Source organism: Prevotella mikamonis (assembly GCF_055381405.1).
In genome coordinates this window covers 2,830,172-2,945,514 of the sequence record NZ_AP035785.1, presented here as the reverse complement: position 1 = coordinate 2,945,514, position 115,343 = coordinate 2,830,172, and the positions used below count along the sequence as shown (strand labels likewise).

Below are 115,343 nucleotides of genomic sequence, written 5' to 3'. Positions count from 1 at the left end.
TACAAAATCACTATCTACACCTAGGTTTTATCATTTATTAAAAGTAGTTTTACGCTTGCGCTACCCGAATCCGTACCCATCGGAGGATTCTCCTTGACCACTTCTATCTCGACGGATTTCATATCGGTAAATCTCGCCAGCAGTCGCTGCCCGATGTTTCCTGCCACACGCTCCAACAGGTTACAACGCTCCGACATGACCTCGCTCACCACAAGATATACCTCGGCATAGTTCAGCGTATCGTCCACATGGTCCGACCGCATGGCTCGCGACACATCATAGCCCATTCGCAGATTCACCACATAGTCGTTACCCGCAAGCCGTTCCTGCGGCAGCACACCATGGAAAGCATGATACCTCAATCCTTTCAGACAGATGAAACTTTCTTCTAACTTCATGCGGTTTGTATTATATCCGAAATTCCACGAGACAGCATTTACCATCTCGCGGAACTTCGCCATTCACTTCTGCTATGGTCTTATCCGCACCTGCTTGCACCACAGCTGGTACAAATCAGACAGCCTTCCTGATATACCAGACTCTCACTACCACAAACCGGACACTTCTGTCCCTTTGCCTGAGTACCGTCCGTGATATACTTCTTCAGCGCACGTTCTACACCGTTCTTCCATGTATTGATGCTCTCGTCCTTCAACTGGAGCGAACCTACCAGCTTCATCACATGGTCGATGGGCATACGATAGCGCAATACACCGGATATGAGCTTGGCATAATTCCAATATTCGGGATTGAATTTCTCGCTCAATCCTTCCACCGTCGTCTTATAACCACGCTTGTTCTCAAACTGGAAGTCGTAACGGCTGCTGCCATCCTCGCTCTTTTTCTTGATAATCTTACCTTTGGTTATGGTCTTCGGCAACACGATACCTTCCTCATCGTCTTGCAGACCTGTGAAGATTTCATAAGGATAACCATTGAGCAAGCCCACGAAAGCTACCCACTTCTCCTTATTGTTCTGGAATCTTACGACGTCGCACTCCAACTCTGCCGGACGGACTTCCGTCACCTCGGCATGATGACAAGGAGGTGCAGGAGCAGTCAAGGGTTCCGGTGTTTCCTGCTTTTCTTCTTTCTTCTTATCTTTCTTCGATACCGAAATCATCACCCCTGCGCGACTGCCGTCGCGATAGATTGTACATCCCTTGCAGCCACTCTTCCAGGCTTCCACATACAGGCGGTTCACCAATTCCTCGTCAACATTGTTCGGCAGGTTCACCGTTACGCTGATAGAATGGTCTACCCACTTCTGGATAGCGCCCTGCATCTTCACCTTCATCAGCCAGTCTACATCGTTGGCCGTAGCCTTGTAGTAAGGCGATTTAGCCACCAGCGCATCCATTTCTTCTGCGGTGTAACGCTGATTGGGATCGTATCCGTTTACTTGCATCCATGTCAGGAACTTGCGATGGTACACGATGTACTCCTCGAAAGAGTCGCCCACCTCGTCCACGAAATCCACATGCACGTCGGTATCATTGGGGTTCACCTTGCGACGACGCTTGTAGAACGGCATGAACACGGGCTCGATACCGCTCGTCGTCTGTGTCATCAGCGAGGTAGTACCCGTAGGAGCGATGGTCAGACAGGCGATGTTACGACGACCATATTTCTCCATATCTGCATACAGCTCAGGGGCTTCATCCTTGATACGCAGCACAAACGGGTTGGCAGCCTCACGCTTCGCATCGTAGATTTCGAATGCTCCGCGCTCTTCGGCCATCGTCACCGAACTGCGATAGGCATTCAGTGCCAACGTCTTATGCACATTGACGCTGAAGTCGGTAGCCTCCTGCGTGCCATAGCGCAGATTCATGGCAGCCAGCATATCGCCCTCGGCCGTGATGCCTACGCCGGTACGACGGCCCATACCGCTCTTGCGCTGAATCTTTTCCCATAGATGATATTCTGCCCCCTTCACCTCATTGCTCTGTGGGTCGGCCTCGATTTTCTTCATTATCAGGTCGATTTTCTCCATCTCCAGGTCCACGATATCATCCATGATGCGCTGTGCCAGTTGCACGTGCTTCTTGAACTTCTCGTAGTTGAAGGTAGCCTTATCGGTAAACGGATTCTCTACATAGCTATAAAGATTGATGCTCAACAAACGACAAGAGTCGTAGGGACACAATGGAATCTCGCCACAAGGATTGGTACTCACCGTTCGGAAGCCCAAGTCGGCATAGCAGTCGGGAATACTCTCACGTATAATCGTATCCCAAAACAGCACACCCGGCTCGGCACTCTTCCACGCATTGTGTACTATCTTTTCCCACAATTCCTTGGCAGAGATTTCCTTCGTCACCACCGGACTGTCGCTGTCAATAGGATATTGCTGCACATAAGGCTTGCCGTCTACGGCTGCCTGCATGAATTCATCGTTCAACTTTACCGACACATTAGCACCTGTCACCTTGCCCTCAGTCATCTTGGCGTCGATAAAAGCCTCGCTGTCGGGGTGCTTGATACTTACACTCAACATCAACGCACCGCGACGACCATCCTGCGCCACTTCGCGCGTAGAGTTGCTGTAACGCTCCATGAAAGGCACCAAGCCGGTACTCGTCAAGGCCGAGTTGTTCACCGGCGAACCTTTCGGGCGGATATGACTCAGGTCATGACCTACCCCACCGCGACGCTTCATCAGCTGCACCTGCTCTTCGTCTACGCGCATGATAGCTCCGTAACTGTCTGCATCGCCGTCAAGACCAATCACAAAACAGTTGCTCAGGCTGGCTACCTGATGGTCGTTACCGATGCCCGTCATCGGACTGCCGGCCGGAACAATATAGCGGAAATGATCCATCAGGTCGAACACTTCCTGTGCCGACATCGGATTCGGATATTTCTTTTCAACACGTGCGATTTCGTTGGCAATACGCCAGTGCATATCTGCCGGACTCTGTTCGAAAATATTTCCGAAGCTGTCTTTCATCGCATACTTGTTAACCCATACCCTGGCAGCCAGCTCGTCACCGTCAAAGTACCTCAAGGAAGCCTGAAAAGCCTCCTCATAAGAGTAAATCTTATTCTTTTCCATGTTTGTCTTGATCAGTAGGATTGATGTTGCAAATGTACACAATATATTTCATTTTATATCTCCTTTTTGGAAGATAAATTCAAAATTAACAACTTTGTAATTTTCCAAAAAGAAAATTTATTCTCGAAGTAAAAATACAAAAGTTTCCCATTTTGAACAACTTACAAGCTACATCAAGTCCGATTCTCTCAATACCATGCCCACTCTTCCACACATCCATTTTTCTATCAACATACTGCAAAGCCTTGGCAACATCGCTGCAAGGCCTATTCTACAAAACTGTTAGGCCCTTGCAGCAATCCTGCAAAAGCCTAACAGAAAAACGAGGCAGAATATAACTTCAAACACTTCGGCATCCCCCGTCGGGAGTAACACATCCCAAGCCTCATCAGACAATAGGTTTGTATTTGGGGACTAGCAGTTTTATCAACGTCCACCCTATCAGATAAGCCACAGCACAGATGCAGAATACTATCATATAGCCGCCTGGCTTCCCCTCAAATCCCATGAAACGGAAAGCCGAGCCTTGCTCTGCCGCATAGGTAAAGAGCAATCCCGAACCTTTGTTCAGCATGAAACTGCTCACACCGCCCGCCATCGAGCCGATACCGGTAATCGTCGCTATGGTTGACTTGGGAAACATGTCGCCAATCGTGGAATACAGATTGGCCGACCAAGCTTGATGCCCTGCCCCCAACAGGCCGATGATGATGGCAGCCCACCAGGCACTCAGCGTACCCAAAGGTTGAGCCAGCAAACCCAAGACAGGGAAACAGGCAAATATCAACATGGCCCGCATACGGCCGGCATAAGGATTCATGCCCTTCTTATCCACGAAGTACGTAGGCAGATAACCACCCCCGATGCTGAGTACCGTACAGATGGCATAGAGCGTGAAAACAAGCAGGATACCCATCGACGAGTCCGAGGTATAACCGTATTGGTCGGAGAAATAGGCTGGTGCCCAGAAGAGAAAGAACCACCAGACACCATCGGTAGAGAACTTTCCGACAAAGAAAGCCCACGTCTGCCGATAGGTAAAACATTTCCAGAAACCAATAGGTTTCTCATCGGCCTGCACTTTCTGAGGTACATTCGTTCCCGTCTCGTCGTCCTGTTCTATATAAGCCAGCTCGGCTTCGTTCACATATTTGCTGCCGACAGGCTTGTCATAGAGCCATATCCACAGCCCCATCCAGACGAATCCGAGCATACCAATGATGACGAAAGCCATCTCCCATCCCCATGCACGGGCCAACAGCGGAATGGTAGCCGGAGCTGCCAATGCACCCACAGAAGCCCCACTATTGAAGATGGACGTGGCAAAAGCACGGTCTTTTTTCGGGAAATACTCTGCCGTCACTTTGATAGCAGCCGGAAAATTCCCCCCTTCCCCAATAGCAAGTACCAGTCTGCAAGAGAGAAACAACCACACACTGACAGTGGCCAAAGCCACCGCTGCATCGCTCCCATGCTGTATAAGGGCCAACTCTTCCATACTGCCATAACCCTCTATGTGCATGGCCAACCAACCGCAACCGGCATGAAGGATAGCTCCCGTAGACCATACGAAGATGGCTATGAGATACCCTCGCTTCGTACCAAGCCAGTCTATCAGCTTCCCCGCAAACAGGTTTGCGATGGCATAGAAGATGGAAAAGAATCCGGTAATAGTACCGTAGTCGTTGTCGCTCCAGTGAAATTCTGGAGCAATAAAATCTTTCCAGGTGAGCGATAACACCTGACGGTCCAGATAATTTACTGTTGTTGCCAAAAACAACAAGCCACAGATAACCCAACGAAAATTGGACATCCTGCCCGATTTCTGTAGTTTCATATTATTAAGATTATTATTTGACATATTCAATTAGTAAATCCAGCCACCCCAGAACGACCTGTCAATCCTGAAAATAGACTCGCTTCACTCGCGGACTGATACCTGTCAACACCTCGTAAGGAATAGTATCAAGCACATCGCTGAGCACTGTTACCGGCAGATGATCGCCGAATATTTCAACAACATCGCCCTCCTTGCAGTCTATTCCCGTCACGTCTATCATCGCAACGTCCATACAGATATTGCCGACATAGTAGGCTTTCTGTCCGTTTACAAGGCAATAGCAGTGACGATTGCCCAAATGACGGTTCAAACCATCGGCATATCCGATAGGGATGGCTGCTATTACACTGTCTTTCTCCAACTTACCTTTACGGCTATAGCCCACCGTTTCGTCGGCCGGAACATTGCGCAGCTGCAATATCGTGGTCTTCAGCGTACTCACATTGTTGATGGTTGCATTGTCACGACTGTTGATACCGTAGAGCCCAAGTCCAAGTCTGCACATATCCAACTGGCGTTCCGGAAAGTGAACGATACCGGCCGAATTGTCCATGTGGCGCAATATCTTATGCTCAAAGGCATCCTGCAACTGCTTGCAGCCTTCTTCAAAGAGAGCGAACTGAGCTGCCGAAAACACATCAAAAGAGTCGCTGTCCGAACCTACGAAATGCGAGAATACCGACCGGGGAATAATCGCATTCTGATGTTTCAGACGGTCGATGAGTCGCGGCATGTCTTCACGGGGATTGAATCCCAACCGGTGCATGCCCGTATCGAGCTTGATATGTACGGGATAACCTGTGATACCCTCTTTCTCCGCAGCCTTAATCAGTGCTTCCAACAGGCGGAAACTGTAGACTTCGGGTTCGAGTTCATAGTCGAACATCGTCTTGAACGACGACATCTCAGGATTCATAATCATGATATTACTCGTGATTCCGTTCTTCCGGAGCGTCACACCCTCGTCGGCTACGGCCACGGCAAGATAGTCCACCCGATGGTCTTGCAACGTCTTGGCTATCTCCACGCTCCCTGCCCCATACGCATCGGCCTTGATCATGCACACCAACTTGGTCTCAGGGCGCATGAAGGAGCGATACCAGTTCAGGTTATCCACCACTGCATTCAGGTTGACCTCCAAAATGGTTTCATGCACTTTCTGCACCAGGAGTTCCGTTAATTGGTCGAAACCGAACGGACGTGCCCCCTTCAACAATATCACTTCGTCGCGCAATCCATGAAACACATCGCTGTGGATGAAATCTTCCACATTCTCAAAGAAGTATTTCTCGCCCACGGCTATCACGTCGGCCTGTTGCAGCAGTTGCGGTCCGATACCGATAAACTTCTGCACTCCACGCTCTACAGCCATGTTCGACACCTCTTGATAGAGCCGCCTCGGCTGCTCACCACTTTGAAATATATCACTCAAAATCAATGTCCGCCGACGTCCCTGATGGTCCGGCCGACGATTCATAAAGTCAAGTGCAATATCCAAGGAGTTAATGTCGGAATTGTAACTATCGTTAATCAGCGTACAGCCATGCTGCCCCTGCTTCACCTCCAGGCGCATGGCTACAGGTTCGAGTGTTGCCATGCGCAGCTTCAAATCATCTTTCGACACACCGAGCAGCAGTGCCACAGCTGCCGAAGTAACACTATTAGCCACCGAGGCATCGTCGATAAAAGGTAAATCGTACTCCCCCTGCTCCGTGCCACGGAATATATAAGAGACGCGAGTCATCGTCTCACCCTTTTCCACCTTATATATATAGAGAGCAGCCTCTGGATTCTTCATACTCCAGTCGGTCTTTTCCCCTTTGTAGTCCGATTCCTCCAGACAACGCACAACGACCTCGTCGTCTGAACAATATACCACATTCGACGCATCATGGAATAATCTCAACTTCTCACGACACTTCTCTTCCATCGACGAGAAGTTCTCCTGATGAGCCAGCCCCAGACTGGTCAACACACCGATAGTGGGCTGAATGATGTCGCGCAAAGCCAACATCTCACCCGGCAAACTGATACCTGCCTCGAAGATTCCTACCTGTGTCTGCTCGTTCATCAGCCATACGGAGAGCGGAACACCTATCTGCGAATTGTAACTACGAGGACTGCGAGTGGTCATCAGCTGCGGTGATACCAGTTGGTAGAGCCATTCCTTCACCATCGTCTTACCGTTGCTGCCGGTAATACCCACGATGGGAATGTTGAATTCGTCGCGATGCCGCTCGGCCAAACGCTGCAAGGCTTCCAACGGATTGACCACTTTCAGGAAATTTGCATCGGCATAGAGCTGTGCAAAATCGTGAGGCACATGCCCTACAACAAAGTTACGCACCCCGCGGCGATACAGTTCCGGGATATAATAATGTCCATCGTTGCGACCGGACTTTAATGCAAAAAACAGGGTTTCTTCAGGGAAACACAGTGAACGGCTATCGGTTAGAACAAACCCGATGTTAGCTTCATGTTCTCCAAAACGACGCGCACCTATCAGTGTGGTTACTTTTTCAATAGTATATGTCATCGTATGATGTGTTGAATGTCTCGTGCAAAGGTAATGCAATTCGCACACAAACAAAAGATTTATCATAGATTTGTTGGTGCCATTCCCACATCTTACATTCTTTTGTTCTTATGTCTAAGCCCGCAAGGAACACGGGCTTGTCAACTTGTCTATTCATAGGGCGAATGCAATTCACCCTTACAACTCAAAAACTTATAAACTCATGAACTTAAAAATTTACCCAAACGGGCAAAAAAAAATTGATTATCATCACGACAACCAATCTTTTATTAACCTTAATAATCTAATACCATGAAAAACACGATGCAAAGATATATCATTTCTGTATAGATTCCAAATTTTCAAAGATATTTTTTCGTTCTTTAATACATTTTTGATATAAATCAAGGATTTTTACTTTCAGAATCCACAAAAAACCACCCATACGGTCCTACATTAGAAGCCCTGCGCCTTCAAAACCTTCAAGAAGTTCTCCGACAGAGCCTCATTATCTTTCTTGGTATAACGAATGTCGGTGAAAATCTGGGCTAACGTCTCCTTGTGGTTGATTTCCACAAAACGGCGATTTTCCTCCAGCTGCTCCTTGGGAGTGTAGTATTCGTCGATACTCTGTGGCGTATAGTCGGTATAAATCTCGCGATGGACGAATGCTTCGAGCGGCAAACGGTCGCTGAGTGCAGGCTCTTCGTCGGGCCATCCCACTGTCAATGTAGCCACGGGCATCACGAGTCGCGGCAGCTTCAAGGTATCGACGATGAGCTGCGGCATATAGATGGTCGTACCCAGGAAGCAAGTTCCCAGCCCGGCCTCTTCGGCCAGACAAGTAAAGGTCTGCGTGTAGAGCAGGGCATCTGTGGCCGCATTCATAAACGACAGGAAGTTATCATACCCCGGCACAGCCTTCCGATTCCCCGCCCAGACACTCGTCCGACGGAAATCGGCACAGACAGTGACTACCACGGGAGCCGACATCACCATCGGCTGGTTGAAGTGTGCCGGCGACAAAGCAGCTCGCATCTGCTCGTCGCGCGTCACAAGCACACTGTAGAGTTGCAGATTACCCATCGTGGGAGTACGCCCGGCTGCTTCCAACAAACCATCCAACAGTTCATCGCTCACTTCTTTCGGGCTATATCGACGAATCGTCCTACGTTTCAATATCGTTTCCTTCATACGCGCAAAGATACGAAAAACAGCGGATAAAACGCCGATTTTCTTGCAGATGTGGAAAATATCAACGATATTTGCGAAAACGAATACCATTGAGACCAGGCAGAACGAACGACAGCTCCGCTACCTCGCCTCAACACAATGAACAAGAACGATGGGCGACCAAGAATTATTACTACTGCTGGCCGTGGCCTGTATGGTCATGATAGGAGTGACGGGAAAGGCATTTGGCAGGCATTGCTACATTGCGCATGCCATCATCTTCCTATGCTATACGTGCGCCCTCGTCTACGGCATGATAGAACATGGTGCCTATGGCACCAGCCTTTTATGGTTCGTGCTGCTGGCTTCTGCCTATCTGCTCCACATCCTCTTGATGTCATTCCTGCTCATCAGAAAGGCATGGCTCAACCAAAAACGCTGAAAATCTCATACGCAGCACAATACCAGAAAACCCACATACAGGGTTGTCTGGACTGCATGAACCGACAAGGCAGACCAGCCTGCAAGCTGCCCACATCACCCTCCGTAAACTGCAAGGCCTGAACAGTCTCGCTGCAAAGCCCAAACAGCATTGCTGCAAAGGCCGAACAGCAACGTTGCCGAGCCTTTGCAGTTTTTAAAGTTTGCGAGTTTTTAAATTTATGAGTGGCGTGTAGACGAAATATAAGTAGGCAAAACAAGCTACAAATACGATTACATCGCTTGTCTATCAGAACCTATGAACACGGCTTGCCACGCTTCCCTACACCTTCATAAAAACTGGCAACCACTATAAGAGAAAATCGTTTACACATTCAACTCTTTGGAAAACAAAATAAATAAAATTCAAACAAAAGTTTTCCATTTTATTTTTCAAGTCATTGATACACATACACTTGACATAATTTAACATGCAAAAAGTTTCCAGAAACGATTTTTGTATAGATAAATAGGCTATCTTTGCAAAAGCATTCTATCAACAATATAAGAACATAAAATACATCTTATTTATCCTATCATGATTCAGACAGTAGTCAAGAGAGATGGCCGTATCGTTGGATTCAACGAACAGAAGATCAGTGCAGCGATTCGCAAGGCCATGCTCCACACTGAAAAAGGAGAAGACGAAGCGCTCATCGTCAAAATCACCGACCATGTAAACTTCAAAGGGAAGGCGCAAATGACCGTCGAGGACATTCAAGACGCTGTAGAGAAAGAGCTGATGAAGAGTTCTCGAAAGGACGTTGCGCAGAAGTACATACAGTACCGCAACCAGCGTTCGATTGCCCGTAAGGCCAAGACTCGCGACATCTTCCTCGACATCGTCAACATCAAAAGCAACGACGTGACGCGCGAAAATGCCAACATGAACGCCGATACACCGGCCGGAATGATGATGAAGTTTGCCTCGGAGACCACTAAACCTTTCGTCGACGACTATCTGCTGTCAGAAGATGTACGCGAGGCCGTGCAGAACAACTACATCCATATTCATGACAAGGACTACTACCCCACCAAATCGCTGACGTGCGTACAGCATCCGCTTGACGTCATCCTGCAACATGGATTCACTGCCGGACATGGCAGTTCGCGACCGGCCAAGCGCATCGAGACGGCTGCCGTACTGGCTTGTATCTCTCTGGAGACTTGCCAGAACGAGATGCACGGCGGACAGGCCATTCCTGCTTTCGATTTCTATTTGGCCCCCTATGTGCGCCTGTCGTACCAGCAAGAGGTGAAGAATCTGGAAAAGCTATATGGCGAAGACTTCTCGGCTCTCTACGATGCAGAGATAGACGACTTTGTCAATCGTCCGCTCGATGGGCTGGAGGGAGCTGAACGTGTGAAGCAGCATGCCATCAATTCCACTGTGGGCCGCGTGCATCAGGCTATGGAAGCATTCATCCACAACATGAATACCATCCACAGCCGTGGTGGCAATCAGGTGGTATTCTCATCCATCAATTACGGTACAGACACGTCGGCCGAGGGCCGTTGCGTGATGCGCGAACTGCTCATCTCTACCTATCAGGGCGTGGGCAATGGCGAGACGGCCATCTTCCCTATCCAGATATGGAAGAAGAAACGGGGCGTCAACTATCTGCCTGAAGACCGCAACTACGACCTTTACCAACTGGCATGCAAGGTGACGGCCCGTCGGTTCTTCCCCAACTTCCTGAATCTGGATGCAACTTTCAATCAGCATGAGAAGTGGCAAGCCAACGACCCGGAGCGTTATAAATGGGAGATTGCAACAATGGGATGCCGCACGCGTGTGTTTGAAAACAGATATGGAGACAAGACTTCGGTGGGACGAGGCAACCTGAGCTTCACCACTATTAATATAGTAAGGCTGGCCATAGAATGTATGGGCATAGCAGACAAGCAAGAACGCATCAACAAGTTTTTTGCCAAACTGGACAACATGCTCGAACTCACAGCAAGACAACTCGACGAGCGCTTCCAATTCCAGAAGACTGCCTATGCTAAACAGTTCCCCCTACTCATGCGGTATCTATGGAATGGGGCCGACCATCTCAATGCCAACGACACGATAGAGAGTGTCATCAATCAGGGTACACTGGGTATCGGATTTATCGGTCTGGCCGAATGTCTGAAGGCACTGACCGGCCATCATCATGGAGAAAACGAGGAATCGCAGCAGTTGGGTGTAAAAATTGTCACCTATATGCGCGACCGCGTGAAGGATTTTTCCGAGCACTACGGCCATAACTACAGCGTACTGGCAACGCCGGCCGAGGGACTTTCGGGCAAATTCACCAAGAGAGACCGCAAAGACTTTGGCTGCATTGAGGGCGTGACCGACCGCGACTACTATACCAACTCCAACCATGTGCCGGTATACTATAAGTGCCCGGCTCTGCACAAGGCACAGGTAGAAGCACCATATCATGACCTGACGCGTGGCGGACACATCTTCTACGTAGAGATAGATGGCGACGCAACACACAATCCACAGGTAATCATGAGCGTAGTAGACATGATGGACAGGCTGAATATGGGTTACGGCTCGGTGAATCACAATCGCAACCGTTGCATGGAATGTGGTCATGAGAATGCCGAAGCCAATCTGGAGGCATGTCCGGAATGCGGCAGCCACCACATCGACAAACTGCAACGCATCACCGGTTACCTCGTGGGAACAACCGACAGATGGAATCAAGGGAAACTGGCCGAGCTGAACGACCGCGTGACTCACATTGACACGCCGAGAGGATGATAAGCATTCTAGATATCATACACGACACCACGGTAGACGGACCGGGCTTTCGCACTTCCGTCTACTGTGCCGGTTGTCCGAACGCTTGTCCCGGTTGCCACAATCCACAATCGTGGGACATCAAGCACGGTACACCCATGACGACCGAACAAATCATGCTGGAAATCAAGCAAGACCCGTTTGCCAACGTGACATTCACAGGGGGCGACCCGATGTATCAGCCCGAAGGATTTCTGGAACTGGCATTGGCTATTCGACGCGAAACGACAAAAACGATTTGGTGTTTTTCAGGTTTTACCTTTGAGGTGCTGCTCAAAAATGAGCGCACACACGCCTTGCTGGAGCAGATAGACGTATTGGTGGATGGCCCGTTCGTACAATCACTGCACGACACCGGTTTACTGTTCCGCGGCTCTTCCAACCAACGGCTCATTGATGTACGCCGCTCGCTCGCAGCCGGACATCCAGTCTTGTTCGACTATCAGCCCTACCCTTTGGCTATTTAGTGTCATTGTGCAAATTACGTTACGCAAATTACGCAATGACACTAACTCCTTAACAAACTTTACTTTAGCTAAAGGATTTCCTGCAATCCATACTTCTTTCGAAACGCTTTTGCACGTTCTTGCGCTTTTTCCAAGAATGCTTGGTATTCAGAAGTATCGGCATGGAAAGGACGATGGGCCAAGGCCTGACCTATCGGACGCCATTCTTCGATAAAATCAATCGTCGCTTTGGAGAAGAAAGTCTCTCCAAAGCGCTGCCAGATATACGATACAGCCTGTTCACTGGGATGAAGCATGTCTTCGCGATAGAAACGGTAATCGCGCAATTCATCGTTCATTAACTCATAGGCATCAAAATAAGTGACTCGTTCGGGCATCGCCTGGACCAGCTGATGGGCTGCCAATAAGAGCGTGGATTTAGAAAGCTGACTGCCATGATAGCCGTACTTGCGATAGCGAATAGGGCTGACGGTCAGAACAACATGCACATCAGGATTCTGCTCTACGAGCATTTGAATGGTTTGTTTCAGATAGTCGGCACACTGTTCCACGCTCAATTCCTGCTCATCAAAAAGGACTTGCGGACGTTTCTGACAATTATCGACTATCTCTCCAGTCTCTTTCAACACATAAACATGATTAGTGCCGAGCGTAAATACAGCTACATCGGGCACGTCACCTTCATACCTTTGCACTGTATGAAAGATGCTCGCAGGGTTATACATCACCCCAAACGGATTGACCACAACGCGGAATTGAGAATCGGCAAAGCGTCGGCCGATGTTCTCGGCAAAGCACGAACCGACGAAAAAAAGACGATGGCGTGGCTCAATCGTCCACGCCGAACGTCGTATTTCGACTTTTGTCTGTAGCTCCATACGCATCAACTGCGACTCACTTGCAGGCCCGTCGTACTGAGACTCATATCCACAAAACGGGCATTGGCATTTAAGCGACGGTCGTTGAGTATCTTCTTGATACGCGCAGCAGCCTCCGGATCTCTAGCCACCATATAAAGATAACCGCCTCCACCAGCACCAGGCAACTTATAACCCAGACACAGGTCGTCTATCAAAGCTGTGAGCTGAGCCACTTCGGCAGGATTTGTCCCGGCATCGAGCAGCTGATTCTGTTGCCAAGTGCGGCGTACCAGCGTACCCATCGTATTGAATTCCTGCCGCAACAAGGCCTCATACATTTCCTTGGTATGCTCCTTCATACGACGCAACAACTCTATCTCATCGTGTTGATTCAGGAACATGCGACGCACAATCTCTCCCAAGATAGTCTTTGCCGTGCGCGTAATACCTGTATAATATAATAGGTGGCAAGCCTTATATTCAGGCTGCACAAACAAATCGTTGGGCAGATAGCGCACATCGGGCGTCTGTTCAAACCCTCGACCTGTCTGCAATAGCTTCACACCTTGGAGCAAACCGCCAAACTGGTCTTGCCATCCGCCACCGGTAGTCAGCAACTGTTCGAGTACCAATGTGCGTCGACCAATCTCACTCTTATCCCATGAAAGCCCACAAAAATCGTTCAATGCTCCTAAAACCGTGGCTGCCAAAATACTGCTAGTACCCAATCCACTGCCCGCAGGAATGGCCGACAGCATCGTCAGTTCGATACCGCTGCCGAATGCGTCGAGCTGTTGTTCGAGCGAAACGAAACTTTCTTCACCATAAGTAGGATGGAATCCAGCCAGAGCTAAAGCTGCTTTGGGAATTGAGAACGGACTGCCCACATGGTTGAAATCGCCCAACTGCTCATACGTGGTTATCTCTTCAGAAGCACCGAGATCAATACTTCTCAAGATAATATGACGCTCCTTGCAGGGCTTCACATAGGTTTGCAGGGGCGGCTGACCATTCAATTCGATGGCAAGATTGATAACACGACCACCTTCCATCAAACAATATGGAGGCGTATCGGTCCATCCGCCGGCAATATCTATACGTACCGGACTACGCGCCCAGACAATTTGGTCTTGATAAGTAGTGGGATGTGGGCGCTGACCGGCAGCAGAAACCTGCTCCATCAAACCTTGACGAAGCAGAGAGAAAGCCTTTTCGCCTTGCTCTTCACTTCCTTGTTCGCCTTTCAGACGGCGCAATTCACTGCGGAACATCGCATCGTGGATGCGTGTCATCAGCAGTTCCTGTCCCGTCAGAGCATCCGGTTCGGGCAAGTTGGCAGCCGCATATTCCCTGGCCGCATCCTCCAAATCCACTTGGTAGAACACGCTATGCTCGTGGTTACGGGCCAATGCAGGCCAATTCTGATTACGGAACGAACGACGTTGAGCGAAGAGTCTGCGTAGGTTTGCTTCTGCAGAAATCTCCTCGGCACTCATCTTCCGACATCCCTCAAATAGCTTTTGAGCATCTTGCCCTGTCTCCAGACCGAGCATATAGCGCAACATCAGACCGACCTCTTCTACTGAACCAACCACCGGGAACATGGGCGTCTGCTGTAATGCGCCATCAAATCGGTCTTGAAAGCCATAGGGGCGAACCACGTACTGCGCCTCTCCCACAGGCACAACATCTACACATTGTCCGGCTTTCAAGGTCAATTCAAAGTCGTTTTCGGGTACACCGGTAATAATATGTTCGTGAGACAACGTCCAACGCGAGCCTACACAACTATTCTCTATCCACAGATTTTGGTTCTCTGCCGTCAGTTTCACCCGTAATAGGCAGTTCTGTACGAACATCGAAGGATGCGGTTTGCGCGAATGGTGCATGATTTTACGCTGGTCGCTCTCCAAATTCTGCACCGCCAACGTAGAAGAAAGGAGTTCGTGAGACGTACCAAAATGATAGAATTCTCCACCCGGCAACGGCAACACTGCGACCTTCAGCTGCGCAATTTCCTCGTCGACCATCGTCGGATTCGTACCCAGACAACAGCCGAAATCACTGTACATATCGTAGTTGATAAGTTCTCCATCCTTCATCGAACGCTTCATCAACAACTCGATAGCGCGGTCGCTGAAGAGCCAGATACCAATATCCGTGAGATAGAAATGGTCTTTCAGCAAGCCATTCAACGTCTCTACCGACGGCTTTTGCAGCATGCACTTCATCACACCAGGCGATTGTCGGGATGCCACAAATACACCATGATCTTTCGCAATACTCGAATCGAGCCACAGGCCATAGCACACCACATCGGCATCGGGGATTTCCTGCAATGGCTTCGTGGCACGGATATACACGTCGCCACTCACTATCATGGTATGAAGACGCTCTGGAGCAGCCTCCATAATACGTTCATAAAGGGGTATCTGTAGCGACAAGAGATCTTGGGAGAGTCGCTGCCCACGCTCCCAACGGAATACCGGGATGGGCGTCAGTATCTTACCCGAAGGCGCATACGAAGGCAACCGGCGACTTTGTCCACCGGCATGGAGCAACAATCTGCGCTCACTGCCGAGCCACTCGTGCATGCTCTGTCCTGCATTCTGAGCTTCATGGCAAGCCTGCAACAACCAGGTAGACCCACCACCTGAGCCTAACTTATGCCCGACGGGGTCGTTCGTACAAAACCATTCATCACGGGAATAACCGGTAACGTCGTGAAAACAACCTACCAAATTAGGAGGGAGCGAAAGGAGTTTTTTCATTTCTGTAGATTTTATCTCTTGCAAAAATAAGAAAAAAAACTCACATTCGCTCCCTCGTGGAGTCAGAAAATAAGAATTTTCTGCGTACTATCGTGTACTTACAATGTCTTCAAAATCTCATTGCAGAGTTCGTACGATTTCACCATCATACGCGGGATGTGGAACGGACCTTTGTAAAGATTACCCTTAGCAGGCTGTGCCACCGTACCGTCGCGGTGCAGATAGCCATACCACTCGCCAAATTCCGCGTCGGGGAAGTGGGCATAAGTCCACTCACTTATCTGACGATGGCGGTACAGATATTCATCATCACCGGTAGCCAAATAAGCATAGAGCGACGAAATGATGGTCTCACACTGCGGCCACCAGAACTTCATATCCTGCGAATAGTCCTGCGGTGGCAGGTTTTTGCAGTCCACAAAGTTGATGATTCCGCCATATTGCTTGTCCCAACCCCAGTCCCACGACCAGTTAAAGATGGTAAGGGCCATATCCGTGAGCTTCTTGTCCCAGCCACGATAGCGTGCTTCTTCCAGCAAGAACCAAGAGGTCTCGATACAGTGACCGGGATTGATGACACGCGTAGCATTAGTATCTACAAACTCACCATTAGGACCAACGCTTTCCAGCAAAGCCTTGAACTCCGGGTGCATAAAATATTTCTGCAACTTATCTATCGACTCATCAATCTGCTGAGTCAGTCGCGAATCGTCGCAAACCTTGCGCAGACACGCCCCGACATTAATCAGAATCATCACGATAGAGTGGCTCTGCAAGTTCACCACCGGCTCGAACTTAGCGGGCAGAAAACCCGGAGTATTGAGGAATCTCACTGCATCTGAGAAGATTTCCAATGCCCTCTTTGCATACTTCCGGTCTCCCGTAGCCAAAGCATATTCCGACATAGCTATTGCAGCGAAGGTCTCTGAGAACACGTAACGACGCTTGCGAAGCGGCGTTCCCTCTGCCGTCACAGAGAAATACATATGCCCCTGCTCATCGAAGCAGTGCTTCTCGATAAACTCCAGTGTGCTGGCAGCTGCGTCGAGCCACTGCTGATTTTTCTCAACATGGTTGTACGCATACGCACACACAAAGGCAAAACGTCCCTGAAACCAAACAGATTTGGTCGAATCCATCAGCGAGCCATCACGGTTTACGCACGTATAGACACCGCCGTTCTTTTGATCCCAACCATGTTCCATCCAAAATGGCATGATGATTTTCGTCAAATCATTCTTATAGGAATTCGCCCAAAAACTCAAATATTCTTTTTTGTCCATAGCTATATATTTTGCTAACAATTCTATTTTTATGCGATATGATGCAAAATTAGTCTTTTTTGATAAAAATTCCAAAAGAATATAGCATTTTCTATCTTATTTAACCAAATTATTTATGAATCCACATCAAGTTACCCCCACATCTTCATTAAATTGCATCGACAAAACAAATACGATATTCTTATTTTATAGTTTTTTGCCTTAAAACACGTCAATATCATCATTTTTTTTTATTTTTGCATTGGAATAATAACACAATGATGTTTTCCTACTGGCCAAGGGATACACAATAAAGATATCTAAACATAATATAATGAAAAAAGCTACTTGCATCCTGGCACTATGCTGTGCCTGTGTCATGCCCATATTTGCCAAGAGCGGCAATGAGAAACTAATCAAGGGTACCGACTCCAATATTATCTATACCGGCAGAACAGCCCAGCAAGCAGACGGAAGTGTATCTTACGATTGGGTGGGTACTTACGTGCAAACGCGATTTACGGGCAGTTCCATCGCCGTCGACATCTCCGAAACCGATACCAGTTATCACAACATATTCATTGATAACCAGCCCGTGCGCAAGGTAAAAGTCTACGGCCGCAAGCCTCACAAGCTAATCTTAGCCGATAACTTGGACAAGGGTACACACACGCTGCGCCTACAGAAGTGTACCGAGGGCGAATTCGGATGTACCACCATCCACGGATTCTACATCGACAAGAACGCGCAGCTCAGTCCGGTAGCCCGTAAGAACAGGATGATTGAGTTCATCGGCGACTCCTATACCTGCGGCTACGGGGCAGAGGGCAAGAAGGCCACCGAGCATTTCAAGCTCTCTACCGAGAACTGCAACAAGGCCTATGGCTGCATCATTGCCCGCTATTTCGACGCCGATTATGCTCTCGTGGCCCACTCCGGCCGGGGCATGGTGCGCAACTATGGCGACAGCGTACAGATTTCAAAAGCCAACATGAGCGACCGCTACGGTCAACTGTTCGACGCCCATAGCACCCAAGCCTACGACTTCAAGGCCTACCATCCTCATCTGGTCATCATCAATCTGGGTACGAACGACTTCTCGCCCACTGCCATTCCGAGCAGTGCGCAATACGTAGGCGCATACGTTAAACTCATAGAACGTGTCAAAGCCAACTACGGCAACGTACCCGTACTCTGCATTCTCCCCCACTCTGCAAGCGTCTATCTGCAAGCCAACTTCGGTGAACTCAAGACTGCCGTGGCCGGCATGAACAAGGTATATCTCGCCACACCGATGCTCAACATCGTCAGCGACGAGTTTGATACCGGTTCCGACTGGCATCCGAATTATCAAGGACAACAAAAAATCGCCATGACTCTCATTCCTCAAATATCAATGATAATGGGGTGGCAACTAAACAACAATATACAATGATTAATATCTTCCAAAACGAAAAAGACTCAAAAAACGCACTTATCAAAAATAAGATTGTAGAGTTTTTCATCCACAATGGCAACTCCACCAATACGGATTTGTCGAAAGAGTTGAATCTGAGTATCCCCACCGTCTCCAAACTCATCAACGACATGATTGAAGAGGGATTCGTACTGGAATACGGCAAGCAGGAAACAAGCGAAGGACGCAAGCCCATCCTGTACGGCCTGAACCCCGATTCAGGCCACTTCATCGGCGTAGATATGGGTCAGGACTGCATCCACATGGGTCAGATGAACTTCCGTGGCGAGCTTGTCAATCTGCTCATGGACATCCCCTTCTGCTATGCCAACACCATGGAGTCGCTCGATGAACTGTGCCACCACATCAACAAGTTTATCAACTCGCTCGACATTCCGCGCAAGAAGATTCTCAATGTCAACCTCAATATCCCTGGTCGCGTGAACTCCGGAACAGGCTATAGCTACAGCTATTACAACGTATCCGAAGAACCGCTCACAGCCATACTGACCAACAAGATAGGCATACACACCAACATCGACAACGATACACGGGCCATGGCCTACGGCGAATACATGCAGGGATGCGTGAAGGGCGAGAAAGACATCATCTTCATCAACATGAGCTGGGGGCTCGGCATGGGCATCATCCTCGACGGCCATCTCTATACAGGCAAGTCGGGCTATGCCGGAGAAATCGGCCACATGCCCTATTTCGACAACGAAATCATCTGCCACTGTGGCAAGAAGGGTTGCCTGGAGACTGAGACTTCGGGCCGTGCATTCTACCGCAAGGTGAAAGAACACATCGAAGCAGGCGAAACATCCATCCTCTCACAAGACGGACAGACCGACTTCACGGTAGAAGACCTCATCAATGCCACCAACCGTGAAGACCCATTGTGCCTGGAAGTATTGGAACAGATAGGCCTCAACCTGGGCAAGGCATTGGCCGGTATCATCAATATCTTCAACCCCGACCTGGTAGTTATCGGCGGTATCCTGTCGCAGACCGGCAATTTCCTGATGCACTCCATCGAGACCAGCGTACTCAAATACTCACTCAACCTGGTCAACAAAGACACCCACATCGTACAGTCCAAGCTGAAGGAGCGTGCCGGCGTCATCGGTGCATGTATGCTTGCCCGCAAATTTGTCATCGACCAGCAGTAAGCCGACACCTACAATAAGGCTACCCTGCATATCGGCCGGTGTATTGATACAACACGTCAATACACCGGCCGAACTGTCTACAGACCGCTCACCACCGCCCATCATCACCGAAAGACAATCCGTCGCCACCTACCTTGCTGCAAGAGAAGATTCAGAATAAAAAACTGCCACGGCTTTGCAACATTACTGTTAAGCCGTGGCAGCATTGCTGAATAGACTCCGCAGCGACGCTGCGAAGCCTTTGCAGCAATTTCAATTATTTATAACGACCGGTGTCCCACCATACCCTGACGTTCATACCGTCGCCCTTACCCCCATTCAGTGCAGCATTCTTGGCATTCGGATTCTCGCGCAGCTCGTCGTCCACATAGCGTAGCTTCTTCACGAAAGTACCCTTGGGCAGGGTCGTCTCCAAGGTTGTGGCAACCGGCATCAAGACCGGATAGCCCGTGCGGCGGAACTCCGACCAAGCCTCAACACCATCGGGATACAGCGCCAGCCATTTCTGCGTGATAATCTGCTTCAGATGTCCCTCTGTAGAAGACTGTGAATCCCAGGCCACACTACCCGTCGTCTTATAGGTCTCATCCTTGTCGGCCGTGTACAAGGCAGCGTCTACCCCGGCTCTCTCGGCATCGAACGATGCCTGAATACCTGCCAGATAGTCGTCCTTGGCAGCCCCTGCACCGCTCCAGCCCTTCAGTGCTGCCTCGGCTTTCAGGAAACATACTTCGGAGAAATCCATCACTTTCTGGCGTTTGCCCAACACATAGGAAGATTTGCTGTCATCATTCGAATTCCAGTTAGGCATAGCCTGCGCACCCCACACAAACGAGCGTTCGTCGGCAGCATACTTGCCCAATCCCTCGGTCGACAGACCATTGGGAATGCCCTTGAATTCAGGATTGTCCTTAGTCGACTTCTGGGTGTGTCCGAACCACAGCGCCGTGCGCGGGTCGAGCACCGTACTGGTGTTCTTCAGCATATCTTCCATCGTCTTGCTCATGCAGAATTCGCCCCAGCCCGAAATCTGGAACAAGGGCCATCCGTTCGTACCTGTACCGGTGATGTAGACTCCGGCATTATCGGCATTGGAAGACAACAGACCGCCGGCAGCCTTCAGGGCCGCTTCACCCTCACGCTTGGCCGTAGCAGCATCTACGTAGCTGAGACGCAGTGCATAGCGCAGGCGCAGCGAATTGGCCAGTTTCACCCATTTGGAGAGGTCACCATTGTAGATAAGGTCTTGATTGTCGCTGAGCTTGGCCATCGAGGCATCATTCAGATGGGCCGTGAGGGCAGCCGAAGCCTCGCTCAACTCCTTGAAGATGTCGGCATAAATATCTTTCTGGCTGTCGTACTTGGCATTGCTGATGCCCGTAGCTCCCTCGGTATAAGGTATGTCGCCGAAGATGTCAGTGGTCTGTGCCGTGCATCGGGCAGTGAAGATACGCATAATCTGATAGATATTGCCAAACTCCGGATGTGTCTTCACATGCTCTGCCACCTGTCTTGCTTGCTTGAGCACACCCACATAATAAGTAGTCCAGAAACCGTCGGTCACCCAGGCACTCTTATAGGTGTAACTGTCGGAATTGAAGTAGGCTGCTCCATTGGCGAAGTACTGGGCATAAAGATTGGTATGGAGGTTGTCGCCAACCTGATATTCCCACGACATTACGCGAGTGCCCTGCTGCTGCATGTAAGGCAAGATATAGCCCGGAACACATTCGGTGATGGCCGTCGGGTCGGTATTGATAGAGTCGAACTTGTCGGTACAGCCTGTCATGGCAGCCGTAGCAAGGCCTAAAACACCAATATACTTGATAATTGAACGTTTCATGATTTACCTGTATTAGAATTTAACATTGAGCGAAAAACCGATGCTGCGGGTAGGAGGCATGGCTGCCAGTTCGAAGGCCTGTGCATAGTCTGAGCGAGAGAATGCACCCTCTGGATTCACAGGGGCAGCCTTGTAGAAGTAGAACAAGTCGCGACCTACGAGTGCCACCTTCACATAACGAATCGGCGTATTACGGAACCAAGCCTGTGGCAGGATGTAACCCAGCGACATTTCGCGCATCTTGACATAAGTACCCTTATAGGTAAAGGCTTCGGCAATGCCTTCCGGGCCTGCAATGGCCGACCAGTAGGTTTCGGCACTCACCTTCTTGGTGTTAGCCTTGCCGTCTTCGGTGACGCCTTCGACTATGATTTCGTCGCCGGCCTCACGTCCCTTCAGCGTCTTGGCAGAAGTACCTTGCTGGCAAGCATAGTTATCGGTGTTCGAGATAAACTTACCACCTTGGCGCACATCTACCAAGGCCGAGAAGGTGAAGTCTTTGTAACGGAGCGACGAAGAAACAGACCCCGTCCAGTTAGGCATCATGTTACCGATGACCTGATCGGACACACTCTGTGGCAAGCCATTGCCGTCTACGACGATGTTGCCGCTGGCATCGCGCTTGAAAGCCTTGCCTACGATATCGCCAAACTTGCCACCCTCGTCCACAACGACAGACCCGGTACGGGTAGCTCCCATCGTGAAGCGGGATATTTCACTATCCAGTTCCTTGCAGAGCGTGCGACTCAATCCCCAGTTGAAACCGAGATCCCACTGCCAATCCTTCGTCTTGACAGGCGTACCGTTCAGCATCAACTCGAAACCGTGGCTCGTAATCTTACCGGCATTGATGCTCTTGGCGGTGAAGCCCGAAGAACTAGGCATCGTAACACTCAGAATCTGATTCGTAGTCTTCGTATTATAATAGGTGAAGTCTAAGCTCAGACGATTGTCGAACAGGCGAATCTCCGTACCCACTTCGCCCGACAAGGTAGACTCAGGCTTCAGGTCGGCCAAGGCTTTCGTTGCTCCCATGTACGACTTGATGATGCTTGGGTTCACGTTGTCGCCGGTAGTAAACAGATAATAGAGCGAAGCCAGCTTGTAAGGGTCGGTGTCGTTACCCACCTTGGCCAATGAACCACGCACCTTCCAGTAAGTCACCCAATCGGGCAACTTGAACATTTCGGAGAGAATACCGCTCAGGCTGACAGAGGGATAGAAGTAAGAACGATTGCTGGCAGGGAGCGTAGACGACCAGTCGTTACGCCCTGTAATGTCGAGATAGGCCATGCTCTTGTAGCCGAAGGAGGCAGAGAAGAACATAGACTGGATTTCCTTCTTGGAGAAAGTCTCTGACACGGTCTGTGTCAGACCGTTTGACAAGGTGGCTAATCCTGGCACGGCAAAACGGCCCGACGAGCCGGCCAGGCCCTCATAGCGCATGTTGGTCATCGACGTACCGAGGTTGGCATTGACAGAGAAGTCGCCAAATGTCTTGTCGAAGTACAAAATCAAGTCGGCATTGAACTCCTTGTTGGTCAGCACGCTCTTGGCATACTGCGAAGCCGAGGAAGTGGGGTCGGTAAGGATAGAGTAGTTACGTATGTTGTCGTTGTACCAGTCTACACCCACACGTCCGGTCAGACGTAGGTAGTCGGTAAAGCGAGCTGTAGCCGAGAGCTGACCGATAAAGCGGTTGCGCTCCGACTTGTTGCCATTCTCGCTCATGGTCAGTCCATAAGGGTTGGCATAGTTATCGCTAGGTCCTGACCAGTTGACGACGTTATTCATATAGGCACCTACACCACGTGGATTCTGCAAGTCTACCAGCCGAATGCCCCTAGGCATCTTCACCAGCTGGACCATCAGACCATATTCGCCCTGTCCCGGACGGTTGTTGGTGTGCTCGTTCATGTAGCTCATCTTTGCACCCAGCGTCAGGACTTTGCTCTTCAACTCTGCGTTCAAATCGAAATACTGACGATTCTGATTATAGTTCGGAACAACGGAGTTGGCCCGTGTATCGGTGAAAGACAGACGCGCCGTAGCATATTCGCCACCGGCCGAAGCCGTCACAGTGTTGGTGTAAGAAGTTCCTGTGCGGTAGAAATCCTTGATATAATCCTTTTGCGGAGTGAGCGCATAAGGCTGATAGCTGGTATCGCCGTACAAGACGTTGCGCCAGTTATCGACCGTCTGTCCGGTCATCTTGGCACCCCAACTCATCTGAGACTTCATATCGTAAGCTCCACCCTTGCCCTGTCCATACACATTCTGATAGTCGTAAGGCGAATACACATTGGTGATATCGAGCGTACCATTATACTCCACGCGCAACGGTTGGCCGTACTTGCCTTTCTTGGTAGTGATGACGATAGCACCATTCTGCGCACGCGAACCGTAGAGGGCAGCGGCATTAGCACCCTTCAGCACAGAGATGCTCTCAATATCTTCGGGATTGATTTCTGAAGCTGCGCCCGCATAATCAGAACCTCCCCACTGGTCGGCCTGGCTAACGGTATTGTCGTTGATGGGGAAACCGTCGACAACCCAAAGAGGTTGATTGTTGCCGGAGAGCGAATTCAGACCGCGCATCACGATACGGGTGGAACCGCCAAGACCTGTACCCGACTGCGAAATCTGCACACCGGCAACCTTGCCTTGCAACATATTAGCTACGCTGAACGACTTGTTTTCGGTCAGTCCGTCGGTTTTCACCTCCTGCATGGCATAACCCAAGGCTTTCTTCTCACGCTTGATACCCAAAGCAGTTACCACCACTTCGTCCAAACTGGATGCTTCGGGCTGTAGGACGACACGGAAATCAGACTTTCCGGCTACAGGTATTTCCATAGTCTTGTATCCAATGTAAGATACAGTGAGTACGGCATTAGAGCGTGCTGACACGGAGAAACGACCATTGAGGTCGGTAACACCTCCGGTAGACGAACCCTTCACCACAACACTAGCACCAATAACCGGTTCTCCCGTTTCGTCTAAGACGACTCCTTTGATTTGCAGTTTAGAATCCTGCTGAATCGACTGCACACTACCAGAAGCGGCTGCCAGACTCATCGGAGTACCAAACATAAACAATCCAAGCAACAATGCTGTGCATGTCTTTGGAATTTCTTGATTGTTAAGATGATGTTGCATAATTAAAACTCAGAAGATTAAAAGGTTCTTTATTAAAAGGTTAAAATATTACACTGCAAATATAGCGATATATTTAAATAAAAAATAAGGTTTTAAACTTATTTATACTAAAATTTTAATAAATAGTAAGGATATATATCAAAAAAGATACAAGCTATAAAAAGAGACTCGGTAGATAAACACAGATTTGCTTATCTACCGAGTCTATGGAAATCACTATATTGTTCTTTCTTATTCCACTCTTTCTTCTTTCCTGTTCTTAGACATGAATATGCCTAACAAGATGAAAATCAAGAGAGCCGCATAAGATACGTATGCCACTGTTTCGGTGGCATCTACACTCTTCGGATAGAAACTGAGAACGACTTTGTGTTGACCTGCTTTCACATTCAGGGCACGCAATACATAGTTGACGCGGCCCAATTCTACAGGCTGACCATCGACGGTGGCAGTCCATTCGGGATAGAAAATCTCTGAGAATACCACTACTCCGCCCTTGGTAGAGTTGACATCGTAATGCAGTTCGTTGGGTTCATACGAAGTCAATGTGACGATAGACGTACCGTCTTGATGGGCAGCCTGTCCCAGTTGTGAGCGGAACTTGGCATCCGCCACAGCCTCATGACGCAGATTCAGGCGTCCCAATGTCTCCAGTTCCTGATTTGCATTGTCCACATACGTCAACTTATCCACAAACCATCCATTGCCATAAACATAGGGATTCTGCACGTCTACGGCCTGATTGTTCTGCAACGGCAGGATGAAATGCTTGGCATTCAGCATATTCAGAACAGGGTAGATGGAGTCTCCGGCCACCTTGGTCATATCGCCTCCAGTCTGAGCTATGGCCGGCAATATCTTCTGCATCTCAGGCTGTATGTAGGCTTCGATGAGTTCCTGATAGCGACGTAGCTTTGCAGCATGGTAACCACCGATGCTCTTATGGTAGTAAGAGGTCTCGTTTTCATTGAATGTATTCGATGCCAGATTCAATACACGATAATTCAACGACTTGTCGCGGAGAATCTGACGGTCAACATTGGTCATGGCCTGGGGAGATTCGCGCACACTCTTCTCTACGAACATATCGTCGTAAAGGTAACGCTTGTTCACCTGCCACATGTCTATCAGACAGAGTACAGCCACTGCACCTATCATGTATTCAGCCTTCAGCTTGCGGGCTTTGAAAAGTAACAAGAGGAACGTCCCAACCACGATAATCCAGAAAGAACGCCAACAATCGGCCGTGAAGATGGCACGACGCATCTCGCGGAGATTTCCTTCCAGCGCACCGAGATATTCTGCCGGGATGCTCTTCAAGGCATTCATCTCCGAAGAAGAGATGAAATCTCCGAAGAACATGTCGGGCATCAGGGCAAAAAGCAGAGCGATACCACCGGTCAAAGCAAAACTGATATAGACCAACTTAATTTTCTTGGTCAACAGCTCCGGCTCATCGATAATCTTCTTCAAAGCCAACATGGCCAGCAGAGGAATGGTGAATTCGGCCATCACAAGGATAGATGCCACCGTTCGGAACTTGGAATACATCGGTACATAGTCCAGGAAGAAATCGGTAAATGGCATGAAATTACGCCCCCATGACAGGAGTATAGACAGGACAGTGGCTGCCAAGAGCGCCCATTTCATAGGTCCTTTGACAATAAACAACCCAAGAACAAACAGCATCAGCACGAAAGCACCTACATAGACAGGACCGCTCGTGCCGGGCTGTTCGCCCCAATATTGTCCCAACTGCTGATAAATCTGCATGAAATCAGGATTGGCCTTCTCCATCGCAGTCTTATTGGCAGCCAGTGGTACTGATGCTCCGCCCTTGGTATTGGGTACTAGAAGCGTCCAAGTCTCATCCACCCCATAGCTCCATTGAGTGATATAATCACGCTCAAGTCCTGAATTTGTTTGGTTGGCAGCATTCTTCTTGACCAGTTCGCTCTTTCCTCTCATCGACTCCTGAGAATACTGCCACGTGTGATAGAGATTAGAGAGATTGAGACTGATGCCGATGGCAGCGCCTACCAAGCATACACCGGTGGCCTTCCAGAAACGAGCCAACTGCTTTTCGCGGATGGCTTCGACAAGGAAAGCTATAATCATAAACAGAATAATGAACAGATAATAATAGGTCATCTGCACATGGTTGGCATTTACTTCGAACGCCGAGAAGATGGCAGTGACTATCAATCCGGGCAAGAACTTGCCTCGATAGGCCAGTACCACTCCCGCTATCATCGGTGGAAGATAGGCCAGCGCCATCACTTTCCAGATGTGACCGGCCGCTATGATGATAAAGAAATAACTGGAGAAAGCCCAGATAATAGAACCGAGAACGGCCAAGGAATGGCGGAAATCGAACGCCCTGAGCAGGATATAGAAGCCCAACAGATAGGCAAAGACATACCAGACATTTTCCGGCAACCACAGATGGTAGGCATTGATGGCCTGTTTGAGTGCCGTCGTACTGCTATACGATGGTGCTGTCTGATACGTCGGCATACCACTAAACGCGGAGTTCGACCAACGAGTCATCTTCCCCGTACGCTCATGATAGGCTGCCTGCTCTTGCCCAGCTCCCCTACCCGCCGACGAATCGTGTCGGTATAAGATTCTTCCCTCTATGTCGGCAGGAAAGAAATAAGCGAAAGAAATCACGGCAAATAATACAACTGCCACAATATCGGGCAGATAAGTCTTCAAGGATTTCATAAATAAACGTTTATTTTATAGATGCAAAAATAAGGAAATAGTTGCAAACCAACAAGAAAACCCACACACAACAAGACGTCATGCAAGTTTTTTCGTAAATTTGCAAGAAATATCATCGAATATGAACATAGGATTAATCGTAGCTATGGACAAGGAGTACAGACAGCTACACGCGCTTCTCCACGATGTCCACCCCGAAGAGCATGCCGGTCGGAAGTTCCTGATCGGCACTGTCGGTCAACACCATATTATATTACAGCAATGCGGCATCGGCAAGGTCAACTCTACCATCGGAGCTGTCGAAATGATAAGTCATTACCATCCCGACCTGATTATCTCGTCGGGCTGTGCAGGCGGGGCCGACACGTCACTCAACGTCACCGACGTAGTTGTTTCTACCTCATGTACCTACCACGATGCCTACTGTGGTTCGGAATGTCAGCCCGGACAGATTCTCGGCATGCCGGCCCTGTTTGATTCTCCCAAAGAATTGGTGGAGAAAGCATTGAGTATTAAGACTGATACCCATCTACGTGCAGGACTCATTGTAAGCGGCGAATGGTTTGTAGACAGTCGCGAGAAGATGTCATCTATCCTCGAACAGTTCCCCCAGGCAATGGCTGTCGATATGGAGAGTTGCTCTATTGCGCAGACATGCCATATCTACAGCGTGCCCTTCATCTCATTCCGAATTATCAGCGACGTGCCACTGAAAGACCATAAGGCACAACAATATTTTGATTTCTGGAATCGCATGGCCGATGGATCGTTCGAAGTGACTCGCCGTTTCTTGGAAAAATTAGATTAAACTAACACATACATCAACTTATGGATAAAATACCTTCATTCACCATAGACCACAACCGCCTGTTGCGTGGTATCTATGTCAGTCGCCAAGACACTGTCGGTGGCGAAACCGTTACAACGTTTGACATTCGCATGAAAGAGCCGAATCGTGAGCCGGCACTGCACGTTGGCGCTATTCATACCATCGAACACCTCGCTGCCACCTATCTCCGTAACGCCCCGGAGTGGAAAGACAGCATCATCTACTGGGGGCCGATGGGATGTCTCACAGGCAATTACCTCGTGATGAAAGGCAACCTGAAGAGCAGCGACATCGTAGAATTGATGAAAAAGACTTTTGAATTTGTGGCCAACTTTGAGGGAGAAATTCCCGGCGCAGCACCCAAAGACTGCGGCAACTATCTGCTCCACGACCTCCCCATGGCGCGTTGGGAGTCGCGCAAATATCTAGACGAGGTGCTGAACGCTATCAAAGATGAAAACTTGAACTATCCAGAGTAGTTCCCAACATCTTCGCCATGGCTACACATAGCAGAAAGAAAAACAACCCGAAAAGAGACTGGGCACTCATTCGCGTCATCTCTTTTCGATTGCTTTCGCTGTCACTTGGGGCTGCCTTGCTTTATTTCCTGTTCCTCTGGCTGGCATGGGACACCCCACTCGTCCAACACATTGGCAAAGAACTACGCGAATTCGGCATCCCACTTTTGCTGAGTCTGGTAGTCCTCGGCTGCACTTGGAATATCGATGAGGCATTTCCACACAGCGGCACAAGACGTTTTTCCTACCCTGTCCTAGCCACATTTGGCACATTGATTCTTGGAATCACCATGACTTTCCAGACTACAGAATCGAAAAGCAGCGTGCTCTATGTAGAAACACTGCAACAAGTCGAAGACCTGTCACAAACCGATTGGATACACGTTTCACGGCTGGAAGTTGACACCACGTATAGTGGAACTTACACTCACATGCGCTCCAAGCCTCAACGGTATGGTGCAGACAAACTCTACTTCGAGATGCTAGACGTCTACGAAGTCAATAAACTGCCCAACGTCTACATCGGAACAGTGTTCAACAGTCGGGAATACAGTTCCATGAGCAGCGAAGAAAAGCTGGAAAAACATTACAACGATTTCTACTACCAAGGCATCAACCGCCACGCCTATCCACGCAACAACCTACCTTATCTACTCAAACACGAGCACCATTCCGATTTATACAAGGGCTTTGTACAGGCGGTTACGAATGGCAATTTCAACCACATAGCCCCCGAAGAAGCCACTATTTTCCGACTGGCAGACGAGAATGAGATTCCCAGTGGACATTTCAACTATCTGCTCATCTGTTGTATCATCATTGCATACTGCCTCATCACCTTTCTCATTGTGGCCTTGGGCAAACCTACCCGGAAGCTATATGAAGAATGCAGAGAACCGTGGCTGAAAACAATATTCCTTCTCTTATTGACTTCACCGGCTGTATTAGGGGCTGCAAAACGCAAAGGAGAGATACATGAACCGAAAAAAACAGAGCGCAGATGGCACATCATCATGGCCGTACTCATCGCCCTGCCACCCATCGTCAGTATCATCTATTACCTGGCTATGGTATTTTCGGGTGTCAGTCTCATGTCACCCGATGTCTCCGAAATCATCAGTTGGGGAGGTGCTAACAGCTATTTGGTTATGGAGTCAGGCGAATGGTGGCGCATCGCTACGGCTTTCTTCCTACACGGAAACCTCATACACATTGCATACAACCTCATCAATTATTGGCTCATCTTATACCTATATATATTTACAATAGGCAGCCGACGGCTCATTTTCTCCTTTTACCTCTCAGGTCTTTTGAGCATTTTCTTTGCCATCAGCCTCTCTCCGCACACAGTGGTAGGCCTGTCTGGTGGACTGATGGGCATGTACGGATACACCATCGTCAACATCCTTTTAGAACACAAAGCTAAAGACAACATTGGCCTGGCCACTATCATGGCAGGCTTCACACTTCTTTTCAGCTTCCAGGCCACCGTCAGCCTGGCCGGCCATTTGTCTGGCTTACTGTCTGGTTGCACCCTGGCCTTCATCTACTATATCTACGACCAGAAAGAAAACATATTTGAATAAAAGTATTCATTCAGGATGAAAGTTTTTTGGAAATATCTTCATTGCCAATGAATACTTTCACCATCAAGACACAAAACCACTCCTACAAATCGAACTTATACCCTGCTGTAATCGTGAAACAACGATTACGGGATTTTTCCGTCTGGGTTATCCGACTCAAACCTAGATTGTAACGCGCCTCCACAACCACATTCATATATTCGTAGGAGACACCCAAAGGGATAGAAAACTCCGTCTTTTCGTATTTCTCCATGAGGTCTGCTTTCGTCTGTTTCATCTCACCATAGGTATAAGCACCCGCCTTATTCACCTTGTAGGGAGTTTCCTCCTTGCTCTCCTTGGCATTGACAAGCCCGACCCATTGTACTCCTACTTTCACGGCCAAACCTCGGATTACATAGTAGTTCAACATCAACGGCACACTCACGTAATCCAAATTAACATGGTGATTATGCAATCCCAGATACTCTTTGTCTTCCGTTACTTGCATGGGGGCTTTGATATGATAGTCGGCATAACGGCAACCTTGCATGGAATACAGAGCAGCTAGCGATACACTGAGCTTCGGAGTGAGCTGATACTCAGTTTGCACTCCACCCACAAATCCAGCCTTAAAACCGGTTTCCAGTTCTCCGTCATCAGTACTCAGATTCATATTCGTCATATTAGCCAGCGTGATACCCACCTTCGGTATCAGCGAGAATGTACCTTGACGACTTTGTGCCTGTGTTGCCACAAACAATGTAGCCAAAGCTAAAATCAACATCAGACGTTTCATAGCTTTATCTTTTAATTATTAACATAAACGCAATGCTACCATAGATATTGCAAAGAAAAAACAAAAAAGAATTAACTTTTCCTACCGATTACACACACAGTCCCACACACTCACTTTTATTTATTACCTTTGCGCCTGCAAAATAAACATAGAAAACATGAATGCGAAAAGACTACAACATATATTGATGTTCGTCACATGCCTGGTTGTGCTCCTTGCAGTAGCTGCCCGACGAGATGGGAAGCTGCTCGGCCACGCACTCAGCAGCGACAACAGACAACAGGTAAAAGCTACAACAGCCACCCCTCTACAACAGTTACAGGATGGTACATACGTCATCAACACCACCTTATTGGGCAAAGACATCCTGGGCTACGGCGGTCCTGTACCACTGGAAATCTACATGAAAGAGGGAAAGATACAAAAGGTCAATGCACTCCGCAACTCCGAGTCCGAAGATTTCTTTGCCGAGGCGTCCAGCCTATTGACACGCTGGAACGGAAAAACACCTAAAGAGGCATTGACCATGAAGGTGGACGGTGTGAGTGGCGCTACCTATTCCTCGCGTGCCATCATCGCCAACATGCGGCTCGGATTACAATACGCAGACAAGAATGCAAGCCAGCCAAGTGTCTGGGAGAAGATGGGACTTTCGTGGAAGTATGCTGCCGGACTCATTGTCGTACTCATGGGAGCTATCCTCCCACTCTTTTTCAGGAACAAGAGATATCGCACACTGCAACTCATCCTCAACGTCATTGTACTGGGATTCTGGAGCGGCACGTTCATCAGCTACTCGCTCATCACAGGCTACCTAGCCAATGGCGTCAACCTGTGGACTTCACTCATACCGCTCATCATGCTCATCACGGCATTTATCTATCCCTTCTTTGGCAAGAAAAACTATTATTGCAACAATATCTGTCCATGCGGTTCGATGCAAGACCTAGCCGGCAAATTAACACACAGGAAATGGAAGATGTCGCAGCAGACCGTCAAGCGTCTGACTCTTTTCCGCCAATTATTATGGGCCTGCCTCATGGCCATGATGCTCGTCGGCGTCGGGTTCAGTTGGATGGACTACGAACTCTTTGCAGCTTTCATCCTACAATCGGCTTCATGGGTGGTGCTGGCATTGGCTGTCGTATTCTTTATTCTAGCCATCTTTGTTCCTCGCCCCTACTGCCGCTTCATATGTCCCACAGGTACATTGTTCAAACTGGCAGAAGGAAAGAAGTAATTGATTCGTTAGAAGACTCCCTCCTCTCCTACGGACGCGGCATGCCGCGTCCCTACAAACTAACGAACACATCAACTCAGAAACTAACACACAAATACAACTGTAGGGACGCGGCATGCCGCGTCCGAAAAAGCAAGTCCCCCCGACCACATAAGGATAGAATATATCAACATTATATAAACCCATTTGGGCGAATTACATTCGCCCGATGATTTTTCTCCTTTTCCTATAACCCATCAACTTACAAACTCAAAGACTTACTTGTCATATGGAGTACCTATCGGCACTCATTATTTTGCACACATATTTTCCTACGGTTTTCGCTTTGCTCCAACCGTAGGCTACTATAAACTGTAACCGCTTCGCGGTTCGTCAATCGCTCTATCAACAAATCCTAGCGGTGAAACCACTACAGTTTATACTAGCCGATGTGTTGTCGCATAGCGACAACCGTCGGATAAAGTAAATTAAAAAGAAAAAGGAGTGCCGACAGGTACTCCACATCATCAGCAAGTTCGTAAGTTTATAAATTATTGAGTTTTATTGCCAACTTCCCAAACATTCCCTCTCCTTGGAAAGGGATTAGGAAGAGGTCTCTATCCCTCCTACGGACGCGGCATGCTGCGTCCCTACAAACTAACGAACTCATCAACTAAAAAAACTAACACTATCGTAAAGGCGAAATGCAATAAAGTCTGAAAAGCTCCCTACCAGTATATATTACAGGGGGGAGTCTTTCAGACTCTATCCTTATATTTATGTAAGTTTATAAGTTTGTGAGTTTATAACTTGTCTACTCGTCTACTCGTTTACTCGTCAACTTAAAAACTCAAAAACTCACAAACTCAAAACTCACTCCTTATTCGCACGCTTACGCTCCAGATGGTCGAGAATCAACTTGCGCATGCGCATGTTCTTCGGCGTTACCTCCACCAATTCGTCCTGACGAATGTACTCCAGACATTCCTCCAAGCTCATCACAGTCTTCGGAACGACTCTCGCCTTCTCATCCGAACCACTGGCACGCACGTTGGTCAGCTGCTTAGCCTTAGTCACATTGATTACCAAGTCGTTCTCATGGATGTGCTCACCCACTACCTGACCAGCATAAACCTCCTCACCCGGATCAATGAAGAACTTACCGCGGTCTTGCAGTTTGTCGATAGAGTAAGCATAGGCCGTGCCGGTTTCCATCACGATAAGCGAACCGTTGGAACGACGCTGAATCTCTCCCTTGAACGGCTGGTATTCCTTGTAACGATGCGCCATGATGGCTTCGCCCTGGCTGGCAGTCAGTACGTTGGTACGCAGACCGATGATACCGCGCGAGGGAATCTCGAATTCGATATTCACACGGTCGCCCTGATTCTCCATACCAATCAGGTCGCCCTTACGACGGGTTACCATATCAATCATCTTACTGGAGAAAATCTCAGGCACATTGATGGTCAATTCCTCGACTGGCTCACACTTTTCGCCGTTGATTTCCTTATAGATTACCTGTGGCTGACCCACCTGTAGCTCGTAACCCTCACGGCGCATGGTCTCTACCAACACCGAGAGATGAAGCACACCACGTCCACTGACAATCCATTTATCGGTACTGTCTTCGAAAGGACGGACACGCAAGGCGAGGTTTTTCTCCAATTCGTGCTTCAATCGGTCACTGATATGACGGGAAGTGCAGAACTTACCTTCACGTCCGAAAAACGGGGAATCGTTGATGGTAAACAGCATACTCATCGTAGGCTCGTCGATGGCAATAGGTGGCAGAGGTTCCGGATTCTCGAAATCGCAAATGGTATCGCCAATCTCAAACTTCTCCAAGCCGATGACAGCACATATATCGCCACTGTCTACGTGGTCGGTCTTCACATGCCCCATACCCTCGAAAGTGTGCAGTTCCTTAATCTTCGTGCGCTCCTTCGAACCGTCACGGTGACAAACCGTCACGTTCATGCCATCGGTCAGCGTGCCACGATGCACACGCCCCACGGCAATACGCCCCGTATAACTGCTATAGTCGAGCGACGTAATGAGCAACTGCGGCGTACCTTCCAACTGCTTCGGAGCAGGAATCACGTCCACAATTTTGTCTAGCAGATACTCGATGTTGTCGGTAGGCTGCTTCCAGTCCTCGGCCATCCAGCCGTTCTTGGCCGAACCATACACCACAGGGAAATCCAGCTGGTCTTCCGTAGCCTTCAAGTCGCACATCAGGTCGAATACCATCTCGTACACCTCTTCCGGTCGGCAGTTGGGCTTGTCTACCTTGTTGACAACCACCAACGGTTTCAGACCAATCTGGAGAGCTTTCTGAAGCACAAAACGCGTCTGAGGCATCGGGCCTTCGAAAGCGTCTACAAGCAGAATACAGCCGTCGGCCATATTCAGCACACGCTCCACCTCACCGCCGAAATCAGAGTGCCCCGGAGTATCTATAATATTGATTTTCGTACCTTTCCAGTTGATAGATACGTTTTTTGACAGAATCGTTATCCCTCGCTCACGCTCCAAATCATTGGAGTCCAATACCTCGCCGCTGTTATTCTGGCCGTCACGGAAGAGCTTTCCAGCGAGCATCATCTTGTCGACCAATGTCGTTTTACCGTGATCGACGTGTGCTATAATCGCAATGTTTCTAATGTCTTGCATTCTTTTACCTTAAAGTTCGATGCAAAGGTACAGAATATTCTTCACATATCAACACGCTCATAACACTATTTATCACACGGGATTAGTTCGGTTGAGTTTGTGACTTTATGAGTTTTTAAGTTCATGAGTTTGTGAGTTATTGAGTTTATAAGTTTTTGAATCGTAGACCTTTAAGGCTAACAAAAACAAACGACTCTGAAAGACTCCTCATATATAATATGGTGTAGGGCAGTCTTACCAAACAGGATTCTTGCCCATACCTTTAGGCTGGGTTGTTCGCTTCGCTCCCAATACCTACCCTATAAAAAGCATAACGCCGTCGGCGTTGTGCCCCTATAAATCCTATTTTTTCCCTTAGGCAACCCCAAAAACAAATGAACTTGATAACTCAAAAAACACAAACTACAAAACTGCAAAGGCTTCGCAGCGTTGCTGTTTGGCCTCGGCAGCATTGCTGAACGGACTTTGCAGCAATGCTGCCGAAGCCTTGCAGTTTTCTGAGTTTCAAACAACACTCTTTCCTTAAAGTTTCTCCCACATGCAGGATACCAGATATGTCTCTCATGTTCTTCTGCCTAAAATCATCAGAAGGACCTAAGCTTAAATAGTCCGAGGGACTTCCCTTGCATAGCCGTGGGCTGGAGAAGAGCAGAAACCTACGGAAAAAAAGAGGGGTGTAAGGCGAGCTTGAAGACTCCCCCTGTATATCTGCCACGAGGGCAGTCTTATCAGACTGGATGATATGCTCAATGCTGATTCCATAGGCCTAAAGGCCCACGGCTATGTATGGGTAGCCCTTCGGGCTGTTGTGAGTTTATAAGTCTATGAGTTTTTGAGTTTTATGAATTGTAGGGAGCAAATCGAATTCACGCCCCAGTTTCGCCCCAATACAAAAAACGGGTTGAGGACTCATGTTCCCCCAACCCGAATTCTATATTTACAAACCTAATATACGGTTATTTGCCATAACCAGGAGTCTGCTCCAATGCGTCGTCATTGTCAAGTGTACCCTTATCAACCGGCCACAAGAGCTTGTAAGCCTCTGATTCTTCCAACACAGGACTTGTACCCTCTACGCTGCCTTCTTTCACGAAGACGAGGTGCTTGCCACCCTTGGTATAAGTCATACGACACAAATCCCACCAACGCTGGCCTTCCTGTACGAATTCCTTATCCTTCTCAGCCAGGATAGCCAACTCGTTCTTGGTGAAATCGCCGGCAACAAACTTAAATTCGTCGCCCCAGTTGTCACCATAAGCGCGCTTGCGAACCGCGTTGACATACTTTTCAACACCAGCTTTATCATCCTGCATATTGGCGATTTCGGCCAATGTGAGATAAACCCACGCCAAACGATAGTAAGGTACGTCGCCTGCAAACACACGCAATCCGGCAGAGTTGATGATACCGATGTTCTTTCTTACCACTGTTCCCCAGTAGTTCAGTGTCCCGTTATCGGCCTTCTTATAGGTAGGTAAGAAAGTAGACAGGCGACGAGAATCCTTCTTGTCGAACTTGTTGAAGAGCGCTTCTTTATACTCATAGCGCTGAATACCGCCTGCACCCGACATCTGCAACGGGTCAACGAACAATGTTCCATCTTCGAGGTATACATTATTGCTCAACTGACCAGTACCAATGTTGTACACATAAGAGCGATAGGGATTGGTAGCTTCGCCCTCGGTATAACGGATGGCAAACACGATTTCGCTGTTTCCCTTTTTGCTAGGAGTTGCATCGAAAACATCGGCAAACTTAGGCTGCAAAGACAAGCTATAGTTATTTGCTACATTTTCCAGATGGGTTTTAGCAGTAGCCAAATCAGCGATATTGGCTTTGTTGTCACCAATGCTTACCTTGGCATTCCACAGATATACTTCACCCATGAGACATTCTGTAGCAGCTTTTGACCAATAACTCTTTCTGTTTTGACGCTTACCATAGTCAAATGCATTCATATTGCCGAAATTCTCCAACGACTTATTGAGGTCCTTCTTGATTTGAGCCATCACCTCAGAAGCTTTGGCGCGAGGCAAATAAAGTTCTGAAGGGCGAATCTCACCGTCGATAACCTCAGTGCCCAAACGCAATGGCACACCACCATAAATGCGATACAAGTCGAAGAAATAGAACGCTCTCAGACCATAAGCGATACCTAGAAAATACTTCTTATCGGCATCTGACAAGTAGTCAGCAGCCTCGATACGGGCAATGGCAAGGTTGCAGTTGGCTATATAACCAAAGTAATTGCCAAACTTAGATACACCGGGACGCTCTGAATCGAAATTCTGCAAAGCGATGCTACCATTATCGGTAGACGAACCGTCAGCCGTGGTTCCAATCTTATATTGTCCACCACGCAGTTCGCCGAACAAGATGTTGTGAGTCCACTCTGCACTACGCATGTTGCTGTGCAGACCATCTATATATCCTTGAGCCTGTGCAGCCTTCTTCCAATACGATGTGCTGCCATAGAAATCAATCGGTGCCAATTCCAGCTTATCAGCGCAAGACGACAGCCCCATGACGGTTCCAACCAAAAGGGTTGATAAAATATATTTTGTTTTCATATTGTTATTCTTATGTATCAATTAAAACGTTGCATTCACACCCAAAATAATTGTACGTGGCAATCCATAACCCATACCAGAGTATGCACCTGCACCATGAGAATATTCAGGAGTTGCGATGGGGGCAGACTTGATGTAACCTAAATTCTGACCGGTAACAGACACCTCAAGATTCTTCAGGGCGAGTTTGCTTATCCACGCCTTTGGCAAGCTATAAGAGAGTGCTATCTCGCGGAAAGACAGATAACTGCCATCGTAAGTGAACATACTTGATGTACGATAATAGTTGGCTGTTCCAAGCTGATCGGCCCATACATAACGAGGATACTTGGCATTGGGGTTAGACTCCGACCATGTGTTGAGAGCATCGGTTGTCGCATTATAAGTACCCTGCATGTTACCCAAGAACCAAGGAGTTGTACCGTCGTAGGTCTTGAAATCCAAAGCAAAGTCGAGACGAGCGTACAGGGTAAAGCCCTTATATTTGAAGGTAGAGTTGAAACCACCTGTCCAGTGAGGCATGGTATGCCCCAGTTTCACTTGGTCGAGATTGTCGATGATACCGTCGCCATTGATGTCTCTCCACTTCACGTCACCCGGCTGAATTCTCAACGCATTTTTCTTCTGTTCGTCGGTCAGGCTTTCCCATGCTTTAGGACCATACATACTTTTAGCATTAATATTACCAGATTTTACTATCAGATTGCCTGGAATCTCGTCGTAGCTCTTGTAGATACCATCTGCCTGATAGCCTACGAGCAAGCCTGGCTCTTGGCCTTCCTGATAGCCACCGACAAAGACGGTTTCGTCGACTTCCTTACCAGCAGCATTTTTAATTTTTCTACCGGTATAGATTTCCTGTGCATTCTGGCGGTTACGTTCGAGTTTGTTATAAGGAAGTGCAACTATCTTGTTGATGTTATAAGCCAAATTAAGGTTGGCATTCCAACTCATATCCTTAGTCTTCAGGATTTGTGCACCGAACTCCATTTCCACACCACGGTTGCGGAACTTACCGTTATTATTGGTAATACCGGAGAAACCGGTGGTTGAAGGAAGTGTCAGTGTAGCATACTTATCCTGCGTCAAACGGTTGTAATACGTAAAATTAGCCGTCAGTCGGTTCTTCAGGAAGCCAAGCTCAACCGCAATTTCAAACGTATGGCTCTTTTCCCAACGCAGTGTAGGGTTAGGCAATTCACCAATCAAGAAACCGGTATTGCCATTATAGGTTGTTGTATTATAACGACCTTGCAATTTATAGGCGCCAATCCCCGAAGCATTACCGTTGACACCATAGCTGGTACGCAGCTTACCATATGAGAGGAATGGGAGCGCTTCTTTCACGAAGTTTTCTTTGGTTGCTACCCAACCGGCAGACACACCGGGGAAGAAGCCCCAACGGTTGCTGCCCAACAACGAAGAGTAGCCATCGTAACGGAACACTCCAGAGAGCAAATACTTGTCTTGATAGTCGTAGTTCACACGACCGAAGTAAGACAGAATGCGGTATCTCTCATGCCAAGAGTCGATGGCACGCTTATTCTCCTTGGTACTGGTGAGTCCCAGATCGGCAAAGTCATCGGTAGGAGCTTCAACACCCTGAGCCTGGAAGCCCTTGGTGTACCTGTCATAATATTCAGTACCCAACAATCCATCAATCGTGTGATCTTTCAAGAAGGTCGTGTTATAACTGATGGTTGCATTGTAGGTTTGAGAGAAAGCACGGTTAAAATATTCTGTAGTTGAGCGAGTAGGATTGATTTTACCAGGACTGGCCAGGAAGTCTTTCACAAACGCACTTTGGAACACTTCGTCGTAATACCACTGTCCGGAAGCATGCAACATCAAATTAGGAATCAGTTCTGCATCGAAGCTCTGAACCATCGTGAACTTGTCTGATTGGTTGTCGTAATCCCACTTTTCGGGCTGATAAGACTGGTTACCGTCGCCAGAGTTTGGACCAAGTACCATATTCCCGTCTTCATCATCAAAACGAGCCGTGGGAGGCAACGATTGGATACGGCCGAAGTAATTAGCCTCACTGGTCTGAGAACCCGGCATAGACTGCCAGTTAGCACGGTTGAAACTGAAGTTGGAAGTAGATTTCAACCAATCGGTAACCTTATAACTGCCATTGAAAGTGAAGTTATAACGCTCGTAAAACGATTTGATTGGAATACCCTCAGACTTGTTGTAACCCAAACCTGCATAATAAGTACCACGATCATTTCCACCAGACATACTTACATTATAGTCTTGTGTCAAAGCAGGATTGTTGAAACTATACTTTTCAAAGTCGGTCTCGCGGTAAATCAGAGTCTTGTTGGCATCGAGAGGATCAGCCATACTCTGCCATCCCTTATCGAGCAATCCCTTGTTTTCATCGGTCAATGGAAGAATATTCCAAAGCAAGCCAGGACCATATTTATTCCCAGTACCAAAAGGACGAGTTCCAATCAAGTTGCTTTTATCTGCCCAATCTGAATTTGCGTAAGCCAGACGTTGGTAGGTGATATAGTCTTTAGCACCGAGAAATTTGTATGGATTGTTCACGTAGTTCCAGCCCACCTTGGCTTTCAAGTTGATTTCGCGATGTCCGCTCTTACCCGTTTTTGTGGTAACAAGGATTACACCATTGTTGGCACGAGCACCATAAAGAGCCGTTGCACCGGCATCTTTCAGGATTTCCATAGATTCAATATCCTCAGGGTTGATATCACTCAGACTTTCGCGCAACTGGCCATCGACCATCACCAGCGGAGAACCTGTACCATCGAGATTGGTACCACCACGCAATACGATACGAGGAGTAGAACCGGGATTACCCGAAGTGCTGGTGACACGCAAACCGGCAACAGCACCCGCCAAAGCCTGTGCTGGGTTAGAATATACACCTACATTGAAGGCATCTTCCTTCACCTTACTGATAGAGTTGGTCAACTTGGCACGGCGAGTCTTTCCACCGTAACCAGTTACGACAACCTCGGAGATAAGCTGTGAGCTTTCTGCCATCTTAATATTCAGACTGCCCTCACCATTATATACGACTTCTTTTTTATCAAAGCCGACATACGTAATCACCAAAGTCTGTCCTTTCTTGACATTGAGAGAGAAGTGACCATCGAGATCGGTCACCGTTCCCATCGACTGCCCCTTCACAACAACGGAGGCACCGATAATAGGACCGTAATCATCTGTAACGGTACCCGTTACCTTTGATGTCTGCTGCTGAACCGATAAGATTTCAGCCGAATTGCTGGAAGCTGCCGCGAGGCATGGTGAGCTACCCAAAGCAAGAATAGCTCCTCCCAATAAAACTTTCCTGTAGTTAGTTGTCATAATCCTAAAATGTTAATTAGATTTTTACAAACATAGCATTTTATATGTTTTTTGGTTCCTAGTTTAACGTTACTTACGCATAATTAATTATATCGGCGGTAAAGTTAAGAAAAATTTTAAATATACAAAAAGAAATTATTAAAAAAACATTTTCATCATCCCCCTTTTTTCAAAAATAGACCTTAAAAGGGCACAAAGCCGAAGATATAATATGATTTTTAACAGAATATATCCGTGTAAGCGATAAGATGGCAACATCCGACAAATTCTCCCCTTCCCTATTCCAGCAAGCACAAGTCCATCTCTATCAAGAAGAAGAAAAAGAAGAGAAAAGCATCAAAGCCCACAAAATAATGTACATTTTTTTAGGCAGGACACAAAAAAAAGCGTACCTTTGCACCGCTTTTGCCTGTTCAAGCAGGCGAAGGCACGCAAAAAAATAACATCAATATTAACAAAAAGCTTATGTATTTAGACAAAGCAAAGAAAGAAGAGATCTTTGGTAAGTACGGAAAGTCTAACTCTGATACTGGTTCTGCTGAGAGCCAGATAGCATTGTTCTCGTTCCGTATTGCCCACTTGACGGAGCACGTAAAGAAGAACCGTAAAGATCATACTACCACACGTGCATTGACACAGTTGGTAGGAAAGCGTCGTGCATTGCTCGACTATCTCTACGACAGAGACATCGAGCGCTACCGTGCCATCATTAAGGCTCTCGGATTGCGCAAGTAATCTGAAGACGTCGGCACTTTTGCTAATGAAAAAATCCCTGCCTCTCTCATGAGATGGCAGGGATTATTCTTTTTATTACTTGAGTAAATGTAGAATACGACCGACTAAGAACTGCTGCACTTCGGGCCATTCGCCCAAGCCATGTTGTACAACCTCCACGCGATAACCGGTTCGTTCCAATACTTCTTTCCACTCTCCATCGAGATCTTCGCTCTTATGATTGCCGGCAATATATAATAATGGTATAAGGACCACATGCTTACAATCAGACTTTTGCAGTATCTTCCGAAGGCTGTCAAAACCAGGATAGCCCTCGATAGTTACCACATGTTGATGGGCGTTTCCCTGCTCTTTGAACATGTAATCAAGCATACTGTAGACAGCATTGGCCATACTTTGAGTACCATGCCCCACATAGAAGACTTCGGTATCTGACTCCACTCGTACCGAGCGAGTAAGCATCTCAACCATCTGTCGACATGTCTCGACGCTACTGAACAGTGGACTTCCTATCGCAATCGTATCAAACTCATGGCGAAGGGGTGCTATGGAATCGTGCATCATATTCGTCATGATACCGTCAAGCAGATGAGTCGGCTGCACTACTACCTTACGATAACCATCGCGACGAAGCGCCAGAAGTGCCTCAGTTATCGTCTGTTTCGGGATATTGCGCTTCTTCAAAGCGGCTATAACCATCTTGGAAGAATAGGCTTCACGCACTTCCAAGCCCGTCTGTCGATGCACCAGGGCATTGATAGCATCCAACGTCTTGGCACGGCTGGCATCATCGGTAGTCCCATAATGAACCATCAAAACAGCAGTTTGCCCCATAGATACGAGAGAAAATAGGAGAAAGAGGGAAAAAAGAATACTTCTTTTCATGTCAAAAGGAAGAAAAATGAAAATTAATCTTCAAGTATTTCGCGAAGCGGAATCATCACAAAATCACGCTGTTCCATCAATGGATGGGGAATCTTCAAATCGGGTTCATCAACGTGAATATGGTCGTAGAGAAGAATGTCTATATCAATGATGCGGTCGATATAGTTTGTTCCATCGGTCTTCTCCATCCTGCCAAGTTTGCGTTCTATCAGCTGTGTCATCTTCAACAACTGCCGTGGAGACAGCGGAGTGGCCACACAGACACACATATTGATAAACTTGTTAGGGGAAGAAAAGCCCCAAGGCTCTGTTTCGAGAAACGAGGAACTGCGCAAGACAGTTCCCACTTTCTCTTCCAGCAGTGCTATGGCATCGTGCATCGTGCGTTTACGATTGCCGATGTTAGCCCCCAACGACAGATAGACTGTGTGCATCAATCGTCGAGTATGAGCAAGGAATCGCCGAAACAGCCGAACTTATAACCATTCGTAGAGGCCAGATTGTAGGCTTCCATCACCATGTCATAACCACCAAAAGCAGCCGTCGACATAAGCAGTGTAGAATAAGGATGATAGAAATTGGCTACCATACAGTCGGCCAAACCGAAGTCATAAGGAGGGAAGATAAACTTATTGGTCCATCCATCGTATTCCTTCAGCATACCATCAGTACCTACAGCCGTCTCCGTAGCTTTCACGATACTGGTGCCGACTGCGCATACACGATGCCCAGACTGCTTGGTCTTATTCACTATTTTGCAAGCCTCAGCACCGATAATCATCTGCTCCGACTCCATCTTATGCTTGGTCAGATCCTCCACTTCAATCGGATTGAAATTGCCAAGGCCACAATGCAGCGTGATATAGGCTGTATTGATACCGCGTATTTCCATACGCTTCATCAGCTCACGGCTGAAGTGTAAACCTGTAGCGGGAGCAGTTACAGCACCCTCGTTCTGCGCAAATACACACTGGAAGTCATCCATGTCCTCGGCCGTAGCGGTCTGGCTCTCACGATTGTCGATGATGTAACGAGGCAGCGGAGCTTCGCCAAGCGCAAACAGCTCTCTCTTGAACTCATCGTGAGGACAGTCATAGAGGAATCGGAGCGTACGGCCACGACTCGTAGTATTGTCGATAACCTCAGCCACCATCGTACCACTCTCATCGAAGAACAGCTTGTTCCCGATACGAATCTTGCGTGCCGGCTCTACCAATACGTCCCAAAGGCGCATCTCTTCGTTTAATTCGCGCAGCAAGAACACCTCTATCTTTGCGTCGGTCTTCTCTTTCGTGCCATACAGACGCGCCGGGAACACCTTGGTATCATTCAGGATAAAGGTGTCTCCCTCGTCGAAGTAATCGAGGATATTACGGAATTCCAGATAAACAGGATTGCCATCTTTATCTTTCAGCGGTTCGCCTTTCTCGTCGGTCTGGTACATGTCTATTTTTTCAGACTTGCGATGAAGCACCATCAGACGGGCTTCGTCACGGCGCGTAACAGTGAAAGAATTCTTCTCACCCTTGTCGTTAGTAAACTCATGCACGATGCTATGAGGATAGAGAGCCACTTGCTCCTTGGCTAAATCAAATTTGAATTGCGATAGTTTCATTATAGTTCCACCTTTACTTTTCTATTTCTTGCTCATCGAGCCACTCCTGTACGTGGTCGAAATCAATACAATCTTCTGCCTTTATCTCGCCTACACGAGTGCGACGAAGGGCCGTCAGATAAGCCCCACTCTGCAACGCCCTGCCTAAATCGCGGGCCAAGGCACGGATATAAGTACCCTTACCACAGATTACCCGAATGCCGGCCTGCATCTTGACCGGGTCGAAATCAGTCAACGTAATTTCGTCTATATGCACGCTCTTGGGCTGCAACTGCACTTCTTCACCGGCCCTACGGAGCGCATAAGCACGGTCGCCATTGACCTTACATGCACTATAGGTAGGCGGTATCTGTTGAATATCGCCCACAAATTCGGCAAGTTTCTGCTCCACTAGTTCTCGAGTAATATGCTCGGTCGGGTATGTAGCATTCACCGGGTGTTCCATATCATAGCTCACCGTTGTTGCCCCCAGCTGCAAGGTTGCCGTATATTCCTTGGTATGACTCTGTAGTTGTTCTATCTGCTTGGTACATTTACCTGTACAAAGCACCAACACTCCTGTAGCCAAAGGGTCGAGCGTTCCTGCATGTCCAATCTTTACCTTATATCCCACATGCTTGCTCAGCACATACCGAACATGAGCCAAAGCACCGAAACTCGACTTTCCATACGGTTTGTCAATACCGAAGATTTCTCCTGTCTTAAAGTTCATCAGGACACCATTGCTAAAGAGTGACCACTCAACAACCAAAACAGGATAAAGCCTCCTACGATGATTCGATAGATGCCAAATACTCTAAATCCATATTTTGTCAGGAAAGCGACAAACCATTTCATGGCAAGGAGTGCCACGATAAAGGCAACCACGCAACCCAAAGCCAGCATCAACAGATTATCGGTCGTTACCCAACTGGCTGTTCCTGCCTCTGACGAGAAGAACATTTCATACACATCGAGCACCGTCGCAGCTGCCATTGTCGGCACTGCCAGGAAGAAAGAGAACTCGGCAGCAGCCCTACGGGTGAGCTTCTGCGACATACCTCCAACGATGGTTGCCATCGAACGGGACACACCGGGTATCATGGCTATACATTGAAACAGACCGATATTGAATGCCCGCTTCTCTGTTATCTTGTTCTCTTCGCTTCCTTTATTGAAGATACGGTCGCAGAACAGCATGAATATACCGCCTACAACGAGCATGATAGCTACTACCTCAACACTCTCCAGAAATCGGTCTATCAAGCCCGTCTTCTTTCCTATGAGGCCGATAACCACCGCAGGAATAAAGGCCACCAGCAATTTCCAATAGAAATCCCACTTATGCAGGAACTTCTGTAACGGTGTACTGTCTACTGGTGCAGGACTACGGTCCAAACGGAAAAAGCGATTCCAATAGAGACATACCACCGAAAGAATCGCTCCAAATTGTATAATAATGGTGAAAGCCTTCACGAACGGAGTGCTCTCAATGCCTAACAATCCTTGTGTAATAATCATGTGGCCAGTAGAAGATACGGGCAAAAACTCCGTCAGTCCTTCTACGATGGCCAGGATAATCGTCTGTATAACTGTCATTATTCCTTATTATCGTTAGCGTCTTTAGATTTATACAATATGGCATAGATAATAGACAGAAAGCCTATCAGGCATACAACCGGAGCCACCTTAATGCGCTGGGCACTGAAAATGGAAGGGTCGTACATACTCTCTGTAGAACTTCCACCACTCATCAAGACAAACCCAATGATGACAACTAACATGCCTATGGCCAACAACACAAAGTTGGTCTTGCCAAAAGCCAGATTTCTTTTATCCATGATAATCCTAATTGATGTTCGACATTAAATCTTATACAAGTCTCCGGCCTTCATACGGAGGAACTTGTTGACAGATATATTGGCACAAATAGCCGTGATAATGATTCCAAAGAGGAACACCGAAGCACCGGTTATAGCCATCACCTGCCATGTAACTACCGTCAGAACGCCCGGTTCATAAGTGTAGAGAGCAAATATCATAGCTCCCAACACTACGTCGGCAAGCAATGCAGCCACAAGTCCGATGACAACTGTCCGCCTGATAAACGGCTTGCGAATGAAGCTCCACGATGCTCCCACCAGTTTCATCGTGTGGATGGAGAATCGACGCGCATAGATACTGAGACGTACCGTATTGTTGATCAGAGAGAAAGAAACGAAAGTCAGCAAGGCAGCCAAGATCAGCAATACAAAGCTGATGCGTTTCAGATTGGTGTTCACACTGTCCATCAAATCCTGTTGATAGGTAATGTCGCTCACCTTGGAATTGCGTTTCAACTCCTTTGTAATCCATTTCAAAGAGTCACTATTGGCGTAGTCGGCCTTGAGCTGAACCTCTATGGAAGCCAGGAAAGGATTTGCACCGATAAACTCCGAGGGGTCTGTACCCATAGCCTGGGTTTGCTCTTTCAGCGCATCTTCCTTACTGATAAAGTGAATACTGTTAATATAAGGACGGTGTTCCAGCGATTGGCACAGCTGTTTTGCTTCCGGATTGGTCATATCGTCCTGCAACATCATCGTCACCATCAGGTTTTCTTTGACGTAGTCAGACAGGTTTTTCGCTGTCAATACAGAGAATACTACCATTCCCAACAATATCAGTACCAACGCAGTGCTGATACAAAGAGTAACAACCTGCAACCCACGCGGATTACGGGTACCGTTCTTTTTCTTTCTCATTCCGTACAAGGTATATTACACCAAAATCGCTGCAAAGTAACAAAAAAATCGTTGAGAAAACGAGTGATTAACGTGTATTAACACCCATATCCGAACTCCGACAATGCCTTTGCAGTTTTCCTGTCTTTCCATCAAGCTCTGCGCAACAGCAGATAGCCTATGATTCCACCCAGAATCGACGCTGCAAAGATTCCTATTTTGGCCAGGACAATGCTACCCGAATCGGTAAAGGCAAGCACAGACACAAACATCGACATCGTAAAACCGATGGATGCCAAGAAGCCAAGTCCAGCCAACACGCGCCAAGACATGGCCTTGTCGCGCTTACCGATTTTCAGTTTGGTCAGCAACCACACCGATGACAGGATGCCAATGGGCTTACCCAGCAGCAGTCCGAGCATCACCCCGATAGCCACGTGATTCTCGAATATCATCGAAGCATCCATATCCACAAACGACACACCGGCATTGGCAAGCGCAAATATCGGCATGATAACAAACGACACGAACGGTTGGATACTATACTCAAGCCGCTGCAACGGCGGAATTGCGTTCCGCGTATCTCTCTTCACGCTCGATATTATCTCCACCTGTTCCTCTTCCAGTGTTATCACATCATTAGACTCTGCCTCCTCAAAATTCTTCATCCGTCGCTTCAGTCGGGCAATGAATGCCGCTTCAGGAATCGAAGAATCTGCCGGAATCATAAAGGCCGACAGCACAGCCGAGATAGTAGCGTGTACTCCCGACATCAGGAAGCACACCCATACGCCTCCTACACCGATAAGTCCATAAAACCATACGTTCTTCACCCCCAGTTTATTGCCAACAAACATCAGCAACAAGAAGAGCATACCAACACCTATACTCACCATCGAGATATTAGATGTATAAAACAGTGCTATCACCAATACTGAGCCCAAGTCGTCGACTATCGCCAATGTCGTCAGGAATATCTTTGCCGACAGGGGCACTCGGTCGCCCAACAGATAGAGTACAGCCAGCGCAAAAGCGATGTCGGTGGCCATCGGGATTCCCCATCCATGAGCCACCGGCGTGCCGGCATTGAACACAAGATAGATGAGCGATGGTATCAGCATACCGAAGACTGCCGCCCCAATAGGCAACACCACCTGACGCACATGTCGCAGTTCACCACCGATAAACTCCCGTTTCAGTTCCAATCCGATAACAAAGAAGAAAATAGACATGAGTCCATCGTTCACCCAGTGTTCCAAACTAAAATTCAGATAGGGTTCACCATTCCATATAAAACCGAAATGTTGCTCGAAAAAAGCAAAATATTCTTCGCGCCAAGGCGAGTTTGCCAATAGCAGTGCTATGACGACCGAGAGCCCTAGAACCATACTGCTCGCCCGCTCTTTTTGCATGAATTGCTGTATGGGCATGAACACATGTCGCCCTATTGCCTGTTGATAATGTTGTATCATCTAATATTGATTAAGTGAAAAAAGTAAGGGTATATACCTTATAATATATATGAATCTCAAACCAATATGCCTTCGAGCATTCGTATCACCTTACGACTACAAAGATATAAAAAAACGCTGGAATAATCAACTGAAATCGGAATAATAGTGCATTTTTCACTGACTATAAATGCAATTACACGTTTCAATAAATACATCTTTCTGCTATCATTTTTATGTCCCGAAATTCGTCAATTTGATTTTTTTGTTTTACCTTTGACAAAAATTGTCAAGCCAAAAAGAAAAATGGAATCGTTAGGTCAATATTTAAGAGATGTTCGTGAGGGATTAAATTTGCCGTTACAAGAAGTCTATAATCGAACCAATATAGATGTTACTCTATTAAGTAGAATAGAGAACGGAAGAAGATTACCAACCAAAGAACAAGTACAATTATTGGTAAGACTTTATGGGTGCGATGAACATAAATCGTTAGTATTATTAGGAACGGAAAAGGTCTTATTTACTTTGGATGGAGATAATGAGTATAAGTTGGAAGTCATTCAATCTGTATCAGAGAAAGTAAGATTAGGAAAGATGCCATCCCTTTTTCCAGAGTTGGTTGAGGTTGGATATAAAATGTTTGACCTTGAAAGTCGTAGATATATAGGTAATAAAGCCAAACTCACCCGTTGGATTATGGATATAATCAATGAGCATACAGGTGGTTTTAATACATTTTTTGATGTATTTGCTGGTACCGCATCAGTTTCAAAAGCAGCAATACCATATGCAGAAAAGATTATAATGAACGACTTCCTTTCATCTAATAATATTGTATATCAAGCATTTTTTGCCAATGATATATATGATATGGATAAGTTATATTCAATAATCGAATATTATAATTCCATAGACCCTAATTCATTAAATAACAATTATTTCTCAGATAATTTTGGAGACAAATTCTTTGATTATAAAAACTCTAAATTAATAGGATATATCCGAGAAGATATTGAAAGACGAAAATATAATCTAACAGCGAAAGAGTATGCAATATTATTAGCGTCTTTGATATATAGTATTGACAAAATAGCCAATACAGTAGGTCATTTTGATGCATATATTAAAAAGGAGATAGTGTATAATCCTCTATCAATACAATTAATAAAACCGTTAGATCCCCCAAAAACAGAGATACATAAAGAGGACTCTAATATTTTGGCAAGAAGAATTACTGCGGATGTTGCATACATTGACCCACCATACAACTCCCGTCAATATAGTAGATTTTACCATATTTATGAGAATCTTGTTGAGTGGAAAAAACCTAAACTCTTCGGTGTTGCAATGAAGCCTAAAGCTCAAAATATGAGTGCATATTGCACATCAAGTGCACCTATTGCATTTAGAGATTTGATACAGAATCTTAATGTGAAGTACATTGCAGTATCATATAACAACACCTATGATTCTAAGAGTGGTTCGTCAAAGAATAAAATAACCCTTGAACAAATTAAATCGATATTAGAGGAGAGAGGTGATACTATTGTATATGATTGTGCACATCGTTATTTCAATACAGGAAAAACAGAGTTTGCAGACCATAAAGAGTTATTATTTATTACAGAGGTAAAACGATGAAAAATCAGATTCTAAGATCTCCATTGTTTTACGTCGGTGATAAGTATAAACTAATGGAGGAAATAAGCACTCACTTTCCTACTGACATAGGAAAGTTTGTGGAACCATTTGTTGGAGGAGGTTCGGTATTTATGAACACCTCAGCGGAACAATATCTTCTAAATGATATTGATGGTTACATCATAGATCTTCATAAATATTTATGCAAAGCTGCTAATAAACAGACATCATTCTTTGCTCATATAGAAGATATTATAAAGGAGTATAGTTTGTCATATTCTTATAAGGAAGATAATATTCCTGCCGAACTAAAAAGAGAATATAAGAAGACCTATTTTGCTAAATATAATAAGGTCGCTTATGAACAAATGAGAATAGACTTTAATGAGTCTTCTAAAGACGATATGGCCGTATTGTATTTACTGCTGATATACGGTTTTAATAGAATGTTGAGATTTAATAAAAGTGGGGACTTTAACTTGCCTGTCGGAAATGTTGATTTTAACTCAAATGTTGCATCTGCATTAGAGGACTATTTTCAGGAAGTTAAAAACAAGAAACCTAAGTGGTATAACCTTGATTATAAAGTATTCCTAAAAAAACTTCAACTATCTGAGAATGATTTCATATATTTGGATCCACCATACCTTATTACATTTAGTGAGTATAATAAGTTGTGGAATGAGAATGATGAAATGGAGTTATTGCAATTACTTGACAAGCTAAATGACCGAAATATTAGATTTGCAATATCCAATGTAACTCATTACAAGGATAGACAAAACGATATATTTATAGAGTGGGCTCAAAAATATCATATTCATTCGATAAAGAGCAACTATATAAATTACCACGATAATTCTATTAAACAATTTAATGAAGTACTAATAACAAACTACTAATATGCCAAGAGAACTTGAATACAAACCGTTGCTTTATACGACTACGATTCGTAATCCAGAGCGTTATAAAGACTTTATGCATATACTCAAGCGATTCAATGGAGAAATTCTTAACGATCGTACGGTTGAGTTATTTGAGAGAGAATTGTTTAAGATTGGATTATATAGACCTATGACTCTGCCTGAATCCGTTAAGAGTAAATGGAGATTTACCAAAAGAGGTGAATTTGCAGATGTACCATTGACAGATGCGGAAACAGCGACAATATACCAAAGCAATAACCCAAACATAAATACTACACTTAAAGGGCACCAAGAAGCTGGCTATCCAAAAGGTTGGCCAAGTAGATTTGACACTCAATTTAAGTTGATGAAAGTATTAGGCTTTGTTTACTATGAATGGGAGCAACCGATTGAGTTCTCTCAAACAGGACATTATCTTGCAGATACTGTCTCAATAAGCATAAATGAAGGAGTTATATCACGAGAAATCGTAAAACCTCAAAATGAGCAAATTGCTTTTATGCAAGCTTTTGCAAAGCAGCAAAGATACAACCCATTTATTCGGGAGCTCAATGACAATATTCCCTTAATACTTCTATTGGAGGTCATTAAGAAATTAAACGCAGACGAGGAGTATAGTGGAACAGGAATATCATACAAAGAAATACCATTGGTTATATTCTGGAAAGATAATGATGCAGAGGCACTTTATCAACGAATTAAACTTTTGCGAAACGAATATAGATACAAGCCTTCAAACGAAGTGATTGAGGATATATGCGTAAATGAGATTCTTGGAGGTTTCAAGAAATTCAAGCTAAAATCTATCGTATCAGAGTATCCCGATGAATTTGTACGCAAAATGAGAATGACTGGACTTATATCATTTAGAGGTGGGGGTAGGTTTATTGATATCAATCATAATGAAGATGAGAAGATAGATTATATACTTAGTCATTATGCAAAGTATACAAAGTATACGACTGAAAAAGAATACTTTGATTATATGTCAACGATAGACGATGCTTTGTTTGCATTAAGAACTGTTGAGATATCCAAGACCGATGCAGCGGAGAAATTAACTCAGCTAATCCCTGCTTACCCTTGGGACTCTATAAAGACAGAGCTTTATCATTTAGCAAAGAAGACATCTTCAAATCATAATGTATTGAAATTTATATCAGCTCCTGCGAGATTAGAATTCTTGACAGCACTTGCTATTAAGTCTAAACTACCTACAGTTGAAGTGGTTCCAAACTATCCTTGTGATGATGAAGGCTTGCCAACCTCTACCGCAGGAGGTAATAATGGAGACATTGAATGCTTTGAAGCTCCAAATAGCATATTGGTTGAGGTTACAATGGCCGAAGGGCGCCAACAAACGATGATGGAGGTATGGCCTATCTCACGACATTTGGAGGAGTTTAAGGACAAATACGAGTTTGAAGATTCTCAATGTGTATTTGTGGCTCCAAGTATCTTTGCAGACACCAAGGATCAGATAGATTGGGCAAAAGATAGAAAACAAGTTGCTATCAGACCATATAAGATAGTAGATTTCATCAGCTATTTGGATTCTGCGACATCCCTATATTGTGCAAATATATAATAGTAAATAGTAAACAGTAATGAAAATAGATGATATAAAGAATTTTATTCAATCTGCAAACTTTAATTTTTTGTTTGGAGCAGGCTTATCTGACAGCCCAACCAACTACCATACAGAATTATTCCGTAACTTTGTCCTTGACTATGATTGCCTGTAAGTCTAAGGTTATAGCAACCAGTCAAACGTAAAACCAAGAATTTACCAAACGAGCACTATACTTATCATGAGCAGAAATACAGAGGCTATCATCAATGAATTGCGCGCGCTGTCATCAGCAGAAAAAAGCGAAGTCTTCCCTCGTTTCTTTAAGACGGGCAAGGGAGAATATGGCGAGGACGACCGCTTCCTTGGCGTAGTTGTTCCCAATGTCCGAAACGTAGCCAAGCGCTACAAAGATATTTCCTTAGAAGAAATCCGCTGTTTGATGCAGTCGGAATGGCATGAAGTCAGACTCTGTGCCTTGCTTATCATGGTAGAAAAGACCAAGAAAGCCGACGAGACTTTAAAGCAACACTTGTTCGAACTCTACCTCTCCGTTACCGACAGAATCAACAACTGGGACTTGGTAGACCTCTCCTGCCGCTTTATCGTGGGCGAATATCTGCTGGATAGAGACCGCGATATACTCTATCGCCTGGCTGACAGCAAACTATTATGGGACAATCGCATCGCCATCGTCTCTACCTATGCCTTTATCCGACAAGGACAGCTGGAAGACACCTATGCACTGAGCGACCTCATGATGCACCATCGTCACGACCTCATGCACAAGGCTATAGGATGGATGCTGCGCGAAGCTGGTAAGCGCGATGCCGACCGCCTGTATAGTTATGTCCTTAAAAACCGCGCCGTGATGCCGCGTACCATGCTGCGTTATGCTATCGAGAAGTTCGATCCCGAACAGCGCAAGCTCTTAATGCAACGTGTGTAATCCAAGCCTATAGCCCCAGCCTAGGTCTCTACACTTGATATATCTTATCCTTTCCACCATCTCTGCGGTTTTATATCTATTGAGAACTACTACTCTACCTATATTTTAATTACCTTTGCACAAGACAAATACAGACATTATGAGTACTATCATATATCCCTCACCCATCTTTGGCCCTATTCATAGTCGTCGACTAGGACTGTCATTGGGCATCAACCTCTTGCCGGGCGACGGCAAGGTGTGTACCTTCGACTGCATCTACTGCGAATGTGGGTTCAACGCCGACCATCGTACCCAATCTCCCTTCCCCACGCGCGAACTCGTAGCCGAGAAACTCGAGGCACAGCTCAAGCAGATGTACGAAGCCGGAGAGCAACCCGACGTACTGACATTTGCGGGCAATGGCGAACCAACCAGCAATCCACAATTTCCCCAAATCATCGACGACACCATCCGCCTTCGCAATCTGTATTGCCCCAATGCAAAGGTCAGCGTACTCAGCAACGCCACCTTCCTCAAACTAAAAGCCGTACGCGAGGCCCTCATGAAGGTTGACAACAACATTCAGAAACTCGACACCGTAGACATCAATTATATCAGGAAGGTGGACAAGCCCCTGAATCCGCACTACAGTGTAGAGCTTATCATCGACCAACTGAAGAGCTTCCATGGCCACGTCATCATCCAGACCATGTTTATGAAAGGATGCAATGCTGCCGGAGAGAGTGTCGACAATACTTCAGAATACTATGTAGCTCCGTGGCTTGCAGCCGTCAAGGAGATTGCTCCCAGCGAGGTTATGGTCTACACCATCGACCGCGAGACACCCGACACGCATCTACAAAAAGCCACTCGCGAAGAGCTGGATACCATCCGCGACCGCGTCATAGCTGCCGGCAGCCCGTGTACGGCATCGTATTGACATGGCAGCAGAGGTGGGTAAGGAGAAGGACAAATCCCCTATCACCTCTCCGGACTGCCATCTGCCCATATCGGCAAATTCCGCTCAGACCGGAAATCCCCATAATCTCCAATAATTCCAACAGACTGCCCTTGTCTGCATTGAGAAGCTTAAGCTCCATGCAGCTTGTGTACTGCCATCACAATTTTCTCTTTTTCTACAAGAAGGATGATGTTTGTGGAATTATTTTCGTACTTTCGCACACAGAAGTATCAACCTTAATTATTTACAAAAAACAATTTCAATACAATGGAAAAAAGAAATTATGCCATTCCCTTGGCATTTGTGGGACTGATGTTCTTTGCCATCGGCTTTGCACTCGGTATCAACTCGTTCCTCGTGCCAACCCTCAAATCGTCGCTCAACGTGTCGTCGGGCGTGTCCTACCTACTCATTGCAGCCACTTTCACGCCGTTCCTCCTCTTCGGTATGCCCGCATCGTGGACCATCGGCAAGATAGGCTACAAGCGCACGATGGCCCTGGCGTTCGGCGTATTCGCCTTGGCGTTCGTGCTTTTCGTACTGTCGGCTAAGTCGGGAAATATCGTACTGTTCCTCGTGGCCTCGTTCGTCAGCGGTGCAGCCAACACCATCCTGCAAGCTTCGGTGAACCCCTACATCACCATTCTCGGCCCGATAGAGAGCGCAGCAAGCCGTATGAGTATCATGGGTATTTGCAATAAGCTGGCTTGGCCGGTAGCTCCGCTGTTCTTCTCGCTCGTCGTTCCCGATGCCAGCCATGTGGCTATGGTCGACCTTTTCCTGCCGTTCTACATTATTATTGCTGTGTTCGTCGTCCTGGGCATCGTTTCGCTGATGGCACCGCTGCCCGAAGTGAAGGCTGCCGGAGAGAGCGAAGACAGCGTGGAAGACTGTGCCTATGCAGCCAACAAGACTTCCATCTGGCAGTTCCCCCACCTGATTCTGGGTGCACTCACGCTGTTCATCTACGTAGGTGTGGAGACATTGTCGCTCGCCACAGCCACCGACTATGCCAAATCCCTAGGGCTTGACAATGCCGACGTCTATTCCTGGATTCCAAGTATAGGCATGGTAGTAGGATATATCTGCGGTATTCTGTTCATCCCGAAAGTGATTTCGCAAGACGGTGCTATGCGCATCTGTGCTGTCATCGGTGTCATTGGTTCGCTGGCCATCGTACTGTTGCCCGCCCAGGCATCTATCTGGATGATATTCCTCATGGCTTTGGGCTGCTCGCTGATGTGGCCGGCACTGTGGCCACTGGCTATGGCCGACCTCGGAAAGTTTACCAAGCAAGGTAGCGGACTGCTCACCATGGCCATCGCCGGCGGTGCTGTAATCCCCACCATCTTCGGTTTCCTGAAAGACGCATGCGGTCCGCAGAACGCCTATTGGCTTGCCGTACCCTGCTTCCTCTTCATCTTCTACTACGGATTTGCAGGCTACAAGATTCGCAAATAAACCGGATTGACAGAGTTATACATTCCATTTGGATATGGCTGCTTACAAGTATAGGCAGGCACATCCTATCAACAAGCCCGACGGGCTGACCACACATAGCCGAGGACTATCGAGCAAATGCAGAGATAGTCTTCGGCTTTTTAGTTGCTGAGTTCTCTGTTTCTTTGATAAAAAGAACAGAAGGAGCATAGCAAAAGAACCCGATAAGAAACGTTTAGACTGAAGAAATCAGGAAGATAAAAAGAGGAAATATCTGGAAATTCGATGGGAGTGGCATGCAATTTAAGAACGCACGAACTCAAAAACTAAATAACTCAAAAACTGCAGAGCCTCGGCAGCAAGGCTGCAAAGCCTGTTCAGCAATGCTGCTACGGCCTTGCAGTAAGCTCAAATAGGCTCTTTTGCAACGCCGTAGCAAACTATCTGATTATCAATGGATTATATTTCCATTTCTACCACATCCTATTCCATCACACATGATAGATGAGGAAGCTGAGCGCATAGCCCACCACTGTGGCTACAACGACGTGTATCATGCCCGGCATCATGAATGAATGGTTGAGCAGATACTTGCCGATGACGGTCGTACCACTGCGGTCGAAGTTGACCGTGGCAATGTCTGAAGGATAGTTGGGGATGAAGAAATAACCGTAAACACTCGGCATCACACCCAAAAGCACCCAGCCGTCGATGCCCAGCTTATAGGCCAGTGGAAGCATGGCAACCACTACTGCCCCTTGAGAATTGATAAGTACCGACACGGCGAAGAATGCAATGGCAATGGTCCAGGGATAGGCTGCCACCATATCGCCCAACATGGCCTGCATCTGGTCCATGTAATTGCTGAAGTAAGTGTCGGCCAACCAAGCGATACCATAGATGGCTACAACAGCCACCATACCACTTTGCCACACCGCACCGGCCACTGCTTTCTTGGGACTGGCCTTGCAGAGGATAATCATCAGGGCGGCTGCTGAAATCATCACAATCTGAATGACGAGGTTCATCTTCAGCGATACGGTCACTTTCTCGGTCACGCCGGCTACCAGCACGCCCGCCTTGGCCAACTGCTTGGCACTCTCGGTGACGCCATTGCCGAGCACTACATCTTTCGCACCATCAATGGCTTCTATCTGAGTATAGGTAGGAAGCAGATTCTGGAACACGGCGAAAAGCACGATGACGGCCAGGGCTGCAAAGAAGATGTAAACGGCACGCTTGCTCTCCGGAGCCACCTTCTTGTCGAGGGTGGTAGCCGTACCACCATAGATATAGGCATACTGTGCCGGATCTTGCAGCTTGCGCTGGAACTCAGGGTCTTTATCCAAATCAAGACCGCGATGATAAGAAGCCGCAGAGGCAGCAATGATGCCGCAGAGGCAGGCTGGAATGGTAATCATGAGAACCTGAGGAATGGTGACATCGAAACCGTTCTCACCCGATATGGTAACAAAGGCTACCACGGCAGCTGCAATGGGCGAACACGTGATACCAATCTGCGAAGCCACACTGGCAATACCGCAGGGACGTTCGGGACGAATGCCTTTCTTCAGTGCGATGTCACAGATAATGGGCATCAAGGTATAGACCACATGGCCCGTACCTACCAAGACGGTGAGCACAAAGGTGCAGAGCGGTGCCAGAAAAGTGATGCGTTCGGGATGTTTACGCAGCAGTCGCTCGGCCACTTGGATGAGCCAGTCCATTCCACCCGATGCCTGCATGATGCCGGCACACGTCACAGCGGCAATGATGATGTAGATAACATCGGTGGGAGGAGAACCCGGTTTGAGTCCGAAACCAAACACGAGCAGGGCCAGACCGATTCCGGAGATGGCGCCCAGAGCCAGACTACCGTAACGAGAACCCACCCACAGGGCGAGCAAAACGATGAGCAGCTCTACAAACATAGTAATTGTCATAATGCTAAAATCTTAAATGATGGGATTGTCATGACATGAACAGGCAATCTCTTGAATCTTGTTGCTACTACAAAAGTAATAAAACTTCATTTATACAAAACGTTTTTCTGCAAATAGTTTTGCTTTTCATGCAAAAAAACAAAAAGGGCCGACCTCACGGCCAGCCCTTATCATCAATACAAGATGTATAGGTATGAACTACATCTTGCTAATAATTCCTAATTGAGTACCCTCGATGAAATTCACGATATTCTGAATTTCTACGCTGTCGGGCACTTGCTCTTTCACCTGAAGCACTGCATCGAACACGCTTGTCTGCCCGTGGAACACCAGACGATAGGCATTGGCAATGTGCTTCTGCACCTTCTCGTCGATGCCGGCCTGCGTCAGCATGACATCGTTGATGCCGGTATAAGATACCGGACGTCCACCTGCTATAATATAAGGTGGAATATCTTTGGAGAATGTAGTGCCGGCTTGAATCATCGCACGGTCGCCTACGCGCGTCTTGCTGTTTTCAATGACGCTGCTGGAGAAGATTACTCCATCGCCGATTTCGCAATCGCCGGCAATCTTGGTACCATATCCGAACACGCACTGATTGCCCACCTTGGTGTCATGCGAGATGTGAGAGCCTTCCATGAGGAAGTTGTCGTCTCCTATCATCGTGGTACATCCGCGGTGTGTGGCACGGTTGATGACCACGTTCTCGCGAATGATATTGTTATTACCGATGATGAGCTGCGAATACTCTCCGGTGAACTCGAAATCCTGTGGGAGCGCTCCCAGTACCGTGCACTGGTGCACCTTATTGTTGTTTCCCATACGCGTGCCGTTGAGAATGCTCACGAAAGGGAAGATTATACAGTTGTCGCCTATCTCCACATCGTCTTCGATGAAGACAAACGGGAAGATGGTACAGTTGTCTCCAATCTTGGCATTGGGAGATATTTCTGCTTTAGGACTGATTTTACTTGCCATCTTTACTTGTTTTAAGGTTAGACTATTACTTGGCACCACCGCCCAGTGCATAATACAGATTGACGACGGCTTGCATCTTGGAGAAGTCGTCCTGCACCTTGGAAAGCTCTGCATTGAGCAAGCTCTGCTGTGCTCCGATAACCTCCAGATAGGTGCTGTTGGACTGCGACATCAACAGCTTGGTATCGGCCACTGATTGCTTCAATACGGCCACTTGCTTCTCTTCGATACGGCTCTTGGCTGCCGAGGCGTTGTAAAGTATCAGCGCATTGCTCACTTCGCTGCCCGCACTCAAGACCGACTGCTGCCATGTGTTGTAAGCAGCTTGGTACTGGTCTTTGGCTACACGGAGTCCGGCAATAATCTGTCCACGCTGGAAGATAGGCTGTACCAGACTGCCTACTGCGCTCAACAGGAACTTACCGGGATTCACAATACCCATACCACCGCTGTTGGTGAAAGCCCCTGTAGGCGAAATCGTCAAGCTGGGATAGAAGCGGCTGCGCGCATTCTCCACACCGTAGAAACACTGCGCGAGATTCATCTCGGCAGCATGCACGTCGGCACGGTTGTTCAACAACTGCAAAGAGATGCCGGTAGAGAAGTTGTCGGGAAGATTCTGGTCGGCCAATTTGCCACGCGCAATGGTCTGGGCGGGCTGTCCGAGCAAGAGAGAAAGCGAATTCTCGGTCTCACGGACCGTGCGCAAGAGATCGGTTTTCTGCGTCATGACAGAATAGTAACTGGCTTCGGCACTCTGCACACCGGTAGAACGCACGCGGCCTAGTTCCTTCTGTATCTTCATCACCTCCCAAGTATCCTTAGTCAGTTTCTCCATGTCGGTGATGATGTTCACTTCTTCATCAAGCATCAGCAGCGTATAATACAGGTTGGCAATGTTGGCTATCAACTTTGTTTTCACCACCACCTGATAGTCCTTGGTACCAATCAGGGCCATCTGCGAGCTGCGTTTGGACGACAATAGGTTGCCAAACAGGTCGACAGTCCAACTGGCCGAAATTGGCAGGGTGTATGTCTTCGTGGCCTTACTGCCATCCCAAGAGGCGATAGTACCGTTGGGAGCAAAACTGAAAGAAGGCAGAAATGCCAGCTTAGCAGCCTTGAGCTGCGCTTCAGCCATGTCTACATTGAGGGCAGCATTGAGCAAATCGGTGTTGTTGGTCAACCCCTTCTCGATGAGAACACGCAACTGTGGGTCGGTAAACACGCTACGCCAAGGTAGATTTCCGAAGCTGGCAGTGTCGCGAACTGCCAGTGTATCGGTAGCGGAGACGGTGTCTCTGACCAGTCCCCTGACGTTGATGTCGGGGCGTTCGTATTTTCCGTATAGGCTCTTGCAGCCTGTCAGAGACAGACTCGCAAGACCCAATATGATTAAACTCTTTATTTTCATCATTTACTTTTCTTCTACTTTATATTCAATAGGGCGTCGAGCATATTGCTGTAATTCGGTAGCAACTTCGGGATTGTTCTCGTCTTCGAAGACAATAGGCTTGAACTTCTCCTGCAAATATTCGAAGATGACGAACAAAGCCGGTACTACGAAAATCTGAATAATCATACCGATGAGCATACCACCTACGGCAGCTGCACCCAGAGTCTGGTTACCATTCTTGCCCACACCGCTTGCAAACATCATCGGTAACAGACCTATGACCATAGCAAAACCTGTCATAAGGATAGGACGCAGACGCGAAGATGCACCCAAGATAGCAGCATACTTGATAGCCATACCGGTACGACGGCGTTGCAAGGCAAACTCCACAATCAAGATAGCATTCTTGGCCAACAGACCAATAAGCATAATCAGCGAAATCTGCATGTAGATGTCATTGCTGTGACCAAACAAATTGGTGAAGATAAATGCTCCGGCCAAACCGAATGGCAACGACAGGATAACCGACAACGGAAGCAAGTAACTCTCGTATTGAGCCGACAAAATGAGGTAGACAAACACGATACACAGCGCAAAGATGATGGCTGTAGTGTTGCTGGACTCCTGCTCTGAACGGGTCAGACCTGAGAAGTCGTAACCGTAACCGGTAGGCAATGTGCTGGAAGCAACTTCCTGTACCGCCTTGATAGCATCTCCCGAGGAATATCCATCGGCTGGTGTCGCATTGACATTGATACTGGTAAACAGGTTGAAACGGTTCACGTTGGCTGGTCCATAGACGCGCTTCAGCGTGCAATATTCACTGATAGGAGCCATTCCCGCAGCCGTACGTACATAGATGTTTGTCAGGTCTCCGGGACGCATACGACTTGCAACGTCGCCCTGAATCATCACGCGGAACAGCTTACCATAGCTATTGAAGTTAGAAGCATAGAGTCCACCGTAGTATCCCTGCAATGTAGAGAGAACCACTCTAGGGCTGATTCCGCTCTGCTTACACTTGGCCACATCCACATCTACCATGTATTGTGGATAGTTAGGATTGTACGATGTCATCGCAGTTGAAATCTCCGGACGCTTATTCAACTCCTTCAAGAAGTCTTGAGTAACGCTGAAAAATTTGTTCAGATCACCACCCGTCTTATCCTGCATAGAGAAAGTAAGACCGTTGGTAGCCGAGAATCCAGGAATCATAGGAGGTCCGAAGGCCAGAATCTGTGCTCCCTTGATAGAAGCTATCTGCTTGTATATCATACCCAGAACGGAAGTATTTTCCATTGGGTTCACAAAGAATCGCATCACACCATCACCCTGCCACAAGCCAGAAAGCTTGTAGAAGAAGCCACTGGGACGCTCGTCGAAAGGTTTCAGCTTGATAATAAAGGTGGCCTGGTCGGAACCTTGACCGGCAATGAAGTTGTAACCCACAATCTGTTCGCGGCTCTGAATGGCAGGATTGTTGGCCAACATGGCATCCACACGGTCGGTAACCTTCTGGGTTTCTTCCTGACTGGTGGCCGGCGGAAGTGAGATTGTCACGAACAACGTACCCGTATCTTCATCCGGCACGAGTCCTGTCTTGGTCACACCCATTGATACAATCAGCACCACGATACCTACAATGACCGTCGAGATAGTAACGATGCGATGGCCAATGATATTCTCCACACCCTTGCGATACTTCACCAACATCTTGTCGAAGGCAGTATTGAAAGCGGTATGGAAACGGTCTATCCGACTCATCTCACGCTCGTGGCCATTCTTATCGTGCGGTTTCAGGAACATAGCACAAAGAGCCGGTGACAATGTCAAGGCATTGATAGCCGAGATTACGATACTTACAGCCATCGTAACACCGAACTCACGATAGAACGTACCGCTTGTTCCGCTGATGAACGACACCGGAACGAACACCGAAGCCATCACGAGCGTAATAGAAATGATAGCACCCGAAATTTCGTTCATGGCATCTATAGAGGCCGTCTTCGCACTCTTGTAACCCAAATCGAGCTTAGCATGCACGGCTTCTACCACCACAATGGCATCGTCCACCACAATAGCAATGGCCAGAAGGAGGGCAGATAGCGTCAGCAAGTTAATAGAGAAGCCGAACATCCAGAGGAACAGGAACGTACCAACCAATGACACCGGCACGGCTATCAACGGAATCAACGTCGAACGGAAGTCCTGCAAGAAGATGTAAACCACGAAGAATACCAGTACAAAGGTAATAATCAGTGTCATCACAACCTCTTCGATAGAAGCGTAAAGGAACTCCGTCACATCATAGTTTATCTTATATTCCAGTCCTGGAGGGAAGTTCTTAGACTGCTCTTCAAGTACCTGCTTCACCCCTTTGGCAATATCATTGGCATTAGAACCGGCAATCTGCTGCACCATACCCATCACAGAAGGCTGGTTGTTGTTCTTCTGTCCAACGGAATAGTTCAGTCCGCCAAGCTCAATCTTTGCCACATCGCGCAAATGCAATGTCTGCCCTGTAGATGAATTGCTGATGAGAATGTTGCCATATTCGGTCGGAGTCTTCAATCTACCTTTATAGCGCATCACGTATTCAAAGCTCGCATTGCTCTGCTCACCGAACTTACCTGGAGCTGCTTCGATATTCTGTTCGGCCAAGGCAGCGGATATATCAGACGGAATCAAGCCATACTGCTTCATCTTATCAGGTTGCAACCAGATACGCATCGAATAGGTCTTGGTGCTGAAAGTCTGCACGTCGCCCACACCCGACACACGCTTCAAGGCCGGAATAATATTAATATTGTTGTAGTTGGTCACGAACTTGGCATCGTAACGCCCGTCTTCTGTCGTGATACTATACATGATAACGTTACTCGTCTGGCGCTTCGACGTGGTCACACCCACTTGGGTTACCTCGGCAGGCAGTAGTGCCTGTGCCTGTTGCACACGGTTCTGCACGTTCACGGCAGCCATATTCGGGTCGGTACCTTGCTTGAAGTACACCGTTATCATGGCCATACCATCGTTCGTTGCCGACGATGTCATGTAGGTCATGTTCTCTACTCCGTTGATACTTTCCTCCAAAGGCGTGACCACGGAGTTCAATACAGTCTGGGCATCTGCACCCGTATATACTGTAGACACAGATATAGTAGGTGGCGCAATGTCCGGATACTGCTCGACAGGAAGCGATATCAAACCTATCATTCCCAACAGAACGAGGAAGATAGATACCACTGTCGACAGTACAGGACGTTCAATAAATCTTGCAAATGTCATAATAAACAGTTATTTTCGACAATCTTTTTCTTTACTTTTTACCTGTCATCGTCTCAATGAAGCCCTTGGCAGATTCTTGGTTGGCTGCCATCTTGGTAGCCTTCTGTAGGTTGGCTTCATACTGAGCCTCTGTTACCGGCTCTATCTTCATGCCGTCGGTCAACGATGTCAAACCCTTGGTTACAATGCGGTCGCCTACCTTCAAACCGGTAAGAACCACATAGTTGCGGCCATCATTCTGCGGATCGACCGTAATTTCCGTATATTTCACCTTGCCCTCAGAGCCTACCGTATAGACGAATATCTTATCCTGAATCTCGGTAGTTGCACTCTGCGGAATCACAATGGCATTGCTATGAGATACCGGAACAACGATAGAACCTGAACCACCGCTCTTCAATACGCGGTCGGGATTCTCAAAACGGGCAATCATCGAGAGCGAACCTGTGCGCTGGTCAATGACTCCGCTCACCTTCGTCACCTTGCCCGAACGGTTGTAGATAGTTCCGTCGGCCAACTGGAGTTTCACTGCCGGATAATCGTTGATGGCAGCATGCACGCCACCGGCTTTCTTTGAAAGCTCCAGCATATCCTTCTCTGTCACCGAGAAGTAAACTTCCATCGTACTCGTGTTAGACACCGTGGTCAGCGCTTCAGGGCTAGATGCACTCACCAGCGCACCTACCTTATAGGGAATGTCGCCTACAACGCCGTTGGCCGGACTCGTCACGTAGCAGTAGCTCAGCATCTCACGAGCAGAAGCCAGGGAAGCCTGAGCCTGCGCCAAAGATGCACGCGCACTCTCATAAGTATTCTTAGCCGATTGTAGCTCAAACGAACCGATAACGTTGTTGCTGAAAAGTTTCTGACTGTTATCGTAAGTCAACTTAGCCGTATTCATACCCGAACGGGCCGTATTCACCGCAGCCTGGGCCTGGCGAACAGCAGCCTGATAGGTCTCGTTGTCTATCACGAACAACAACTGGCCGGCTTTCACAGCCTGGCCTTGCTGCACACAAACCTTTGTTATGAACCCTGAAACCTTCGGACGAATCTCTACATCCTGCACACCCTTGATAGTTGCAGGATATGTAGTCTGCAACTCTGTGCTTTGAGAACCAATGGTTACTACCGGATAATGGTTGTCGGTAGGCAGCTGATTGCTCTTCTTACCACATGAAGCCATGAAGAGCCCAATAGCTCCGACAAACAAATAAGTTTTAATCTTCATACCTTAAATACTATATATAATTATTATTTCTATCTTGAAAACGTTGCCCAATCACTCTATTTCTTACCATCTGGCTTTCTATGACGTATCTTTTCAAAACTTATCTCACTTAAAAAGTTTTGCACTGCAAAGTTACATATTCTTTGCAAACTTCTGTCTGCAATCTCGTTTTATTTAACAAACATTATAAGGAGGCTTACCTTCCTGAATCCTATCAAACAGACAAGCCCATCGAGGCTGCTTTCTTCCGCAGCAGTTCCATCAGCGGTTCGCGCTCATTAGGCACTTTGTTATCCAGCACGGCATCTTTCAGCGCCTGCTTCAGCGCTCCCACCTCTCTCGAAGGGGGCAGATGGAACATCTCCATGATTTCGTTGCCATCAATCACCGGCTGCAACAGTCGTTTGTAATCGCGCTCCTGAAGGTCGGCCAATTTCTCACGCACAATGCGGAAGTTGTCGAGGAATCGTTGTTTACGCTGCTGGTTCTTACTCGTGATGTCGGCCTCACAGAGAGTCATCAGCGAGTCTATGTCGTCACCGGCATCGTTCATCAGGCGACGCACGGCACTGTCGGTCACCTCGTCGTCGGCTATCGCTATGGGGCGCATGTGCAAGTCTACCATCTTCTCTACGAACTTCATCTTCGCATCCATCGGCAACTTCATACGTCGGAAGATGGTCGATACCATCTTCGCCCCTATATAATTATGGTTATGGAATGTCCATCCGACCACGTTATCCCAACGCTTGCTGCGCGGTTTTCCTACATCGTGGAACAACGCCGACCACCTCAACCACAGATTATCGGTGTGCCGACAGATGTTGTCGAGCACCTCCAGCGTGTGGTAGAAATTATTTTTATGCGCACGCCCGTTGCGCACTTCCACCACATCCATAGCCGACAATTCGGGCAAGATGAGCTTCAGCAGTCCGCAACGCTGTAAATCGACGAAGCCCTTGCTAGGTGTCTTCGTCATCATGATTTTGTTCATCTCGTCGGCAATGCGCTCACCGCTGATAATATTTATACGCTCGGCATTGCGCTCCAACGCCTCAAACGTCTCGTCGTCGATAAAGAAATTCAGTTGGGTGGCAAAACGAATACACCGCATCATGCGCAAAGGATCGTCCGAGAACGTGATATCCGGGGCGAGCGGTGTACGGATAATGCCGTCTTCCATATCCAGAAGACCATCGAAAGGATCTACCAATTCGCCGAATCTATCGGCATTCAGACACACGGCCATCGCATTGATGGTGAAGTCGCGACGATTCTGGTCGTCTTCCAGTGTACCGTTCTCTACCACCGGTTTACGCGAATCGTGACTGTAGCTCTCCTTGCGTGCCCCCACGAACTCCACCTCCATACCGCGGAATTTCACCTGAGCTGTTCCGAAATTGCGGAACACCGAGAGATGAGCTTTCTTGCCCAACTGCTTCTTCAGGGCGTCGGCCACCTGTATACCACTGCCCACGACGACCACATCAATATCGTTGGACGGGCGTTCCAGGAACAAGTCGCGCACATATCCGCCCACCACATAGCATTCCATGTGGAGAGAATCGGCTGCTAACGAAATTTGATGGAATATATTTTGGTCGAGTAATTGAGCCAAATCGGCATCAGTAAGATTCCTCATTCTTCTATTTTAGTCTTGTTGGGATGCAAAGTTACTATTTTTTTTCGAATTCATCTAACTTTCTGCTCATCTCTTCTCTGCCGTATGCGATGATTTCTTCGGCCCTGTCGTAGTCGAACAAACTGTAGCGACACATGGGCAACTGGGCATACACATCGGGTGGCGTGAGCCGCAAGGCCATCTGCGTGTTGTTCTGAATTGTCAGTCGGGCCACGCGCAAAGCCATGTTGAAATAGTTCTCCGAGAATTTTATCTTATTGAAGGGGAAGTGCGAACGGATAGCAGAATCCAGAGAACCATGCCGTTCGCAGTTCGGTTTCAGATAAGAAACATAGGGTTCGTCATCGGGTGCACTGACGTTGACTGCCACCAACAAATCGCTTTCACGGCGCACTACACGGTCGAGCGGCAATGTGTTATGCACGCTCCCATCTACCAACACGCACTCGCCATCTATCACAGGACTGAAGAAACCCGGTATCGAGATAGATGCACGGATGGCCCGAAGCAGCGGCCCCTCGCGGAAAACCATCTCCCGTCCCGACACTATATCGCTTGCCACACAACAGAAATCTACCGAGAGGTCTTCTATCTTCCTGTCGCCTATCAACCCTTCCAAAGCCACCATCAGCTTCTCGCCCGTAGCCACATGGTCCAATCCCAGCGAGATTCCCATGAGCGCCAGGATGCGCCTACGGTCGAGTGTGGCCAGCTCTTGCCTAAAGGCATCCAACTGTCCGGCTGCCCAGAGTCCGCCGATGAGTGCCCCCATCGACGTGCCGGCTATGGAAGAGATGGTGTATCCACGAGCCACCAGCTCGTCTATAGCTCCAATATGGGCCAATCCACGGGCGCCACCACCCGACAAGACCAGCGCTACCCGGCGTTCGTCGGGCTGACATGAGAACCAACTCCCCATACGTTCAAATATATTCATACCTACACTCCTTCCTGTTTCGTCATTACAAATATACACAAAAAGATGCTCACTACACCAACTCATAAACTTAAAAACTAAAAAACTCAAACCAAAACGAACTAACTCATAAACTAAAGAACTCAAAAGCTCAAAAAACTGCAAAGTCTCGGCAATCTTGCTGCAAAGCCCGGTCAGCATTGCTGTTTGCACCCTGCAACAACGCTGCCAAGGCCTTGCAGAAAAAACAAGAAAATGCTGCTACCAGTCGAACCCTTCTTCGTGAGCATCGAAAAGCGATTCCGTACCAAGCCGATAGTTCATAAACAGCTGCCCTATGGCTTTTTGAACGCCAGGCGAAATGGGCTTCTCACCCTTCTGACAATAATAAAACTGGCGGTCGGACGAGAAACAGTCCATCACCTTTCTACGCAGTTCGGGATAGAGTCGCCGAGGTACATTGTCGAAGATGTGCGACATACCGCGGGCCAGCAGTATCTTGCGCGCCGAACGATAATGCACACATGCCCGTCCACTCTGGCCACTGGCCAGTGCATGGGGATTCAATACGTTCAGATACATCTGCTGTCCGTCCCTGCTGGCAGCAAACATCTTGCTCCGCAGACAAGATGCGCTCAAAGCGCACCTGTCCCCGGTCAGCATGCAGACTGCATAGTCTGCCGGTCTTTGATTTGTTGTAGTATTCATGTCGTTTGTATTTTAGTCGCTGCAAAGTTAGCCCCTTTGCAGCCCCATTGCAACCCCATGCTGCATACAATATGCGATACACGGCAACAATTCTTTTTGCAAACGTTTGTATATCTCGAAAAAAATAACGAATATTGCGCTGGATTTCAAGGATTTAATTCTGCCAATAGCATATCAACTCTACACGAATATGGATTTTAGCGACCGACTGTACTTTCTCGATGGTGCGATGGGCACCATGATACAACAATATGAACTGACGGAGAATGATTTTCACGACGCCCCTTTCACACAGGTAAAAAAAGAGCTGAAAGGCAACAACGAGTGTCTGAATCTGACACATCCCGAAATTATCAGGGAAATTCACAGAAAATATATAGAGGCCGGAGCGGACATCATCACGACCAATACGTTCAGCGCCAACCGCATCTCGCAGGCAGAATATGGCTGCGAGGACTATGTCTACGACATGGCATACCAGGGCGCACGCATCGCCCGCGAAGCGGCCAAAGGCAAGGCGTTGGTGGCAGGAAGCATCGGGCCGACCTCCAAGTCGCTGTCGCTGGCTCCCGACATTTCGCAGCCTGCCTTCCGACATTATTCGTTCGACGACATGGTGGTCGCCTTCACCGAGCAGGTGAAGGGACTGATACAGGGTGGAGCAGACTTGTTATTGATAGAGACGTGCTTCGATGCACTGAACACCAAAGCCATGCTCTACGCCATCGATAAGGTGACTCCGGGATTCCCCGTCATCATCTCGGTCACGGCAAGCGACCGGAGCGGACGCACACTCACGGGGCAACAGCTGCAAGCCTTCTATACATCGGTGAGCCATTATCCGCTCAAGGCCTTCGGACTCAACTGCTCGTTTGGCGCAGAAGACCTTGTGGCCTTTGTGCAGGATGTGGCTTCCTACAGCGCCGTACCCGTGATATGTTACCCAAATGCCGGACTTCCCAACGAAATGGGAGGATACGACGAGAGTCCGGAACAGATGGCCACTGCCCTGAAACGGATGGGCGACATGGGCCTGGTGAATATCGTCGGCGGATGTTGTGGCACGACACCGGAGCATATCCGCACCATCCGACAGGTCATGACGGCATCGGAAGGATTCCAGACGCACCACGTCAACAAGCCCAAGGTCTGCCTAACCGTGAGTGGACTCGAAACAACGATTCTCGACACGCAGACAAATAATTTCACCAATATCGGCGAACGTACCAATGTAGCCGGCTCGCGCAAGTTTGCCAAACTCATTGCCGCCGGCGACTACGAGACGGCCTTGCAGATTGCTGCTGCCCAGATTGAAAACGGAGCAAGCATCATCGACATCAACATGGACGATGCCATGCTCGACAGCCGAAGGGAGATGGAAAACTTCGTGCGCTACATTTCCAACGATCCCGCGGTGGCCAAGGCTGCATTGATGATAGACTCGTCGCACTGGGAGACCATTCTTGCCGGACTGAAAAATGCACAGGGCAAATGTATCGTCAACTCGATAAGCCTGAAGGAGGGAAGTGAGGTGTTCGTAGAAAAGGCACGCGAAATCAGCCGCATGGGAGCGGCTATGGTCGTCATGGCCTTCGACGAGCAGGGACAGGCCACTACCTATGAGCGCAAGATAGAAATATGCGAGCGTGCCTACCGACTGCTCACGCAAGAAGCCGGCATCAAACCCACCGACATTATCTTCGACTGCAACATCCTATCTGTCGGCACAGGTATCGAGGAACACGCCAACTATGCCATAGACTTCATACGGGCCGTGCAATGGATCAAGGAGCATCTGCCAGGAGCATACACCTCAGGCGGCGTGTCCAATCTCTCGTTCGCCTTCCGAGGCAACAATGTGGTACGCGAGGCCATGCACTCTGCATTCCTCTATCATGCCATCGCTGCCGGACTGGATATGGGAATTGTCAATCCGGGCATGTTGCAGATTTATGACGAAATAGAGCCTACGCTGCTCAAAGGGGTAGAAGATGTCATCTTCAACCGCGACCCCGATGCCACCGAACGGCTGATAGAGATGGCCCAGAAGATTCTGGCCGAGAAGAAAACCGGCGAAGACGGAAAGACGACCGAAGCAACCAGCCAACGCAGACCGCTCAGTGCCGAGGAGCGATTGCAGGAATGCCTGGTCAAGGGCAAGGCCGTGGATTTGGAACAAGACCTCGCCCTCTGCTGCGAACAGTTAGGCTCGGCCGTGGCCGTCATCGAAGGACCGCTGATGCAAGGGATGGAAAGGGTTGGCGAATTGTTTGGTGCCGGCAAGATGTTTCTGCCACAGGTAGTGAAGTCGGCCAAGATTATGCGCGACTGTGTAGCCATCCTACAACCTCGACTCACGGCAGACACCGACTCACGACAGACAACCAAGAAGCCTCGTATCGTGATGGCAACGGTCAAGGGCGATGTACACGACATCGGGAAGAATATTACCGGCATCGTGTTCGGATGCAACGGATTTGAAGTAATTGACCTCGGCGTCATGGTAGACAAGGAGGTGATACTGGCCGAAGCCGAACGGCAGCATGCCGACATCGTTGCCGTGAGCGGACTCATCACCCCATCGCTTTTCCAGATGGAGGAACTCTGCCGAGAAATGAACAGCCGCGGTATGGACAAACCGCTGATAGTAGGCGGCGCTACCACGTCGGCCCTCCATACATCGGTGAAGCTAGCACCGCTCTATGCACATGTCTTCTATGGCGCAGATGCCTCGGCAGCCGCCGTCATGGCCAAGCGTTGTATCATGAACCGCGCCAAATTTGAGGACGAGGAGCATGCCATACAGGACGGAATACGTGCCCGCCATGAGGCAAGAACCATCAAGCAGTCCTGCGACAGCACGTTTGAACCATTCGCACGCGAGAGTTTCCTGCAACCCCATGAGCACAACCTGACCAGCATGCCTGTCCGCCAGCTGGCCATTGCCGACCTTATAGAGTATATCGACTGGCGCATGTTCCTATCGGTATGGGGCATCAAATACGGTAAACTCGACCACGACGACCCGAACGTAGCCAAAGTACTCGCAGAGGGGAAGACCCTACTCGACCAGATGGCAGCCGAAAATGCGTGCGAGATATGGATCACCACACAGATATTCGATGGTTGGAGCGAGGGCAATGTGCTGTGTGCAGAGGGAGTCAGAATACCGCTTCTGAGACAGGAGCGCGACCAGCATCGCTCGCTCTGCGACTATGTACCGCCCAAAGCATACGGCATCACATCGCCCTTCGGCGTGTTTGCCGTCTCGGTGAAACCACGACACAAACACCAAGAGGGTTGCCAGTGCAATGCCTGTACGCATGAAACCAATGGTCTATTCAGGCGCATGCTCACCTTGGTGATTGCCGAGGCGGCCTCGCGATGGCTCGACGTGGAGCTGGAAGCACAGATACATCGCAAGGATGTTAAGGTAGCGAAACCGGCAGCAGGATATGCCTGTTGCCCGGACCATACATTGAAAAAAGACATCTTAGCACTGTTGCCCGACAAGGAACAAACCGGAATAACACTGAGCGAGACCTACACCATGCTACCCGAAGCATCCATCTGCGGTTTTATTTTCGCACATCCTGCCGCAGGCTATCCTGACATTCACAAGATTAGCCGTCAGCAATACGATGCCTATGCAGCCGAACGGGGCATGAGTCAACAGGAAGCACGCCTGTTTTTAGGCCATCTTCTATAAAACACATCAAACAAGAAAAAATACTGGAGAATGAAAGTAACAGACATTATACAGGGCAGCACAAAGCCTTATCCCTCACTGGAGATAGTCCCCCCGCTTCATGGCATCCGAAAAGAAGAACTGCTGGACACAGTGAAACAGTTTATGCCTTTTGAACCTAAGTATATCAACGTGACGTGTCACCGCGACGAATATGAGTTCAGGGAACGCCCCGACGGCACATTCAGCAAACACCTGGTGCGCAACAGGGTCAGCCCCGTGGCCGTATGTGGCTCTATCATGGCCAAATATGCGGTAGAGCTAGTGCCACACGTCATCTGCGGCGGTCAGACTACAGATGAGATTATGAGCGAACTGCACGACCTCCGTTACCTGGGCATCGACAATATCATGGCCCTGCGAGGCGACTCGCTCATCAGCGAAAAGAGATTCGTCCCGACCAAAGGCGGATACGGCTATGCCAGCGAACTGGTAACTGCCGTCAGACAGTTTAATGCGGAGCATGAAGACGAGTTCTGCATAGGCGTAGGTGCTTATCCTGAGAAGCATTTTGAGGCAGCCAACCTAGAGTCGGACATCGCTATGCTGAAAAAGAAAGTGGATGCCGGGGCCGACTATATCATCACGCAGATGTTCTTCGATAACGAGGTCTTCTACCGCTTTGAGAGGAAATGCCGTGAAGCAGGCATCACTGTTCCCATTATTCCGGGACTGAAACCACTCTCAACCATCAGACAACTCACTTTGCTCCCGGAATCATTCTCCATAGATATTCCCCTGGAATTGACAACAATGGTCAAAGAAGCTACCCAGGGACGAAATACATCAGACGCCCAAGCCAAGGAAGCTGTTTACCAGACAGGCGTCGAATGGTGTATCGCACAATGTAAAGACCTGTTGAAACACGGAGTTCCAGCCGTTCATTTCTATACCATGGGGAAGCCACGGAATATCGTCGAGGTGTTACGCACATGCTTCTAGGAAGAAGAAACATGTGAGCTAGAAATAGGAATAATAACAAAAAGACTAAAACAAGCAACTCACCATGAACATAGAAGAAGCACGGTCGTTGGCACTGCAACACAAAGGAGTGACAGAAGAATTGTTTGCGGAGCGATGGATTTCGTTCCGCATCGAAGGCAAATGGTTTATGCTGATAGAGCTGGACACGCCCGAACCACGCATTGCCGTGAAGCTGAAGCCCGAACACGGACAGGAACTGCGCGAGCAATACGATGGAGTGAGACCGGCATACCACATGAATAAAAAACATTGGAACGACATCTATCTGGATTTAGTGCCGTCCCAACTGGTAATCGACTGCATAGCGGAATCCTATCAACTGGTGGTCCAATCGCTACCCAAGAAGACAAGAATGCTATTGCAGGAAAGCTAGCGTGTGGGCGAATAGACTATGTGCTCCAGTTCGCGTGTACCCGCCTGATTGGTCAGTACAAAGGTAAACATCCATTTGGCTAGACGGGTGGCCGGCGTACTACCGAACCCGTTGTTGGGCAACTTAATCAGTATCTTGTTCCAACCCTTGTTGAGAGAGATGAGAGTGGGCTTGCGTGCACTGAAGTTCTCGTTGAGAAGAGCGCGCTCGTTCGTACGTTCGGTGTACGTATTCTGCCACACGGGTGGAGCTATCTCCTTGTCATTCACCCAGATACGGCTCTCCCTATAATCCCACTTAGCCTGACGTGGTGCCACATCGGCCTCACTACGACTGTAATTATAAAATTCTATCTGCGCACCAGCTACCTGCTTCACGGGCGAATATACATAAGTATAGGCATAGGCAGTGGTGTTGGGTTGAGGATGCTCAAAGAAAGCCGGAATCAGCCTTTCGCCCCAATAATGGCGAAGGAAAACCGTAGCCCCCAGCGCAGAACGCGTACCATATATTTTTCCCTGATAAGTATAAGAAGACTTCAAACCCTCTGTCTCCGGTGGGAACACTGCTGTCAAATCGCCATGATTAGGGAATGCGTCGGTGATATTCCACTTCACGTTGGTCTGTTTCACGTACCCAATGGCCTTACCGTGCAGAAAATGGGTCTTGTGATAGAGGAAACGACGCTCCCAATCTATGAAATCGGTATCGGATGCAGACAATCTTACGCCTTTGGTCGTAAAATATCCATGACTTCCGCCAAGCCATGAGCGTTCGGCAGCAGCCAACATAGAGGCATAGAAGTTGTTCTGCTTGATAATAGACTCATAGTCGGGCAGCAGTCTGTCGTTCCACATCCCCATGATGATACCGGCATATTGCGCACTCCCCTCCTGCTGCCCTGCAACAGTAGAAGCATAGAGCAGGGCTACATCGGCGTATGTATCAAAGTGATTGATGTAATGATAACGCGAGTCGACAGCCGGCACGCCGGGAGTAGGTCTGCCTGCTCCGCTCCACATTTGGGTCATATCGAGTACCGATTTGTTTCCCACACCGGGACTCCACGCCATCGTTTTGCGACCCAGCGACTTGAGATGGGCTACGATTTCGCTGACAAAAGTATTCAAATCCAGTGCATGCTGCCCAGGCATAGGCCTATCGGCGGCACGGTATTCGTCTGTTCCGATGTGCATCCAGGGAGTACCGCAAAAAGTTTCGGCAGCCTCTGTCAGCAGCCTCTTGAGTTCATTCAGACCTTCCATAGTGACCATACTATGCCCCATTGCACGCCGAAACGCCTCGCTATGGCCTGGCATATCGAGTTCGGGAATCACCGTGATACCATAGGCGGCGGCCATACTGACAAGTTCGCGCACCTGCGCCTTGGTGTAGTATCGGCCGGGGAAACGCGTGTAACTGGAGTCAGCATTCAGCTGAGGGTAAATATCGCTCTGCAACCGCCAACCTTGGTTGTCAGTGAGATGCCACTGAAACACGTTGATCTTGTAGCGAGACAAAGCCACCACTTCCTCTTTCAAACGCTCGAACGGGATGTAGCTGCGCCCAATATCGTGCATGTAACCACGCACCCGAAAAGCCGCCCAGTCGGTAATATCGCAACAGGCAATCGACCCACGGCGCCCTTCGGCCAACTGTCGGAGGGTCTGTGCGGCACGCAAAGCTCCCAAACGGGTAACGGCTTCTATGACAATGGCGTGCTGACCTACGTTCAGATGGTAGGCTTCTTCCTGAAAACGAGCACCGAGGACCGTCGCTACCATTCGTACGACGATGTTAGCACGGGCACCAGCAGCGACTTTTCCACCCCCCTCGGCCACTAATCCGGATAGTTCAGCAGCAACACGTGGTCCTCCGACAGTGGCCACACTATCGGGCATCACGATAACAACAGACCGATGAAGGGAGAATTGTCCTTTCGCCTTTTGAACGCGATGAGGAGTGGGCAGAAGATGAGATATATCGGCAAAAGTCGACAACGGGAAAAAGATTACAGACAGCAATAACTTTGGGAGAATGCGGTGCATCAGGTATTTCATAAAATTACTTCATTTAGACACTCACAAAGTTAAAGAAAAAAAGAGAATGCAGAAAAGTTTCACAGCCCTTTTTGTATTTGAAATAAAAATGTGTATATTTGTCATCCAACTAACAATCCGTAGATGAAGAGGCAACTCAATATACTTTTGATAATCACGATATGGCTGGTTTCGTGTACGCCAAGCGAAGATGAGAAAGCTGCCACCTTGGTACAAACGATAGATTCCCTATATGCCCAAGGTAAATATACCGATGCACTTGACTCGATTGAGTCGTTACGTAGAACCTATCCTATGGCCATTGAGTCGCGTAAGCATGCACTGACGGTATGGCAAAATGCCTCGTTAAAACTCGCTCAATCCGACATAGCCACTACCGACTCTGCCCTGCAAGCCACCATCGCCATCATACAAGCATCGACCAGCATCGGCGAACGTAACCGATTGGGCGTCAGACGTGATTCGTTGAAAGCCCGGTATGAAGCCATGTGCGGTGTGGTGCGTATGATTAGGATGCGACAGAAAGAGGGGAAATAACCTTTTTCTGATAAGAACTGGAAGATAATTGAAATTGACGAAAGCTTTCAAAAAAGCATCTGACTAAAGCCATTTGACAGAATATGTACACGCCACCATTTACCATAACAGCAAAAATTGTTAATCAAATAGCTGACATCTCTGCTCAAATAGAACGATATGCCATTAAACTTGAACAGGATGATACACTCCGGCTACGCAAAGCAAACCGTATCAAGACCATTCACAGCTCATTAGCAATAGAGGGAAATACACTTTCTGAAAACGAAGTGAAAGAAATCTTCGAGGGGAAAACAGTCGTAGCACCATTTCGCCAAATACAAGAGGTGAAGAATGCTTTGAGTACATACGACATTTTCAATGAGTTGAACCCTTTTGACATCACCGATTTGCTACGTGCTCATGGAACTATGATGAGGGCACTTACCGACGATGCCGGACACTTCCGACGAGGTAATGTCGGGGTGTTTTCAGAACAGGGAATGGTACATATAGCCCCACCTGCCGATAGAGTCCCGTACCTAATCGAGGAGCTTTTCTCTTGGCTCAAAAAGGCCCAAGACCACTTGCTCATCCGTTCCTGCGTATTTCATTATGAATTTGAATTCATCCATCCATTCAGCGATGGGAATGGACGGACCGGCAGATTATGGCAATCACTAATCCTTTCAAAGTTACATCCCCTTTTTTCCTATTTGCCCGTCGAAAATATTGTCCATTCTAATCAAGAACAATATTATGAAGCTATAGCAGCTGCCAATGACCAGGTTAACAGTACACCATTTATCGAGTTCATGCTTGATGAAATTTTGAAAACATTGAAGTCACACCAAGGACATCCTCTCAACAAAAGTCAAGGACTGAAGAAGCACATTAACGAAGAATTCAAAGTGGTATTCGGCACAGAGTTCGGTGTAAAGTTCGGTGTAAAGTTCGGTGTAAACGAAAAACAGACACTTCTACTCCTTGCCAAGAATCCCCTGCTAACCAGTTCTGAGATAGCTCAACAAGTCGGTATTAGCCAGCGGGCCATAGAAAAACAATTTCAGAAGTTTCGCCAGCTCGGCATCATAGAACGCAATGGCAGTGACAAAACCGGGCGGTGGGAAGTCTGCCAGACAAAGCCATCATACTGACACAAGCTCAGGAAGAAGAACGAATTTACATATAACTGCCAACTATTGTCGGGCAACAGAGCAATTCATCCCTCTCAAGTCCTAAACTTTCACGATTGAAAGTTTAACACCTTATTATATATTTATTTGCTTTTCTCGGCGGAATTCATTAAATTTGCACGCGAAAATATAAGATTCATGAGTCATTCCAACACGGAAGAACAGTTCAGGAACATCATGCGCGAATGTCGCACGCTGTTCGAAAAGAAGCTACATGACTATGGAGCTTCATGGCGTATATTGCGTCCTTCTTCTCTCACCGATCAACTTTTTATCAAAGCCAAACGCATTCGCTCGCTCGAAATCAAAAAGGAATCGCGCGTGGGCGATGGTATCAGGACAGAATTCGTGGCACTTATCAACTATGGTATCATTGGACTGATACAGCTGGAAAAAGGATTTGCCGACTCTACAGATATGTCGCCGACAGACGCACTGGCACTCTACGACCGACATGCGGAAGAAGCTCTGAACCTGATGTTGAAGAAAAACCACGACTACGATGAAGCTTGGAGAGATATGCGTATCAGCAGTTACACCGACTTCATACTGACCAAAATAGAGCGTGTCAAAGAGATTGAGGATATAGGGGGGGAGACACTCGTGTCAGAGGGAATTGATGCCAACTACATGGACATCATCAATTATGCCGTGTTTGGTGCGATCAAGCTATCGGAATAAGCTAAGGAAGTGGATAAAATAAAGACCATCCTCACCAATCTATGTAGATTGCTGCTAGCATTTACATTTATCTTTTCGGGGTATGTAAAGGCTATCGACCCTATAGGCACTCAATACAAGATACAGGATTACCTGAATGCAGCGGGATTAGGAAATGTATTGCCCGACTGGCTGACACTCTCTACATCTGTAGGACTGGCAGCTTTGGAGTTCTCATTGGGAATCTTCATGCTATTCGCAATTCGCCGTCGCACCACTTCCAAGTTAGTCGTGCTGTTCATGGCTATCATGACAGTGACGACAATATGGGTAGCAGTGTTCAATCCTGTGAAAGATTGCGGTTGTTTCGGCGATGCTCTCATACTCTCAAATACCGAAACATTGCTGAAAAATGTAGTGTTGCTCGTAGCAGCCATTGTCGTGATGGTGTGGCCATTGCTCCAAGTGCGCTTCATCTCGAAAAGCAATCAGTGGATTGTCATCAACTACACGATGCTGTTTATCGTCATCTCCAGTGGATACAGTCTCTACGACTTGCCTCAGTTCGACTTCCGTCCCTATCACGTAGGAGCTAACATCCTGAAGGGGATGGAGATTCCCAAAGGGGCTAAACAACCGAAATTTGAGACAACATTCACGCTGAAGAAGAACGGAGAGACGCGTGAGTTTTCACTCGACAACTATCCTGATTCAACGTGGACTTTCGTGGATAGCAAGACTGTACAGACAGAAGAAGGATACATACCACCTATTCACGATTTCTCTATTCAACTCAATAGCACAGGCGAGGACATCACCCAGCAGATTCTCACCGACAAAAGTTATACGTTTCTGCTCATCTCTCCACATCTGGAAGTGGCAGACGACGGGAACTTTGGAGACATTGACCAGGTGTATGAATACGCTCAAAACTATGGTGTACCGTTCTACGGACTGACCGCAAGCGACAGTGTCGCTATTAGCAAGTGGGAAGATATGACTGGGGCAGAGTATCCGTTCTGCACCACAGACGAAACAACGCTGAAGACAATTATCCGGAGCAATCCGGGATTGGTACTCATCAAAGATGGTACTATCATCCGAAAGTGGAGTCATAACAGTCTGCCACAGGACGAAGACTTAAAGAAGCCACTGGCCCAAGCAGAGATAGGACAGATGCCAGGTAACACCGTGACCGGCGACATATTGAAGATAATACTCTGGTTTGTATTGCCATTGATGCTCCTGACACTGGCCGATAGACTATGGGCGTGGAGCAGATGGGTGAGGGCAAAAGAACTGAAAGAAAAGAAACATATTGTTCAACTCTTTAATAAAAAGAATAGTAAAATGAGAAAGAAAATTGTAGCAGGCAACTGGAAAATGAACATGAACCTGCAAGACGGTGTGGCTTTGGCTAAGGAACTCAACGAAGCTCTGGCAGCAGACAAGCCTAACTGTGATGTTGTCATCTGTACTCCATTCATCCACTTGGCTACCGTAGCCGGCATTTTGGACAGCAATACCATCGGACTTGGTGCAGAGAACTGTGCTGACAAGGAAAAGGGTGCTTTCACAGGTGAGGTTTCTGCCGAGATGGTAAAGAGCACTGGTGCTCAATACGTAATCCTTGGCCACTCTGAGCGTCGCCAATATTACAACGAAACTCCTGAAGTTTTGAAAGAGAAAGTGTTGTTGGCACTGAAGAATGGCTTGAAGGTTATCTTCTGTATCGGTGAGACTCTCGAAGAGCGTGAAGCCAATAAGCAGAACGAAGTTGTAAAGGCTGAACTCGAAGGTTCTGTCTTCAACCTGTCAGAGGAAGAATTCAAGAATATCATCATTGCTTACGAGCCTATCTGGGCCATCGGTACTGGCAAGACTGCTACATCAGAACAGGCAGAAGAGATCCACGCATTCATCCGCTCAGCAGTTGCTGCTAAGTACGGCGAAGCTGTTGCTGACGAGACATCTATCCTCTACGGTGGAAGCTGCAAGGCTAGCAATGCTCCCGAACTCTTCGCTAAACCCGACATTGATGGCGGCTTGATTGGTGGCGCTGCATTGAAGTGCGCTGACTTCAAGGGTATCATCGACGCTTGGAAGAAATAAGAAATAAATCATTGATGATGGGAGGAGAAGGCTTATTAATCATTATGAGAGAGCTTTCCCGCCCATCTTTCCATATTTAAATCAATATGATTAAGAATAAATTCGTCGCTCTATTGATATTGGTTATGTGTCCGTTTATGACCATGAACGCCCAAACATTCCTGGAACAATTGCAAAAGAAAGTTCCTGGACAAGGCACTGTGTCTGTCAATCAAAGCAAAGAGATAGACGAATTGGTGAATGGTAGCAAGTCGCAACAGGATGTTACCAAGGCCAAAAACACACCTAAGCCCAAGGAAACAAAACCTACGGAGCATCCAACACCTATCGCACAGCATAACAACGGAGACTCTACCAAGCGTGAACCGGTACATAAAGAAACGATTCCTACAACTCAGAAGCCCGTTGTAAGCCCTCAGAAGACGACAGAAGACGATAATAACGAGCTTGAAACACCCACCATAGACATGCGCAAAAAGGTGATGGTGAGAAGCTACAAGGTAAATGGATACAGGGTACAGGCTTTCTCAGGGGGAAACTCCAGAGCCGACAAACAACGTGCACAGCAAATTGGTAATGCCATTAAGATGGCTTACCCCGACCAACCGGTCTATGTACATTTCTATTCGCCACGATGGATTTGCCGCATTGGCAACTATCGTAGCATGCAAGAGGCAGTCCACATGTTGCAGAATATTCGCAAGATGGGCTACAAGCAAGCAACCATTGTACGCGGAAAAATCACCGTACAAGACTAACATTACACGAGAATATACCGGCTATAAGCCGCTCACATACGAACCACATAGAATGAATCCTGAAACAGAATTTCGTGAGGGACTAAAAGAACTCGCATCACACTATCAAGCTATCCTGAAACTGCTGGGTGAAGACACTGAACGCGAAGGACTGGAAAAGACACCTATGCGCGTGGCAAAGGCCATGCAAGTGCTGACAAGGGGGTACTCACAAGATCCACACAAGGTGTTGACCGACGCTCTCTTTGCCGAGAAATACAATCAAATGGTCATCGTTAAGGATATTGACTTCTTTTCTATGTGTGAACACCACATGCTCCCATTCTACGGGAAAGTACACGTGGCCTACATACCCGATGGATATATCACCGGCCTTAGCAAGATAGCACGCGTCGTAGACATCTTCAGCCACCGACTGCAAGTGCAAGAACGCCTGACTCAGCAGATTAAAGACTGCATTCAAAACACCCTGCACCCACTCGGCGTAATGGTGGTTATCGAGGCCAAACACATGTGCATGCAAATGCGAGGTGTCGAAAAACAAAACTCCATTACGACAACCAGCGATTTCAGCGGAGCTTTCAATCAAGCCAAGACACGTGAAGAATTCATGAATTTACTACGAGGAGAATCTAAGAGAATTTAACTATTCCACATGCAAGATTCTCTTTTTCATTTCGTTTTATACACATAACGAATAAATAACTTATCACATGAAAAATTTAAAGAATGTATTTACTTTAGTATGCTGTGGTCTTTTGGCAACAGCTTCTTTTACTTCTTGTTTAGGTTCTGGCAACGATGATTTTACACAAAATTACAAAAAGTTGACCCAGGCAGACAAAGCCACAATGATAACAGCACTGGCAGGCTTCTATAAAGGTAAAGTATATACCTACAAGAATCTCTCTGATACCAAGCCGGATTCTGCAGAAGTCATGATAAAGGCGGCAATAGACTCTACCGTTATCACTCCTAATATTCCCACAAAGCTCATCAGTAAATACATCACCAGCGACGACAGCATACTGGTAAATCGAGCAAAGAGTTTCACTCTAAAAGCCGAAACACGTACACCGGCATCTTATTCTCTCGACTACTTCAACAAGGCTTATTATCAATTTATATTAGTCCCAGGCATCACAAAATTCACTGTGGGTTCCAAGACTGTCACTATTGAGTATGCCAACCAACTGAACTTTGGCCAAGCAGCATTATATCCTCTATGCGAGTCCTATAAGAACGAAATTGCTTGCACATTCCTTATCAAGAGCATTAAGGTTGATGACAGTACCTACGACGTAAATCTGCCACTGCGTATCAAAGGTAAAAAATAAAATACTATATGTTAAAATTCATCTCATGGAATGTAAATGGGCTGCGTGCCTGCGTAGGTAAGAACTTTGAAGCCGACTTCAAAGCACTCGATGCCGATTTCTTTTGCTTGCAAGAGACAAAGATGCAGGCCGGCCAGTTGGATTTACAATTCGATGGATATGAGTCGTATTGGAACTATGCCGACAAGAAAGGCTACTCTGGTACGGCTATTTATACCAAGCATAAGCCACTCAGTGTGGCTTATGGAATGGGCATTGACGAGCACGATCACGAAGGACGCGTCATCACTTTAGAGTATGCCGACTTCTTCTTAATCACAGTCTATACCCCCAACTCGCAAGATGAGTTGCGACGCCTAGACTATCGCATGCAGTGGGAAGACGACTTTTCCAAGTATCTACAAGCCCTCGATGCCCGTAAACCCGTCATCGTCTGTGGCGATATGAACGTAGCCCACGAGGAAATAGACATCAAGAATCCCAAGACCAATCATCGCAATGCCGGTTTCACCGACGAAGAACGCGAGAAAATGACTGCTCTGCTCGGCAAGGGTTTCATAGATACTTTCCGCACACTCTATCCCGAACAAGTCACCTATAGTTGGTGGTCGTATCGCTTCAAGGCCCGCGAGCGCAACACAGGATGGCGTATTGACTATTTTCTGGCATCGCAGCGATTGCGCGACCGCATCGCGGATGCAAAGATACATACCGACATCTTCGGTTCCGACCATTGCCCCGTAGAGCTCATTCTCAACGATTAAGCACATACAGAAAGACTATTCCAATTCTTTGGGATGAGCAAAAAGATAAAGGAGTCCGCTTCTCACGAAGCAGACTCCTTTTTTAATGTTATAATAGAGACTTTTATATTTGTTTATAAGAGAGATTTTATTTCGTCTACAGGGCGCTTGTCCATCGTGCCGTCTTGATGGGTTACAGTGAAGTAGTCGTGCTTTGATACACCGCCGGCAAACTCTACCACAGCGATACTACCGTCGCGCATCTGCAATGTGAAGTATCCTTCGCGCTTGCCATTCACAAACTTGCCGTGCCACTTCTCGTTACCATTCTGATAATAAGTGGTAACCTCGCCATTAAGAACCGTATTCTTATCGTTGCCGAGGTCTATAAAACTGTAACCACCCTCAGCCTTCAAAGTACCGTTCATATAGAAATCCTGGAATACGTCCTGCTTCTTCAAGCCTGTTCCGGCCGTCATCAGCAGGCGATAATAACTTGCCTGTTCGCTACTCGTAACGTGCAACATATTCTCAGCATAGAAAATAGTATCGGCTACAACTGTTGCGTTTTCAATATGCTTACGGCCAAAACTAGAGATGGCCATCATTACCATTGCGGTTATCAAAAGGGTACGTTTCATAAGTCAAATAGTTTAATAGGTTTCGTTTTTCTATTGCAAATATATACAAGATATATGATTTCCACCTCCGAATTTAACACTATTTTGCATAAAAATCATTCCTCTTTTTTAACTGAAATCCACGCCCCTACTTTCAGTTTAAAACTTTTAGTTTTCTCCGATTTTACTTACAATTTGCAAAACAACAGCACACAAAAGCACTACAAATACATCCTTATACTTACAATATGACACTTTTACTGCTATAAAACATATTTTTCACAGATATTAAACACCTGTTTCGGCCTTTCATCCCATACACCTTGTTACGATTTTCAGCCAAACAGTATCAAGGTGTCACCAATTTCATAGATAACACATACTCTGTGCGGACAGTTTTCCCATCTTTCTGTCCGGGTTTCCATCCATACATTTGTCGCAGACTCTCCACAAACGCCCTATCTACCGAGGGCGAAGAAGGACTGACAATCGACAAGTGAGACAAGCTGCCATCGCGCTCTACAACGAATCTTGCCACTACCCTGCTACGCATTCCTTCCACTTTCGCCAATTCTGGAATTGCAAAATGATGAGCCAGATAGTCTGCCAACTCTGCATTACCATTCTTATATATAGGACGAACATCCACCTGCTTACAGATTGTAAGTGAGTCATCCTTTTCGGCATCAAAATCCAAATTACCGACCGCAACGGCAGGCCGAACGTCAACCTTCATCATTTTCTTCACCCGACGCTTCATCGCTCCACGCAACACCTCGTACGGAATATCGCTCAGAAAACTATCCGCACCATTATTATAAAAGACCTCGAACACCGCCGAATGTTCACCGCTCAATGCCGGACCAAGCACCGACGACGCCTCCACCTCACCTTGAATCGAAGTTCGGGCGCCACGCGACAGATACTGCAACAACGCCGAATAGTTATAAGGATCATTCACCAACGCGTCCAAATCCATCATGTCGCCCTCTTCCATCACCTTGCGCGTAGTCATATCATAGGTAATAAAGCGTATTCTGCTTTCAGATTTCTGCGATGACAGCGCCTCCGGTTGACAGTCGTACTCCACACGGAACGACATAAAGCGTTCGGGCGCGAAACCCAATTGCTGCACCTTGCAACGCACATAGCAAAACTTTTTGTCGTCGGGAAGTGAATCCAGCATTCCCTCTACCGGCTTCCCGAATTGCTGTACAAAAGCCTGCCTGCTGTCCTCCACTCCTCCGACGTACCGCCCGAAAGCCACCCTGCACAATTCGGCTTGCAACGAATCGGCCCGCTCGCCATTGAGCAAGCGCGGCCATTCCAGTTCCATATCCACCACATTCATATCATGTCCCTGCCTGAGAACCAGGTGCTCGCGGTCGTAGGTTATCTGGTACCGGGCAGAAGGGTTTTGAGAAAATGCAGCCACTGCAACCAAGAGCAATCCCCACACCATTGCAATTCGTTTCATATATCAGCTTCCTTCCCGATTATTTATCCAACTCCATATTACCCGTGAACCCGATTCGCTCGCGTTGGCGGGCATACACCATAATCGACGTACTCCCATTTTCAAATACCGACAATACATATTGCAGTTGGTCTTCCTTGTTATCCGTCTCAATCACAATCTCCCTGAGACCGGGTTTCATCTGCCGTTCGGCATATCCCACAATCGGAGCAACGAAGTTAAGTCCCTTGCCCCCGCCATAAGGCACACTGTAGGCACGCCCGAAGTAAGGCAAATAAGAATTCAGCGTATCGCCCTTCACCGTCAGGCTATAACCATAGTCCAACCGGCGTGTCGGCCCTACAGCCGGCTGCATATAGTCTACCGCAATCGTATAATGCCGCTCGGCAAGTGCCTGCTCCATCTGCTGTGCCGTGCGCTGCCGCAACACCGCCTTCTCTGCTGCGGTCCTTGGCGTACCACACGCAGCCAACAACGTGGCCACCAAGGCCATCACATATAAATTCCTCATCATCTGTATATCATGTTAAATCCAACAATCAGCGAGCTTCCGACATCTCTATGGAAACATATCAGCCCTGCCAACACCCATATACCGCGACTCCCTGCCCACTCCGACAAAGATATATATTAATGTTTACAACGACAAACAATCGCCCCTAACTTTACATCTAATTAAACAATAGTACTGACACAGCATCCACAAAAACATCATTCAGATGCCCGTCTGTCCGAGTTGTCCTCCCAGCCTTTCGCTAAACAATTTACTGCAAAGGCTCGGCAGCATTGCTGCAAAGCCCGAACAGCAATGCTGCTACGACCAGTCAGTATCGCTGCCGAGACCTTGCAGTAAAATCAAGTAATAGGTTTATGAAAACAACATAGTCTACAAGGCTTCATAAACCGCCATTACCAACATCCTATATCTATCTCAAGTTTTCGCCTACAGCGACAAAGACCTGCCCAGACACAGCATTTACAGAATCAAGAAAGAACATTTGAAATCTACTGACAGGATATTATAAAAAAAGGAAAAGGGACTGTTTGACAGTCCCTTTTCCTTCAATCAAGTCGGGATTACTGGACTCGAACCAGCGACCTCGCGCCCCCCAGACGTGTGCGCTACCAACTGCGCTAAATCCCGAACTATTATTTTGCGTCTGCAAAGGTAGGCATTAGTATAGACATCTGCAAATTTACGCGCCACTTTTTCTATGCTTTTTCTGTTTCAGCCACGCTTTTTGCACTTTCCACATAACTTGACCTTGCATTTCTGGCTATCCAACTAACTTTATACCTTCACACAAAAACGGTTGATTCTATCGGCAAACAGGGCCATTTCGCCCTTCCGTATCTGCAAACGGGCAGCCAACGACGCCCAATCAGCCATGCCACTCCTCACCTCTTCTACAATATTCTCTGCATCCGACCGTCGCAACATATAGTCTTCACAGGCATCAAGCAAGACGTTGAGATTGGCCTCGTTACTGTTTCTACTAATCAATAATCCCTGATACGTATTGAGCGTAGGGTTGATGTCATAAGCTGGAGCTAAGGTCCAACCGCCCTTGGTCAGTATGAAACCATGATTGCGAAAATGGTCATCACTATTGCCTATACAAATATAGAATGCAACCCTACGGAACAACTCTTTCAGGTTTCGCTCAACATCTACACAGCTCTGCACGATAAAGTCTACCATATCCAGATACCCATGCCCGGTATTGGCATCACAACCGTCGGTAAGTCCGAGCATCGTCATGGCCGAGGCGAAATGTATGCGCGTATCGCCTCGACGGTCGAACCGCTTAGACAGCAACGTATGAAAACCTGTCCCCACATTCAGCAGCGATGTTTCGGCTGTCAAAACACCCACACGGAATGCCAGCAAATGACATAAATGCTCCCACAGCTCCACGTCATAAGTATCTTTGCGAGAGGGAAATTTGGCGATATACAACTGACCTCCATCCTGCACATTAGCCTTTGGGCGGGCACCACCAAGCGAAGAACCGGGATTCATCAGCTGCCGCAACCATCTAGCTTCAGGCAATTCGCTCCGCTCCTCACTCTGCTCTATCTGTCCGGCTGCATAGATAAGTTCCCGAACATTGGCCAACGGCGGAACGCTCAATGGCGTTGCTGACATGACATACCCATCTCCGTTTTCATTCTTCAGGCGCAAACCACCCAGTCGGGTAAAATCGCTTACCCCTGTCAAATAATCATACGAACTCAACTGCCGAACCACTCTTTGCTCGTCACGGGCTGCCAGTTGCTCTCGTCTCATCATCAGAGTGCGCCCCCATCGGTCGGGCATCATGTCAGAGAAACAGCCGAATATATCTTTTCCAGAAGCCGACCATTGCACACTGGCATAGTTCATAATGTCCGCTCCAAACGAGATATCAGGATGTCGGCGAAGCCATCCAGTATCATACTCAAATCCATACTTATCCGTACCGCGTAGACGCTCGTGATACAGTGTGCCCACTAATTCCTCAGCATCAAGCCAGTCAAAATTTGCATATACCAATAATCTGTCCATAACTCACTACTTTTTCTTGGATGCACGTTCACGCTGCTTGAGGTTCAAATCCTGTAGCTCACGCCCAAGCACGTCTTCTTTCGCCAAAAAAAGAATATCATCCGAGAGTTGAAGCGCATATAGTACACGCAGATAGATGCCGATAGCCACATTCGGAAATCCCCGCTCTACTCGTGTAAGCGTGAGGACGGAAATCATCGCACGCTCTGCTATCTGCTTCTGCGTAAGGTTTCTACGCAACCGGGCCAACTTGATCTGTTCGCCCACAATGGACAGGTCTTCTTCTAATTGCCGGGGCAATTTCTTACCAATCGTACTTTTCACCATCGTCACATCAACTATTCTTATAATATGCAAATATATAAATTATTTTAATTATATGATAGGTTAACGATTTCTTTTCCACTTTTTCCAACTATAATCAATACTAAAATCCCATGAGCAGACTTATTTTACAAACCAATCATACTTCTTATGCTCACCTACTTCCATTTTTGCCAACATAAACTGGGTATTCTGCATCAAATCATCTGCCCTACAACCGCGCCAAGATGAAAAAGCAGCTGTTTATTTTGTGTTTCATGGTTTTTCGTTTACCTTTGTATTTACATTATATATAAATAGGTAGATGAGAAAAAATATTTTTCTATGGGTATGTTCAGGACTTCTCTTATTGGCTTCTTGCACGAAAGACGAGGTCGTGACAAGCCCGCATCCCGATACACCAGCGGTCGCCGATCAAGACGATGACAACGCTACCGTCACAGACGATTATACGTATAAGTTGCCCATCATATTCCATGTATTCTATCAGAATGCTGCCGACACCATGCAACATGTGCATGCCGAGCGACTCCGAACAATGGTGAAGTATCTCAACGAGCTGTACCAGGGTGGCATTTACGGTACCAGCAGTGCTGTGAAAGTAGACTTCCAACTGGCAAAGACCGACGAGAGGGACAATCCACTCAGCACGCCAGGTGTCGAATATATCAAGTGGACGGGTGAGTACCCTATCGACTTCCAGAAATTCATGGAGTCCCAGGACAACGCGAAATATCTGTGGGAACCGGGCGAATACATCAATGTAATGGTCTATCCGTTCAAGCCCGGCGACGGCGAGCAGCATAGCAGTACGCTCGGTATCAGTCACCTGCCTCTCATGCCGAAGGCCTTGACCGACTCGCTGGAAGGGCTGCGCCGCGTGGACTACACGGTGCTGTCCAAGCAAAACCTGAATTATCCCTTCTGTACCTCCATCAACAGCGACTACATCTACATGGAGTCCTCGCGCTATAAGGACAAGAACAAAGGCTCTAAGGGCTATAATTTTTCTTCGGTAGACGCCAATGTAACCTTGGCACACGAGTTGGGGCACTATCTCGGCTTGCACCATGTATTCACCGAAAACGACACCGCTACTGTGGATAGCTGTGGCGATACCGACTACTGCAAGGACACCCAAAGTTACAACCGTGTGGAATACGAGAAAGAGCTGAAAGACTATCTCGCCACCATCAATCCTGGTCAGCACGATCTTTACAAGATGTTGGAACGCAATCCGTGTACCGGCAAGATGTTCCACGCCTGCAACTTCATGGACTACGATGTGAACCAGGGCTATCAATTCACCGACGACCAGGTGAGACGCATGCGCACCGTACTCTACTACGGACTGCTCATCCCAGGCCCTAAGAAGCCGCTGACAAAGAGGCGAGGCTTCATCGCACTGCCCGAAGGCGTCGTCAATCTCCCCATGACGCTTCGTAAATAATCCGTAAGAATCCTATCCAGACTCATGATATACGACATTATAGCTCCGCAACAACTGCAAGCCAGCATCACACCGCCAGCTTCCAAGAGCATCAGCAACCGCGCGTTGATTATCCACGCATTGTCCGGAGGCAACATATTACCCGACAATCTGTCCGACTGCGACGACACCGAGGTCATCTTACGCGTCATCGACAACTTGCCGGAAACAGTAGATATCAAGGCTGCGGGTACTGCCATGCGCTTCATGACGGCCTATCTGAGTACCATAGAGGGCGAACATTCCATCACCGGCACAGAGCGCATGAAGCATCGCCCCATCGGGGTATTGGTGGACGCACTGCGCTATCTGGGGGCCGACATCACCTACGAGGGTGAAGAGGGCTTTCCCCCACTCCGCATCAAAGGCCACACCTTGTCAGGCGGTCATCTTGAAATACCGGGCGACATCAGTTCGCAATACATTTCGGCACTGCTTATGATTGGACCGGTATTGGCCCAAGGACTTGAACTGCGCATGACCGGAGAAATCGTGTCGCGCCCCTATATAGACCTAACGCTATGTACCATGCGCGAATTTGGAGCAGAAGCTGAATGGTCAGACATGGACACCGTCACCGTCAAACCGCATCCCTACATCCAGAAGCCCTACCGCATAGAGAGCGACTGGAGTGCTGCCTCGTACTGGTACGAGATGATGGCACTCACGAAAGATGTCGATGCGACCATCAATTTGGTCGGTCTGCTGGATGCCAGCAAGCAAGGCGACTCCGTAGTGAAATACCTCTTCTCGCTCATGGGCGTAAAGACCACTTTCGAAGCGAGTCCGTCAGCTTCTCTGCCGATAGTCACATTGTCGCGCCATCGACGCATGCTACCACGCTTGGACTACGACTTTACAGGGTCTCCCGACCTGGCCCAGACGGTGGTTGTAAGCTGTGCGCTCATGGGAGTCCACTTCCATTTCACGGGATTGGCAAGCCTGAAAATCAAGGAGACCGACCGCATCGAAGCACTCAAGCGTGAGCTTCGCAAACTAGGTTATGTCATTCAGTCGCAAAGCGACAGCGAACTGCTGTGGAATGGCGAGCGATGTGAACCCACTTTTGAACCCATAGACACCTACGAAGACCATCGCATGGCCTTGGCATTTGCACCCGCTGCCCTCGCTTTAGGCCATATCGAGATTCGCCATCCAGAGGTGGTCACCAAGTCCTACCCTCACTATTGGGACGATTTACAGACTGCGGGCTTCCGCATTATCAAACAAGATGAACGATTATGATATTTCTCATACTGATTCTGATAGCCTTAGGAGGAGTTGCTGCCGTGCTGGGCACCATCTCTTCTCTGCGTGGTGAAAGCGACGACATCGTACAACCCACCACGTCGAGCTGCGCCACCTGTACCGGCGAAAACGACATGTGCGAACAAGACTGCATGCTCGAAGCAGCCGTCAAAGACATAGAATACTTTGACGACGAGGAACTCGACGCTTATCGCGACCGCCCATCCAACAGCTATTCTGACACTGAAGCCGATGAATTTTCGGAAATCATGTACACCATGAAACCCGAAGAAGTGAAGGCATGGAACCGTAGTCTCATCCTCAGAGGCATCAACATGCCCGACCAAATCAAGGATGAATTCATAGCATTAGCCCAATAATGGATATTCTCAGTTACAGTTTTTTCCAGAATGCGCTGCTCGGCAGTCTGCTGGCCAGCATTCTTTGCGGATTCATAGGTACGTATATCGTGACGCGACGACTGGTATTTATCAGTGGCGGAATCACTCACGCATCGTTCGGTGGTGTAGGCTTAGGCGTATATCTGGGTATCAACCCGATACTCTCGGCCATGATATTCTCGGTTCTAAGTGCCTGTGGTGTGCAGTGGATGTCGCATCAAGGCAACACCAGGGAAGATTCAGCGATAGCTGTATTTTGGACATTCGGCATGAGCGTGGGTATCATCTGTAGTTTTCTCACGCCCGGATTCATGCCCGACCTGTCTTCCTTCCTCTTCGGAAGCATCCTCACCATCAACACTCCCGACCTATGGTTGCTCGGTCTGCTCACCCTCGTTGTCATCGCCGTGTTCACCCTTTTCTTCAGACAGATACTAACCGTATCGTTCGATTCCTACTTTGCACGCTCCCAGAAGTTGCCTGTCGAATTCATCGAATACATGATGATGATACTCATTGCCATGACCATCGTCGCCACACTGCGCATGGTCGGCATCGTATTGGCCATCAGCCTGCTCACCATTCCGCAGATGACAGCCAACCTTTTCACCTTCAGCTTCAAGCGTATTGTGGCGCTCAGCATCTTCTTCGGATGGATAGATTGCCTGTTGGGGCTGGCACTTTCGTACAGTCTGAACGTGCCGTCGGGTGCTTCCATCATCTTTATGAGCATCATCATCCTTGTCATCATGAAAGCTATCGTCTCACTTCGCTCGAAGTGGATTGTCAAACAAACCCTCTCACAAAACTGAAAACGAGCCTCCGACATATAGTCCTCGCACTGCCGGTCTTATCACTGATGCTCATGACCGGTTGCTCCGCCCAGCGCAACACTGCCAAATCTAGGTGGTGGCAGGCTTTCAATACGCGCTACAACGTGTATTACAATGGAAGCCAGGCTTATATAGACGGCTCTTTGGAAAAGGAAAACGGCAACGCCGACAACTTCACCGAACTCATCCCTCTCTACACCGTCGGCAACAAGAATAGTCGCGAACTGGGCAAAACAAACTTCGACAGAGCCATCGAGAAGAGCCAGAAAGCCATTCATCTGCACAGCATCAAGCGTCGGCCGGAATGGAAACCGGGACGTCACAAGACAGCCAAAGACATCGAATGGCTGAGCCGTCGCGAGTACAACCCATTCCTATGGAAGGTATGGATGCTCATGGGGCGGGCACAATTTCACGAAGGTGCATTCGACGATGCAGCCTCCACATTTGCCTACATGAGCAGGCTCTATCGCTCGCAACCCGCCATTTACGGCAAGGCGCGGGCATGGTTGGCCAAGGCCTACATCGAAGAAGGGTGGCTATATGATGCCGAAGACGTGATTCGCAACATGCAACGCGACTCTATTCACTGGACAGCTCAGAAAGAGTGGGACTACACCTACACCGACTACTACATCCATACGGGAGAATACGATAAGGCCATCCCATACTTGCGCAAGGTGATTCGCCACGAAATGCGACGCAAACAGCGGGCACGTGAATGGTTCTTGCTGGGCCAGCTACTGGAACTTCAGGACAATAAGGCAGAGGCCCTGAAGGCTTATCAGCACGTCATCCGACTGAATCCGCCTTACAACTTGGAGTTCAATGCACGCATTTCCATGACCAAGGTCATGCCCGAAGGCCCGTCAGACAAGATGATTTCGCGCCTCAAGCGCATGGCCTCATCGCCCAACAATGCCGAGTATCTCGACCAGGTGTATTATGCCATCGGCAATATCTACCTGGCCCGACGCGATACCTTGCACGCCATCGATGCCTACGAACAGGGCAACCAAAAGGCCAAACGCAGTGGTATAGAGAAGGGAGTACTCCTGCTGAAGTTGGGAAATCTCTATTGGGACCGACAGAAGTTTGCCGATGCGCAGCGTTGTTACAACGAAGCCCTGGGCTTACTCGACCAAGACCGCAAGGACTATCAACAACTCGCGGAGCGCACGAAGATATTAGACGAGCTGGTACCGCATACAAATGCCGTGGAGTTACAGGATTCCCTGCAACGCTTGGCACGCATGGCCGAACCCGAACGCAACCGCATCATCGACCGCATCATCAGCGACTTGAAGAAGAAGGAGCGTGAGGAACGCGATGCCCAAGCCGAGATGGCAGGGGCGCAAAATGGCGGTCAGGCCGAATCAGGACCTATCCCGACGCCTCCGACACGCCCCACAAACACACAAGACAGCAAATGGTACTTCTACAACCCAATGGTCGTGGCACAGGGAAAAGAGACTTTCCAACGCCTGTGGGGCAAGCGTGACAATGTAGACAACTGGCAACGCATCAACAAGAGTGTAGTACAGACTATGACGACCGACCCCACCTTGCCCGTAGATTCTGTCCAACAAGCGCAAAACGAGGACCCGTCGTCTCACCAATCTGCCGACAATCCAGCTGCCGACCCACACACCCGCGCCTATTATCTCGCTCAGATACCATTCTCCGAGCAACAACTCGAAGCCAGCAACAAACTGTTGGCAGACGGTCTTTTCGGCTCAGGCGTCATCTTCAAGGACAAAATGGACGCCCTATCGCTAAGCGAACGTACCCTCATCAGGCTCGTCGGCCATTTTCCGAAGTTTGAGAAAATGGACGAAGCCTACTATCATCTCTTCCTACTTTATTCGAGACTGGGGCGCAGAGACCGCGCCCAAACCTATCTGGACATGCTGAAGCGCAACCATCCCCAAAGCGAATGGACGCACCTCATAGCCAATCCTTACTTCGAAGAGAATGCCCGTAGGGGTGAACAGGTGGAAGATTCGCTCTATACAGCCACCTACAACGCCTTCCGCAACAACCACTACGACGTGGTTCGCAACAATGTCTCCATCTCAGACACGCGCTTTGCCGATGGGGCTAATCGCGACAAGTTCCTCTTCATCGGGGCACTCAACCAGCTCAACGACAACCGACTCGACGAATGTCTACGCAGTCTCAACACGCTCGTAGAGAAATATCCGGAGAGTCAGCTCAGCGTCATGGCCGGCATGATTATCAACGGTGTGAAGGCCGGCAGACCTGTACGAAGCGGCCATTTCGACATGAACGATATGTGGGAACGGCGCAACATCGTCCTCAACGACAGCGATACGACGAAGCTGCAAGGCTTCTCGACCGAGCGAGCCACCCCGTTTGTTTTCATGCTTGTATATCATCCCGACTCCGTGAGAGAGAACCAACTGCTCTTCGAGTTGGCCAAATACAACTTCACCAGCTATCTGGTGCGCGACTTCGACATCAAGATTGAAGATGCCGACGGACTCCGGAGAATGATGGTAACGGGCTTCCGCAACTTCGACGAGACATTACAATATGCCCGACAGCTGCGCCGCCAAGAGACTATCAACAACCTCAACGGCCATGCACATCCCGTCATCATCAGCGATACCAACCTACCCTTGCTCGGCACGCAGTTCAGCTATGCCGACTACGAGGCATTCTACGCGAAGCATTTCGCCCAACTCAAGGTTTCGCTCTATCAACTCCTGACCGAGCCAACGGAGATTACGACCGACAAACAGCAGCCTGCCGCACCCAAGACCGAAGAAGAAATAGACCGCATACTCGACAACAGCGACGACATCAACAACGGCATTTTCATTCCGATTGACGACGAGAAACCTCAACCGAAAACTCCTGCGACCGGGACAACGATTCCGATTGAGACAGCCAAACCCACACCTCAACCGCCCGCAGGAGGTATCACCATTCCCATCGCACAGCCCGTCAAGCAGCCGAAGGTCGACAAAAACGCCCTCCCGACAGTGAAACCCAAACCACTGCCCCAACCTGCCAAGACTCGCAAAGAGAATACCGGCATCTACTTCGACAACGGTTTGCCAAAGACACAGGACAAGCAAAAGACTGCACAGGAGAAAGAAAAAGACAACAAGAAATCCAAGCCACTCGATTTGGAAGATGAATATTACGACTTAGACGGATTCTAGAATATGAGCAACGGATTGTTACTTTGGGTAGACGACGAGATAGAATTGCTCCGCGCCCACATCCTCTTCCTCACCAAGAAAGGGTACGAAGTAGAGACAACCAACAACGGCAGCGACGCCATAGACATGGTATCGCAACGCACCTACGACCTTATCTTGCTCGACGAGATGATGCCAGGCCTCTCCGGACTGGAGACTTTGCAGCGCATCAAGGAGATTTCCCCCTCCACGCCCGTTGTCATGGTGACGCGGAGCGAGGAAGAGAACATCATGGAACAGGCCATTGGAAAAAAGATAGCCGACTATCTCATCAAGCCCGTCAATCCCAACCAGATTCTTCTGTCGCTCAAAAAAAACATCCACAGCCGTGAGATTGTGAGCGAAGTCACACAGACCAGCTACCAACAGAGCTTCCAGCAGATTTCCATGCAGATGCAAGACTGTCGCACCCACGACGACTGGATGACGCTGTATCGCCGTCTGGTACACTGGGAACTGGAATTGAGCCAGGCCGACAGTGCCATGACCGACATGCTGCGCATGCAGAAGGAGGAGGCCAACCTAGGCTACGCCAAGTACGTCAGACAGCACTATATGGACTGGATGGAACAGTTGGCACAGGCACGCAAGACCGGACAACAGACGACAGACAGACCGCTGATGAGCCCGGACATATTCAAGAGCCGCATATTCCCACTGCTCGACCAGGGCGAAAAGGTGTATCTCATTGTCATAGACAACTTCCGCTACGACCAGTGGCGCACCATCATGCAAGACATCGGCGACCAGTTCGAAATCAGCGAGAGCCTCTACCAGTCTATTCTCCCCACCGCCACGCAGTATGCACGCAATGCTATCTTCAGCGGTCTGATGCCTGCCGAGATTGCCACGATGTTCCCCGAACTGTGGGTAGACGAAGATGAAGACGAGGGAAAGAACCTGAAAGAAGACGAACTGATAGCCACACAGATAGCACGTTTCAGACGTCGCGACACCTTCAGCTACCATAAAATCAACGACTCCGAGGGCGCAAAAGACCTCATGGACCATCTCAACCACCTCGACAATTACGACCTGAACGTCGTCGTGGTCAACTTCATCGACATGTTGTCGCATGCCCGCACTGAGTCGCGCATGGTACGCGAGCTGGCCAAAGACGAGAGCGCTTACCGCTCCATCACGCAGAGTTGGTTCAGACATTCGGTACTTGCCGACCTCTTCAAGCACCTTTCGCAACAATCATGTCGCATCATTGTCACCACCGACCACGGCAGCATACGCACGCAAAGACCTGTAAAAATCATCGGCGACCGCAACACCAACACCAATCTGCGATACAAGCTGGGACGAAATCTCAGCTACGACGACCGCCAACTCTTTGTCATCAAAGACCCGCGCAAGGCCATGCTGCCCTCGCCCAACATCAGCACGAGCTACGTGTTTGCCACGGGCGACGACTTCTTTGCCTATCCCAACAACTACAACTACTACGTATCTTACTACAAAGATACCTTCCAGCATGGCGGCATCTCTATGGAAGAAATGCTCATACCGCTGGTCATGCTCACACCGCGTAAGCGCTAATATCCGCGTAGATGTCAAAACAAGAATTAACATACATAGCGGTCGGTATCATCATACCCCTCGTCATGCTGACCATTATCATCATGACCTGGCGCATCGTCAGCACCCGACGCTCTGTCCAGCCGTTGCCTTTAGGACGTAACATCGACCACACCATCACGTGCTACTACCCTACGAGCCTGTCCAAATATCTGTTTTATACCTTTTTCAATCCGAAAGACCTGCATTTCGGCACTTATTACGCGTTTATAGGATTGCTCACTATCACGCCTATCAACCTCATTGGCCCTATCATCGGGGCGGTCATCATGCTCATCACCCTCCTTTACCGCTTGGGCAGACACACCGCCCACTACATGCGGCTAAGTCCTAAGATGCCGGCGGTGGAACTCTCTGCCCAGGGAGTCAGGCTCACGAGTACCCTCGACAACGCTACGGTATGCTACATGGAAGACAGCTGGGACGCCGTAGACCGCGTGTTCCTGTACCGCCATTACGCCAAAGTCATGGCCCGGAAACATACATACTACGTTTTCCACGATACCGACGACCTCGACGTCAGAGACAAGATAGCCATGCACTTCATGCGCCATACCGACCAACCAGCGTATGAAGCAATCGACCACCCCGACTCGCCGAGCCTGCTCTTATCCCTATTATGTCTTATAGCAGGACCATTCTTAGGCCTCGCGCTTTACCTCATCTATCGCAGGGACACCCCAAAAAGCGCCAGAGCATACTTCATCGTCAGTCTCATCATTCCGATAGGTGCCATGCTTATTGCAGGTATCTCGTCGATATTCACATAGTAACAACAAATAAAAAGACAGAATATGAAAATTAAAATCAACTCACTAGACAACATTCACGAGGCTGCCAAGCAGTTCATCGAGCACATGGGCGAAGGCAAGGTTTTCGCTTTCTACGGCAAGATGGGGGCTGGCAAGACCACATTCATCAAGGCCGTATGCGAAGAACTGGGCGTAGAAGACGTCATCACATCGCCCACTTTCGCCATCGTCAACGAATACCGCTCGGCTACCACCGACGAACTCATCTACCATTTCGACTTCTATCGCATCAAGAAACTCGAAGAAGTCTACGACATGGGCTACGAAGACTACTTCTATAGCGGTGCACTCTGCTTCCTGGAATGGCCCGAACTCATCGAGGAAATTCTGCCCGGCGATGCCACCACCGTGACCATTACCACCGAGGAAGACGGTTCGAGAAGCGTGGAATTCTAGTCCCACTCCTGCCTTCCTCAAGGGAGATAGCAGAGAAATCGTGACGGTATCATCCCCCACCGTTATCGCATTACGCATCAACCACTATCAATCCATTTCACTGCAAAGGCTCGGCAGCACTGCTGTTTGGCCTTTGCAACGATGCTGTCTGGCTCTTGCAGTCTTGCTGCCGAGCCTTTGCAGCAAAACGCGGGTAACGTATCTAGATTGCAGAACCATTCACAATTATCTATCAGCATGTCCAACAGTAGAGATGAAGCCTGTTCCGTCTCACATTACACAGCGCTGATAATCAATAAGATGGTTACATCATAGAGATACGGGAAGTCCAATTCCTGCCCACATAAGCCAACGCCTTACTTCCCTAAAAATGTGCCGATGAAGTTGACAGAACCATATTTATCGGTGACAACGTAGACAAAGGGATGGTCGCATAAGAATTGCAATTTCTTCAACAAAGGTTTTTCTTTCTTCACACTCAACTCAACAAGCGCTCCAACGGTTTCAGAGACGGCCTCTGTTTTCTTCTCCGCTACTACCAACCTCGACCTCTGTTTCACGCTTTCTATATAGAGTGGCACTTGTCCCACAGTCACCCCAGAGAAGTCAGCCTGCTGCCCGAAGGCCACTCCCAGGCCCATCGACTTCAGATAGTCAGCGAGATCATAAGACGTTTCCAACTCCATGCGTGGCAAGGATAAATCTACCTGCGCCACTTTATACATATTTTTCAGCAACCGACTCCACATATCTGCATTCAATTGCCCGACAATCGTCGGTATTCCTTTCCTCTCGTTTGGCAGCAACACATACATGTGGTAACCGGCCGTGTAAGGTATCCGCAACAGTCGGAAGTCTCCGGCATTGGCAAACAGCAAGTCAGGTAACACGGCATTCATCATCTGCACCTTCGCAATCACCTTTTTTCCATCGAAAAAAGATACGTCGGCTTTCGTTTTAGAGATATCGAACGGATAACGCCAAAACCCATGAAAAAACACTTCCGAAGTCAATCTGATATGTTGCTTGCTGGATTTAAGTACATCAGCAAAATAATAATTCTCGGCATTGTTCTTGAATTCCGTCGACAGCGTCAATTCCTTCGGCACATCTACAGTATTGGCTATCTCGGTAAACGACCACTTAGGCTCTTGCTCACCATAGCCTCTATAGGCATGGCTCAATATCATCTCGTGCTGCATGACGCGCATCTGTTGCGGATTGTCGAAGCCCAATACCCGACCGAAAGCACTGCGCGTATCGCCAGCCGCACCGTAGTTGAGCAGACTAAGCACATAGGTAAGTCCCTGCGGAGAGACGAAAACTGATTTACCAGACGACAGGCCAACCAGCAATCTGAAAAGATGGAAGGCCATCCGATTGTTTGTCTGCTGCACCACGGCACTGTCTCTGGCCGACGGTCTACGCGAATCCATAAAGTCTTGAGCGGCTTTGTCAAGACGCGGATTCAACACTGCGACATCGGATTCTCCAATCGGTGGATTGCCTTGTTTCAGACCACACCCTACCAACAGAAGGCTGACACCTCCCATCAGCCATAACACAGGTTTCACAAGCACTGTCTTCTTCATACGAAACACATTTTTGGTTACATGCAAATATACGAAAAATACAGACACGCGAGTCCACATCGTCACCAATATTTCGTAGAGAGGCAACTACTTATCAAAGAAAGAAGCAATCTATTCCATATGATTTAGAGAAAAACATTTTCAAGGCTTGCTTGATATTAACTTCCATATACTTCTCTTTTTAGAATTCATCCTCATAGTTAAACTCAACCCTACTTTGAAGTATTATTTCGTTGAGTACACCGGAAATCAGTCCTGCATCTTCTATTTTTTGAAAATAATGTAATAGTGTAGAGATATTTATTATTTCTTCTATACATTCCACATACTTACGAACAACATCTTCCACAACATAAGTCTTTGATGCATCTTTATATAACTTATCTTTCAATATTTCTACACTATCAAGCGATTTAACCACAAAAGTAATCGGATATTTTTCTATTTTCTCTATATCGAGAAAATATTTCTTGAAGTCCAATGTTTCTGTGACTTGGAAAAATCGCCCCAAAGGTTTCATTACAAAATCAATACCACCATCATTAGCATTTGTTCTCCCAGTCTTATAAAGTTTCAAAGTTTCTTCATTCAAATCTTTCCAAGAATATCCCCATATAATGGTCTGCTCTTTATAGTAATATTTTAGAATGGCGTAACTGACTATCTCAAATAATCTAGCATCAACATTTGGGGCAAGCAATCCTACAATAAAATTATGGACATCCACTCTATCACTATCTCCAATCGTTTGCAACTCTTCACATTGTCTGATGAAACGTAGAAATGAATCTTGCTTAATTTTTACATATTCATCTATGATTGCAATAATAGCCTTAGCAACATTATATTGGGTTTCATTAATATTAGTAATCAATAAGTTTTCATTTATCCAATAACGATTAGTCTCCAAATTCCTCAAGATGGGAGTTATTTCTGCTGTCGGAAAGTATTTTTGAAATTCTGCATTCACCCGATTATTTAACGCATGATTTTGCAACTTACTTCCAAAAGGAAGTTCGCGTTGTCACTGAAATAAACGAGAAAATTGCGCTCCTTCGTAATACCTATACATGGAATCTGTATCAAAACCATGTGCTATATAATCTTCTATGATAACATATATAGCATAAAGATTGGCAAAACTTGAACGAGATTTAGAACCTTTACTTGCAGATTTTGTTTTTTCATTAATATATTGAATCAAAAGATTTTTTGTGTAAATCTCCAGTCCGTCCCTTCCGTATATTCGGGATAAAATATCTTTAATAATTAGTGTAAAGCTATGCTCCATAACCTCAAAAAAACAATGACGGTTGTTGAATATCCGGAGATACTACTGGTTTATACACCTTTTGTAAGGCCTTCAATGGTAATCCTTTGTATTCTGTTGCCAACTCTAACCGTCTAAGTCCGATTTTAATATATTCTTCTTGCAACTCAATCCCAATAGACTTTCTCCCTAAAGTTTTTGCCACATAAGAAGTTGTAAATGTACCAGAAAAAGGATCTAGCACAACATCTCCCACATTGGAACTTGCCCTTATTATTCTTTCAAGTAAAGCAATTGGTTTTTGAGTTGGATGATTCTCATATTCATCCATTCTATACCTAACTCGTGCAAAGTTCCAAACATTACCTGGTACTTTTTCTGTATTGTAAGGCTGTGGCGGATTCTTCCTATAGTCTATCAACTTACGCTTTGCACCAGTCTTAGCCTCTACCTTTATATCTTCAGCATTAAAGGTATAGTTTTTTTTATCTTTTACACAAAAAAGAATAGGCTCATACATAGAGCCAAAGTAACGTTTTGCTTGTACCCCCGAACTATCATAAGACCATACTAGTCGAGATAATATTGTAAGTTTTTTCTGCAAAAAAATATCAAAATAAGGCATGAACTGCGTTGATGTCATAACATAGAAAGCGCCTGATGGTTTCAGTTTTTTAATACATAGATTCAGCCATTCATAGCACCATTCTAAATAAGCGTCATCCGTCTCCCATTTATCTTTACAACCCGCAAAATTCTTTCCTATATTGTAAGGAGGGTCTGCAAAGATTAAATCAATAGATTCATCCGCAATCTTATCATTCAAAGCTATTATTGCATCTGAATGGATTATCTTATGTTCTGTGTTTCCTATAATTTCAATACGATTCATAATACTTATAAAGTCTTTTGCGCCAATCTCACTACTTGAGTAGCATTATTTCACCTAGAGGCTTGACGTTATTTGACAAATTTACTACTTTTATTTCGTTTACACACTATAGAAAACCAATAATTTGTTCTCCTAAAATCCTAGAAACAAGACTAAAACGGGTTCTTTTTCCCTATAAAACCGATGCTATATTATCCATATAACCAATATCAAGGATGAAAGAAAACAAAAACTCCCGGCAAACCGCTTTGGTCTACCGGGAGTACTATCTGATTGATACTACTTACTTAACCAGAATCACGAGATACTTACTGGTGCTCCAGAAGAGCAGCGGATTCGTGATGCGAAGCACGTATTGCTTGTTGGCATCCGTAGTCAGCGTGTAGCTGCTCGAAGGATGAGTGGTCATAATCTTGGCCGACTTGCTATACAGTTTGATGGTATTGTCTACACGAATATCTATCTTCGTGAAGTAGCTCTTGTTGAAATTGGCCTGCAACACCTTGCCATCGTCAAGAATACGCTGCTCTTTCAGCTCCTTCTTCGTACCGAATACATACCATGCCGTATTGAGTTGCTTATCCTGAGCGCTGATAGTCTGGCTCTTGGAATTGCTCTCCGAAGCCAGGTTGTTCACATTTGTATTGAGATTGTTGATGGTCTCATCAAGCTCTGAAATATGAATATCCTTTGCATCGAGTTCGGCTCTGAGCTGCTGTAGCTGCTGGTCTTTCTCGTCCAACTGCTTCACAAGATTCTCTATGGTACTCTGCATCTGCGTACCCTTCATGCTACTCTGGCTCACCTGATTGCGCAACTTGGCAATGAGTTCACGGTTGCGCTTCATGGTCTGCGAGATAAACTGGATGTTCTCACGAATCTGCTGCGACCTGTTAGCACCCTCACCGTCCTTGACAATGCTGACTCTATTCTCTGCCTCGTTGATTTCGCGAAACCCCTCCTGAATCTCATTCAGTGTGGCCATCATATCGTTCACCTCATCGTCTTTCTGGGCAATGATTCTCTGAAGGGAATCGGCTTGCGCCATATCGGCGAGACCCGACTGCGGTTTACCCTGTTTGCAACCCGCCAGTGTCAGCATAAATGCGCCTGCTGCCAACAAAAAAAACTTTTTCATCATGACTATTCCTTTATTTTTTTATTTGCTTTAGCATCTGTTCCTGCCAGCACAATCACGATTTCGCCTCGCGGTTCTGTGGCAGTAAAATGCTCTATTACTTCCTTTAATGAGCCACGTACGTACTCTTCGTGCAATTTAGATATCTCGCGTGCCACGCTCACTAGCCTGTCTTCGCCGAAAAACTCGGCAAACTGCTGCAATGTTTTCAGCAGCCGATAGGGCGATTCGTAGAACACCATGCTACGCGTCTCGCTTTGCAACGAGAGCAGACGAGTCTGCCGCCCTTTCTTCTGTGGAAGGAATCCTTCGAAACAGAAGCGGTCGCAGGGCAATCCCGACGACACGATAGCCGGTATACAGGCTGTCGGTCCGGGCAGTGTCTGCACTTCTATACCGGCATTGGCAGCCTCTCGGGCCAGATAAAATCCGGGATCGCTGATGCCCGGCGTGCCGGCATCGCTGATAAGTGCCACGTTCTGACCGGCCTTGAGCCGCTCTATAATGCCATCGGCCGTGCCGTGTTCGTTGAACTTATGATGAGACATGAGTCGGTTCTTGATGTCGAAATGCTTCAACAAAATGCCCGACGTGCGTGTATCTTCAGCGAGAATGAGGTCGACCTCTTTCAATATTCTGACCGCACGCATCGTCATATCTTCCAAGTTTCCTACAGGCGTAGGCACAATGTACAATATACCCATATTGGTCACAAATGTAGTTAAATAATCTATTACTGCAAAAAAAGCAACTATTTCTTTGCAATTTTTAAAACGTCTTCGTAATTTTGCGTCTATATGACAAACAACTTGATAGTGGAATCACACCGTCCCGGACGTATAGAAGTGGTGTGCGGTTCCATGTTCTCAGGCAAGACCGAGGAACTGATTCGCCGCATGAGACGGGCAAATTTTGCTCATCAGCGGGTTGAAATATTCAAACCGGCACTGGATACCCGATATTCCGAAGAAGATGTGGTGAGCCATGACAGGAATACGATTAAGTGTACCCCCATCGAATCTTCGGGGTCGATATTGCTTCTGGCAGAAGATATAGACGTGGTAGGCATAGACGAAGCGCAATTTCTGGATGACGGTTTGGTAAGCATCTGCAACCAACTGGCCAACCGGGGGGTGCGTGTCATCGTGGCCGGATTGGACATGGACTACCAGGGAATACCCTTCGGGCCGATTCCGGCCCTATGTGCCATTGCCGACGAAGTGACCAAAGTACATGCCATCTGTGTGAAGTGTGGAGCACTGGCTTACGTCAGCCATCGTCTGGTGAAGAGCGATAAACGCGTCATGCTGGGCGAGCAGGAGAAATATGAGCCGCTATGCCGCGACTGCTATCAGAAGGCATTGGAGGAAGAAGCATCAATAACCACGGAATGAGAAAGGAGATAACATTCGACAAATTCATCCGATGGACAGGCACAGGACTGCTCATCGTGGGCATACTCTACATGGTCAATTACCTCAGCAGTGTGCTGCTGCCATTCTTCGTTGCATGGCTTTTTGCCTATCTGTTATATCCACTGGTCAAGTTTTTCCAGTACAAACTGCATGTCAAAGTGCGTGCATTGGCCATTCTGCTGACCATGCTCGTGGTGCTATCGGTTATCGGACTCTTGGGCTATATGATTGTTCCGCCGATGATTGAGCAGTTCGATAAGCTGGGAGATTTTATCAGTCGCTGGGCGCACAAGACGGCACACACCAACAATCTCACCAATTATATATCGCAATGGGTGCAGGAAAATCAAGGAGCGATAGAGAAATTCTTCGACAGTCATGACTTTACAGAGAGTCTGAAGACGGCCATGCCCAAGGTTTTCTCGCTAGTGGGACAGACTGCCAGCATCCTGATTAGCATCGTAGCCTCACTCATCACCTTGCTCTACATGTTCTTTATCCTCATGGACTACGAATACCTGACGACCAACTGGATTCGTATCTTCCCGGAAAAGAACCGCCCGTTCTGGCAGTCACTCAGAGAAGACGTGACGCGAGAACTCAACAACTATATTCGCGGGCAAGGCATGGTGGCCCTCTGCATGGGTATTATGTTCTGTATCGGGTTTACCATTCTGGATTTTCCGATGGCCATAGGTCTGGGCATTCTCATCGGGATTCTCGACCTGGTACCCTATCTACACACCTTTGCCCTTATCCCCACGGCCTTCCTGGCCATGCTGAAAGCAGCCGATACGGGGCAGAATTTCTGGGTAATTTTCGGTTTGGCCGTAGGCTTATTCTGCCTGGTGCAGGTAATCACCGATATGATAGTGACACCCAAAATCATGGGCAAGGCAATGGGACTCAACCCTGCCATCCTACTCCTATCACTCTCTATCTGGGGTGCTATCCTCGGCTTTATCGGCCTGATTATAGCCCTGCCTCTGACTACCCTGCTCATTGCTTACTGGCAACGCTACGTAACAAAGGAAAAAGAAGCAGGGGAAGACGCCCCGCCTTTGTTAAATGATGTAAAAGAGAGTAAATAATTTCACTTCTATTCCCTCATATCAACAAAATTAACTACCTTTGCACTCGCTTTTAAGGACTATCAAGTCTTGATCCGCTAGCTCAGCTGGTAGAGCACAACACTTTTAATGTTGGGGTCATGGGTTCGAGCCCCATGCGGATCACCAAACAACGAGGATTTCATTACAGAAATCCTCGTTTTCGTTTAAATACAAGTAGTAGCAGAAGGAATGCTCTATTCCACTTGTATTTTAGAGGAAAAACAATTATCTTTGCGGTGCTATCTAGAGGTCGTATGTGTCACGGACAACAATTTCCGAATATGCTTAATTGAAGGACAAAAGGTGTCAGAGGCCATATACAGGTATTGTTATCAACCGATGTATGAATCCCTCTTTGCTCGTTTCTGCCAGATGACAAAACGAACTATAAATCCTTTATTATCTGAGTAACTTCTATCTGAACGATAGGAATTCCCAACAATTCTTATAAACAAACAGTACATGAAAAGACAGATTCTCTTATTGACCATATTTCTCGCTTGTCTTTCGCAATGGACAAAAGCTTCAAATCCTTTATTTTTCTACCATATAGGACTAGCAGAAGGGTTATCACAAAGCACTGTATTTGATATTGTGCAAGATAAGAGAGGTTTTCTATGGGTGGCTACGGGCGCAGGACTCAACCGATACGATGGCTACGAGTTTAAAGTATTCCGCCATTCGAACACCAACAGACAAAGTATTGGCAACGACGCCATCAAAGATTTGTTCATAGACAATACAGACCATTTATGGATAGGAACGGGAACGGGACTGTCACACTACAACAAAGAGCTAGGAAGTTTTGAAAACTACAAATCGCCGAAAAGTGGGAGCATCAACGGTATTTGCCAATATGCCCCTGCAAAGCTGATTGTAAACAATAATGGCAGTGTCTATCTATTCGATATACAAAACAGGAAATTCACACAGAGACTACACATTCCATCCACTTCCTGCATATATCAATGCGGACAGACGGTGTATATCGCAACGACAGACGGCCTCTATACACTCAATACACAGACCAGGAAGCTACAGAAAACACTTCATGCCAAATTACAGGGACAGCATATACAGGATATGTTTCTCCGCAAAAACAGACTATGGATAGGGACTGAAGGGGGAGGCCTATTCTGTATAAACCTGCAAAACAAGCAAGAGACACATTTCACTACAAGTAATTCTCCCTTATGCTCCAACTACGTACGCAGCCTGTCTATAGACGGAAAAGGGCAGCTTTGGATAGGAACGGTCAATGGACTCAACATCATAGACGCACAAGGAAAATGGCAATACATAGGCAGTAACTCTCTCGACGAAGGCAGTCTGTCGCAAAACTCTGTAAGATGTATATTGCGCGACAACCTGAAAGGTATGTGGGTAGGTACTTATTTCGGTGGTTTGAATTACTACCATCCACAGAAAAACCGCTTCACGAAGATACGGCATAACCGCAGTATAGACGCCAACAATCATAATATCACCAGTTTTATAACGCAAGACTCGCGCCAAAGATTGTGGCTAGGAACTAATGGAGGCATTGCCATATACGACCATCAGCAACATGCTTTCAACTACATTACCACAAAAGACGGCTTGCGTTCTAACGACATCAAGTCCATATATATACATCCTACCGACGGAAATATCTATGTAGGAGCGCAATTAGGAGGACTCTGTATCGTCAATCCGCATACACATCAGGTAAAAGTATACGCCACACAGACCGGCAATGCCGACGACAATAGCATTTATGCTATCATGAGTGGCCCTACCCTACAGACATTACTATTAGGAACACTGACCGGACTAAGGAGTTTTAACACCATTACCCACCAATTTTCTGAGATACATACGGTCGGAGGAAACAAACTCCCCCAACGCAAAATCAGAGTCATCGCACAGGATGGAAAGAAGAGACTATGGACCGGAGCTGAGAACGGACTGATAGTGTATGAAGCTAAAGGAAATTGGTTACGGGAAGAGAGCATCATATCCCCTAAGCACGTTCTGCGACATATAGCCATCAACAGCATCACCATCACCCCACAACAAGCATGGGTGGGCACTCCGCATGGACTCTACAGCGTAGACCTCACTAGCGGAGTCACCAGGCAATATACTGTAGACAATGGGCTTTCCAGTAATATGGTTTACGGAATTGTGGCAGACAAGAAGAACAATCTATGGATTAGCACCGACAACGGCCTGTGCTGTTGGAATTCCCAAAACCGCCAATTCAGAAACTTCACCAACGCCGACGGCATATCCAGCAACCAGTTTCTACCCAATGCCTACTACCAGAGCCAACAGGGAGACATATACTTCGGCAGCGTGAATGGCATCACAAAGTTCAATCCACAGTACTTTGCCAATAACCATTATACTCCACGCCCCATTCTTACAGAACTCAATCTGTTTAATACTCCCATCACACCCAACGACAACACCCACATACTTCATCAACAAATAGAAAACACACGTGATATCACTTTGTCACCAGGCCAGTCTATGCTGGCTTTGAAATTCTCTGTACCTAACTTCATCGCAGGTACTCACAACACATTCGCCTACAAGCTAGATGGCTATGAAACAGAGTGGCACCAAGACAACAAGAGCCGCATAGCATCCTACTCGAACCTGCCCCACGGCACCTACCGCCTACTCATCAAAGCTGCCAACAATGATGGTATATGGGGACAAGAAGAAAACATACTCCAAATCAAGGTCTTACCCCATTGGTATCATACATGGTGGTTTAGACTTTTAACCATTGCTTTTATTGCTTTGGCAGCAATCATGGTATTTCGTTATCTCCTAGCAAAAAAGAAAATGGAGATGCAGTTGGCCCAAGAACGGGCCGACAAGAAGCGAATCAGCGAAATCAATGAGATGAAACATAAGTTTTTTATCGACATCTCGCACGAACTACGCACGCCGCTAACCTTGATAACATCTCCCTTAGAAGAATTACAGGAGCAGGTCAACGACCAATGGCAACAACACCAATTACAACTAATACACACCAACACCAACCGACTATTGCACTTGGTGAACCAATTACTAGACTACCGAAAAGCAGAAACGGGCAACTTTCAATTGAAAGTAAAACCCATCTCTATGTCCAGTCTGTTGACAAAACTGTATGAAGCCTTTGAGAAAAAAGCCACTAAACTAGGTATAGACTACCAAATCAACGTAGAAGACATGCCCGAAAACGTATGTTGCGACCCCAATTTCATTGATATAATCGTGAACAATCTGCTTTCAAACGCTTTTAAACACACCAAGCGTGGACAAAATATTTGCCTGTCAGGCTGTGTACAAGACGGTTATATGTGTATTTCGGTAGCAGACACTGGTGAAGGAATCGCGCCTGAACATCAGGAGAAAATATTTGAACGATTCTATCAGGCTGATAAAAATCATACCGGGACTGGAATCGGACTTTCACTCGTCAAGCATCTCTGCATACTACATCATGGTACTATCAATGTAGAAAGTAAGCTGGGAGAAGGAAGTCGTTTCACGATTCTGCTACCTTATCGGGCAGAGGATTATCAAGAAACAGAGAAAGCTGCCACTACTCTTCCACTTCCAACACCTACCCCTGAAGATACAGAAACCATCTTGATAGTAGAAGACAATAAAGACATCCGAGACTATATTCAGACTTCACTGGCATCGGAATACCGCATTTTGACGGCAGAGAATGGACAAGAGGCCATCAATTTATTAAAGACAGAACAGCCACAGCTCATCATCACCGACGTCATGATGCCGATTATGGACGGTCTGGAATTCTGCAAGCAGGTGAAACTGTCGATAGAGACTTGTCATATTCCAGTCATCATCTTATCGGCAAAAACCGAACAAAACGAACAGCTGGAAGGACTTACGCAAGGCGCCGACGACTACATGGCCAAACCTTTTTCCATGTCGATTCTGAAAAGTAAGATTCATAATATACTTCGTACTCGCAGATTGGCCATCGAATATTACAAGGGCGAAATTACCGTTCAGCCACAAAAGATAGCCATCAATTCACTAGACCAAGACTTTCTGAAGAAGGCTCTGGAGATAGTGGAGAAGCATCTCACCGACACAGAATTCTCCACAGAGAAATTTGCCCGTGAGATACTGATGAGCAGATCGAATCTTCATCTCAAGATGAAAGCCCTTACCGGTGAATCTACCAACGAATTTATCAAGCGTGTCAAGTTCAAGAAAGCTTGCGAACTGCTGCAAAGTAGGAGATACAGCATCAGTGAAATCGCGTATATGACGGGATTCAACACACCCTCCTACTTCACCGCAAGTTTTAAATCTCGCTTCAATTGTCTGCCATCGGAGTACGCCGACAGAGATGCTACTTCCACATCGGATTCTGCTGATACTTAGGCAACAAGTCCAAATCGCGCTGTGGAATAGGCAGTAACTCGTGCTTACCTTCTTGTGTAAACTCCGAACAGATATAATAGGTAGCACCCTCACTGTACCAATTAACGAGGTCTTGCTCCGTCTTCTTGATAGCCTGATAGTATATACCCCAACGCACCAAATCCTGCCGGCGCTGCCCTTCGAACGCCAGTTCGTAGGCACGCTCATTGCGAACAGCCTGTTGGAAAGAGCTATAATCCATTTCCGACAAGTCGCAGACACTACTTGGGCTAGCTACAGGTAACCCATAACCGCGCCGACGTACCATATTTATCGCGGTATAAGCCTCAGCCGTAGGACGCTTATGCCATTCATTCAGAGCCTCGGCATAAAGCAACAATACATCGGCATAGCGCAATACATACCAATTCACATTCGACAGATTGGCATCCACCAGATAGTTGCTTTCCTCTATATACTTCTCTGTATCCCACTTAGCCGGACAAATATTATTGGCATAAGAACGCTTCAACTCGTCTTTTGCATCCTCAGCAAACGACTCTTCGAGACTGCCCTGGTTAGACAAAGCCTGCCTACCCTTGGCTGTATAACGATAGTCGGCAAAAGAGACTGCCCATCTTTTATCATTGGCATGATTAGGCCATGAGTTCAAGAATGTAGGGATGACACGCCAGTTGCCGGCATTACGAATACCCTTGATACCACTTGCCGACACTCCATTCCATTTACCAATACGTCCACTTGCATCCTCCGTTTCGCGTCCTACAATCGAAGGTGAATAGAACGACACCTCTATAAGGCTTTCCGCCGCATCCCACTTACCATTACAAGTATTTCTCCAAAGTTGTTCATAGTCGTCTAGCAGGCGATGCTTACCCGACTCTATCAACACTTTAGCCGTTTTAGCAGCCGCCTCCCATTTACTTTCATCGCGTACAGGATACCCAGCCCACGTAGCATACACCTTCGTCAGAAGTCCTAAAGCCGCCCCCTTAGATACGCGGAAAGAATTGTCCGAACGCAACTTATCATCACCGGAATACGGTAAATTCCGTATAGCGTATTTCAAATCAGCCTCTATGAAACGAAATACACTGTCAGGGGCAGTCTGTTCAAAAGTCTCCGGACTATCTTGTGAAGCACTGGTCTTCGTCGTCAGCGTGATATGTCCATACCAACGTAACAGTTCAAAATAATACAAAGCACGCAGACATCGCGCCTCAGCCATATAGACTGTGGCCAACTTCTTGTCGACATCATTATAGGTATCGACCTTGCTCGACAGGTTTTCCAAGAAATCATTGGCATTATAGATAGCCGCATACAGCGATTTCCAGGTGGCCCTCACTTCGTCCTGAGTACTGGTATACGCATTAGCCGGCACCAGACGGAATCCGTTTGTACTAGAGCCTTCACACTTTGCCAAATCGGTAGGAAGGGTGAAAAGCAACGAAAGATGATACCGATAAAGTCCCTCATCAGTCATACTGCGATAGACGCCCAGCAAAACTTTCTCGGCCTCTTTTGCACTATTCACATATTCATCTTTCTCTACCTCTGTGAAGTTCTGCTCATTGAGCGAGCAAGAACCCAGCATTGTCAAAGCGGCCAGACCGCAAGCTATATATCGAAAAACATTTTTCTTCATGACACTTTCATTTATTTTATTAGAATTGCACCTCTAAACCAAATGTAAATACACGGCTCTTAGGATATGCTCCCCAATCGAAACCGGGCATCAACGGACTATTTCTCATATTCACTTCCGGATCGTAACCACTATATTTTGTCAGACAGAAGAGATTCTGAGCCGTACCATACACACGTAATTTACTAAGATGCCATTTACGGACAAGCTTTGCCGGAACAGTGTAACCCAGCGTTACATTCTTTAAACGCAGGTAAGAACCATCTTCCACAAAGCGCGAATAGAGTTCGTTTTTCACATATCCCTTGGCCGACGGCACCATGTTCGAAGCATGGGTAGGAGTCCATCGGTCGGCTGTTTCAGCCAACTGGTTACTACGTTCGTCTTGCGTCTGCGTATTAAACATGCGAGTGGCATTATATATATCATTTCCACAGCTAAATTGGAAAAGAATACTCAAATCAACACCTGCATAATGAAGAGTGTTGGTAATACCACCATACCATGTGGGATAACCATTGCCTATGACTGTACGATCGGCAGTATCTATCATGCCATTACCGTCCACATCCTTATATTTCACCATACCGGGAACCACCGGACGGCCGGCATGCTTGCTAATATCAGCCACACCAGGTTTCAAGGTCATCGTTCCCGAAGGCGTAAGATTGAAGTCCGACATCTGGTAAACACCATCAAACTGATAACCATAAATCTTACCGAGCGATTCACCTACCATTGCGACGTAGTCATAACTACTGAAATTGGAGTTGAATCGTGTGGCAGAATACATAGATTGTGCTCCGTCTTGTAACGACTTCAACGTGTTTTTCACGAAAGACACGTTAATATCCGTCTGCCACATCAACTTCTTGCTGCGCACATTGACCGTATTCAAATTCAATTCCAATCCCTTATTCTGAACCTTACCGATATTCTGCCATTGCGATTCAAAGCCTGTGATGTAAGCCAGATTCTGTGCCAATAACAGGTCTTTGGTATTCTTGATATAAAAGTCTGCCGACAGGTTCACCCTACTATCAAACAATCCCAAATCAATTCCGGCATTCAGTGTCGACTGACCTTCCCACTTCAGATTCATATTAGCCAACTGCTTCGGGGTAAGTACCGTCACCACCTTGTTTCCCACGCCGTACTTGCTTTCTGTATAGAGGTCCATAGAGAGATAGTTGGAAATACGGTCGTTGCCCACCGTTCCCCAGCCCAGGCGCAATTTCAGGTTGGAAATGGGCTTCACATTCTTCATGAACGATTCTTCCGACACACGCCATGCTGCCGAGAAAGACGGGAAATATCCCCACTTATGATTCTGGGCAAACACCGTAGAACCATCTGCACGCAAAGTAGCGGTGAGCAAGTAGCGGTTATCGAAGTTGTAATTAGCTCGCGCAAAGAACGACAACAATTTCTTCTCATAGCGATTAGTACCCACCTGACTAGGCGTCGCTCCCAAGCCAAGATTGTCGTTACCAAGATTTTCAAATGGGAAATCTTTAGCTTGCCCTATGAGATACTCATTGCTACGGAAAGAGAATTCATGTCCCAACATCGCCTCCAGATGATGTTTCTTCTCCAAGACTGTCTTATAGGTAAGCGTGTTATTGGCAGACCAACGTAAATCTTTCTGCATCTGGGTAGAGCCATACGTCCCACCACCACGATAAGCCTGACTGGAATTCTCGCCATAGAACAGATCGGAACGTGTATTGGTTACATTGTACGTAGCTGCACTCCTCAGCGTCAGACCTTTCATCAACCTCACATTGAAGGCCAGATTAGCTCCCCACAGCTCAGCCTGCACCCTGTTGTTCACAGCCTCAGCCTGCCTGATGGGGTTAATTTGGGAATAGCTGTCATTCTCCTGGAGCAACAGAGGGTCGAATACAGAAGTGAGCAACTCCTCGTCCGATACCTGCAATCCACCCGTAGGACGCGCACGCAACAAGTTCGACAACACATTCAGACTTCCTCCCGTACCAGCCGTGCCGATGCCTTTTTTCACCGAATTGGAATAATTAATAGTCGCATCCATATTGATGCTCTTATTGATATTCTGCTTCAACCGCAGCTTCCCGGTATTTTTTTGGAAACTGCTGTTGGTAAAAATACCATCTTCATCGAAGTGTGAGAACGAGACGGCATACTGCGACTCCTTGCTACCTCCGGATATACTGAAGTCATGATTCTGCGACCATGTAGACTTAAAAGCCTCGTCCTGCCAGTCAATGCCTGCCACATTCATATAATCATCCAACGACTGATAGCGATAAGGCGCACCATCCGCATCGTTACCTTCCTTATAATAAGTCCCCGCATATTTAGTAGGATTAATCTCCATCTGCAATTTCGCAAACTCATAGGGGTCTAACAAATCCAGATGTTTAGAGATGGAACGCAGGCTAAACGAACCGTTGTATGCAATGACAGGGCGTCCTTGCCTACCCGACTTTGTCTTGACCAGCACCACACCATTAGCCGCACGCGCACCATAAATGGCAGAGGCAGACGCGTCTTTCAATACGTCGATAGACTCTATATCCGAATTGGCAAGATAGTCTATATTGCTCACCTCGAACCCGTCAACTATAAACAGAGGAGAGGAATCTCCGTTCACAGTGCCTACACCGCGAATCCTAATATCAAACCCCGAACCGGGCGTACCGTCAGAGGCCGTCACCTGTACACCGGCCATCTGTCCACCCAGAGCCTCCATCACCGAACCTGTCTTGAAGTTCTGAATTTTCTGTTCGTTGACACTTGTTATCGAACCGGTGATGTCGCTGCGTTTCATATTACCATAGCCCACTACCACCACCTCGTTCAGCGTGGCATTGTTGCCCTGCATCACGATACGATGCTCCTTATCGGCCGTGAGTCTCATCTCCACATTCTTATACCCGATATAAGAGAATACAAAGACTTTGCTCTTCACTTTCGGAATCACAAACTTTCCATCAATATCCGTAATAGCACCGCCGTTCCCCGACTTTGCCCTTACGGTAACACCTATCAGCGGTTCGCCGTCTTCGTCGACCACAGTTCCTTTCAAACCCGACTGTGCAAAAGCTCCTATCATCCCCACCAATAGCAACAACATCGTCAGGATGCCTTTCTTACTCATATCCAGAATTATCTTTCTCATATTCATTCTTCGATTAATTTCATTACTATTCAGTGCATGTTTTACTTGAAGCTGGTATCAAACCAGATAGCCAGCGGGAATATCTGACTGCCCGACGCCACTTTGTTTGCATTGCCGTCATTCGTATATGTCATCTGACCGATAAACACACCATTGGCATATTCCTGGTCAAATATCCATTTACCGGCATTCACCCGAACCGCACAATCCTTGGTTGCATCCACATAACACAACGTCGTGTTCAGCGCACTGGTATTGTCATAATACGATACAGGCTTACGGGCACCCGCATTCACGGCTGCACTGCCATAATAGTTCTTCCACATCTCATACATGAAGGTGTTGGTATCTCCGCCCTTCAATACACCCGTCACATGCGAAGCTGGTCCACCTATATTATAATAGTTGAACGAACGGCGATAGTCCATCAGGAATTTGCCCGGTGTACCTCCGCTTACCGCCGGTGCATTCGAGATGCCACCTGTACGCGGATTCACCTGTAGTACAAACGGTGTATAATCGACAGTGATACCCTTAACGGCTGCCGAGCAGTGTACAAATACCGGTGTCTTCACCGTCACCTCGGCCGAAGTACCCTTACCGGTAGTGGTAACGACAAGCACCATGAACACCTTTCCTGCCTGCCACTTTTTGAACGTAATCTCGCCGGTACGCGAATCAATAGTCGCATCAGAGGTCGACGAATTCTTGGTATCAATACTATACACAGCCTCCACACCACTCTGAATATCGCTCGACTGCACCTTCATCACCAGTGGTCCTGATGATTTGATGCGGTATTGGCTGGCATAACCACGCACAGGAGACAGACCGACGTTGTTTCCCCAATGCACATAAGTGAAGAGATATTTGTTCTTGATAACCTTCAGGACAAAAGTGGCCGTCATACTGCCCTTGGGATTTTCAGCCACTACCTGTATATTGTAATTCCCCTGAGGAATATCGTTTCCTTTTACAGCACCGACCTCGCCAGTCTGTGGGTTGATATTCAGTTTTCCAGCCAGCACACTCGGCAAATCCTTGAACGCGTATTTCACCTCGTCACCCGTCACAGCCTTCACCTTTTGCACCAACGCCGTACCCTCAACCATCTCCACTGTCGGTTCGTAGGCAAACTGAGTGATGGCATGAATAAGCGGTACTATCGTGAAAGTATATACCTCATTGAAGTCGGTA

At 47.5% G+C, this 115,343-nt stretch carries 84 protein-coding genes and 2 tRNA genes (1 of these 86 cut by a window edge); 39 read left to right on the top strand and 47 right to left on the bottom strand.

The window, feature by feature from the left end; genetic code table 11:
- Positions 1-20 precede the first annotated feature (20 nt).
- From folB to ACZ42L_RS12175, 5 genes are all read right to left on the bottom strand, one after another.
- Entirely contained in the window at positions 21-398 is a 378-nt protein-coding gene (folB, locus tag ACZ42L_RS12195; RefSeq protein WP_464703884.1) for a dihydroneopterin aldolase, read from the bottom strand.
- Between the two features lie 80 nt (positions 399-478).
- The gene (locus tag ACZ42L_RS12190; RefSeq protein ID WP_464699584.1) at positions 479-3,058 is read right to left on the bottom strand and encodes an adenosylcobalamin-dependent ribonucleoside-diphosphate reductase; all 2,580 of its coding nucleotides are present in this window, start codon (positions 3,056-3,058) and stop codon (positions 479-481) included.
- Positions 3,059-3,446: 388 nt separating this feature from the next.
- Positions 3,447-4,895, bottom strand: coding sequence for an MFS transporter (locus ACZ42L_RS12185; RefSeq protein ID WP_464716254.1), 1,449 nt, complete (start codon positions 4,893-4,895; stop codon positions 3,447-3,449).
- 61 nt (positions 4,896-4,956) lie between these two features.
- The gene (locus tag ACZ42L_RS12180) at positions 4,957-7,434 is read right to left on the bottom strand and encodes a bifunctional UDP-N-acetylmuramoyl-tripeptide:D-alanyl-D-alanine ligase/alanine racemase (RefSeq protein ID WP_464716253.1); all 2,478 of its coding nucleotides are present in this window, start codon (positions 7,432-7,434) and stop codon (positions 4,957-4,959) included.
- A gap of 435 nt (positions 7,435-7,869) precedes the next feature.
- Positions 7,870-8,607 (bottom strand): nitroreductase family protein, encoded by a 738-nt coding sequence (locus ACZ42L_RS12175; RefSeq protein ID WP_464716252.1) that lies wholly within the window; start codon positions 8,605-8,607, stop codon positions 7,870-7,872.
- A gap of 151 nt (positions 8,608-8,758) precedes the next feature.
- Between ACZ42L_RS12175 and ACZ42L_RS12170 the strand changes: the two genes are divergently transcribed.
- From ACZ42L_RS12170 to nrdG, 3 genes are all read left to right on the top strand, one after another.
- The gene (locus tag ACZ42L_RS12170) at positions 8,759-9,028 is read left to right on the top strand and encodes a hypothetical protein (RefSeq protein WP_464716251.1); all 270 of its coding nucleotides are present in this window, start codon (positions 8,759-8,761) and stop codon (positions 9,026-9,028) included.
- A 576-nt stretch (positions 9,029-9,604) separates the two neighbouring features.
- Positions 9,605-11,827, top strand: coding sequence for an anaerobic ribonucleoside triphosphate reductase (locus ACZ42L_RS12165; protein WP_464716250.1), 2,223 nt, complete (start codon positions 9,605-9,607; stop codon positions 11,825-11,827).
- Entirely contained in the window at positions 11,824-12,333 is a 510-nt protein-coding gene (gene nrdG / locus ACZ42L_RS12160) for an anaerobic ribonucleoside-triphosphate reductase activating protein (protein WP_464699573.1), read from the top strand. Before ACZ42L_RS12165 ends, nrdG begins: the two co-directional genes overlap by 4 nt.
- 68 nt (positions 12,334-12,401) lie before the next feature.
- Here nrdG and ACZ42L_RS12155 read toward each other — a convergent pair whose 3' ends face one another.
- From ACZ42L_RS12155 to ACZ42L_RS12145, 3 genes are all read right to left on the bottom strand, one after another.
- On the bottom strand, positions 12,402-13,211 hold the full coding sequence (locus ACZ42L_RS12155; RefSeq protein ID WP_464716249.1) for a GSCFA domain-containing protein: 810 nt from the start codon (positions 13,209-13,211) through the stop codon (positions 12,402-12,404).
- Positions 13,212-13,216: 5 nt separating this feature from the next.
- Positions 13,217-15,964 carry a bifunctional fucokinase/fucose-1-phosphate guanylyltransferase gene (locus ACZ42L_RS12150; RefSeq protein WP_464716248.1) on the bottom strand — a complete coding sequence of 916 codons (2,748 nt, stop codon included), beginning with the start codon at positions 15,962-15,964 and terminating at the stop codon, positions 13,217-13,219.
- Between the two features lie 98 nt (positions 15,965-16,062).
- On the bottom strand, positions 16,063-17,247 hold the full coding sequence (locus ACZ42L_RS12145; RefSeq protein ID WP_464716247.1) for an AGE family epimerase/isomerase: 1,185 nt from the start codon (positions 17,245-17,247) through the stop codon (positions 16,063-16,065).
- Positions 17,248-17,560: 313 nt separating this feature from the next.
- Here ACZ42L_RS12145 and ACZ42L_RS12140 point away from each other — a divergent pair, with 313 nt between their 5' ends.
- The gene (locus tag ACZ42L_RS12140) at positions 17,561-18,661 is read left to right on the top strand and encodes an SGNH/GDSL hydrolase family protein (protein WP_464716246.1); all 1,101 of its coding nucleotides are present in this window, start codon (positions 17,561-17,563) and stop codon (positions 18,659-18,661) included.
- Positions 18,658-19,854: an ROK family transcriptional regulator gene (locus tag ACZ42L_RS12135; protein WP_464716245.1), complete on the top strand. Its 1,197-nt coding sequence runs from the start codon at positions 18,658-18,660 to the stop codon at positions 19,852-19,854. The genes ACZ42L_RS12140 and ACZ42L_RS12135 overlap by 4 nt, the downstream gene beginning before the upstream one ends.
- A gap of 256 nt (positions 19,855-20,110) precedes the next feature.
- Here ACZ42L_RS12135 and ACZ42L_RS12130 read toward each other — a convergent pair whose 3' ends face one another.
- From ACZ42L_RS12130 to ACZ42L_RS12120, 3 genes are all read right to left on the bottom strand, one after another.
- Positions 20,111-21,697, bottom strand: coding sequence for a SusD/RagB family nutrient-binding outer membrane lipoprotein (locus ACZ42L_RS12130; RefSeq protein WP_464706251.1), 1,587 nt, complete (start codon positions 21,695-21,697; stop codon positions 20,111-20,113).
- Positions 21,698-21,709: 12 nt separating this feature from the next.
- A complete protein-coding gene (locus tag ACZ42L_RS12125; protein WP_464702984.1) occupies positions 21,710-24,856 on the bottom strand; it encodes a SusC/RagA family TonB-linked outer membrane protein in 3,147 nt (1,048 codons plus the stop codon).
- 231 nt (positions 24,857-25,087) lie between these two features.
- Entirely contained in the window at positions 25,088-27,583 is a 2,496-nt protein-coding gene (locus ACZ42L_RS12120) for a YfhO family protein (protein WP_464716244.1), read from the bottom strand.
- A 121-nt stretch (positions 27,584-27,704) separates the two neighbouring features.
- Here ACZ42L_RS12120 and ACZ42L_RS12115 point away from each other — a divergent pair, with 121 nt between their 5' ends.
- The 3 genes from ACZ42L_RS12115 to ACZ42L_RS12105 are packed head-to-tail and all read left to right on the top strand — an operon-like array spanning position 27,705 to position 30,516.
- Positions 27,705-28,391 carry a 5'-methylthioadenosine/adenosylhomocysteine nucleosidase gene (locus tag ACZ42L_RS12115; RefSeq protein ID WP_464716243.1) on the top strand — a complete coding sequence of 229 codons (687 nt, stop codon included), beginning with the start codon at positions 27,705-27,707 and terminating at the stop codon, positions 28,389-28,391.
- A gap of 20 nt (positions 28,392-28,411) precedes the next feature.
- Positions 28,412-28,891, top strand: coding sequence for an S-ribosylhomocysteine lyase (locus ACZ42L_RS12110; RefSeq protein ID WP_464716242.1), 480 nt, complete (start codon positions 28,412-28,414; stop codon positions 28,889-28,891).
- Positions 28,892-28,908: 17 nt separating this feature from the next.
- Positions 28,909-30,516, top strand: coding sequence for a rhomboid family intramembrane serine protease (locus ACZ42L_RS12105; protein ID WP_464716241.1), 1,608 nt, complete (start codon positions 28,909-28,911; stop codon positions 30,514-30,516).
- An 82-nt stretch (positions 30,517-30,598) separates the two neighbouring features.
- On the opposite strand, the gene ACZ42L_RS12100 is transcribed toward ACZ42L_RS12105, so the two are convergent.
- The gene (locus tag ACZ42L_RS12100; protein WP_464716240.1) at positions 30,599-31,294 is read right to left on the bottom strand and encodes a porin family protein; all 696 of its coding nucleotides are present in this window, start codon (positions 31,292-31,294) and stop codon (positions 30,599-30,601) included.
- Between the two features lie 157 nt (positions 31,295-31,451).
- Here ACZ42L_RS12100 and ACZ42L_RS12095 point away from each other — a divergent pair, with 157 nt between their 5' ends.
- The gene (locus ACZ42L_RS12095; protein ID WP_464716239.1) at positions 31,452-32,534 is read left to right on the top strand and encodes a 4Fe-4S binding protein; all 1,083 of its coding nucleotides are present in this window, start codon (positions 31,452-31,454) and stop codon (positions 32,532-32,534) included.
- A gap of 852 nt (positions 32,535-33,386) precedes the next feature.
- On the opposite strand, the gene typA is transcribed toward ACZ42L_RS12095, so the two are convergent.
- The 3 genes from typA to ACZ42L_RS12080 form a co-directional block, all read right to left on the bottom strand.
- Positions 33,387-35,189: a translational GTPase TypA gene (gene typA / locus ACZ42L_RS12090; protein WP_464706244.1), complete on the bottom strand. Its 1,803-nt coding sequence runs from the start codon at positions 35,187-35,189 to the stop codon at positions 33,387-33,389.
- 956 nt (positions 35,190-36,145) lie between these two features.
- The gene (locus tag ACZ42L_RS12085) at positions 36,146-37,759 is read right to left on the bottom strand and encodes a RagB/SusD family nutrient uptake outer membrane protein (RefSeq protein ID WP_464716238.1); all 1,614 of its coding nucleotides are present in this window, start codon (positions 37,757-37,759) and stop codon (positions 36,146-36,148) included.
- A gap of 21 nt (positions 37,760-37,780) precedes the next feature.
- Positions 37,781-41,101 (bottom strand): SusC/RagA family TonB-linked outer membrane protein, encoded by a 3,321-nt coding sequence (locus tag ACZ42L_RS12080; RefSeq protein WP_464716237.1) that lies wholly within the window; start codon positions 41,099-41,101, stop codon positions 37,781-37,783.
- A gap of 465 nt (positions 41,102-41,566) precedes the next feature.
- On the opposite strand from ACZ42L_RS12080, the gene rpsO reads away from it, so the two are divergent.
- Positions 41,567-41,836 (top strand): 30S ribosomal protein S15, encoded by a 270-nt coding sequence (rpsO, locus tag ACZ42L_RS12075; RefSeq protein ID WP_036900044.1) that lies wholly within the window; start codon positions 41,567-41,569, stop codon positions 41,834-41,836.
- Between the two features lie 75 nt (positions 41,837-41,911).
- Here the strand turns inward: rpsO and ACZ42L_RS12070 are convergent, their stop codons facing one another.
- The 8 genes from ACZ42L_RS12070 to nhaA form a co-directional block, all read right to left on the bottom strand.
- On the bottom strand, positions 41,912-42,649 hold the full coding sequence (locus ACZ42L_RS12070; RefSeq protein ID WP_464716236.1) for a sirohydrochlorin cobaltochelatase: 738 nt from the start codon (positions 42,647-42,649) through the stop codon (positions 41,912-41,914).
- A gap of 95 nt (positions 42,650-42,744) precedes the next feature.
- Positions 42,745-43,155 (bottom strand): 2-amino-4-hydroxy-6-hydroxymethyldihydropteridine diphosphokinase, encoded by a 411-nt coding sequence (folK, locus tag ACZ42L_RS12065; protein WP_464716235.1) that lies wholly within the window; start codon positions 43,153-43,155, stop codon positions 42,745-42,747.
- Complete coding sequence (gene queA, locus ACZ42L_RS12060) at positions 43,155-44,336, bottom strand: tRNA preQ1(34) S-adenosylmethionine ribosyltransferase-isomerase QueA (protein WP_464702972.1); 1,182 nt, start codon at positions 44,334-44,336, stop codon at positions 43,155-43,157. The genes folK and queA overlap by 1 nt, the downstream gene beginning before the upstream one ends.
- 13 nt (positions 44,337-44,349) lie before the next feature.
- Entirely contained in the window at positions 44,350-45,048 is a 699-nt protein-coding gene (truB, locus tag ACZ42L_RS12055; RefSeq protein ID WP_464702971.1) for a tRNA pseudouridine(55) synthase TruB, read from the bottom strand.
- Positions 45,048-45,914, bottom strand: coding sequence for an undecaprenyl-diphosphate phosphatase (locus ACZ42L_RS12050; protein ID WP_464702970.1), 867 nt, complete (start codon positions 45,912-45,914; stop codon positions 45,048-45,050). Before ACZ42L_RS12050 ends, truB begins: the two co-directional genes overlap by 1 nt.
- On the bottom strand, positions 45,914-46,156 hold the full coding sequence (locus ACZ42L_RS12045; protein ID WP_464699532.1) for a DUF3098 domain-containing protein: 243 nt from the start codon (positions 46,154-46,156) through the stop codon (positions 45,914-45,916). The genes ACZ42L_RS12050 and ACZ42L_RS12045 overlap by 1 nt, the downstream gene beginning before the upstream one ends.
- A gap of 24 nt (positions 46,157-46,180) precedes the next feature.
- Positions 46,181-47,059, bottom strand: a complete 879-nt coding sequence (locus tag ACZ42L_RS12040) for a cell division protein FtsX (RefSeq protein ID WP_464699531.1) — start codon at positions 47,057-47,059, stop codon at positions 46,181-46,183.
- Between the two features lie 131 nt (positions 47,060-47,190).
- On the bottom strand, positions 47,191-48,510 hold the full coding sequence (nhaA, locus tag ACZ42L_RS12035) for a Na+/H+ antiporter NhaA (RefSeq protein ID WP_464716234.1): 1,320 nt from the start codon (positions 48,508-48,510) through the stop codon (positions 47,191-47,193).
- A 285-nt stretch (positions 48,511-48,795) separates the two neighbouring features.
- Here nhaA and ACZ42L_RS12030 point away from each other — a divergent pair, with 285 nt between their 5' ends.
- The 6 genes from ACZ42L_RS12030 to gluP all read left to right on the top strand — a co-directional run bounded on the left by ACZ42L_RS12030 (position 48,796) and on the right by gluP (position 55,982).
- Positions 48,796-50,133, top strand: coding sequence for a DNA adenine methylase (locus ACZ42L_RS12030; protein WP_464716233.1), 1,338 nt, complete (start codon positions 48,796-48,798; stop codon positions 50,131-50,133).
- On the top strand, positions 50,130-51,035 hold the full coding sequence (locus ACZ42L_RS12025; RefSeq protein ID WP_464716232.1) for a DNA adenine methylase: 906 nt from the start codon (positions 50,130-50,132) through the stop codon (positions 51,033-51,035). Before ACZ42L_RS12030 ends, ACZ42L_RS12025 begins: the two co-directional genes overlap by 4 nt.
- Position 51,036: 1 nt before the next feature.
- Positions 51,037-52,647: an AlwI family type II restriction endonuclease gene (locus ACZ42L_RS12020; protein ID WP_464716231.1), complete on the top strand. Its 1,611-nt coding sequence runs from the start codon at positions 51,037-51,039 to the stop codon at positions 52,645-52,647.
- A gap of 223 nt (positions 52,648-52,870) precedes the next feature.
- A complete protein-coding gene (locus tag ACZ42L_RS12015; RefSeq protein ID WP_464716230.1) occupies positions 52,871-53,578 on the top strand; it encodes a DNA alkylation repair protein in 708 nt (235 codons plus the stop codon).
- Positions 53,579-53,717: 139 nt separating this feature from the next.
- Positions 53,718-54,500, top strand: a complete 783-nt coding sequence (locus ACZ42L_RS12010) for a radical SAM protein (protein WP_464716229.1) — start codon at positions 53,718-53,720, stop codon at positions 54,498-54,500.
- 288 nt (positions 54,501-54,788) lie between these two features.
- A complete protein-coding gene (gene gluP, locus ACZ42L_RS12005) occupies positions 54,789-55,982 on the top strand; it encodes a glucose/galactose MFS transporter (protein ID WP_464716228.1) in 1,194 nt (397 codons plus the stop codon).
- A gap of 470 nt (positions 55,983-56,452) precedes the next feature.
- Here the strand turns inward: gluP and ACZ42L_RS12000 are convergent, their stop codons facing one another.
- From ACZ42L_RS12000 to ACZ42L_RS11965, 8 genes are all read right to left on the bottom strand, one after another.
- On the bottom strand, positions 56,453-57,904 hold the full coding sequence (locus ACZ42L_RS12000) for an anaerobic C4-dicarboxylate transporter (RefSeq protein WP_464702962.1): 1,452 nt from the start codon (positions 57,902-57,904) through the stop codon (positions 56,453-56,455).
- A 198-nt stretch (positions 57,905-58,102) separates the two neighbouring features.
- Positions 58,103-58,885 (bottom strand): acyl-ACP--UDP-N-acetylglucosamine O-acyltransferase, encoded by a 783-nt coding sequence (gene lpxA / locus ACZ42L_RS11995; protein ID WP_464716227.1) that lies wholly within the window; start codon positions 58,883-58,885, stop codon positions 58,103-58,105.
- 25 nt (positions 58,886-58,910) lie between these two features.
- On the bottom strand, positions 58,911-60,299 hold the full coding sequence (locus ACZ42L_RS11990) for an efflux transporter outer membrane subunit (protein WP_464701712.1): 1,389 nt from the start codon (positions 60,297-60,299) through the stop codon (positions 58,911-58,913).
- 3 nt (positions 60,300-60,302) lie between these two features.
- Positions 60,303-63,566, bottom strand: a complete 3,264-nt coding sequence (locus ACZ42L_RS11985; RefSeq protein ID WP_464716226.1) for an efflux RND transporter permease subunit — start codon at positions 63,564-63,566, stop codon at positions 60,303-60,305.
- 31 nt (positions 63,567-63,597) lie between these two features.
- Positions 63,598-64,797, bottom strand: a complete 1,200-nt coding sequence (locus ACZ42L_RS11980) for an efflux RND transporter periplasmic adaptor subunit (protein ID WP_464699519.1) — start codon at positions 64,795-64,797, stop codon at positions 63,598-63,600.
- 214 nt (positions 64,798-65,011) lie between these two features.
- Positions 65,012-66,439: a CCA tRNA nucleotidyltransferase gene (locus ACZ42L_RS11975; RefSeq protein WP_464716225.1), complete on the bottom strand. Its 1,428-nt coding sequence runs from the start codon at positions 66,437-66,439 to the stop codon at positions 65,012-65,014.
- Between the two features lie 34 nt (positions 66,440-66,473).
- Positions 66,474-67,376, bottom strand: a complete 903-nt coding sequence (locus tag ACZ42L_RS11970; protein WP_464702958.1) for a patatin-like phospholipase family protein — start codon at positions 67,374-67,376, stop codon at positions 66,474-66,476.
- Between the two features lie 240 nt (positions 67,377-67,616).
- Positions 67,617-68,063, bottom strand: a complete 447-nt coding sequence (locus tag ACZ42L_RS11965; RefSeq protein WP_464716224.1) for a DUF6078 family protein — start codon at positions 68,061-68,063, stop codon at positions 67,617-67,619.
- 190 nt (positions 68,064-68,253) lie between these two features.
- Between ACZ42L_RS11965 and metH the strand changes: the two genes are divergently transcribed.
- The 3 genes from metH to ACZ42L_RS11950 all read left to right on the top strand — a co-directional run bounded on the left by metH (position 68,254) and on the right by ACZ42L_RS11950 (position 73,168).
- Positions 68,254-71,772 carry a methionine synthase gene (gene metH / locus ACZ42L_RS11960; RefSeq protein WP_464716223.1) on the top strand — a complete coding sequence of 1,173 codons (3,519 nt, stop codon included), beginning with the start codon at positions 68,254-68,256 and terminating at the stop codon, positions 71,770-71,772.
- A 30-nt stretch (positions 71,773-71,802) separates the two neighbouring features.
- Complete coding sequence (locus ACZ42L_RS11955) at positions 71,803-72,753, top strand: methylenetetrahydrofolate reductase (RefSeq protein WP_464716222.1); 951 nt, start codon at positions 71,803-71,805, stop codon at positions 72,751-72,753.
- A gap of 64 nt (positions 72,754-72,817) precedes the next feature.
- Positions 72,818-73,168, top strand: a complete 351-nt coding sequence (locus tag ACZ42L_RS11950; protein ID WP_464716221.1) for an MmcQ/YjbR family DNA-binding protein — start codon at positions 72,818-72,820, stop codon at positions 73,166-73,168.
- Here ACZ42L_RS11950 and ACZ42L_RS11945 read toward each other — a convergent pair.
- Positions 73,165-75,228 (bottom strand): family 20 glycosylhydrolase, encoded by a 2,064-nt coding sequence (locus ACZ42L_RS11945; RefSeq protein ID WP_464716220.1) that lies wholly within the window; start codon positions 75,226-75,228, stop codon positions 73,165-73,167. The two genes, ACZ42L_RS11950 and ACZ42L_RS11945, sit on opposite strands and share 4 nt — an antisense overlap.
- 123 nt (positions 75,229-75,351) lie before the next feature.
- On the opposite strand from ACZ42L_RS11945, the gene ACZ42L_RS11940 reads away from it, so the two are divergent.
- From ACZ42L_RS11940 to ACZ42L_RS11905, 8 genes are all read left to right on the top strand, one after another.
- Positions 75,352-75,765, top strand: coding sequence for a hypothetical protein (locus ACZ42L_RS11940; protein ID WP_464716219.1), 414 nt, complete (start codon positions 75,352-75,354; stop codon positions 75,763-75,765).
- A gap of 83 nt (positions 75,766-75,848) precedes the next feature.
- Positions 75,849-76,901 carry a Fic family protein gene (locus tag ACZ42L_RS11935; RefSeq protein WP_464716218.1) on the top strand — a complete coding sequence of 351 codons (1,053 nt, stop codon included), beginning with the start codon at positions 75,849-75,851 and terminating at the stop codon, positions 76,899-76,901.
- A 177-nt stretch (positions 76,902-77,078) separates the two neighbouring features.
- Positions 77,079-77,621, top strand: coding sequence for a DUF1599 domain-containing protein (locus tag ACZ42L_RS11930; RefSeq protein WP_464699505.1), 543 nt, complete (start codon positions 77,079-77,081; stop codon positions 77,619-77,621).
- A gap of 9 nt (positions 77,622-77,630) precedes the next feature.
- A complete protein-coding gene (locus tag ACZ42L_RS11925) occupies positions 77,631-79,712 on the top strand; it encodes a BT_3928 family protein (RefSeq protein WP_464716217.1) in 2,082 nt (693 codons plus the stop codon).
- A gap of 86 nt (positions 79,713-79,798) precedes the next feature.
- Entirely contained in the window at positions 79,799-80,470 is a 672-nt protein-coding gene (locus tag ACZ42L_RS11920) for an SPOR domain-containing protein (RefSeq protein WP_464716216.1), read from the top strand.
- Positions 80,471-80,522: 52 nt separating this feature from the next.
- Complete coding sequence (gene folE, locus ACZ42L_RS11915) at positions 80,523-81,116, top strand: GTP cyclohydrolase I FolE (RefSeq protein WP_464716215.1); 594 nt, start codon at positions 80,523-80,525, stop codon at positions 81,114-81,116.
- A gap of 205 nt (positions 81,117-81,321) precedes the next feature.
- Complete coding sequence (locus ACZ42L_RS11910; protein ID WP_464716214.1) at positions 81,322-81,807, top strand: hypothetical protein; 486 nt, start codon at positions 81,322-81,324, stop codon at positions 81,805-81,807.
- Between the two features lie 8 nt (positions 81,808-81,815).
- The gene (locus tag ACZ42L_RS11905) at positions 81,816-82,571 is read left to right on the top strand and encodes an exodeoxyribonuclease III (RefSeq protein ID WP_464716213.1); all 756 of its coding nucleotides are present in this window, start codon (positions 81,816-81,818) and stop codon (positions 82,569-82,571) included.
- A 113-nt stretch (positions 82,572-82,684) separates the two neighbouring features.
- Here ACZ42L_RS11905 and ACZ42L_RS11900 read toward each other — a convergent pair whose 3' ends face one another.
- From ACZ42L_RS11900 to ACZ42L_RS11875, 6 genes are all read right to left on the bottom strand, one after another.
- Positions 82,685-83,191 (bottom strand): toxin-antitoxin system YwqK family antitoxin, encoded by a 507-nt coding sequence (locus ACZ42L_RS11900; RefSeq protein ID WP_464699496.1) that lies wholly within the window; start codon positions 83,189-83,191, stop codon positions 82,685-82,687.
- Between the two features lie 328 nt (positions 83,192-83,519).
- Positions 83,520-84,647 (bottom strand): energy transducer TonB, encoded by a 1,128-nt coding sequence (locus ACZ42L_RS11895; protein WP_464716212.1) that lies wholly within the window; start codon positions 84,645-84,647, stop codon positions 83,520-83,522.
- 19 nt (positions 84,648-84,666) lie between these two features.
- Positions 84,667-85,161, bottom strand: coding sequence for a DUF4251 domain-containing protein (locus ACZ42L_RS11890; RefSeq protein WP_464716211.1), 495 nt, complete (start codon positions 85,159-85,161; stop codon positions 84,667-84,669).
- A 557-nt stretch (positions 85,162-85,718) separates the two neighbouring features.
- Positions 85,719-85,791, bottom strand: a tRNA-Pro gene (locus ACZ42L_RS11885).
- Positions 85,792-85,938: 147 nt separating this feature from the next.
- Positions 85,939-87,195, bottom strand: a complete 1,257-nt coding sequence (locus tag ACZ42L_RS11880) for a type II toxin-antitoxin system HipA family toxin (protein ID WP_464716210.1) — start codon at positions 87,193-87,195, stop codon at positions 85,939-85,941.
- Positions 87,196-87,201: 6 nt separating this feature from the next.
- Complete coding sequence (locus ACZ42L_RS11875) at positions 87,202-87,522, bottom strand: helix-turn-helix domain-containing protein (RefSeq protein ID WP_464716209.1); 321 nt, start codon at positions 87,520-87,522, stop codon at positions 87,202-87,204.
- 301 nt (positions 87,523-87,823) lie between these two features.
- Between ACZ42L_RS11875 and ACZ42L_RS11870 the strand changes: the two genes are divergently transcribed.
- The 8 genes from ACZ42L_RS11870 to tsaE are packed head-to-tail and all read left to right on the top strand — an operon-like array spanning position 87,824 to position 97,512.
- Positions 87,824-88,969, top strand: a complete 1,146-nt coding sequence (locus ACZ42L_RS11870) for a zinc-dependent metalloproteinase lipoprotein (RefSeq protein ID WP_464716208.1) — start codon at positions 87,824-87,826, stop codon at positions 88,967-88,969.
- Between the two features lie 24 nt (positions 88,970-88,993).
- Complete coding sequence (locus ACZ42L_RS11865; protein WP_464716207.1) at positions 88,994-90,253, top strand: 3-phosphoshikimate 1-carboxyvinyltransferase; 1,260 nt, start codon at positions 88,994-88,996, stop codon at positions 90,251-90,253.
- Positions 90,250-90,636, top strand: coding sequence for a hypothetical protein (locus tag ACZ42L_RS11860; RefSeq protein ID WP_464699485.1), 387 nt, complete (start codon positions 90,250-90,252; stop codon positions 90,634-90,636). The genes ACZ42L_RS11865 and ACZ42L_RS11860 overlap by 4 nt, the downstream gene beginning before the upstream one ends.
- Entirely contained in the window at positions 90,636-91,469 is an 834-nt protein-coding gene (locus ACZ42L_RS11855) for a metal ABC transporter permease (RefSeq protein WP_464716206.1), read from the top strand. Before ACZ42L_RS11860 ends, ACZ42L_RS11855 begins: the two co-directional genes overlap by 1 nt.
- Positions 91,470-91,516: 47 nt before the next feature.
- Positions 91,517-94,681: a type IX secretion system periplasmic lipoprotein PorW/SprE gene (gene porW, locus ACZ42L_RS11850; RefSeq protein ID WP_464716205.1), complete on the top strand. Its 3,165-nt coding sequence runs from the start codon at positions 91,517-91,519 to the stop codon at positions 94,679-94,681.
- A gap of 3 nt (positions 94,682-94,684) precedes the next feature.
- Positions 94,685-96,265, top strand: a complete 1,581-nt coding sequence (gene porX, locus ACZ42L_RS11845; protein ID WP_464702890.1) for a T9SS response regulator signal transducer PorX — start codon at positions 94,685-94,687, stop codon at positions 96,263-96,265.
- A gap of 11 nt (positions 96,266-96,276) precedes the next feature.
- Complete coding sequence (locus ACZ42L_RS11840; RefSeq protein WP_464716204.1) at positions 96,277-97,074, top strand: hypothetical protein; 798 nt, start codon at positions 96,277-96,279, stop codon at positions 97,072-97,074.
- Between the two features lie 24 nt (positions 97,075-97,098).
- The gene (gene tsaE / locus ACZ42L_RS11835) at positions 97,099-97,512 is read left to right on the top strand and encodes a tRNA (adenosine(37)-N6)-threonylcarbamoyltransferase complex ATPase subunit type 1 TsaE (RefSeq protein WP_464699477.1); all 414 of its coding nucleotides are present in this window, start codon (positions 97,099-97,101) and stop codon (positions 97,510-97,512) included.
- 356 nt (positions 97,513-97,868) lie between these two features.
- Here the strand turns inward: tsaE and ACZ42L_RS11830 are convergent, their stop codons facing one another.
- The 6 genes from ACZ42L_RS11830 to rsmI form a co-directional block, all read right to left on the bottom strand.
- Entirely contained in the window at positions 97,869-99,104 is a 1,236-nt protein-coding gene (locus tag ACZ42L_RS11830) for a serpin family protein (protein WP_464716203.1), read from the bottom strand.
- 181 nt (positions 99,105-99,285) lie between these two features.
- Positions 99,286-100,074 carry a restriction endonuclease gene (locus tag ACZ42L_RS11825; RefSeq protein ID WP_464716202.1) on the bottom strand — a complete coding sequence of 263 codons (789 nt, stop codon included), beginning with the start codon at positions 100,072-100,074 and terminating at the stop codon, positions 99,286-99,288.
- A gap of 54 nt (positions 100,075-100,128) precedes the next feature.
- Positions 100,129-100,395, bottom strand: coding sequence for a hypothetical protein (locus ACZ42L_RS11820; protein WP_464716201.1), 267 nt, complete (start codon positions 100,393-100,395; stop codon positions 100,129-100,131).
- 4 nt (positions 100,396-100,399) lie between these two features.
- Positions 100,400-101,266: an adenine-specific DNA-methyltransferase gene (gene yhdJ / locus ACZ42L_RS11815; RefSeq protein WP_464699471.1), complete on the bottom strand. Its 867-nt coding sequence runs from the start codon at positions 101,264-101,266 to the stop codon at positions 100,400-100,402.
- A gap of 283 nt (positions 101,267-101,549) precedes the next feature.
- Complete coding sequence (locus tag ACZ42L_RS11810) at positions 101,550-102,404, bottom strand: Cbp1 family collagen-binding glycoprotein adhesin (RefSeq protein ID WP_464701709.1); 855 nt, start codon at positions 102,402-102,404, stop codon at positions 101,550-101,552.
- A gap of 5 nt (positions 102,405-102,409) precedes the next feature.
- The gene (gene rsmI, locus ACZ42L_RS11805; RefSeq protein WP_464716200.1) at positions 102,410-103,108 is read right to left on the bottom strand and encodes a 16S rRNA (cytidine(1402)-2'-O)-methyltransferase; all 699 of its coding nucleotides are present in this window, start codon (positions 103,106-103,108) and stop codon (positions 102,410-102,412) included.
- A gap of 93 nt (positions 103,109-103,201) precedes the next feature.
- Here rsmI and ACZ42L_RS11800 point away from each other — a divergent pair, with 93 nt between their 5' ends.
- The 4 genes from ACZ42L_RS11800 (at position 103,202) to ACZ42L_RS11785 (ending at position 109,335) form a co-directional block, all read left to right on the top strand.
- Positions 103,202-103,798 carry a thymidine kinase gene (locus ACZ42L_RS11800; RefSeq protein WP_464716199.1) on the top strand — a complete coding sequence of 199 codons (597 nt, stop codon included), beginning with the start codon at positions 103,202-103,204 and terminating at the stop codon, positions 103,796-103,798.
- Positions 103,795-104,910 (top strand): AI-2E family transporter, encoded by a 1,116-nt coding sequence (locus ACZ42L_RS11795; protein WP_464699467.1) that lies wholly within the window; start codon positions 103,795-103,797, stop codon positions 104,908-104,910. Before ACZ42L_RS11800 ends, ACZ42L_RS11795 begins: the two co-directional genes overlap by 4 nt.
- A 71-nt stretch (positions 104,911-104,981) precedes the next feature.
- Positions 104,982-105,057, top strand: a tRNA-Lys gene (locus tag ACZ42L_RS11790).
- 336 nt (positions 105,058-105,393) lie between these two features.
- Positions 105,394-109,335, top strand: coding sequence for a hybrid sensor histidine kinase/response regulator transcription factor (locus tag ACZ42L_RS11785; RefSeq protein WP_464716198.1), 3,942 nt, complete (start codon positions 105,394-105,396; stop codon positions 109,333-109,335).
- Here ACZ42L_RS11785 and ACZ42L_RS11780 read toward each other — a convergent pair.
- The 3 genes in view from ACZ42L_RS11780 to ACZ42L_RS11770 are tightly spaced (at most 35 nt apart) and all read right to left on the bottom strand, a layout consistent with a single transcriptional unit that may run on beyond the window.
- Positions 109,304-110,983, bottom strand: coding sequence for a RagB/SusD family nutrient uptake outer membrane protein (locus ACZ42L_RS11780; protein WP_464706207.1), 1,680 nt, complete (start codon positions 110,981-110,983; stop codon positions 109,304-109,306). The genes ACZ42L_RS11785 and ACZ42L_RS11780 overlap by 32 nt on opposite strands.
- 19 nt (positions 110,984-111,002) lie before the next feature.
- Complete coding sequence (locus tag ACZ42L_RS11775; protein WP_464716197.1) at positions 111,003-114,152, bottom strand: SusC/RagA family TonB-linked outer membrane protein; 3,150 nt, start codon at positions 114,150-114,152, stop codon at positions 111,003-111,005.
- 35 nt (positions 114,153-114,187) lie between these two features.
- On the bottom strand, positions 114,188-115,343 hold the 3' portion of the coding sequence (locus ACZ42L_RS11770; RefSeq protein ID WP_464716196.1) for a surface glycan-binding family protein. The gene runs 995 nt beyond the window's last position; the window shows 1,156 of its 2,151 coding nt (coding positions 996-2,151); the start codon falls outside the window, past its right edge — the gene reads right to left on this strand; its stop codon occupies positions 114,188-114,190.

What these genes read in the sequence shown, in the direction of transcription:
- folB (WP_464703884.1), bottom strand. Translation starts at nt 398, where the DNA reads ATGAAGTTAGAAGAAAGTTTCATCTGTCTGAAAGGATTGAGGTATCAT.
- ACZ42L_RS12190 (WP_464699584.1), bottom strand. Translation starts at nt 3,058, where the DNA reads ATGGAAAAGAATAAGATTTACTCTTATGAGGAGGCTTTTCAGGCTTCC.
- ACZ42L_RS12185 (WP_464716254.1), bottom strand. Translation starts at nt 4,895, where the DNA reads ATGAAACTACAGAAATCGGGCAGGATGTCCAATTTTCGTTGGGTTATC.
- ACZ42L_RS12180 (WP_464716253.1), bottom strand. Translation starts at nt 7,434, where the DNA reads ATGACATATACTATTGAAAAAGTAACCACACTGATAGGTGCGCGTCGT.
- ACZ42L_RS12175 (WP_464716252.1), bottom strand. Translation starts at nt 8,607, where the DNA reads ATGAAGGAAACGATATTGAAACGTAGGACGATTCGTCGATATAGCCCG.
- ACZ42L_RS12170 (WP_464716251.1), top strand. Translation starts at nt 8,759, where the DNA reads ATGGGCGACCAAGAATTATTACTACTGCTGGCCGTGGCCTGTATGGTC.
- ACZ42L_RS12165 (WP_464716250.1), top strand. Translation starts at nt 9,605, where the DNA reads ATGATTCAGACAGTAGTCAAGAGAGATGGCCGTATCGTTGGATTCAAC.
- nrdG (WP_464699573.1), top strand. Translation starts at nt 11,824, where the DNA reads ATGATAAGCATTCTAGATATCATACACGACACCACGGTAGACGGACCG.
- ACZ42L_RS12155 (WP_464716249.1), bottom strand. Translation starts at nt 13,211, where the DNA reads ATGGAGCTACAGACAAAAGTCGAAATACGACGTTCGGCGTGGACGATT.
- ACZ42L_RS12150 (WP_464716248.1), bottom strand. Translation starts at nt 15,964, where the DNA reads ATGAAAAAACTCCTTTCGCTCCCTCCTAATTTGGTAGGTTGTTTTCAC.
- ACZ42L_RS12145 (WP_464716247.1), bottom strand. Translation starts at nt 17,247, where the DNA reads ATGGACAAAAAAGAATATTTGAGTTTTTGGGCGAATTCCTATAAGAAT.
- ACZ42L_RS12140 (WP_464716246.1), top strand. Translation starts at nt 17,561, where the DNA reads ATGAAAAAAGCTACTTGCATCCTGGCACTATGCTGTGCCTGTGTCATG.
- ACZ42L_RS12135 (WP_464716245.1), top strand. Translation starts at nt 18,658, where the DNA reads ATGATTAATATCTTCCAAAACGAAAAAGACTCAAAAAACGCACTTATC.
- ACZ42L_RS12130 (WP_464706251.1), bottom strand. Translation starts at nt 21,697, where the DNA reads ATGAAACGTTCAATTATCAAGTATATTGGTGTTTTAGGCCTTGCTACG.
- ACZ42L_RS12125 (WP_464702984.1), bottom strand. Translation starts at nt 24,856, where the DNA reads ATGCAACATCATCTTAACAATCAAGAAATTCCAAAGACATGCACAGCA.
- ACZ42L_RS12120 (WP_464716244.1), bottom strand. Translation starts at nt 27,583, where the DNA reads ATGAAATCCTTGAAGACTTATCTGCCCGATATTGTGGCAGTTGTATTA.
- ACZ42L_RS12115 (WP_464716243.1), top strand. Translation starts at nt 27,705, where the DNA reads ATGAACATAGGATTAATCGTAGCTATGGACAAGGAGTACAGACAGCTA.
- ACZ42L_RS12110 (WP_464716242.1), top strand. Translation starts at nt 28,412, where the DNA reads ATGGATAAAATACCTTCATTCACCATAGACCACAACCGCCTGTTGCGT.
- ACZ42L_RS12105 (WP_464716241.1), top strand. Translation starts at nt 28,909, where the DNA reads ATGGCTACACATAGCAGAAAGAAAAACAACCCGAAAAGAGACTGGGCA.
- ACZ42L_RS12100 (WP_464716240.1), bottom strand. Translation starts at nt 31,294, where the DNA reads ATGAAACGTCTGATGTTGATTTTAGCTTTGGCTACATTGTTTGTGGCA.
- ACZ42L_RS12095 (WP_464716239.1), top strand. Translation starts at nt 31,452, where the DNA reads ATGAATGCGAAAAGACTACAACATATATTGATGTTCGTCACATGCCTG.
- typA (WP_464706244.1), bottom strand. Translation starts at nt 35,189, where the DNA reads ATGCAAGACATTAGAAACATTGCGATTATAGCACACGTCGATCACGGT.
- ACZ42L_RS12085 (WP_464716238.1), bottom strand. Translation starts at nt 37,759, where the DNA reads ATGAAAACAAAATATATTTTATCAACCCTTTTGGTTGGAACCGTCATG.
- ACZ42L_RS12080 (WP_464716237.1), bottom strand. Translation starts at nt 41,101, where the DNA reads ATGACAACTAACTACAGGAAAGTTTTATTGGGAGGAGCTATTCTTGCT.
- rpsO (WP_036900044.1), top strand. Translation starts at nt 41,567, where the DNA reads ATGTATTTAGACAAAGCAAAGAAAGAAGAGATCTTTGGTAAGTACGGA.
- ACZ42L_RS12070 (WP_464716236.1), bottom strand. Translation starts at nt 42,649, where the DNA reads ATGGTTCATTATGGGACTACCGATGATGCCAGCCGTGCCAAGACGTTG.
- folK (WP_464716235.1), bottom strand. Translation starts at nt 43,155, where the DNA reads ATGCACACAGTCTATCTGTCGTTGGGGGCTAACATCGGCAATCGTAAA.
- queA (WP_464702972.1), bottom strand. Translation starts at nt 44,336, where the DNA reads ATGAAACTATCGCAATTCAAATTTGATTTAGCCAAGGAGCAAGTGGCT.
- truB (WP_464702971.1), bottom strand. Translation starts at nt 45,048, where the DNA reads ATGAACTTTAAGACAGGAGAAATCTTCGGTATTGACAAACCGTATGGA.
- ACZ42L_RS12050 (WP_464702970.1), bottom strand. Translation starts at nt 45,914, where the DNA reads ATGACAGTTATACAGACGATTATCCTGGCCATCGTAGAAGGACTGACG.
- ACZ42L_RS12045 (WP_464699532.1), bottom strand. Translation starts at nt 46,156, where the DNA reads ATGGATAAAAGAAATCTGGCTTTTGGCAAGACCAACTTTGTGTTGTTG.
- ACZ42L_RS12040 (WP_464699531.1), bottom strand. Translation starts at nt 47,059, where the DNA reads ATGAGAAAGAAAAAGAACGGTACCCGTAATCCGCGTGGGTTGCAGGTT.
- nhaA (WP_464716234.1), bottom strand. Translation starts at nt 48,510, where the DNA reads ATGATACAACATTATCAACAGGCAATAGGGCGACATGTGTTCATGCCC.
- ACZ42L_RS12030 (WP_464716233.1), top strand. Translation starts at nt 48,796, where the DNA reads ATGGAATCGTTAGGTCAATATTTAAGAGATGTTCGTGAGGGATTAAAT.
- ACZ42L_RS12025 (WP_464716232.1), top strand. Translation starts at nt 50,130, where the DNA reads ATGAAAAATCAGATTCTAAGATCTCCATTGTTTTACGTCGGTGATAAG.
- ACZ42L_RS12020 (WP_464716231.1), top strand. Translation starts at nt 51,037, where the DNA reads ATGCCAAGAGAACTTGAATACAAACCGTTGCTTTATACGACTACGATT.
- ACZ42L_RS12015 (WP_464716230.1), top strand. Translation starts at nt 52,871, where the DNA reads ATGAGCAGAAATACAGAGGCTATCATCAATGAATTGCGCGCGCTGTCA.
- ACZ42L_RS12010 (WP_464716229.1), top strand. Translation starts at nt 53,718, where the DNA reads ATGAGTACTATCATATATCCCTCACCCATCTTTGGCCCTATTCATAGT.
- gluP (WP_464716228.1), top strand. Translation starts at nt 54,789, where the DNA reads ATGGAAAAAAGAAATTATGCCATTCCCTTGGCATTTGTGGGACTGATG.
- ACZ42L_RS12000 (WP_464702962.1), bottom strand. Translation starts at nt 57,904, where the DNA reads ATGACAATTACTATGTTTGTAGAGCTGCTCATCGTTTTGCTCGCCCTG.
- lpxA (WP_464716227.1), bottom strand. Translation starts at nt 58,885, where the DNA reads ATGGCAAGTAAAATCAGTCCTAAAGCAGAAATATCTCCCAATGCCAAG.
- ACZ42L_RS11990 (WP_464701712.1), bottom strand. Translation starts at nt 60,299, where the DNA reads ATGAAAATAAAGAGTTTAATCATATTGGGTCTTGCGAGTCTGTCTCTG.
- ACZ42L_RS11985 (WP_464716226.1), bottom strand. Translation starts at nt 63,566, where the DNA reads ATGACATTTGCAAGATTTATTGAACGTCCTGTACTGTCGACAGTGGTA.
- ACZ42L_RS11980 (WP_464699519.1), bottom strand. Translation starts at nt 64,797, where the DNA reads ATGAAGATTAAAACTTATTTGTTTGTCGGAGCTATTGGGCTCTTCATG.
- ACZ42L_RS11975 (WP_464716225.1), bottom strand. Translation starts at nt 66,439, where the DNA reads ATGAGGAATCTTACTGATGCCGATTTGGCTCAATTACTCGACCAAAAT.
- ACZ42L_RS11970 (WP_464702958.1), bottom strand. Translation starts at nt 67,376, where the DNA reads ATGAATATATTTGAACGTATGGGGAGTTGGTTCTCATGTCAGCCCGAC.
- ACZ42L_RS11965 (WP_464716224.1), bottom strand. Translation starts at nt 68,063, where the DNA reads ATGAATACTACAACAAATCAAAGACCGGCAGACTATGCAGTCTGCATG.
- metH (WP_464716223.1), top strand. Translation starts at nt 68,254, where the DNA reads ATGGATTTTAGCGACCGACTGTACTTTCTCGATGGTGCGATGGGCACC.
- ACZ42L_RS11955 (WP_464716222.1), top strand. Translation starts at nt 71,803, where the DNA reads ATGAAAGTAACAGACATTATACAGGGCAGCACAAAGCCTTATCCCTCA.
- ACZ42L_RS11950 (WP_464716221.1), top strand. Translation starts at nt 72,818, where the DNA reads ATGAACATAGAAGAAGCACGGTCGTTGGCACTGCAACACAAAGGAGTG.
- ACZ42L_RS11945 (WP_464716220.1), bottom strand. Translation starts at nt 75,228, where the DNA reads ATGAAATACCTGATGCACCGCATTCTCCCAAAGTTATTGCTGTCTGTA.
- ACZ42L_RS11940 (WP_464716219.1), top strand. Translation starts at nt 75,352, where the DNA reads ATGAAGAGGCAACTCAATATACTTTTGATAATCACGATATGGCTGGTT.
- ACZ42L_RS11935 (WP_464716218.1), top strand. Translation starts at nt 75,849, where the DNA reads ATGTACACGCCACCATTTACCATAACAGCAAAAATTGTTAATCAAATA.
- ACZ42L_RS11930 (WP_464699505.1), top strand. Translation starts at nt 77,079, where the DNA reads ATGAGTCATTCCAACACGGAAGAACAGTTCAGGAACATCATGCGCGAA.
- ACZ42L_RS11920 (WP_464716216.1), top strand. Translation starts at nt 79,799, where the DNA reads ATGATTAAGAATAAATTCGTCGCTCTATTGATATTGGTTATGTGTCCG.
- folE (WP_464716215.1), top strand. Translation starts at nt 80,523, where the DNA reads ATGAATCCTGAAACAGAATTTCGTGAGGGACTAAAAGAACTCGCATCA.
- ACZ42L_RS11910 (WP_464716214.1), top strand. Translation starts at nt 81,322, where the DNA reads ATGATAACAGCACTGGCAGGCTTCTATAAAGGTAAAGTATATACCTAC.
- ACZ42L_RS11905 (WP_464716213.1), top strand. Translation starts at nt 81,816, where the DNA reads ATGTTAAAATTCATCTCATGGAATGTAAATGGGCTGCGTGCCTGCGTA.
- ACZ42L_RS11900 (WP_464699496.1), bottom strand. Translation starts at nt 83,191, where the DNA reads ATGAAACGTACCCTTTTGATAACCGCAATGGTAATGATGGCCATCTCT.
- ACZ42L_RS11895 (WP_464716212.1), bottom strand. Translation starts at nt 84,647, where the DNA reads ATGAAACGAATTGCAATGGTGTGGGGATTGCTCTTGGTTGCAGTGGCT.
- ACZ42L_RS11890 (WP_464716211.1), bottom strand. Translation starts at nt 85,161, where the DNA reads ATGATGAGGAATTTATATGTGATGGCCTTGGTGGCCACGTTGTTGGCT.
- ACZ42L_RS11880 (WP_464716210.1), bottom strand. Translation starts at nt 87,195, where the DNA reads ATGGACAGATTATTGGTATATGCAAATTTTGACTGGCTTGATGCTGAG.
- ACZ42L_RS11875 (WP_464716209.1), bottom strand. Translation starts at nt 87,522, where the DNA reads ATGGTGAAAAGTACGATTGGTAAGAAATTGCCCCGGCAATTAGAAGAA.
- ACZ42L_RS11870 (WP_464716208.1), top strand. Translation starts at nt 87,824, where the DNA reads ATGAGAAAAAATATTTTTCTATGGGTATGTTCAGGACTTCTCTTATTG.
- ACZ42L_RS11865 (WP_464716207.1), top strand. Translation starts at nt 88,994, where the DNA reads ATGATATACGACATTATAGCTCCGCAACAACTGCAAGCCAGCATCACA.
- ACZ42L_RS11860 (WP_464699485.1), top strand. Translation starts at nt 90,250, where the DNA reads ATGATATTTCTCATACTGATTCTGATAGCCTTAGGAGGAGTTGCTGCC.
- ACZ42L_RS11855 (WP_464716206.1), top strand. Translation starts at nt 90,636, where the DNA reads ATGGATATTCTCAGTTACAGTTTTTTCCAGAATGCGCTGCTCGGCAGT.
- porW (WP_464716205.1), top strand. Translation starts at nt 91,517, where the DNA reads ATGCTCATGACCGGTTGCTCCGCCCAGCGCAACACTGCCAAATCTAGG.
- porX (WP_464702890.1), top strand. Translation starts at nt 94,685, where the DNA reads ATGAGCAACGGATTGTTACTTTGGGTAGACGACGAGATAGAATTGCTC.
- ACZ42L_RS11840 (WP_464716204.1), top strand. Translation starts at nt 96,277, where the DNA reads ATGTCAAAACAAGAATTAACATACATAGCGGTCGGTATCATCATACCC.
- tsaE (WP_464699477.1), top strand. Translation starts at nt 97,099, where the DNA reads ATGAAAATTAAAATCAACTCACTAGACAACATTCACGAGGCTGCCAAG.
- ACZ42L_RS11830 (WP_464716203.1), bottom strand. Translation starts at nt 99,104, where the DNA reads ATGAAGAAGACAGTGCTTGTGAAACCTGTGTTATGGCTGATGGGAGGT.
- ACZ42L_RS11820 (WP_464716201.1), bottom strand. Translation starts at nt 100,395, where the DNA reads ATGGAGCATAGCTTTACACTAATTATTAAAGATATTTTATCCCGAATA.
- yhdJ (WP_464699471.1), bottom strand. Translation starts at nt 101,266, where the DNA reads ATGAATCGTATTGAAATTATAGGAAACACAGAACATAAGATAATCCAT.
- ACZ42L_RS11810 (WP_464701709.1), bottom strand. Translation starts at nt 102,404, where the DNA reads ATGAAAAAGTTTTTTTTGTTGGCAGCAGGCGCATTTATGCTGACACTG.
- rsmI (WP_464716200.1), bottom strand. Translation starts at nt 103,108, where the DNA reads ATGGGTATATTGTACATTGTGCCTACGCCTGTAGGAAACTTGGAAGAT.
- ACZ42L_RS11800 (WP_464716199.1), top strand. Translation starts at nt 103,202, where the DNA reads ATGACAAACAACTTGATAGTGGAATCACACCGTCCCGGACGTATAGAA.
- ACZ42L_RS11795 (WP_464699467.1), top strand. Translation starts at nt 103,795, where the DNA reads ATGAGAAAGGAGATAACATTCGACAAATTCATCCGATGGACAGGCACA.
- ACZ42L_RS11785 (WP_464716198.1), top strand. Translation starts at nt 105,394, where the DNA reads ATGAAAAGACAGATTCTCTTATTGACCATATTTCTCGCTTGTCTTTCG.
- ACZ42L_RS11780 (WP_464706207.1), bottom strand. Translation starts at nt 110,983, where the DNA reads ATGAAGAAAAATGTTTTTCGATATATAGCTTGCGGTCTGGCCGCTTTG.
- ACZ42L_RS11775 (WP_464716197.1), bottom strand. Translation starts at nt 114,152, where the DNA reads ATGAATATGAGAAAGATAATTCTGGATATGAGTAAGAAAGGCATCCTG.